Source organism: Peribacillus sp. NPDC055009, assembly GCF_053608705.1.
The window spans coordinates 1-115,343 of sequence record NZ_JBSGVZ010000006.1 but is presented as its reverse complement, the minus strand read 5'-3'; the positions used below and the strand labels follow the sequence as shown (position 1 = coordinate 115,343).

The 115,343-nt window shown below is 41.4% G+C and carries 110 protein-coding genes, 2 rRNA genes, 3 pseudogenes, 3 riboswitches and 1 other annotated feature (1 of these 119 running past the window's edge); of the genes and pseudogenes, 27 read left to right on the top strand and 88 right to left on the bottom strand.

Translation table 11 applies throughout. From position 1 onward, the window contains the following. The 3 genes in view from ACWF5P_RS11795 to ACWF5P_RS11785 are tightly spaced (at most 20 nt apart) and all read right to left on the bottom strand, a layout consistent with a single transcriptional unit that may run on beyond the window. A protein-coding gene (locus ACWF5P_RS11795) for an amino acid synthesis family protein (RefSeq protein ID WP_057278565.1) crosses the window boundary here: on the bottom strand, positions 1 to 193 show its beginning. It extends 386 nt beyond the left edge of the window; 193 of the gene's 579 nt are visible here — the first part of the coding sequence; the start codon lies at positions 191 to 193; the stop codon falls past the left edge of the window. Beyond that, a complete protein-coding gene (locus ACWF5P_RS11790) occupies positions 194 to 1,339 on the bottom strand; it encodes an LLM class flavin-dependent oxidoreductase (RefSeq protein WP_434168397.1) in 1,146 nt (381 codons plus the stop codon). A 20-nt stretch (positions 1,340 to 1,359) separates the two neighbouring features. Further along, the gene (locus tag ACWF5P_RS11785; RefSeq protein WP_230177894.1) at positions 1,360 to 2,067 is read right to left on the bottom strand and encodes a GntR family transcriptional regulator; all 708 of its coding nucleotides are present in this window, start codon (positions 2,065 to 2,067) and stop codon (positions 1,360 to 1,362) included. Positions 2,068 to 2,394: 327 nt separating this feature from the next. Here ACWF5P_RS11785 and ACWF5P_RS11780 point away from each other — a divergent pair, with 327 nt between their 5' ends. After that, on the top strand, positions 2,395 to 3,807 hold the full coding sequence (locus ACWF5P_RS11780) for a purine-cytosine permease family protein (protein WP_101224944.1): 1,413 nt from the start codon (positions 2,395 to 2,397) through the stop codon (positions 3,805 to 3,807). Between the two features lie 187 nt (positions 3,808 to 3,994). Here the strand turns inward: ACWF5P_RS11780 and hmpA are convergent, their stop codons facing one another. The 3 genes from hmpA to ACWF5P_RS11765 form a co-directional block, all read right to left on the bottom strand. Then, positions 3,995 to 5,215 carry an NO-inducible flavohemoprotein gene (gene hmpA / locus ACWF5P_RS11775; protein WP_434168396.1) on the bottom strand — a complete coding sequence of 407 codons (1,221 nt, stop codon included), beginning with the start codon at positions 5,213 to 5,215 and terminating at the stop codon, positions 3,995 to 3,997. A 287-nt stretch (positions 5,216 to 5,502) separates the two neighbouring features. Beyond that, positions 5,503 to 6,486 carry a ketoacyl-ACP synthase III gene (locus ACWF5P_RS11770; protein ID WP_057278560.1) on the bottom strand — a complete coding sequence of 328 codons (984 nt, stop codon included), beginning with the start codon at positions 6,484 to 6,486 and terminating at the stop codon, positions 5,503 to 5,505. A 304-nt stretch (positions 6,487 to 6,790) separates the two neighbouring features. Beyond that, positions 6,791 to 7,141: a winged helix-turn-helix transcriptional regulator gene (locus tag ACWF5P_RS11765; protein WP_101224946.1), complete on the bottom strand. Its 351-nt coding sequence runs from the start codon at positions 7,139 to 7,141 to the stop codon at positions 6,791 to 6,793. Positions 7,142 to 7,266: 125 nt separating this feature from the next. Between ACWF5P_RS11765 and ACWF5P_RS11760 the strand changes: the two genes are divergently transcribed. Beyond that, on the top strand, positions 7,267 to 7,890 hold the full coding sequence (locus ACWF5P_RS11760; protein WP_434168395.1) for a nitroreductase family protein: 624 nt from the start codon (positions 7,267 to 7,269) through the stop codon (positions 7,888 to 7,890). A gap of 66 nt (positions 7,891 to 7,956) precedes the next feature. On the opposite strand, the pseudogene ACWF5P_RS11755 reads toward ACWF5P_RS11760, so the two are convergent. Then, positions 7,957 to 8,306: pseudogene (locus tag ACWF5P_RS11755) on the bottom strand (ABC transporter permease); the annotation flags it as partial. After that, positions 8,293 to 8,531: pseudogene (locus ACWF5P_RS11750) on the bottom strand (PadR family transcriptional regulator). The pseudogenes ACWF5P_RS11750 and ACWF5P_RS11755, both read right to left, overlap by 14 nt. A 128-nt stretch (positions 8,532 to 8,659) precedes the next feature. On the opposite strand from ACWF5P_RS11750, the gene ACWF5P_RS11745 reads away from it, so the two are divergent. Next, on the top strand, positions 8,660 to 9,190 hold the full coding sequence (locus ACWF5P_RS11745) for an NAD(P)H-dependent oxidoreductase (RefSeq protein WP_434168394.1): 531 nt from the start codon (positions 8,660 to 8,662) through the stop codon (positions 9,188 to 9,190). A gap of 71 nt (positions 9,191 to 9,261) precedes the next feature. On the opposite strand, the gene ACWF5P_RS11740 is transcribed toward ACWF5P_RS11745, so the two are convergent. From ACWF5P_RS11740 to ACWF5P_RS11715, 6 genes are all read right to left on the bottom strand, one after another. After that, entirely contained in the window at positions 9,262 to 9,621 is a 360-nt protein-coding gene (locus ACWF5P_RS11740; RefSeq protein ID WP_063595313.1) for a winged helix-turn-helix transcriptional regulator, read from the bottom strand. A gap of 273 nt (positions 9,622 to 9,894) precedes the next feature. Further along, complete coding sequence (locus tag ACWF5P_RS11735; RefSeq protein ID WP_452444899.1) at positions 9,895 to 10,899, bottom strand: ABC transporter permease; 1,005 nt, start codon at positions 10,897 to 10,899, stop codon at positions 9,895 to 9,897. 1 nt (position 10,900) lies between these two features. Continuing rightward, entirely contained in the window at positions 10,901 to 12,403 is a 1,503-nt protein-coding gene (locus tag ACWF5P_RS11730; RefSeq protein ID WP_434168392.1) for an ATP-binding cassette domain-containing protein, read from the bottom strand. 57 nt (positions 12,404 to 12,460) lie between these two features. Then, positions 12,461 to 13,573 carry a sugar ABC transporter substrate-binding protein gene (locus tag ACWF5P_RS11725; protein ID WP_260356383.1) on the bottom strand — a complete coding sequence of 371 codons (1,113 nt, stop codon included), beginning with the start codon at positions 13,571 to 13,573 and terminating at the stop codon, positions 12,461 to 12,463. Between the two features lie 115 nt (positions 13,574 to 13,688). Beyond that, positions 13,689 to 13,794: riboswitch (SAM riboswitch) on the bottom strand. A gap of 95 nt (positions 13,795 to 13,889) precedes the next feature. Then, the gene (locus tag ACWF5P_RS11720) at positions 13,890 to 16,631 is read right to left on the bottom strand and encodes a GTP-binding protein (RefSeq protein WP_434168391.1); all 2,742 of its coding nucleotides are present in this window, start codon (positions 16,629 to 16,631) and stop codon (positions 13,890 to 13,892) included. 449 nt (positions 16,632 to 17,080) lie between these two features. Continuing rightward, positions 17,081 to 17,254 (bottom strand): hypothetical protein, encoded by a 174-nt coding sequence (locus ACWF5P_RS11715; protein WP_452444898.1) that lies wholly within the window; start codon positions 17,252 to 17,254, stop codon positions 17,081 to 17,083. 207 nt (positions 17,255 to 17,461) lie between these two features. Further along, positions 17,462 to 17,708: a binding site (T-box leader), on the top strand. A 98-nt stretch (positions 17,709 to 17,806) separates the two neighbouring features. On the opposite strand from ACWF5P_RS11715, the gene brnQ reads away from it, so the two are divergent. From brnQ to rluF, 4 genes are all read left to right on the top strand, one after another. Then, the gene (gene brnQ / locus ACWF5P_RS11710; protein ID WP_230177905.1) at positions 17,807 to 19,138 is read left to right on the top strand and encodes a branched-chain amino acid transport system II carrier protein; all 1,332 of its coding nucleotides are present in this window, start codon (positions 17,807 to 17,809) and stop codon (positions 19,136 to 19,138) included. A gap of 122 nt (positions 19,139 to 19,260) precedes the next feature. Next, positions 19,261 to 20,193: an aldo/keto reductase gene (locus ACWF5P_RS11705; RefSeq protein WP_101224952.1), complete on the top strand. Its 933-nt coding sequence runs from the start codon at positions 19,261 to 19,263 to the stop codon at positions 20,191 to 20,193. Positions 20,194 to 20,358: 165 nt separating this feature from the next. Further along, entirely contained in the window at positions 20,359 to 21,258 is a 900-nt protein-coding gene (locus ACWF5P_RS11700; RefSeq protein WP_434168390.1) for an EamA family transporter, read from the top strand. 114 nt (positions 21,259 to 21,372) lie between these two features. Beyond that, positions 21,373 to 22,080 carry a 23S rRNA pseudouridine(2604) synthase RluF gene (gene rluF / locus ACWF5P_RS11695; protein ID WP_434168389.1) on the top strand — a complete coding sequence of 236 codons (708 nt, stop codon included), beginning with the start codon at positions 21,373 to 21,375 and terminating at the stop codon, positions 22,078 to 22,080. A 314-nt stretch (positions 22,081 to 22,394) separates the two neighbouring features. Here the strand turns inward: rluF and ACWF5P_RS11690 are convergent, their stop codons facing one another. The 14 genes from ACWF5P_RS11690 to ACWF5P_RS11625 all read right to left on the bottom strand — a co-directional run bounded on the left by ACWF5P_RS11690 (position 22,395) and on the right by ACWF5P_RS11625 (position 35,237). Continuing rightward, positions 22,395 to 23,144, bottom strand: coding sequence for an ABC transporter permease (locus ACWF5P_RS11690; RefSeq protein WP_101224955.1), 750 nt, complete (start codon positions 23,142 to 23,144; stop codon positions 22,395 to 22,397). After that, positions 23,145 to 23,906, bottom strand: coding sequence for an ATP-binding cassette domain-containing protein (locus ACWF5P_RS11685; protein ID WP_434168388.1), 762 nt, complete (start codon positions 23,904 to 23,906; stop codon positions 23,145 to 23,147). A 199-nt stretch (positions 23,907 to 24,105) separates the two neighbouring features. After that, positions 24,106 to 24,459: a DUF1048 domain-containing protein gene (locus ACWF5P_RS11680; protein ID WP_101224957.1), complete on the bottom strand. Its 354-nt coding sequence runs from the start codon at positions 24,457 to 24,459 to the stop codon at positions 24,106 to 24,108. A 71-nt stretch (positions 24,460 to 24,530) separates the two neighbouring features. Continuing rightward, positions 24,531 to 24,851, bottom strand: a complete 321-nt coding sequence (locus tag ACWF5P_RS11675) for a PadR family transcriptional regulator (protein WP_101224958.1) — start codon at positions 24,849 to 24,851, stop codon at positions 24,531 to 24,533. Between the two features lie 579 nt (positions 24,852 to 25,430). Continuing rightward, complete coding sequence (locus ACWF5P_RS11670; RefSeq protein WP_101224959.1) at positions 25,431 to 26,399, bottom strand: sugar phosphate isomerase/epimerase family protein; 969 nt, start codon at positions 26,397 to 26,399, stop codon at positions 25,431 to 25,433. Between the two features lie 22 nt (positions 26,400 to 26,421). Continuing rightward, on the bottom strand, positions 26,422 to 27,462 hold the full coding sequence (locus tag ACWF5P_RS11665) for a Gfo/Idh/MocA family protein (RefSeq protein WP_034305944.1): 1,041 nt from the start codon (positions 27,460 to 27,462) through the stop codon (positions 26,422 to 26,424). A 17-nt stretch (positions 27,463 to 27,479) separates the two neighbouring features. After that, a complete protein-coding gene (locus ACWF5P_RS11660) occupies positions 27,480 to 28,502 on the bottom strand; it encodes a Gfo/Idh/MocA family protein (protein WP_452444897.1) in 1,023 nt (340 codons plus the stop codon). An 18-nt stretch (positions 28,503 to 28,520) separates the two neighbouring features. Further along, entirely contained in the window at positions 28,521 to 29,240 is a 720-nt protein-coding gene (locus ACWF5P_RS11655; RefSeq protein ID WP_434168386.1) for a ThuA domain-containing protein, read from the bottom strand. A 227-nt stretch (positions 29,241 to 29,467) separates the two neighbouring features. After that, positions 29,468 to 30,502: a LacI family DNA-binding transcriptional regulator gene (locus tag ACWF5P_RS11650; RefSeq protein ID WP_101225045.1), complete on the bottom strand. Its 1,035-nt coding sequence runs from the start codon at positions 30,500 to 30,502 to the stop codon at positions 29,468 to 29,470. Positions 30,503 to 30,559: 57 nt separating this feature from the next. After that, positions 30,560 to 31,378, bottom strand: a complete 819-nt coding sequence (locus tag ACWF5P_RS11645; protein ID WP_101224962.1) for a carbohydrate ABC transporter permease — start codon at positions 31,376 to 31,378, stop codon at positions 30,560 to 30,562. Next, positions 31,378 to 32,238, bottom strand: a complete 861-nt coding sequence (locus ACWF5P_RS11640) for a carbohydrate ABC transporter permease (RefSeq protein WP_098370419.1) — start codon at positions 32,236 to 32,238, stop codon at positions 31,378 to 31,380. The genes ACWF5P_RS11645 and ACWF5P_RS11640 overlap by 1 nt, the downstream gene beginning before the upstream one ends. Before the next feature lie 167 nt (positions 32,239 to 32,405). Further along, on the bottom strand, positions 32,406 to 33,695 hold the full coding sequence (locus tag ACWF5P_RS11635) for an ABC transporter substrate-binding protein (protein ID WP_101224963.1): 1,290 nt from the start codon (positions 33,693 to 33,695) through the stop codon (positions 32,406 to 32,408). Positions 33,696 to 34,057: 362 nt separating this feature from the next. Continuing rightward, positions 34,058 to 34,243, bottom strand: a complete 186-nt coding sequence (locus tag ACWF5P_RS11630) for a hypothetical protein (protein ID WP_034305959.1) — start codon at positions 34,241 to 34,243, stop codon at positions 34,058 to 34,060. Between the two features lie 154 nt (positions 34,244 to 34,397). After that, complete coding sequence (locus tag ACWF5P_RS11625) at positions 34,398 to 35,237, bottom strand: YitT family protein (RefSeq protein ID WP_095390405.1); 840 nt, start codon at positions 35,235 to 35,237, stop codon at positions 34,398 to 34,400. Positions 35,238 to 35,635: 398 nt separating this feature from the next. On the opposite strand from ACWF5P_RS11625, the gene bioF reads away from it, so the two are divergent. From bioF to bioC, 3 genes are read left to right on the top strand one after another with little or no spacing between them, the layout of a single operon-like run. Next, positions 35,636 to 36,835, top strand: a complete 1,200-nt coding sequence (gene bioF, locus ACWF5P_RS11620; protein WP_230177911.1) for an 8-amino-7-oxononanoate synthase — start codon at positions 35,636 to 35,638, stop codon at positions 36,833 to 36,835. Then, positions 36,832 to 37,578, top strand: a complete 747-nt coding sequence (locus ACWF5P_RS11615; RefSeq protein ID WP_101224966.1) for an alpha/beta fold hydrolase — start codon at positions 36,832 to 36,834, stop codon at positions 37,576 to 37,578. Before bioF ends, ACWF5P_RS11615 begins: the two co-directional genes overlap by 4 nt. Continuing rightward, positions 37,571 to 38,392, top strand: coding sequence for a malonyl-ACP O-methyltransferase BioC (gene bioC, locus ACWF5P_RS11610; RefSeq protein WP_434168385.1), 822 nt, complete (start codon positions 37,571 to 37,573; stop codon positions 38,390 to 38,392). The genes ACWF5P_RS11615 and bioC overlap by 8 nt, the downstream gene beginning before the upstream one ends. Before the next feature lie 168 nt (positions 38,393 to 38,560). On the opposite strand, the gene ACWF5P_RS11605 is transcribed toward bioC, so the two are convergent. The 4 genes from ACWF5P_RS11605 to ACWF5P_RS11590 form a co-directional block, all read right to left on the bottom strand. After that, entirely contained in the window at positions 38,561 to 39,238 is a 678-nt protein-coding gene (locus tag ACWF5P_RS11605; RefSeq protein ID WP_101224968.1) for an ABC transporter ATP-binding protein, read from the bottom strand. Next, positions 39,235 to 40,341, bottom strand: a complete 1,107-nt coding sequence (locus ACWF5P_RS11600) for an FtsX-like permease family protein (RefSeq protein ID WP_434169597.1) — start codon at positions 40,339 to 40,341, stop codon at positions 39,235 to 39,237. Before ACWF5P_RS11600 ends, ACWF5P_RS11605 begins: the two co-directional genes overlap by 4 nt. 99 nt (positions 40,342 to 40,440) lie before the next feature. Continuing rightward, positions 40,441 to 41,820 carry an ATP-binding protein gene (locus ACWF5P_RS11595; RefSeq protein WP_434168384.1) on the bottom strand — a complete coding sequence of 460 codons (1,380 nt, stop codon included), beginning with the start codon at positions 41,818 to 41,820 and terminating at the stop codon, positions 40,441 to 40,443. Then, on the bottom strand, positions 41,817 to 42,494 hold the full coding sequence (locus ACWF5P_RS11590) for a response regulator (protein ID WP_434168383.1): 678 nt from the start codon (positions 42,492 to 42,494) through the stop codon (positions 41,817 to 41,819). The genes ACWF5P_RS11595 and ACWF5P_RS11590 overlap by 4 nt, the downstream gene beginning before the upstream one ends. Before the next feature lie 321 nt (positions 42,495 to 42,815). Between ACWF5P_RS11590 and ACWF5P_RS11585 the strand changes: the two genes are divergently transcribed. Both ACWF5P_RS11585 and ACWF5P_RS11580 read left to right on the top strand, forming a co-directional pair. After that, positions 42,816 to 43,793 (top strand): bile acid:sodium symporter, encoded by a 978-nt coding sequence (locus ACWF5P_RS11585; protein WP_434168382.1) that lies wholly within the window; start codon positions 42,816 to 42,818, stop codon positions 43,791 to 43,793. A gap of 251 nt (positions 43,794 to 44,044) precedes the next feature. Next, entirely contained in the window at positions 44,045 to 45,301 is a 1,257-nt protein-coding gene (locus ACWF5P_RS11580) for a DUF445 domain-containing protein (protein WP_434168381.1), read from the top strand. 130 nt (positions 45,302 to 45,431) lie between these two features. Here ACWF5P_RS11580 and ACWF5P_RS11575 read toward each other — a convergent pair whose 3' ends face one another. The 11 genes from ACWF5P_RS11575 to ACWF5P_RS11525 form a co-directional block, all read right to left on the bottom strand. Beyond that, positions 45,432 to 45,815 carry a hypothetical protein gene (locus ACWF5P_RS11575; RefSeq protein WP_434168380.1) on the bottom strand — a complete coding sequence of 128 codons (384 nt, stop codon included), beginning with the start codon at positions 45,813 to 45,815 and terminating at the stop codon, positions 45,432 to 45,434. Positions 45,816 to 45,839: 24 nt separating this feature from the next. Then, on the bottom strand, positions 45,840 to 46,115 hold the full coding sequence (locus ACWF5P_RS11570) for a hypothetical protein (RefSeq protein WP_434168379.1): 276 nt from the start codon (positions 46,113 to 46,115) through the stop codon (positions 45,840 to 45,842). 333 nt (positions 46,116 to 46,448) lie between these two features. Beyond that, complete coding sequence (locus ACWF5P_RS11565) at positions 46,449 to 46,652, bottom strand: hypothetical protein (protein WP_402944622.1); 204 nt, start codon at positions 46,650 to 46,652, stop codon at positions 46,449 to 46,451. 108 nt (positions 46,653 to 46,760) lie between these two features. Next, entirely contained in the window at positions 46,761 to 47,783 is a 1,023-nt protein-coding gene (locus ACWF5P_RS11560) for an ADP-ribosylglycohydrolase family protein (RefSeq protein ID WP_452444896.1), read from the bottom strand. A 295-nt stretch (positions 47,784 to 48,078) separates the two neighbouring features. After that, positions 48,079 to 48,435: an Imm3 family immunity protein gene (locus ACWF5P_RS11555; RefSeq protein ID WP_402944631.1), complete on the bottom strand. Its 357-nt coding sequence runs from the start codon at positions 48,433 to 48,435 to the stop codon at positions 48,079 to 48,081. A gap of 28 nt (positions 48,436 to 48,463) precedes the next feature. Continuing rightward, complete coding sequence (locus tag ACWF5P_RS11550; protein ID WP_452444895.1) at positions 48,464 to 49,099, bottom strand: deaminase domain-containing protein; 636 nt, start codon at positions 49,097 to 49,099, stop codon at positions 48,464 to 48,466. A 593-nt stretch (positions 49,100 to 49,692) separates the two neighbouring features. Beyond that, positions 49,693 to 50,157, bottom strand: a complete 465-nt coding sequence (locus ACWF5P_RS11545) for a hypothetical protein (RefSeq protein WP_141994323.1) — start codon at positions 50,155 to 50,157, stop codon at positions 49,693 to 49,695. 2 nt (positions 50,158 to 50,159) lie between these two features. Then, complete coding sequence (locus ACWF5P_RS11540; RefSeq protein WP_452444894.1) at positions 50,160 to 52,124, bottom strand: ribonuclease YeeF family protein; 1,965 nt, start codon at positions 52,122 to 52,124, stop codon at positions 50,160 to 50,162. Further along, complete coding sequence (locus tag ACWF5P_RS11535) at positions 52,121 to 52,408, bottom strand: YwqI/YxiC family protein (RefSeq protein ID WP_252297165.1); 288 nt, start codon at positions 52,406 to 52,408, stop codon at positions 52,121 to 52,123. Before ACWF5P_RS11535 ends, ACWF5P_RS11540 begins: the two co-directional genes overlap by 4 nt. Further along, the gene (locus tag ACWF5P_RS11530) at positions 52,408 to 52,833 is read right to left on the bottom strand and encodes a YwqH-like family protein (protein ID WP_230177927.1); all 426 of its coding nucleotides are present in this window, start codon (positions 52,831 to 52,833) and stop codon (positions 52,408 to 52,410) included. Before ACWF5P_RS11530 ends, ACWF5P_RS11535 begins: the two co-directional genes overlap by 1 nt. Before the next feature lie 236 nt (positions 52,834 to 53,069). Beyond that, positions 53,070 to 54,473 (bottom strand): M28 family peptidase, encoded by a 1,404-nt coding sequence (locus ACWF5P_RS11525; RefSeq protein WP_452444893.1) that lies wholly within the window; start codon positions 54,471 to 54,473, stop codon positions 53,070 to 53,072. A 271-nt stretch (positions 54,474 to 54,744) separates the two neighbouring features. On the opposite strand from ACWF5P_RS11525, the gene ACWF5P_RS11520 reads away from it, so the two are divergent. The 3 genes from ACWF5P_RS11520 to ACWF5P_RS11510 are packed head-to-tail and all read left to right on the top strand — an operon-like array spanning position 54,745 to position 58,954. After that, the gene (locus ACWF5P_RS11520; RefSeq protein ID WP_230177928.1) at positions 54,745 to 55,893 is read left to right on the top strand and encodes an iron-containing alcohol dehydrogenase; all 1,149 of its coding nucleotides are present in this window, start codon (positions 54,745 to 54,747) and stop codon (positions 55,891 to 55,893) included. Between the two features lie 12 nt (positions 55,894 to 55,905). Further along, a complete protein-coding gene (locus ACWF5P_RS11515) occupies positions 55,906 to 57,522 on the top strand; it encodes an ATP-binding protein (protein ID WP_452444892.1) in 1,617 nt (538 codons plus the stop codon). Between the two features lies 1 nt (position 57,523). Continuing rightward, the gene (locus ACWF5P_RS11510) at positions 57,524 to 58,954 is read left to right on the top strand and encodes a sigma-54-dependent transcriptional regulator (RefSeq protein ID WP_452444891.1); all 1,431 of its coding nucleotides are present in this window, start codon (positions 57,524 to 57,526) and stop codon (positions 58,952 to 58,954) included. A 42-nt stretch (positions 58,955 to 58,996) separates the two neighbouring features. Here ACWF5P_RS11510 and adhP read toward each other — a convergent pair whose 3' ends face one another. After that, complete coding sequence (adhP, locus tag ACWF5P_RS11505) at positions 58,997 to 60,010, bottom strand: alcohol dehydrogenase AdhP (protein WP_063235775.1); 1,014 nt, start codon at positions 60,008 to 60,010, stop codon at positions 58,997 to 58,999. Positions 60,011 to 60,309: 299 nt separating this feature from the next. Here adhP and ACWF5P_RS11500 point away from each other — a divergent pair, with 299 nt between their 5' ends. Then, a complete protein-coding gene (locus tag ACWF5P_RS11500) occupies positions 60,310 to 60,606 on the top strand; it encodes a DUF3892 domain-containing protein (RefSeq protein ID WP_101224982.1) in 297 nt (98 codons plus the stop codon). An 81-nt stretch (positions 60,607 to 60,687) separates the two neighbouring features. Here the strand turns inward: ACWF5P_RS11500 and ACWF5P_RS11495 are convergent, their stop codons facing one another. Further along, positions 60,688 to 61,500 (bottom strand): hypothetical protein, encoded by an 813-nt coding sequence (locus tag ACWF5P_RS11495; RefSeq protein ID WP_434168369.1) that lies wholly within the window; start codon positions 61,498 to 61,500, stop codon positions 60,688 to 60,690. A 135-nt stretch (positions 61,501 to 61,635) separates the two neighbouring features. Further along, positions 61,636 to 62,157, bottom strand: a complete 522-nt coding sequence (locus tag ACWF5P_RS11490; RefSeq protein WP_101224984.1) for a YbaK/EbsC family protein — start codon at positions 62,155 to 62,157, stop codon at positions 61,636 to 61,638. Positions 62,158 to 62,325: 168 nt separating this feature from the next. Beyond that, a riboswitch (PreQ1 riboswitch) is annotated at positions 62,326 to 62,370 on the top strand. A 6-nt stretch (positions 62,371 to 62,376) separates the two neighbouring features. On the opposite strand from ACWF5P_RS11490, the gene ACWF5P_RS11485 reads away from it, so the two are divergent. From ACWF5P_RS11485 to ACWF5P_RS11475, 3 genes are all read left to right on the top strand, one after another. Further along, on the top strand, positions 62,377 to 62,862 hold the full coding sequence (locus ACWF5P_RS11485) for a QueT transporter family protein (RefSeq protein WP_101224985.1): 486 nt from the start codon (positions 62,377 to 62,379) through the stop codon (positions 62,860 to 62,862). A 123-nt stretch (positions 62,863 to 62,985) separates the two neighbouring features. Then, complete coding sequence (locus ACWF5P_RS11480; protein WP_434168368.1) at positions 62,986 to 63,642, top strand: VTT domain-containing protein; 657 nt, start codon at positions 62,986 to 62,988, stop codon at positions 63,640 to 63,642. 114 nt (positions 63,643 to 63,756) lie between these two features. Then, positions 63,757 to 65,388 carry a PAS domain S-box protein gene (locus tag ACWF5P_RS11475; protein WP_434168367.1) on the top strand — a complete coding sequence of 544 codons (1,632 nt, stop codon included), beginning with the start codon at positions 63,757 to 63,759 and terminating at the stop codon, positions 65,386 to 65,388. A 51-nt stretch (positions 65,389 to 65,439) separates the two neighbouring features. On the opposite strand, the gene ACWF5P_RS11470 is transcribed toward ACWF5P_RS11475, so the two are convergent. Next, on the bottom strand, positions 65,440 to 66,933 hold the full coding sequence (locus ACWF5P_RS11470; RefSeq protein ID WP_452444890.1) for a cadherin-like beta sandwich domain-containing protein: 1,494 nt from the start codon (positions 66,931 to 66,933) through the stop codon (positions 65,440 to 65,442). A gap of 302 nt (positions 66,934 to 67,235) precedes the next feature. Here ACWF5P_RS11470 and ACWF5P_RS11465 point away from each other — a divergent pair, with 302 nt between their 5' ends. After that, a complete protein-coding gene (locus ACWF5P_RS11465) occupies positions 67,236 to 68,870 on the top strand; it encodes a copper resistance protein CopC (protein ID WP_434168365.1) in 1,635 nt (544 codons plus the stop codon). Between the two features lie 18 nt (positions 68,871 to 68,888). Then, positions 68,889 to 69,551: a YcnI family copper-binding membrane protein gene (locus ACWF5P_RS11460; RefSeq protein WP_260356307.1), complete on the top strand. Its 663-nt coding sequence runs from the start codon at positions 68,889 to 68,891 to the stop codon at positions 69,549 to 69,551. A gap of 46 nt (positions 69,552 to 69,597) precedes the next feature. Here ACWF5P_RS11460 and ACWF5P_RS11455 read toward each other — a convergent pair whose 3' ends face one another. The 5 genes and pseudogenes from ACWF5P_RS11455 to ACWF5P_RS11435 all read right to left on the bottom strand — a co-directional run bounded on the left by ACWF5P_RS11455 (position 69,598) and on the right by ACWF5P_RS11435 (position 74,035). Then, positions 69,598 to 70,596 (bottom strand): S8 family peptidase, encoded by a 999-nt coding sequence (locus ACWF5P_RS11455; RefSeq protein WP_101224991.1) that lies wholly within the window; start codon positions 70,594 to 70,596, stop codon positions 69,598 to 69,600. 333 nt (positions 70,597 to 70,929) lie between these two features. Further along, positions 70,930 to 71,007, bottom strand: a pseudogene (locus tag ACWF5P_RS11450) (SEC-C metal-binding domain-containing protein); the annotation flags it as partial. Positions 71,008 to 71,628: 621 nt separating this feature from the next. Continuing rightward, positions 71,629 to 72,198: a nitroreductase family protein gene (locus ACWF5P_RS11445; RefSeq protein WP_452444889.1), complete on the bottom strand. Its 570-nt coding sequence runs from the start codon at positions 72,196 to 72,198 to the stop codon at positions 71,629 to 71,631. Between the two features lie 11 nt (positions 72,199 to 72,209). Then, positions 72,210 to 73,382, bottom strand: a complete 1,173-nt coding sequence (locus ACWF5P_RS11440) for a toxic anion resistance protein (protein WP_230177941.1) — start codon at positions 73,380 to 73,382, stop codon at positions 72,210 to 72,212. Beyond that, positions 73,379 to 74,035, bottom strand: a complete 657-nt coding sequence (locus ACWF5P_RS11435; protein ID WP_452444888.1) for a 5-bromo-4-chloroindolyl phosphate hydrolysis family protein — start codon at positions 74,033 to 74,035, stop codon at positions 73,379 to 73,381. The genes ACWF5P_RS11440 and ACWF5P_RS11435 overlap by 4 nt, the downstream gene beginning before the upstream one ends. Before the next feature lie 359 nt (positions 74,036 to 74,394). Here ACWF5P_RS11435 and ACWF5P_RS11430 point away from each other — a divergent pair, with 359 nt between their 5' ends. After that, complete coding sequence (locus ACWF5P_RS11430) at positions 74,395 to 74,727, top strand: hypothetical protein (RefSeq protein WP_434169595.1); 333 nt, start codon at positions 74,395 to 74,397, stop codon at positions 74,725 to 74,727. 316 nt (positions 74,728 to 75,043) lie between these two features. Here the strand turns inward: ACWF5P_RS11430 and ACWF5P_RS11425 are convergent, their stop codons facing one another. The 3 genes from ACWF5P_RS11425 to ACWF5P_RS11415 are packed head-to-tail and all read right to left on the bottom strand — an operon-like array spanning position 75,044 to position 76,790. Next, entirely contained in the window at positions 75,044 to 75,292 is a 249-nt protein-coding gene (locus ACWF5P_RS11425) for a hypothetical protein (RefSeq protein ID WP_434168363.1), read from the bottom strand. A gap of 47 nt (positions 75,293 to 75,339) precedes the next feature. Further along, positions 75,340 to 76,617: an ammonium transporter gene (locus tag ACWF5P_RS11420; RefSeq protein WP_434168362.1), complete on the bottom strand. Its 1,278-nt coding sequence runs from the start codon at positions 76,615 to 76,617 to the stop codon at positions 75,340 to 75,342. Further along, positions 76,614 to 76,790 (bottom strand): hypothetical protein, encoded by a 177-nt coding sequence (locus ACWF5P_RS11415; protein WP_402944693.1) that lies wholly within the window; start codon positions 76,788 to 76,790, stop codon positions 76,614 to 76,616. The genes ACWF5P_RS11420 and ACWF5P_RS11415 overlap by 4 nt, the downstream gene beginning before the upstream one ends. Before the next feature lie 492 nt (positions 76,791 to 77,282). On the opposite strand from ACWF5P_RS11415, the gene ACWF5P_RS11410 reads away from it, so the two are divergent. The 4 genes from ACWF5P_RS11410 (at position 77,283) to ACWF5P_RS11395 (ending at position 80,053) form a co-directional block, all read left to right on the top strand. Next, positions 77,283 to 77,486, top strand: coding sequence for a DUF1657 domain-containing protein (locus ACWF5P_RS11410; protein ID WP_101224998.1), 204 nt, complete (start codon positions 77,283 to 77,285; stop codon positions 77,484 to 77,486). 234 nt (positions 77,487 to 77,720) lie between these two features. Continuing rightward, a complete protein-coding gene (gene spoVAD, locus ACWF5P_RS11405; protein ID WP_434168361.1) occupies positions 77,721 to 78,725 on the top strand; it encodes a stage V sporulation protein AD in 1,005 nt (334 codons plus the stop codon). Between the two features lie 230 nt (positions 78,726 to 78,955). After that, positions 78,956 to 79,162 (top strand): DUF1657 domain-containing protein, encoded by a 207-nt coding sequence (locus ACWF5P_RS11400; RefSeq protein WP_434168360.1) that lies wholly within the window; start codon positions 78,956 to 78,958, stop codon positions 79,160 to 79,162. Between the two features lie 30 nt (positions 79,163 to 79,192). Further along, positions 79,193 to 80,053 (top strand): DUF421 domain-containing protein, encoded by an 861-nt coding sequence (locus ACWF5P_RS11395; protein WP_434168359.1) that lies wholly within the window; start codon positions 79,193 to 79,195, stop codon positions 80,051 to 80,053. On the opposite strand, the gene ACWF5P_RS11390 is transcribed toward ACWF5P_RS11395, so the two are convergent. The 18 genes from ACWF5P_RS11390 to ACWF5P_RS11305 all read right to left on the bottom strand — a co-directional run bounded on the left by ACWF5P_RS11390 (position 80,050) and on the right by ACWF5P_RS11305 (position 100,813). After that, a complete protein-coding gene (locus ACWF5P_RS11390) occupies positions 80,050 to 80,574 on the bottom strand; it encodes a YitT family protein (protein WP_434168358.1) in 525 nt (174 codons plus the stop codon). The genes ACWF5P_RS11395 and ACWF5P_RS11390 overlap by 4 nt on opposite strands. 319 nt (positions 80,575 to 80,893) lie before the next feature. Then, on the bottom strand, positions 80,894 to 82,264 hold the full coding sequence (rlmD, locus tag ACWF5P_RS11385) for a 23S rRNA (uracil(1939)-C(5))-methyltransferase RlmD (RefSeq protein ID WP_101225003.1): 1,371 nt from the start codon (positions 82,262 to 82,264) through the stop codon (positions 80,894 to 80,896). Between the two features lie 452 nt (positions 82,265 to 82,716). Continuing rightward, a complete protein-coding gene (locus ACWF5P_RS11380; RefSeq protein WP_101225005.1) occupies positions 82,717 to 83,292 on the bottom strand; it encodes a GNAT family N-acetyltransferase in 576 nt (191 codons plus the stop codon). A 62-nt stretch (positions 83,293 to 83,354) separates the two neighbouring features. After that, a complete protein-coding gene (locus ACWF5P_RS11375; RefSeq protein WP_101225006.1) occupies positions 83,355 to 84,269 on the bottom strand; it encodes a diacylglycerol kinase in 915 nt (304 codons plus the stop codon). Between the two features lie 180 nt (positions 84,270 to 84,449). Beyond that, positions 84,450 to 85,376 (bottom strand): LiaF transmembrane domain-containing protein, encoded by a 927-nt coding sequence (locus ACWF5P_RS11370; RefSeq protein WP_434168357.1) that lies wholly within the window; start codon positions 85,374 to 85,376, stop codon positions 84,450 to 84,452. After that, positions 85,373 to 86,437 (bottom strand): hypothetical protein, encoded by a 1,065-nt coding sequence (locus tag ACWF5P_RS11365; RefSeq protein ID WP_434168356.1) that lies wholly within the window; start codon positions 86,435 to 86,437, stop codon positions 85,373 to 85,375. Before ACWF5P_RS11365 ends, ACWF5P_RS11370 begins: the two co-directional genes overlap by 4 nt. Further along, positions 86,430 to 86,897, bottom strand: coding sequence for a hypothetical protein (locus ACWF5P_RS11360; protein WP_101225009.1), 468 nt, complete (start codon positions 86,895 to 86,897; stop codon positions 86,430 to 86,432). Before ACWF5P_RS11360 ends, ACWF5P_RS11365 begins: the two co-directional genes overlap by 8 nt. Continuing rightward, positions 86,894 to 87,436 carry an RNA polymerase sigma factor gene (locus ACWF5P_RS11355; protein WP_452444887.1) on the bottom strand — a complete coding sequence of 181 codons (543 nt, stop codon included), beginning with the start codon at positions 87,434 to 87,436 and terminating at the stop codon, positions 86,894 to 86,896. Before ACWF5P_RS11355 ends, ACWF5P_RS11360 begins: the two co-directional genes overlap by 4 nt. Before the next feature lie 154 nt (positions 87,437 to 87,590). After that, entirely contained in the window at positions 87,591 to 89,018 is a 1,428-nt protein-coding gene (gene gatB, locus ACWF5P_RS11350; RefSeq protein WP_101225011.1) for an Asp-tRNA(Asn)/Glu-tRNA(Gln) amidotransferase subunit GatB, read from the bottom strand. Between the two features lie 12 nt (positions 89,019 to 89,030). Next, positions 89,031 to 90,491 carry an Asp-tRNA(Asn)/Glu-tRNA(Gln) amidotransferase subunit GatA gene (gene gatA, locus ACWF5P_RS11345; protein ID WP_434169594.1) on the bottom strand — a complete coding sequence of 487 codons (1,461 nt, stop codon included), beginning with the start codon at positions 90,489 to 90,491 and terminating at the stop codon, positions 89,031 to 89,033. A 12-nt stretch (positions 90,492 to 90,503) separates the two neighbouring features. Then, positions 90,504 to 90,794 carry an Asp-tRNA(Asn)/Glu-tRNA(Gln) amidotransferase subunit GatC gene (gene gatC, locus ACWF5P_RS11340; protein ID WP_076372748.1) on the bottom strand — a complete coding sequence of 97 codons (291 nt, stop codon included), beginning with the start codon at positions 90,792 to 90,794 and terminating at the stop codon, positions 90,504 to 90,506. Positions 90,795 to 91,144: 350 nt separating this feature from the next. Continuing rightward, positions 91,145 to 92,314, bottom strand: coding sequence for a CamS family sex pheromone protein (locus tag ACWF5P_RS11335; protein WP_101225013.1), 1,170 nt, complete (start codon positions 92,312 to 92,314; stop codon positions 91,145 to 91,147). Positions 92,315 to 92,325: 11 nt separating this feature from the next. Then, entirely contained in the window at positions 92,326 to 94,332 is a 2,007-nt protein-coding gene (gene ligA, locus ACWF5P_RS11330) for an NAD-dependent DNA ligase LigA (RefSeq protein WP_434168355.1), read from the bottom strand. Between the two features lie 101 nt (positions 94,333 to 94,433). Next, complete coding sequence (gene pcrA, locus ACWF5P_RS11325; protein ID WP_101225015.1) at positions 94,434 to 96,680, bottom strand: DNA helicase PcrA; 2,247 nt, start codon at positions 96,678 to 96,680, stop codon at positions 94,434 to 94,436. A 61-nt stretch (positions 96,681 to 96,741) separates the two neighbouring features. Then, the gene (locus ACWF5P_RS11320) at positions 96,742 to 97,425 is read right to left on the bottom strand and encodes a heptaprenylglyceryl phosphate synthase (protein ID WP_063235730.1); all 684 of its coding nucleotides are present in this window, start codon (positions 97,423 to 97,425) and stop codon (positions 96,742 to 96,744) included. Positions 97,426 to 97,645: 220 nt separating this feature from the next. After that, positions 97,646 to 97,960 (bottom strand): YerC/YecD family TrpR-related protein, encoded by a 315-nt coding sequence (locus tag ACWF5P_RS11315; RefSeq protein WP_034306094.1) that lies wholly within the window; start codon positions 97,958 to 97,960, stop codon positions 97,646 to 97,648. Positions 97,961 to 97,986: 26 nt separating this feature from the next. Next, complete coding sequence (locus ACWF5P_RS11310) at positions 97,987 to 99,024, bottom strand: DUF3048 domain-containing protein (RefSeq protein WP_101225017.1); 1,038 nt, start codon at positions 99,022 to 99,024, stop codon at positions 97,987 to 97,989. A gap of 43 nt (positions 99,025 to 99,067) precedes the next feature. Next, positions 99,068 to 100,813, bottom strand: a complete 1,746-nt coding sequence (locus ACWF5P_RS11305; RefSeq protein ID WP_101225018.1) for an adenine deaminase C-terminal domain-containing protein — start codon at positions 100,811 to 100,813, stop codon at positions 99,068 to 99,070. 147 nt (positions 100,814 to 100,960) lie between these two features. Here ACWF5P_RS11305 and ACWF5P_RS11300 point away from each other — a divergent pair, with 147 nt between their 5' ends. Beyond that, entirely contained in the window at positions 100,961 to 101,227 is a 267-nt protein-coding gene (locus tag ACWF5P_RS11300) for a YgaP-like transmembrane domain (protein ID WP_434168354.1), read from the top strand. A gap of 49 nt (positions 101,228 to 101,276) precedes the next feature. On the opposite strand, the gene purD is transcribed toward ACWF5P_RS11300, so the two are convergent. The 15 genes from purD to ACWF5P_RS11225 all read right to left on the bottom strand — a co-directional run. Then, positions 101,277 to 102,551: a phosphoribosylamine--glycine ligase gene (gene purD / locus ACWF5P_RS11295; RefSeq protein ID WP_434168353.1), complete on the bottom strand. Its 1,275-nt coding sequence runs from the start codon at positions 102,549 to 102,551 to the stop codon at positions 101,277 to 101,279. A 19-nt stretch (positions 102,552 to 102,570) separates the two neighbouring features. Further along, positions 102,571 to 104,106: a bifunctional phosphoribosylaminoimidazolecarboxamide formyltransferase/IMP cyclohydrolase gene (purH, locus tag ACWF5P_RS11290; protein WP_230177955.1), complete on the bottom strand. Its 1,536-nt coding sequence runs from the start codon at positions 104,104 to 104,106 to the stop codon at positions 102,571 to 102,573. A gap of 18 nt (positions 104,107 to 104,124) precedes the next feature. Next, the gene (gene purN / locus ACWF5P_RS11285; protein ID WP_101225021.1) at positions 104,125 to 104,700 is read right to left on the bottom strand and encodes a phosphoribosylglycinamide formyltransferase; all 576 of its coding nucleotides are present in this window, start codon (positions 104,698 to 104,700) and stop codon (positions 104,125 to 104,127) included. Beyond that, a complete protein-coding gene (purM, locus tag ACWF5P_RS11280) occupies positions 104,700 to 105,725 on the bottom strand; it encodes a phosphoribosylformylglycinamidine cyclo-ligase (protein ID WP_034306111.1) in 1,026 nt (341 codons plus the stop codon). The genes purN and purM overlap by 1 nt, the downstream gene beginning before the upstream one ends. Before the next feature lie 42 nt (positions 105,726 to 105,767). Beyond that, positions 105,768 to 107,183, bottom strand: a complete 1,416-nt coding sequence (gene purF, locus ACWF5P_RS11275; protein ID WP_048680621.1) for an amidophosphoribosyltransferase — start codon at positions 107,181 to 107,183, stop codon at positions 105,768 to 105,770. Beyond that, positions 107,168 to 109,387, bottom strand: a complete 2,220-nt coding sequence (gene purL, locus ACWF5P_RS11270; RefSeq protein ID WP_452444886.1) for a phosphoribosylformylglycinamidine synthase subunit PurL — start codon at positions 109,385 to 109,387, stop codon at positions 107,168 to 107,170. Before purL ends, purF begins: the two co-directional genes overlap by 16 nt. Next, the gene (gene purQ, locus ACWF5P_RS11265) at positions 109,371 to 110,057 is read right to left on the bottom strand and encodes a phosphoribosylformylglycinamidine synthase subunit PurQ (protein ID WP_452444885.1); all 687 of its coding nucleotides are present in this window, start codon (positions 110,055 to 110,057) and stop codon (positions 109,371 to 109,373) included. The genes purL and purQ overlap by 17 nt, the downstream gene beginning before the upstream one ends. Further along, positions 110,054 to 110,308 carry a phosphoribosylformylglycinamidine synthase subunit PurS gene (gene purS / locus ACWF5P_RS11260; protein WP_034306118.1) on the bottom strand — a complete coding sequence of 85 codons (255 nt, stop codon included), beginning with the start codon at positions 110,306 to 110,308 and terminating at the stop codon, positions 110,054 to 110,056. The genes purQ and purS overlap by 4 nt, the downstream gene beginning before the upstream one ends. Then, on the bottom strand, positions 110,301 to 111,020 hold the full coding sequence (gene purC / locus ACWF5P_RS11255) for a phosphoribosylaminoimidazolesuccinocarboxamide synthase (protein WP_427574502.1): 720 nt from the start codon (positions 111,018 to 111,020) through the stop codon (positions 110,301 to 110,303). Before purC ends, purS begins: the two co-directional genes overlap by 8 nt. 103 nt (positions 111,021 to 111,123) lie before the next feature. Further along, complete coding sequence (gene purB, locus ACWF5P_RS11250; RefSeq protein WP_034306123.1) at positions 111,124 to 112,416, bottom strand: adenylosuccinate lyase; 1,293 nt, start codon at positions 112,414 to 112,416, stop codon at positions 111,124 to 111,126. Further along, the gene (purK, locus tag ACWF5P_RS11245) at positions 112,413 to 113,573 is read right to left on the bottom strand and encodes a 5-(carboxyamino)imidazole ribonucleotide synthase (protein ID WP_230177956.1); all 1,161 of its coding nucleotides are present in this window, start codon (positions 113,571 to 113,573) and stop codon (positions 112,413 to 112,415) included. Before purK ends, purB begins: the two co-directional genes overlap by 4 nt. Further along, entirely contained in the window at positions 113,557 to 114,045 is a 489-nt protein-coding gene (purE, locus tag ACWF5P_RS11240; protein ID WP_076372819.1) for a 5-(carboxyamino)imidazole ribonucleotide mutase, read from the bottom strand. Before purE ends, purK begins: the two co-directional genes overlap by 17 nt. A 179-nt stretch (positions 114,046 to 114,224) precedes the next feature. Beyond that, a riboswitch (purine riboswitch) is annotated at positions 114,225 to 114,326 on the bottom strand. A 74-nt stretch (positions 114,327 to 114,400) separates the two neighbouring features. Beyond that, a complete protein-coding gene (locus tag ACWF5P_RS11235; protein ID WP_452444884.1) occupies positions 114,401 to 114,601 on the bottom strand; it encodes an NETI motif-containing protein in 201 nt (66 codons plus the stop codon). A 473-nt stretch (positions 114,602 to 115,074) separates the two neighbouring features. Next, positions 115,075 to 115,190: ribosomal RNA gene (gene rrf / locus ACWF5P_RS11230) — 5S ribosomal RNA — on the bottom strand. 64 nt (positions 115,191 to 115,254) lie between these two features. Further along, a 23S ribosomal RNA gene (locus tag ACWF5P_RS11225) occupies positions 115,255 to 115,343 on the bottom strand; the annotation flags it as partial.

Here is a 115,343-nt window from a genome sequence, read left to right as displayed (position 1 = left end):
CAACTAATAGTTCGCCAATTTGCGGTGCAAATTCATCAATTTCCGGTTTTAAATTATCAACATATCCTCTTCCAGCCCATGGGTTTTTGATAACCGCCATAGTTGTTATCATCTTGATGGGATTCTCTACTTTTTTACCGCCCTCAATACGTGTTTCTTCAATAGCTGTATACACTTTACGAATATCTAACATTTACATTACCCCCAATTTAGTTTTTGTGAATCTTGGCATTACTTCTTCCGTGAACAATTTTAAACTTTTCATCATTTTTTCATGTGGCAAACCATTATGGTTCACCCAAAGCAGCAATGTTTCCAAATTCAGTTCTTCCTTCAATTCCTGAATTTTCTCTGCTACATAGTCAGGTGTACCAAACAATAAATTTCTTGGGTGTAAGAATTCATAGTTCAATTCCTGCCCTTCTTTTACTGTTTCGCCCGGATCCATAAGGTTGCTAAGTCCTCTCCAGTGACAAATCCAGCGATAATTGTTCAATACTGCTTCTGCCGCATCTTGACGAGCCTGTTCCATCGTTTCCGCTACATATACATCACGTACCAAAGCAATACCCTGACCAAGTGGCACTTCATAGCCTTTGGATTTGGAAGCCCTTTCACGGTACAGTTCAAAACGGCCTTTTAATTCTTTGACGGTCGGCATCCAAAACATTCCTTGTATATCGTTCTCCGCGGCCAATTCAATAGAACGCGGTGAATCAATTACCTGCCACAGAGGAAGTGATTGCTGGTAAGGTCTAGGCATAAGGGAAATCTTATCAATTTCTCCATTCTCCATATCCATAAATTCCGGTGTTGATGGGCTCATAGGGTGACTCCACTTTAAACCTTTAGGAGGAAATTGATAGATGTCACCTTGATGTGAAAAGAAACGGTTTGACCAAGCCTTTTTTAAAATTTCCAATGTTTCCTCAAACAGTGCACGGTTTTGTTCTTGATTTGCCGGATCAGCCAAAGTGTTTAAATTAGCCGCTTCCCGTCCGTATAATCCACGTGCCAGACCAACTTCCACACGTCCTTTGCTTAACTGATCAAGCATTGCTATGTCTTCCGCCAAACGCAGCGGATGCCAGAAAGTGGCGACATTCGCAGCTTGTCCAATTCGAATGTTCTTTGTACGTGCAGCAATATCAGCCCCCATTAAGATCGGGTTAGAAATCAATTCATTTCCTTCATGACCAAAGTGGTGCTCGGTATACCAAATCGAATCATAACCATTTTCATCACAATAAATAGCTTGCTCACGGGCTTCGTCCAGCACTTTATAATATTCATCATGTCTTCCCTGTCCTGCAAGGTTTGCAAAGATTCCAAATTTCATAGTACTCATTCCCCCTCATATCACTTTTTTTGACCAAGTTTCTTTGCTATGTCCATTTTAAGTTGCATTCCACTTGCTTTTACATGCTCTCGCATGGCCTTCTCCGCTTCCTCCCGATTGCCTTTCTCTATAGCAATCAAGACCGCCTGATGTTCCTTTAGTGATCTCTCACGGCGATTCGGATCTTCAATGGTTAAAAAGACATACTGTCTATAAGGTATTTGATTGAGCAGCAAATTTAGCATGTAACTTAATTTAGAGTTATTGGCGCCTTCTTGGATGACTGAATGAAAAACATCATTAGCCTCGACATATAGCTTTTTATCCGAGGTTTGTATAGCAACCTCCATGTCAGACACTGCTTGCTTAAGGTTATTAATGTCTTCAGCACTCCCGCTTTCTGCAAGCAGCCCCGCTGCGAGCCCTTCCATTACTTCCTTTAAAGTAAATAACTCATCCAGTTCCTTTTCAGTTGGTTTGGTCACACATGTTCCAACCCTTGGAATGATCTCGACTAACCCTTCTCTTTCTAGCTGTTTAAATGCTTCCCTTATAGGGGTTCTACTAACTTTGTAATATTCAGATAAAACAGTTTCCGATAATTTTTGTCCTGGTTCATAATCTCCAGTTACTATGGATTCGCGTATAGCGTTCGTAACCTGAGCAGTAATCCCCAACGTTAAGATAGCTGTAATGAAAAGCCCCTCCTTTTTAAAAGTTTGTACCATGTACCATGCAAGCTCTTGATAAGTGCAATTATAGGTCATGAAAAATAGACTGTCAATTCAAAAAATATAAAATTTTTATTTTTTATTGGAAGACATGTTGTTCCACAATTTTCAAACTAGAGTTTAATATTTCCAATCATTCAGTCTAATGATCAATCTGATTTATTGAAATTCACTAGATGAATGAACGGATATTTTATGATAGTTAACTAAAAATTATTTTTTCTGAAAATATTGACATCTGTATACGCTTACAATTATAGTGATTCTATAAAATAAGCTTGCATGGTACATGGTAGTATACCGAATTTGATAGGGGGTAAATTGATGAAAGTTGAAACTCGCAGTATAGAATATATTCCGGCAGATGAACGCCATGGCAAGGCCCGTGATTTATTTCCAATTTGGTTTGGGGCAAATATGCATATTACCACCCTTGTGACCGGGGCATTGCCCATTACATTAGGTCTTAATTTATTTTGGAGTCTGGCTGCAATTATTGTCGGTACCTTATTAGGCGCCATTTTCATGGCCTCCCATTCAGCTCAAGGACCTCAACTCGGAATTCCGCAAATGATCCAAAGCCGGGCTCAATTTGGTGTAATCGGAGCCATCTTCCCCTTGTTTCTCGTTATGTTTGTCTATTTAGGCTTCTTTGCCAGCAGCGGTTTGCTTGCAGCACAAACCTTAAGCAGTTTAACAAAGATCGACCAAACATGGAGCATAATACTTTTAAATGTACTTTGTTTCGTGGCCACCATTTATGGCTATAACTTAATTCATAAAATGCAAAAATTATTATCCTGGGCGTCTCTTTGTATTTATATTGTAGCTACATATATAGTCTTCCAATTGCAAGTTCCGGCAGGCAGTTGGGCCATTGGGAATTTGGATATACCAGTGTTTTTGCTGGCAGTGAGTATGGTTGCTACATGGCAATTGGCATATGCCCCCTACGTTGCAGACTATTCTCGCTATCTACCGATAACCACACCCACGGCCCATACATTTTGGTATAGTTACGCTGGCACAGTCATCGGGACTATATGGATGATGACATTAGGCGCAACCTTAACCATAGCGATTCCTAACTTCCTTGATCACTCTGGCGGTAACTTGGCCAGCCTGTTTGGAAATTTTGCTATAATCATGTTCTTTATAATCATCTTTGGACAGCTTGCTATAAATGTCTTTAACCTATATGGAGCATTCATGGCAACCATAACAACAATTGAACCGTTTATTAAATTAAAGGTCACACCGAAAGTACGAATAGGAATGATATTCTGTGTAACAGTAGCAGGTACCGTTTTGTGCTTACTAGGTCAGAGTAATTTCCTATCCTTTTTCTTGAATTTCATCTTTTTCATTAGTTATTTTTTAATTCCCTGGACATCCATCAACCTTGTTGATTATTATTTGCTGCGACATGGCCATTACAATGTAAAAGACATTTTTGATGTGAACGGTCAATATGGCAAAATAAATTGGATTACTTGTATGGCATTTCTTGTATCAATCTTGGCGGAAATCCCTTTTATAAACACATCATTCTATGTAGGACCGATAGCCAAGGCTTTTGAAGGAGCAGATATCGCTTGGATTATTGGGTTAGTTGTCCCAGCTGTTTTGTATTACTTCCCAATGAGAAAAAAGTTGAATACCGCTGAAAATGCAATAAACAAACAAAAGATTGGTTCGTTAGAGAAAACAAACGCTTCCGAAGAGAATGTTAAGTAAGATAATAGAGAACCGTAAATGAACTGCACCCAAAATGGAGGTGCAGTTTTTTTGACCAAATATAAAATAAAAAGGCATGAGCCCGGTAGATTACCGGGTTCATGCCTTCAAGGCTGTTTAAATAAAGTGCCTAACCATTTGGGTTCACTTCAATGAAAGATCCTTTTTATTCACAAATGTAGTTTACTTATTTTTCTCCTAAAATAGCGAGTGGACTAAATACTTCATAATGAATATGGTCTTTTGATACACTCCATTTATTCAGGGCCTCATTGATTGCTTCCATAAAAGGAATAGGTCCGCAGAAATAAAAATTAGCTTCTTTTGATGGAACGACAGATTGCAGGAAGTCTAAACCCACGTATCCTTCTTTATCAAAATGTCCAGAGGTTCGATCGGCTTCTGATGGTGCACCATAGACTACAAATGATTTTATATGTTGATGTTCATTCACTATTTGTTGCAGATGATCTTTAAAAGCATGTGTTTGACTATTGCTTGTTGCATGGATAAACGTAACCTGACGTTGTGGTTGCTTTTCTATAATGGTAATTAACATGCTAAGCAAAGGTGTAATTCCAATACCGCCACTAATTAGAACAACGGGTAAATCGGTGTTATCCAGTTCGAAGTCACCTGCTGGAGCAGAAAATTGCAGCGTATCTCCAACTTCCAGCTGTCTATGTAAATAGTTAGATACAATTCCAGATGGAGCATCTCCATGGGCATCTTCACGTTTAACACTAATTCGGTAGTACTCCTTACCAGGTGAATTCGAAAGACTGTAATGGCGTATGTGCGTATATTTCTCGCCAGGAATTTCAGCCTTAAGTGTTAGGTATTGCCCAGCATGATAGGAGGCAATGGGTTTTCCATCTGTAGGCTTTAGATAAAAGGAGGTTACCACATCACTTTCTTTTATCTTTTTATCGATATTGAAACTTCGATATCCTTCCCATCCCCCAGGCTGATGTTCTGTTTCCTCATAAAGGTTTTTTTCAATATCAATAAAGGCATCTGCAATATAGCCATAGGCCTTTCCCCATGCCTCTATGATTTCATCTGTGGCTGCGTCACCCAACACATCTTTAACTGCTTGAAGCAACGTTTCACCTACAACCGGATACTGTTCAGCCTTGACCCCTATGGCACGATGTTTCTCAGTAACTCTTTTAATTACAGGTTTTATCGCTTCAAGGTTCGTAATATGTTCACCTGCAGCATAGACTGCATACCCCAAGGCCTCTTGTTGAATTCCTCTTTTTTGGTTCGTTTGGTTAAAAAGATTATACAAATCAGGAGCTTTTGAAAATAGTAATTCATAAAATCTCTTTCCTATTGATTTACTATGTTCCTTGAGAACAGGTGCTGTTGCCTGAACGATTTCTATGGTCTTAGCATCAAGCATGTTAATATTTCCTCCTCAAATTTCAGGGATATATACTGTAAATAGCATTCCCACTAACTATTGGAGTAAACATGATATTTTGGCCCTGTTCACTTATCACTAACCAACCCAAACTTCTTACTAAAGGCTACTTCCGCCCATTTGGAGATTTTGAAATCCCTTAACATAATTCAAAGACACCATACCTATTAGTACAGTGTCTTTTGTTATTTTAGTATCCTTGTTAACTTAAACTGGCCCTTTAGATCAATAAGAACAAAGCTGCTTATCAGTAACAGAAAAAAGTGTTATAGGGTCCAATTGATAAGCAATCCAGCTTGAGCTAATCCACCGCCGAAACCATATAATAAAACCTTCTCACCACCACTGAGCTTCCCTTCTTTTAATCCTATTTCTAAAGCTAATGGAATTGTCGCTGAAGAAGTATTTCCATACTCCACTAAGCTATATAAAGTACGCTCAATTGGAAAGCCACTTCTATCACATATTGACTCAATCATTCTTAAATTTGCACTATGCGGTACGAACCAATCAACATCATTCAATTGATATTCGGCATTTTTCATCACAGTTTGCATTCCTTTTGGAACGGTCGTGACAGCCCATTTATAAACCTCACGTCCATTTTGTACAAGGTTGCCGCTATCATTTAAGTCTTCACCATTTATGCGTGTCGATAGGTTTGTACTATATAAATGTTTTCCGCCTTCACCCTCCGAATATAAATGTGAAGAAAGAAAACTTGGCTGTTTTTCATCATATTCTACAAGAACTGCTCCTCCGCCATCTCCAAATAAAATACAAGTGGCTCGATCTTCATAGTCCATAAGTTTTGATAAAGTATCCGCTCCAATAACTAGGATTTTCTTATTTAATCCCGATGTTACTAATCCATTAGCTACATGCAGCCCATAAGTAAATCCTGCACAGGCAGCGTTTAAATCAATAGCTCCAGTATTCTTAATACCTAGCTTTGCTTGGACTAAAGATGCTACACTTGGAGTATTGAAATCAGGAGTAAAGGTACAGACAATGATCATATCAACATCTTCGACAGATTTATCATACCGTTCCATTAAATCCTTTACAGCTTTATAACCTATATCACTAGTAAACTCCTCTTCATGTGCAATTCTTCGTTCTTTAATACCGGTACGTTTAACAATCCATTCATCATTGGTTTCAACCATTTTTTCTAAGTCTTTATTTGTTAACCTTTTTTCAGGAACATACGAACCTATCGCAGTAATACGTGCTTTGGATTTGAACATAGAATAGCCACCTCGTGTGTATGAATTGCATCATTTTATAACTTGATATTAACACCTGGTACTAATTATAAAGCAAAAAAAATCTTATGCAACTAACCGTTACATTTTAAGAAAAAGAGCGGGTCAAAGCAACTACTTTAAAGTAAAGCACCTGTTAGTTATTACAATCTCTAGAGAGACTGCCAAAAGTCATCTTCAAGACATTTTGTATTTCTGACAATTATACTGATAACTTGAATAAATTCTGCTTGCATCACTGAACTTGTCAAAAAAAAAGCCATACTCCTAGTTGATGCAGCTCTTACTATTTATGATGGCGACAAATTTGTTCTTGTCTTTCGAGATTTTGTTCAACTGCATATGTAGTGCCCCATTCACACATTGTATTTAATACAGGTACAAAGGATTGACCCAACTCAGTTAAACTGTATTCTACTTTTGGTGGTACTACTTTATATACTTCTCTTCGGACAAGCCCATCTCTTTCCAACTGCTTTAATTGGTCGGTCAAAACTTTCTGGGTAATGGCCGGTATTAGAATATAAAACTCTTTTGTCCTCATTGGTTTTTGACTCAGAAAAAAGAGGATTAAGCATTTCCACTTTCCTCCTACAGTATTCATGAAAATATTTATTCCAGTATTTAAACTCTTCATTCCTCATTCCTCCTGAATAGGCACATAAAGGTGGCTATGCCACTTTATTGTGCGTTATTTTCTTCTACATCATGTGTCCATTATACTCTGATTATGAAGCAAATATAACATTGGGAGTGAACACGATGAGTGTAAGGGAGATCATAGAAAAAAGACGTTCCGTAAGGCAGTACGATCCCGATTATAAAATTAGTCCCGAAACGTTGGCGACATTTATTGAAGGAGCTAGTAAATCGCCTAACGGAAACAATATTCAAGCAACACGATACCTGGTTATAGATGAACCATATTTAAAGAATTTGTTACTGCCCATTGCTTTTAATCAGCAACAGGTAATTGAGGCCTCAGTACTGATTGTTATACTAGGTGATTATCAAGCATTTGAAAAAGAAAATATCATAATGATACATGAGGATGAGTTTCAAAAAGGTTATTTTGACGCATCAGTAAGAGATTATCTAACAAACGCGGCAATCAATTATTATCTAAATAAATCAAAAGAAGATTTAAAGGTTGAATTAATAAGAGACGCAAGCCTGGCGTCAATGTCGTTAGTTTTATTGGCGAACGAGGCAGGTCTTGAAACCATTACAATGTCCGGGTATGATTCCAAACAATTAAAGTCAGCCTTAAAAATTTCTGATAGGTATTTAGATGTTATGCTTATCGCCATGGGGAAAGGAATTAAAGAAGGTCACAAAACAGTAAGGCACGATGTGAACAAAGTCATTTATAAAAACAAAATATAGTGAGTGTATTGGAAAGAGGGTTAAAAAGAACCCTCTTCCTCTTTCTTCTTAATCTTTCGTAAAAATTTAGTGTTTTAGCTTGTAATAGGTTACCGCGAGCGCAAGGGCAAGAACTGTTCCTTTGACGATATCCATCGCATAATACGGAACGGACATCCATGATCAGCCCATTTTGAAGGATTCCGATCAGGACTGCACCGATGAAGGTTTCAAAGGCATTCGGTTTTCCCGCTCCTAAAACGGAGGAACCAATGAAGGCTGCTGCGACGGCATCAATAGCGGGATCCTGAATTGATTTCCGATTTCATGCCCCTTAAAGCAAGGACAATTCCCCCGATTGCAGCAAATAGAGCTGAAATCAGATAGGTATTAACTGATATCCCGGAAAGTCTAGCCGCTTCCTTATTTCCCCCAATCTAAAAAGGAATCAATCACATCTCTTACAAATTCCCATTCCAGGCGCTTTTGTTTAAAGCCTTCTTCACCCACTGATGTAAGTCTGTAATATTTTCTTCACGAACAATTTTGGCTAATTCAAAGCCGTACATATCCCTCTTATGTAAAAGTGACAAGATGAGCGTGTCTATCTGACCTTTTAAGATTCCCTTATTAATATCTTCCTCATATTGGAATTTACAGATCGTTTTTTTTAGTTATACCTGATTTAACACTCTCCTTTAGGTAAGTACCTATACTAAAAGTGCATACTTACGTGCTTGCAGAGTGCACTTTATACTTAAAATAAATAATAATTAAGGAGGAGATATCTTTGAAAACTCTTGTTATCGTAGCACACCCCAGTCTAGAAACATCCCTCATAAATAAGCGATGGGTAGAAGCGCTAAGGAAATATCCGGAAAAGTATACAGTACACGAATTGTATAAGGTTTACCCTGACGGAAACATTAATGCGGAAAAAGAACAGCAATTAATCGAATCGCATAGTAATCTTGTTTTACAGTTCCCTTTTTATTGGTTTAATTGTCCGCCTCTCCTAAAAAGATGGCTTGACGATGTTTTTACTTATGGTTGGGCTTATGGTTCAAATGGAGGGGATAAATTAAAGAATCGCAAAGCTGCTTTAGCTGTATCTGCTGGAATTAACAAAGAGGATTATAGTGAAGAAGGAAGATATCGCTATACACTTGAACATTTATTATCTCCCTTTGAAACTACCTTCCTTTACTGCAATGCAGATTATCGTTCATTCTTTGCGTTTTATGGTGCTGAAAATGAGCCATCCGTGAGCGAATTGGAAAAAAGCTCGCAAGATTATTTGAATTTTGTCGATAACCTTTAATAGGCAGTTCATTAAAGAAGTATTTCCTTGTCAGGGAAATACTTCTTTTGATTTAATCAAAATAGCTACACCTACGGCTGTTTAGTCTCCTGAACTGGCAAACTGTTTTTCTCTCCCCACTCGCACATCATATTTAACAATGGGATGAGAGATAGACCACGTTCAGATAATGAATATTCTACTTTTGGAGGTATTTGGGGGAATTCCTTGCGTATGATAAGGCCGTCTGCCTCCAACTCTTTTAACATGATGCTTAGCGTTTTAAAGGAAATGGTACCGATGCTTCGCTTCAGCTGATTATGACGCATGACCTTATTTTCAGACAGCCAATACATTATGATCATTTTATATTTGCCGCCTATCAAGGACAGCGTATATCCAAAGCCAGTTTCATTCGGTTTCACACCTGCCGGAACACAGGTTTCGCGCATAAGTCTACACTCTCCTTTAGATAAGTATATGATATGAATGTTCATACTTTACAATAGATCATTATCAATCTTATTAAAAGGTAAATAAGGTTGCGGTCAATCTTTATACTCCAACAATGAGGGTTCAAAAAGTGCTCCTGCCGCCATTTTAGCGTAAGTAAAATGATGACGACCCCCTTAACCCATCCCTTTTTAAAAAGGAAAATCCTGTTGCATTACAACAGGATTTTTTCATATTTTTGGATTTTTGTAGAGTAAAGCAACGAATACATTTTAATGTTTTTGCTTGTAATAGGTTACCGCGAGCGCAAGTGCCAGCACTGTTCCTTTGACGATATCCATCGCATAATACGGAACGGACATCATGATCAAACCATTTTGAAGGATTCCTATCAGGACTGCACCGACAAAGGTTCCAAAGGCATTCGGTTTTCCCGCTCCTAAAACGGAGGAACCAATGAAGGCTGCTGCAACGGCGTCCATTAAATAGGGGGAACCTGAATTGATTTCCGATGTCATGACCCTTGAAGCTAGGACAATACCCCCGATTGCAGCTAATAGAGCTGAAAGCAGGTAGGCAAGGATTTTGTATTTATTGACCGATATCCCGGAAAGTCTCGCCGCTTCCTTATTTCCCCCAATAATGTACATATAACGACCGTGCTTCGTATAAGTCAAAAAGATATGGGTCGCTATCACAATGACGGCCATGATCAGGATTATCCACGGTACCTGGCCAATTTTGGCGAAAAACGGGCTGATCAGTCCTGTTGCGAACGTCCCGTCTGGCATGACCATATTTTGCGAAACCGTGGCCCCTTTTGTATAGGTAAGGGCAATTCCCTGGATAATGAACATGGTAGCCAAAGTCATCAGCATGTCGGGAATTCTCAATTTAACGATCATGAATGAATTCAAGGCGCCTACGACAAGTGAGGCACCGATCGCAGCTAATATGGCAATTAATGTCTCCTGTGAAAACCAGACAAACATCGAGATGACGATGGCATTGGCCAATGATGCGACGGAGCCGACGGAAAGGTCGAAGCCATCGACGGTCAGGGATATCGTAATGCCGATCGCAATGATGGTCACGATTGAAATGGAACGCAGGATGTTGACCAGATTCGTAGTTTGAATGAAAGATGGATTGGACACGGCAAAAATTCCAATCAGAATGATAATCGTCAATATTGTGCCGTATTTATAGAAAAAGTCGAATAGTTCCACCTTTTTCTTCACTTTCGCTGTCTGTGTAACAGGATTGGGTATGCTCATTCTATTTTCCTCCTGTTGAATAGAATAGTAGTTCTTCTTCATTCGTTTTACTTGTTTCTAATTCGATGACAGTGCTCCCGTCATATAACACATATGTCCGGTTGGTAATGCCAATGATTTCGGAAAGCTCGGATGATGCATAAATGATCGCCTTCCCATTCCTTGCAAGCTCTGCAATCAATTCGAATATATCCTTCTTGGCTCCAACATCGACCCCTTTCGTTGGTTCATCGAATATGTATACATCCGCATCGGCCATAAGCCATTTCCCGATGGCAACTTTTTGCTGATTGCCACCTGAAAGGTTTTCGACATTCACTTCCCCTGAAGGAGTTTTAATGCCGAGGCTTGCGATCATTTCCTTCGCTCTTTCCTTTTCCGCCTTGCGATTCACGAAGCTGAATGTCTTGGAGAATTTGCCAAGACTGGCTGCCGTCAAGTTCGCCGAGACTGATTCCTGAACTAGGACCCCTTCTTTCCTGCGTTCCTCAGGTACAAGTGCCAGACCGCTTTTTACTGCTTCGTGCGGTGATTTCAAGGAAAGCTTTCGACCATTCAGGATGACTTCCCCCGCTGTGATGGACGTATGGCCGAAAAGGGTTTTACACAGCTCCGTTTTCCCAGCCCCGACCAACCCTGCCAAGCCGATTATCTCGCCTGCTTTAATATTCAAACTGACATTTTTAACTTTCTCTGCATCTGACAATCCGTTCACTTCCAGAATAACGTCGCCAATCGAAGCATTCACTTCAGGAAACTGTTCATCCATGGTTTTTCCAAGCATGTTCTCTACGACTTCGGTACGGGTTATGTCTTCCTTCTTTCGACATGTGACACGCTCCCCATTCCTCATGATTGTAATTTCCTCACAGATTTCAAAAATTTCGGGCAGACGATGTGAAATGAAAATGATTCCCACGCCTTTTTGCTTTAATTCATTTACAATTCGAAAAAGTTCTGTCGTCTCCGTATGACTTAACGGAGCAGTTGGCTCGTCGAGAATCAGGAATTTGCATTCTGTCGAAACGGCTCTTGCTATCAGGACCATCTGTTTTTCAGCCAAGGTAAGGTCTCTTACCAGCTTTTTCGAAGGGACACGAATTTTCATATCTTCAAGAATAGAAGCCGCTTGGTTATGCAGCTCTTTCCATTGGACCATCTGTTTTTTTCCCATGTTTTGGACCATATCATTCAACATTACATTTTCCCCAACCGTTAAATAAGGGATGAGGGCGGTATCCACTTCCTGATAAACAATTTGAATGCCTTGTTCTTGAGCCGCTTTTGGCGAGCGGATATCCCTCTTCACCCCATCAATATAAATGTCACCTGAATAATGAACATGGGCTCCCGATAATACTTTCATTAACGTCGATTTCCCTGCTCCGTTTGCACCGACCAATGCGTGGGCTGTCCCCGATTTTACGGAAAAATCAACATCACTCAGCGCCTTCACCCCCGGAAATTCAATCGAAATCTTCTTCATTTCTAGTTGCGTGCCCATGTCCATTCCCCCTTATTGAACAGACACTCCCTTCTACTTGAAAGAGAGTGTCTCTTTTTAATTTTTATAATGATCTTTCAAAACTTTCATCCAATCTTCTTCAAATTCCGTCGATACACCCCAGCCATCGACAATACCTGACAGATTTGCCATGTTCACCGCTTCTTTAGACGCTTGGATTTGCTTTTGTGAAATAAGTGAAGCCTCCAAGTCATAGGTTTGCGGCGTTTCTTCGCCCGCTAATTTTTTAGCCAATATCCTCATATTTACTGCACCGATCAACTTGGGATCTACTGCTGCCGTGTAGGACCATGAGCTATCAGCCGATTGGATTTCCTGGAGATCTGCATTCGAGACATCTATTCCATATATCTTCACTTCATCGCGGCCCGCCTCTTTAATCGCCCGGGCTGCACCGATAGCAAAGGCATCCCATGTTGCGAAAATGGCATCCAATTTACCTTTAGGGTATTTATTCAGCATTGCGGCTACAGCATTTTGTGTCTGAACCGATGTATCAGCAGATGCCACTCCGAACCTTTCGACTTCTTTGATCCCAGGATTTTCTTTTAATTTTTCCTGATAGACTGCATTTCTTCTTACCATTGGAGGAAAACCGTCCACCCAAAGGTATGCAATTGCCGCTTTACCTTTCTGTTCTTTTATCAGCTTATCAAAAGCCAGTGTTGCCAACGCTTCATCATCTTGTGAAGTTAATGTCACGCCTTCTATTTTAGATAGATCGCTTATTGAATCGAATGTGACAACGCTTTTACCTGCATCAACCAACTTTTGAACGTCATTCACAGTTGCTGCATCATCACCATGTGAAATGATATAGCCGTCATAATCTTCCTCCAAAGCCTGCGCTATCGCATCATGGAATTTAGCCGTATCACCATTGGCTGTGTACGTATCCACTTGAAACCCCAGTGCTTCTCCTTCTTCCTTCGCCCCCGCCAGGTATTGGGCCGTATGATCATCACCGCCAATTTTACGGATCACTTTGATTCTGGCTCCATCTCCATCAGCGAATCTTTCCGGAACATTTTCAAATGATACTTTTTCTTCTTTCTTCGACTCTGTGGAACTCTGACCTGTAGAGCACCCCGTTAAAAGCAAAGCCGAAGCGATGGCTGAAATGAATATACCTTTAATAGACCTTTTCATCTTGTTTCCCTCCATTTTTTCTTATTAGTCTCATCAGTTAAGTTGGTGTAAATCCCAAAATAAAAACCTCTCTAATATAGAGAGGTTTAATCGGCTGTTTTGCAGACTTGTCCCTCTCTTATCTGTCAAAACATTTCTGTTTTGCAGGATTTAGCACCAATTCCTAATGGAACGGTTGCTGGGCATCTTAGGGCCAGTCCCTCCGCCACTCTTGATAAGAGATATATCGTGTTACGTTTTTGTAATTATCACTTTATAGGGATATAGTCGTAAAGTCAATAGATTTTTGAATATTTGAAATGTTCCCCGTTATTTTTTATTTTCTTTGAAGCTGGGCTAGACGCTTTTTCTCAATCTTTTCAAGCCGCTCCAACTGCCTTAATTTCACTTCGAACAAAGTGATAGGGTCACGGTAAACTTCCGGATTTTGTTTCATATGCTCCAATGCAGCCTGGTAGTCTTTTATTTCAGTCTGCGTTTGCTCTATCGTTTTTTGAAGTAATGCAAATGAACCGCGATAGAAAAGGGAGATGTCACGATCCAAAGATTTTTCAAACAATCCAAATTGGGTAAGGAAACGCTCCGTGATCATTTCCGCAACATCCAGGTAATCTTCACTTTCCAGGTATTTCTTATAACGATTGTACATATTGGCTTTATTTTGCGGTATCGCCCCAAACAGCTTCCCTGCCCCTTTAAGCAGTAATTGAGATGGAGTCCTGCGCAAAAGGATATTGACGTTTTCGATGCGGATGCTGCTTGTCATCCGGTCGGCATCACGGCGCCAGTCATCCAATACTCTGAAGTCGCCTGCAAGCGTAATCCGTTCTTCTTTGTATAATTCATTGAAACCGGCACTCATCTCATCCATAAACTGCTGGCTTTGTGAGAACTCCATTTGGGAACTGGCAATCCAGTCTTGAAGAGAACGGTAATATTGAGGCATGATCTTGTCAGAAATGAAGTTTTGAATCCGCTCATTCATTTCCTGATTTAACTGTACATGGACCTGACTGAAATCACTGCTTTCCGTTAACGATTTAGAGCAATCCCTCAGTAATTCAGGAATTTTTGAATAAAGCTGACTTTTCACTTCGTCCTTAAGCGAACGATACGACCTTATGATATTTTCACTTTTCTCTTTTTCCAAATCAGCCAATTGGTTGACAGCCCCATTCAGCTTGACTTCCATCTGTTCATTCCAAGAGATGGAATGCTCGCATTTCCGCTCATTGGCTGCCCGTTTTTCTAACAGATAAGATAAAGTTTTACGAATGAATGCCAGGATTTTTTCAGATCTTCTTTCCTTCCAATTATCATCTTGATAATTCGATTGAAGGAAGGCTGAAAGGTCCTTCAATTGCTGCCGGCTGTCATAATGTTTAGAGAAAGCGAATACTTTCGCATTCGGGAAATAGGCATTCACTTTATCCCATGTTTCGTCTTCCATCCGGACTGCGACCTGATCACTGTATATCGTATCCATTTTATTTAATAAGAAATGAATCGGCAGTTTCGGAGCCATCATTTGAATTTCCAATAACAGATCCCGTTCGCTGCCGGTGAAAGGCGCCCGGGCGTCAAGAACGAACATCAATCCATCACTGCCATGTAAATAGCCCTGGAAATCGGATTCCACGCTTTTTTCCCCATTGAACCCAGGAGTATCCAATAATCGCAGATGATTATTCCTTAGGTAGTCACTGATGATGGTCACATCGACAATAGTCCCGCGCTGGCGGCGTGTTTCATCCAAATCAGTTAGCTCCTCGACAACTTTGCTATCTGTATCGGTAATTTCAAGGATTTCCAAATCATCCCCATCTTTGACACTGACTAGTGACGAATGATCTTCAGCGGCAATGCTCTCACCAACGATTGACTGAATAAAGGATGTCTTGCCATTTCCTGTGCTTCCAGCAAGAAGAAGATTGAAATTCCGGGTATCCTTAAGCCCGTCTACCATCCATTTAAGCTTATTGCCAACCTTTAAATCATTATCTTCAGCCCACTGGATAATGGAATTGAACAGTTTCTCTCCCGCTTCCAGTCCGCCACCCAATTTAGGCGATTTCGAAAGCAGGCTCTCTGCGTCCTGAATGACCAACGCATTGATCGTATCCGGGAAGATTTCATTCCAGGACAACGCGGATGCCGCCGCAAACAGCGAGAGCTCCCCGTCTGCGATTTTGAGCCAGTTTTCAAGCAACCTTGGCACGACAGGACTTAATTCCTTGATTAGGTGCGTTCCTTCTAACAGACCTGCATATGCATCCCTGTAATAGACGGAAAGCTCTTCCCATACATCCGCATGGTTCAATTCGATGGTATCTATCAAGTTATTAATCACTCTCAGCCATTCGAAATAAGAATCCGTATATTTATAGTTTTTCCAAAGGGCAACCGTCACCTTTTCGAAACGTTCCTGGTCGAGTGTGTATAGCGAACCAAGGACAGTTGAAAAATAATCCGGATCCATCGATTGGGCAACACCTTGCTGGATATACGTTTTCAGCACATCGAACCAGCCCATTGATTCTGTACGGATACTTTCATTCGCCGCTAATACCACCGCACTGTTCCAATCCTTTTGTTCTTCAAAAAAGGCACGTGCAATTTCCGTGACATTCGGGTAGTCCGGTTGGAACTCGACTGCTTCTTTCACGACATTGGAAGCCAGGTCATTTCTCGATTCCACTATGTACAGGGAAAACAGTTGCAAAAGAACCTCTGTTTTCAAGACCGCTTCATCCGTATCGACGGATTTATAGATATCCTCTGCGGTTGAATACATTTCCAGTTCAAAATAAGCATCAGCGATGTTTTTCTTCGCCCATGAACCAAGTTCCCCTTCTATGTTTTCCCATTTAAAAATGGCTGCCTCATAGTCATGATGCTGAAAATATACTTCTCCTTGAGCAAATCGAATTGCGGTTAAATCCGCTCTTTCCTTTTTTTGTTCCACGAGAAACATTTCACCCAAAGCTTGAATGGGGTGCTTCCTTGTATCCTCAATCATCGTTTCATAATATTTTTTTCCGATCAGACGTTCGTCCATCTTTATTCCCCCGATATATTTCATATTTTCAATTAAAGGATAATCACTGATTCTATAAGCCTTCTAGTAGACCTAACATTCAATCTATAGGTTCCTTTAGTTAAAAAATCATTTACAAAACCTTAAAATGTTATTTTAGCAAAACAATATGGTAACAACATGTCACCACTCTTACAATTTTAAAACAGAAACAATTGGAACTGTAATGTTTTTAATAAACCGATACAGAGATGTCATTTCCATATTCGAGAAAATATGTTTTTTCTAGAGGTGAGCGAACCATTCTTTATCCCTCTAAATTACCAGAAGCCCACCCTTCAACTTACCTATAAACGGTAAAAAGCAAAATCCCCCTGCCTCTTCCATATAAAAAAGCAGTACCCTCATTCATAAAAGGTAACTGCTCTCTGATAAGCTCCGAACAGTACTTGTCCTTTGACAAATTAGGATTATACCCCTGTACGCTTACGTTGGTTATTCGGCTTTTTGGTCAACTGGCTTTTAAGCTGTTTCGTTTTTTTCACAACGCCTGTTTCCAGTTTATCTTTACTTAATCCCGCTTGCTTTTGAGCCAGTTTTTGTTTGACTGCATCCGCCAGGCTTAACTTTTTATTTTCAGACATACTGTTGTCTCCTTTAGTGTTCTGCCTTCTATTATAATATAGTTGGGATTAGAAAGATAATAGGGAGTTATAGCCTATTCTTGTTCAAAAAATCCTCTGGATAAAGGAAGTTTCGCTAACGAGGGACTAATTTCCTGCTCCTTTTAAAGGATTTATGATAAATTATGTTGACTTCATAATCAGAATTTGCTAAATTGTCTTTATATTATAAAATCTATGAAGAGAAAGAGTAAGATGGGAACCCTGTTCCACAGAGAGTCGACATGTGGTGGAAGTCGATGTCCAAGGCCTATCCGAAAATCATCTCTGAGATGCAAAGCTGAAAATGAAGTAGGCTTTGACGGGTTTCCGCCGTTACAATGGATCACGTATGAATTCGTACGTTGACTGAGTGCCGCAGCTTCTTTGTAGTGCGGAATATGGGTGGTATCGCGAGCACAAACTCGTCCCTGATTTTCAGGGGCGAGTTTTTTATTTGCACAAAACACTTTAATTAGCCTTTTTCAGGCCAGTCGGCGAGAGTTATCATTTTAAAAAAAAGGAGAAATCACCATGAAAAAAACAGACACATTATTTATCGGCCTTATGCTTTTCTCAATGTTCTTCGGAGCGGGGAATCTTATATTCCCTCCATTTTTAGGAGCATCTTCAGGAACTTCATTCTGGCCGGCCATTGCCGGTTTTGTCGCCACCGGAGTCGGCCTGCCAATTTTGGTGCTTCTTGCAGTCTCACTTGTTAAGGGCGGGGCACAAACCATCGGTGCCCGTGTACATCCACTATTCAGCACGTTGTTCATGGTTATCATCTATTTAAGCATCGGGCCGTTCCTCGCCATTCCGCGGAATGCGAATGTTGCCTATGAAATGGGCTTCAAGCCGTATCTTGGAGACTCAATGAATCAATCACTATTTCTATTCATGTTCACAACCGTATTTTTCATCATCGTTTATGCCATTTCATTGAATCCAGAAAAAATGGAAACCTTCATGGGACGCTGGATTACACCCGTTCTTCTTTTATCCATGGTCATTCTCTGTGTCGTTGGGTTCGTAAAGCTTGATGCTCCATTCCAAGCTCCAACCGAAGAATATGCTGCAGGAGCATTTTCGAAAGGGTTCATTGAAGGCTACAACACGATGGATGCTTTAGCTTCCCTGGCTTTTGGGATCGTCATCCTTACTTCAATCCAGCAAAGGGGGATTTCAGAACGAAAGCAATTGACGAGATATACAGTAAAAGCGGGTCTCATCGCTGGTGTTTTGCTTTCTTTAGTTTATATCTCCTTAGGAGTAATCGGAGCACGCATGGCAGCAGATGGTTCATTCGAAAACGGAACGGATATCCTCACTGTCGCATCGACCCTTTTACTTGGAACTGGCGGAAAGGTCCTTCTCGGCATCATTTTCACTTTAGCATGCTTCACCACCGTTGTCGGATTGACCACTGCTTGCGGACAGTATTTCTCGAAACTTTTCCCCAAACTGAACTATAAAACCGTCATTCTGATTGTAACAATCGTCGGTTTCATCCTTTCAAATATGGGTCTGAATCAAATTCTGAAAGTATCGGTACCATTCCTTGTGATGGCTTATCCGTTAACGATCGTCCTGATTGTCCTGACATTCTTCAGCCGTCATTTCAAAAACCCGAAGAAGGTTTATCGCAGTGCAATGACTTTCACAGGAGTTTTCGCCTTGATGGATGGACTGAATGCTTTCGGCCTACAATTAGGACCGGTGCAAACCTTGAGTGATGTCCTTCCCCTTTCCGCCTACGGCATGGAGTGGATCATCCCTGCTCTCGTCGGTACAGCCCTTGGCGTTTTGCTCAGTCAAATCGGACAAACAGCGCCAGCTGAGGAGTTGGAAATCGAAACACTATAATAATGAAGTAAGCAGGTGATTTTACAGATCATCTGCTTATTTTGTGCACGCCTGCATTGCTTTATTTTGGAAATAGACATCCGCTTTTTGTTATGATGGGGTCAAAGGAGATGATAAGTAATATGTCTAAGCAAACCCGTATTGGTAAAACAGATCTATATGTAAATCCGATTGGCCTTGGCACGAATGCAATTGGCGGACATAACCTTTTCCCTAATCTAAGTGAGGATACAGGAAGGGATGTTTTGAGAACGGCGTTGGAAGAGGGAATCAACTTTTGGGATACAGCTTACATTTACGGTCCTGAGCGTTCAGAAGAACTTATCGGTGAAATCCTTAAAGAGAGTCGCAGACGCGATGACATAGTCCTTGCCACTAAAGGGGCACATAAATTTGTCGATGGCAACATCGTATTTGATAACTCTCCGGCTTTTCTGAAAGATGCCGTGGACTCGAGTCTAAAAAGGCTCCAAACAGACTACATCGACTTATTTTATATCCATTTCCCTGATCGCGATACTCCTAAAGATGAAGCAGTAGGTGCCTTAAAGGAATTGAAGGATGCAGGTAAAATCAAGTCAATCGGCGTCTCGAACTTTTCGTTCGAACAATTGAAGGAAGCGAATAAAGACGGCTATGTCGATGTCCTGCAATCCGAGTACAATCTATTCAAACGTGAGGCAGAACAAGACCTGCTGCCATATACAGCCGAAAATGATATTTCCTTCATTCCTTATTTCCCGCTTGCGTCCGGTCTGCTCGGCGGCAAATATAATCAGGAATCAACATTCGATGACGGCCGGGCAAAAAGTCCGCTTTTCCAAGGACAAGCCTTTGTAAGCAACCTGCAAAAAGTGGAAGAAGTACGGGCGATAGCCAACAGGAAGCATACCGAAGTTGCCGATGTCGTCCTAGCTTGGTATTTAACTCGGCACTCGATTGATGTACTCATTCCCGGAGCGAAAAAGCCAGAACAGGTCACACGCAACTTACAAGCATTGGATGTCGATTTAACCATGGACGAAATTGCCGAAATCAGTGCCATTTTCGCTTAATTATAGATGTGAAAAAGGCTGTTCAGTTTAAGCTGAACGGCCTTTTTATCCTGCTCTGCGGTTCATCCTTGTACTTAAATTAACCGTAGGCTCTCTATATTGCTTAGGTACCTCTACTTTGTTATATTTAGTGAATATTCCATAAATTAAGGAAGAGGCAGTCTTATGAAAAAATCTATTGTTATTTTATTTCTTATCTTGGCAAATTTGTTCTGGGCCGGTAATTACATTTTCGGAAAATACGTTGTGACAGAACTTTCCCCGATCCAGCTAACATTTGCGCGATGGCTAATTGCCGTTTTCTTATTGTTTCCTTTAGCGCAGTGGATTGAAAAGCCACACTGGAAGACTGTATGGAAAGCCTGGAAATTACTATTAGTTTTGGGTGTGCTCGGGATCATCAGTTATAATTTTTTCCTTTATTGGGCTTTAACCTATACAACTTCCATGAATGCCGCTCTTGTCAATTCCATGAACCCTGCCTTAATTGTTCTTTTTTCCGCTTTGCTATTAAAGGAGAAAATTTCATCCCTCCATGCACTCGGACTTATCATTTCTTTATTCGGCGTTTTATTGGTCTTGACAAAAGGACACCTTCTGGATATTTTCCAGCTCACCTATAATAAAGGCGATCTATTGATGATCCTGGCGATTCTCGTTTGGACCTTCTATTCAATAATCGGTAAAAAACTGAAAAACATTCCGATCATCTCTGCTACTGCCGTTTCCGTATTTCTCGGATTGATTCTCGTCGCTCCATTTGCCATTGGTTCGGGAATGAACCTTGAATTAAGCAGTAAAGCCATCACGGGTCTCTTATATATTGGAATCTTCCCGTCTGTCGGCTCATTTATATTCTGGAATGTTTCCCTTCGTCATATCAATGCCGGCCAGGCTGGAATTTACCTGAATCTGATTGCTGTATTTACCGCCATCCTTAGCCTGGTTTTAGGTCATGCGATTTCGCTCATCCAAATCCTCGGTGGCATCCTGGTCTTTATAGGTGTCTACCTGACAAGCAAAAAGAAAAAGGCATATCCGGCAGCTGTCACGAGGAACATGTAAAGAACATCCAGTAATTCTAACCAACGAACGCTTTCTGTCTTTTCCCCTTGTCTATGCACCATGATTTACGTTATCCTTTAAAGAAGAAAATCTGAATGTAAAGGTGTGCTTTAGTTGAGGATCAATAAATTTATCAGTGAATCCGGAATTACCTCGAGACGAGGCGCAGACAAATGGATAGCCGATGGCCGTGTGACGATTAATGGCATGGTAGCTGAGCTTGGCAGTCAAGCTGAACCCGGCGATGATGTCCGTGTCGACGGCAAGCCGATAAAAGTCGAACAGCAAAATGTCTATATTGCACTGAATAAACCGATAGGGATTACAAGTACGACCGAAAAACACATAAAAGGGAATATCGTTGATTTTGTAAATCATCCGCTTCGCATTTTTCATATCGGACGGCTGGACAAGGACTCAAGCGGTCTGATCCTTCTTACAAATGACGGAGACATCGTAAATGAAATCCTTCGTGCAGAAAACAAGCATGAAAAAGAATACATCGTAACCGTGGATAAGCCAATTACCGCGTCCTTCATTAAAGATATGTCCTCCGGAGTGGAGATTTTGGATACGAAAACACTTCCTTGCAAAGTTGAGCAGTTGACCAAATATACATTTAACATCACTTTGATGCAAGGACTGAACAGACAAATCCGCCGTATGTGCTCCGCACTGGGCTATGAAGTCCGTGATTTACATCGAATCCGGATCATGAACATCCATCTGGACGGACTGGCGAACGGACAATGGCGCGACCTGACCGAGGATGAATTGACGGAACTATTTAAGGAATTGGATTACACCCCAAGGCAAAGATGATAATGAAGATGCCCCCAGAATTCCGGGGGCATCGTTTTTTTAATTACAGAAGAATTTACAGCAATCATTTGCTTTTTAGTTTTGCGGATTTACTCGTGAGTTTTGCTGTTTTTTTACTCGTGAATTTTCCACTTTTACTCGGAACATGCATGCAAACCTCGCGTTGGGATAACTGATCGAGCCGCCACTAATCACAGCAATTTTGTGGGTTTCCATGTGATGGTTGCCCCGGCATTCAAGCAGCCTTCCATGTGATAGCAATGCTTTCATCGCATCGCCTGACCATTAATTTGGCCAATCCCTTTATGGTGTACTTACCCTAACTGGCGTTTAAATGCTTTACTGGCGAAGAAGTAAGCGATGACCATGATGCCGACGCACCAGGCAAGCGCGATCCAAATATCGTTGCCAACAGACCCTTCATACAAGAGGGCACGAATCGCATTCACGATTGAAGTCACGGGCTGGTTCTCAGCGAACGCACGGACAATTTTAGGCATGGTTTCCGTGGGAACAAAGGCTGAACTGATAAACGGCAGGAAAATCAGCGGGTATGAGTAGGCTGTCGCCCCTTCCATAGACCCCGCTGTCAATCCGGGAATGACCGCCAGCCATGTCAGCGCTAGCGTAAACAGCCCGAGTATCCCAGCTACCGCAAGCCAATCCAGGATATCAGCGTTGGAACGGAAGCCCATCAAGAGCGCGACAAGGATAACCACCACGACAGTAAGCGCATTGGAAACAAGCGAGGTCAACACGTGAGCCCACAATACCGACGAGCGCTTGATGGGCATGGTGATGAAACGTGCCATCAGTCCGCTCTTTACATCCGTAAACAGCCGCACGGAAGTGTAAGCGACGCCGGATGCGATAGCCATCAGCAAGATTCCCGGCAATAAATAATTGACGTAGTTGTCTGTGCCTGCATCTATTGCGCCGCCAAATACGTAGACAAACAGCAGCAGCATCATAATCGGCGTAATCGCCACCGTGATAATTGTATCTGGGCTGCGCATGATGTTGCGCATTAAACGTCCTAGTAATACCCCTGTTTTACTTTTCATTTAAATTTCCTCCTTTTTGCCGATGATCGCGAGGAAAATTTCCTCCAATGTCGGCTGCTTCTCGATGTACTCCACTTTCGCTGGCGGGAACATCTCCTTGAGTTCGGTAAGGGTCCCGGTCGAGATGATTTTTCCGCCATGCAGGATGGCAATACGATCCGCCAGATGTTCGGCTTCCTCCAGGTACTGGGTCGTCAGCAAGATGGTCGTGCCTCCGCCGGCAAGCTCCTTGACGGTATCCCAGACTTCAATCCGCGCTTCGGGGTCAAGCCCTGTCGTCGGTTCGTCGAGAAAAATGACTTCTGGCGTCCCGATCAGGCTCATGGCGATGTCAAGCCGGCGCTTCATCCCGCCGGAATATTTATCCGCCCGGCGGTTGGCCGCATCGGTCAGGCTGAATCTCGCAAGCAGATTGTCGGCGACTTGAGCAGGATTGGAAACTCCCCGCAACTTGGCGATCATCATCAGGTTTTCCCGCCCGGTGAGCATACCGTCTAAAGCTGCAAACTGCCCTGTCAGGCTGATGTTCTGGCGAACATTATCCGGTTGACTCTGGACGTCAAAGCCGCAAATACCTACTGCGCCGCCATCGGCCTTCATCAGAGTCGAGAGGATATTGACCGTCGTCGTCTTGCCTGCTCCATTTGAGCCCAGCAGTGCGAAAATTTCGCCACGCCGCACCTCAAAATCCACCCCCTTTAAGACTTCATTGTCTTTAAAGGATTTTTTTAACCCTTTAACAGAAATCGCTGCATTGCTCATACTTTTTTCCTCCTTTTAATAGCGCGGCAAGGCCGCTTGTAAGTTTCGTAATTATCCGTTCGAGCGCATAGCAGAACTAGATTGCCTATTTTCCTCTATTTAGTCTGACTGATATTCCGTATTACTTACTACCGTGTTAAAAATATAACTGAATAGCGAAGGTGGCAATTCACATTTGTAACCAGCTATTCAGTCGGCATTATTTATTGAATTTATTTTTTCCCAGTCGCTTCAAGATGCTATCATTCAAATCTTCACGATACTTGGCGAAATAGGTTTTAGCATTTGCCACTAGTTCGTCGGCAAAGGACGCGACGTCATCCCCAGTGATTTCCAGCACTTGTCTGCCTTCCGCCGCACCGGCTTCGAACAACTCGATTAATTCATACTGCATGTGCAGCATATCCATCCCGTTGCCCGCTGAGAAATTCCACATGTAGTTTTGTATTTTCTTAAATACAAACTGGTAGTCCTCTGGCAAGGCTTCAACCCGTGCCATCATCATTTTATACTCTTTTTTATCACCAATCATTTTCTTGAACAATTCCATCATGTTATTTTTCCTCCTTATTGATAAAGCTGATCAAAACACTCCAAAAATAGCGTACGGAATATCTTATGAAGCTAGACTGACTTTAAGACATTGATTTTGGATGAGACAAAATCCCATTTTTTCCAAAACAATTCGAGTTCCTGGCGGCCATCCTCATTAAGTGAGTAAAACTTTCGGGGCGGCCCCATATCTGACGGTTTCTTCTCTATGTTCACCAGTTTTTTCTTTTCTAATCGCACGAGGATGGTGTAGACCGTCCCTTCCACGACTTCAGTAAACCCAAGCTCGTTCAGGCGGCGGGTAATCTCGTAGCCATAGGTTTCATGGCGGCTGATGATTTCCAACACGCAGCCTTCCAGCGAACCTTTCAGCATTTCAGTTAAATTTTCCATGTTCAGAGCCTCCTCTATTTTGTGACTTGTAACTTAGTTCTGAGGGGAATTTTTACTGAATAGCTTTTTGGTAATGTATTCACGCTATTTAGTATTACTTATTACAACTAAACTGTAACACCGAGTAGCAGAGGTGTCAACTCCTATTCTTAATAACATTTTTGCAACTTCACTATTCAGTGCTGTTGGTATCCAGTGCTACTTACTATAGAGTATGCTGTAACACGTAGTAGGTGACTGTCAACTTGAATTTTTTTTAAAAACCAGCTATCTCCATTGGATACAGCTAATTTCTTTTATGAAGCCTTTACTTCCTCCTATGCTTCTTGTTTACACGTATATTAAGAAAGGCGAAAGATTTCGGTATATTGACAGTTCCAAGAACCCGTTTAAAAGTAAGGGTGGAAAGGGTCATACATAATATGTTTGTCTCTAACACAATTGATGCGAAAAAGATAACATATTATTAATCCTCTTTACTCGTGAGTTTTACACTTTTACTCGTTAATTCCACTTTTTCATGAGCAACGAACAACATAAAAAGCAACCTTCGTTAGGCTGCTCGTTATCAACTCTAAATTATACCCACCATAAATCAGTTGGGCTTTCGTTTATGAGTACAGTTTTCAGATTGGTTACGGCCCGTTGGAAGCCTTCTTCAACTGACATTAGCGGATCTTCGTGTTCGATGCTGACGACGTAATCGTAACCGTATGTGCGAAGGGCACTCATGATGTCGGACCACTCTTGCAGGCTGTGGCCGCATCCTACCGAGCGAAAGTTCCAGGCACGGCTCTGGATATTTCCATATGGCTGCATGTCGGTTAACCCATACATATTGATGTTATCCTGATCCAAGTATGTGTCTTTTGCGTGGAAGTGGTAGATTGCTCCCGCTTTCCCGAGGATTTTGATGGCCCCGACTGGTTCGATGCCCTGCCACCAAAGATGGCTTGGATCAAGGTTGGCGCCTATTGCATCAGATGTAGCTTCCCGAAGTTTTAACAAGGTGTAGGGTGTGTGCACAAGAAAGCCCCCATGCAGTTCAAGGCCGATTTTTATATTGTGTTCATCGGCAATGGCGGCCGCCTTTTTCCAATAGGGGATCAATTTTTCTTCCCATTGCCATTTCAGCACATCTGTATACTCATTCGGCCATGGGGCGACGGGCCAGTTTGGATATTTAGCTCCTTCGTGATCACCTGCTGTACCGGAAAAGGTATTGACGACCGGGACGTTCAGTAAGGATGCAAGCTTGATTGTTTTAATCAGTGTTTCATCACTTTCTTTAGCGAATGCTTCATCTGGAGAGATTGGATTGCCGTGGCAGCTGAATGCACTGATCGTTAACCCTCTTGTTTGAACGGATTCGAGGTATTTTTGGCGCTTTTCTTCACTTTCCAGCAGTTCATCAAGTGGACAATGGATATTCCCTGGATACCCGCCTGTACCGATTTCAACTGTTTTTAATCCGGAATCCGCGACATAATCAAGCATATCCTCGAATGATTTTTGAGCAAATAGCACTGTAAAGATCCCTAATTTCACATGCCCCACCTCACCTTTTTCATTAATTTATGCTCATGACCTTCCCACTTGCCGAGCTTTGATAAATGGCTTCGATTATTTTTGAAACTTTCATGGCTTCCGATGGTTTTACCAATGGTTCTGCCAATCCTAGGCAGCTATTAATAAAGTTCTCTGCCTGTTGCAGGTCTGGTGTATCTTCCCCTGGCATCCATACTGCTTCACTATTTAAAAGCATGCCGTGCTTAGCCTGATTCAAGACTAGAGGGAACACATCAAGTCCGCCCTGCGTTCCGGATAAACTCAAAACAGTTGCTTCTTCACGGATATTCGCGGCCCAGGATGTTTCGAATAATAGCGATGCTCCGTTGGCAAATTTGATATATGCAGTGGCATGGTCATCCACTTCAAAAACCGAGGCATCGAAATTCCCCCATAAATTGACCTGATCGACACCCTTACTGACATAATTATATGTCGAACCTACGATTTCAATCGGTTCTGGGTCATCCATCAGCCATAATGCCAAATCAAGCAAATGGCATCCGTAATCGATCACGCTTCCTCCGCCTTGCAATTCCTTGCTTGTAAAAACTCCCCAGCCAGGGACTTTGCGTCGTCTGATTGCCTGTACACGCGCTACATACGGTTCACCGATCTCACCGGCCTGAATCATTTTTTTGGCAGCCTGAGCTTCCTTCATGAAGCGGTAATGATAAGCAGTCGATAACACTTTACCTGATATGTTTGCAGCCTCGGTTATTGCTAAACATTCCTCAGTGGTAATGGCCATCGGCTTTTCACATAACACATGAACACCCGCTTGCAGAGCAGCAATGGAAATCTCTGCATGGAACTTATTAGGCGTTGCAATCGTAACAGCATCCACTTCAGCAAACATTTCTTCATAATTGGTGAAAACCTTCTCGATATGAAATTCACGCGCCACTTCTCGCGCCTTCATTTCATCTATATCCTGAATGGCGTATAAAACCACTTTATCTTGAAATTTTTGAAAAGCTGGGATATGCCTTTTTTGGGCAATTCCGCCAGCACCGATAATACCCATTTTTAATTTGTACATGATGACTTTTAACCCCTTTATAAGCGGATGATTTTTCGGGATGCATTTGATTCCATCGCGCCAAGAATGACTTTTAATGATTTTAATCCTTCAACTCCTGAGACAAGAGGCTCCTCATTATCCACCACACATTTTACAAAGTGGCTGATCACTTCGGAATCATGCTGTCCTTCTGAGTCATTAGTCTGGATGCTTCCTAATTGGATGGTTTCTGTCTTTCCATTATCATGATGGATGATCAGTGAGTATTTCGGATCGTCTTCAAGGCGCAATACCGCTTTTTCCGCATAAATGACCGTAGCATTGTCTTCTTTTGCATATGACCAGCTGGCGGTAAGAGTTCCGATGATACCGCTCTCCGTCCGGAGGATACAGGCCGCACTGTCATCAACGTCTGTATTTTTCTTGGCAGTCGTTTCCACAAAGGCTCCCACTTCAACAAATTCTTCTCCAAGGATATACCGTAATAAATCAGCTTTATGAACGCCTAAATCGCCCATTGCACCAATGACTGCCTGATCCTTCTTAAAAAACCAGCTTTCCAGTCCGTCCACGCTCCAGGTTTCCGGCCCGGAATGTCCAAAAGCCGTCCGGAAGCTATAGACCTTCCCTAGGTCCCCGCTCTCAATAAGCTGTTTCGCTTTTTGATGAGAAGGAACAAAACGCTGATTATGACCAATCATTAGTATTTTGCCGCTTTTCGCTGCTGCTGCATTCATTTTTTCAGCATCCACCAAAGAAGTAGCCATTGGTTTCTCACAAAGGACATGCTTACCAGCTTCCAAGGCCGCAACCGTGATGCGTGCATGCAGGTAATTCGGTGTACATACACTGATCGCTTCAATCACCTCATTCTTCAAAAGTTCTATATAATCAGTATATGCTTGGGCGCCATACCTTTGTGCTGCTGCATTCGCCCGGTCCTGCACAATATCACAAACAGCAATGATCTCCGTTTCATGATGTGCATCATACTCCGGAAAATGCCTGTTTTTTGCGATACTCCCGCATCCAATGACTCCTACCTTCACTTTGCCCATTTTGTTCTCTCCTTCACTTCATCTCTTTGAGATGGATTCCAACGGTTCGGCTTTCCCATAGTTCGTTACGACTCCAGATTCCGGCTTGACCCAATCAACGGCATTCTTAATTACTCGTTGAATCTCCGGATTATGGAAAGTAGGATATGTTTCATGACCTGGACGGAAATAGAAAATATTCCCTTTTCCCCGCTGATACGTGCAGCCGCTTCTGAATATCTCCCCGCCTTCAAACCAACTGACGAATATCAATTGATCTGGTGCAGGAATATCAAAATGTTCCCCGTACATCTCTTCCTTCTCAAGCTCTATATATTCTCCAATTCCATTAACGATAGGATGACTGGGATCGACAACCCAAAGCCGTTCCTTTTCATCCGCGACCCGCCATTTCAAATCGCAAGTCGTGCCCATAAGCCGTTTGAAGATTTTTGAAAAATGACCGGAATGGAGGACGATGAGACCCATACCCTCGAGTACTCGCTTGTGGACCCTTGCAATGATTTCATCCTGAACTTCATCATGTGCAACATGCCCCCACCAAAGAAGTACATCGGTTCGTTCCAGCGCTTCTTCAGTTAATCCATGCTCTTCTTCATCGAGAGTAGCGGTCCTCACCTCGACCTGCTCACTTTGTAAAAAGCTAGCAATTGCACCATGGATACCATCTGGATATACTTTTGCCACTTCAGGCTTTGTTTTCTCGTGGCGATACTCATTCCATACCAGGACTCTCATGAACAACCTCCTCCATTCTAGATTCATTTCACGGCAACTTGCTTTTCATGTTTAACTATTACCTCTTTATCCATAACGCAAACGTTTGCGTTAGGTGTGATCAAAATATAAGAACATACTTATTGACTTCAGTAAGTATGAATTTTCAAAAATAATAGTGATAATCTATATTGTAAATTTATGTTAGCAAAAATCAAGCTTTAATTGGTAAAACATTTCTACATTTTTCATTTAATTTCCTTTTCAGCAACAAAATGCGACTCCCGCTTTATGATTTTGGTAGGAATACTGATACTCTTTTCCATCATTTCCGGATTTGCAATTAGATCGAACACGCATTTTGCCGCCTCAAACCCTAACTGATACGTATGGATATCAACCGTTGTCAGCGGCGTACTTAAAAATTCTATGAATTCTGAGTGGTTAAAACAGACGACGCTTATTTGCTCTGGCACTTTCAAGTTCTTTTCAGCTAACACCCCAAGCAAGAGAACACCCAATAAAAGATCCATAACCAAAAATGCGGTTGGTGCCTCTTTCAGCTCCAGCAATTCATCAATGGCCTTTATTCCATCCGTTCGATTTAAAGGAATCAATTTGATATATTCCTGTCGCACATCCAGCCCGGCCTGCTCCATCGCTTGTTGAAAACCTGTCAAGCGGTCTTGGATCACCTCAAACTCGGGACTGCCCCCTAAAAAGGCGATTCGCTCATGTCCAAGACTTATTACAAACTCCGATACTTCCCTGGCCGCTTGAACATTATCGTTATCAATGAACGTGATTCCGCTCATGTTCGTACTTGGCTTCCCGATCAAAACGAACGGGAAGCCCTGCTTTAATAAATACGGCACCACTTTATCGTCCTTTTTAGAGTACAAAACAATCATGCCATCCACTCTTCTGCCCTGAACCATTTTCACGACATCCTCAAAGATTGCATCCTCCGTCTCGCCGGTTGTCAGGGAAAGACTGTACCCTTCTTTATTACAGAAATCCCCGATGCCTCGGATCACTTCTGGAAAAAAGGGATTATAAAGTGATTCCCTTGCCGAACTTTTCATGACGATCCCAATGGCCTTAGTTGACTTCGTGACTAAGTTCCGGGCATTTTCATTCATATGATAGCCCATTTCCTTTAATACCTTGCGTACTTTACGCTTTGTCTTTTCACTGATTGTCGGGCTGTTATGGATTACACGCGATACCGTTGATGGAGCGACATTTGCTTTTTTTGCAACGTCTTTTATAGTAACAGACAAATTCATCAACACTCCCCGTTCACCGCACATGGCTTAATATTCCCTATATTTAAATAGTTATTTAACTGCTCCATCTGCAATTCCTTTGATAATTTGCCTCTGAGCAAAAAAGTACGCAATGATGACTGGAATGATGGATAAAGTAAGTCCAGCCAAGGCAAGATGCCATTGCTTCGTATATTGACCGAAAAAGAAGAATAATTTAAGCGGGATGGTCTCCGATCCTGCACCGCCAATAACAAGGGATGGCAGCAAATAGTCGTTCCATATCCAAATGACATTTAAGATTCCAACTGTAATGGACATCGGTTTTAATAATGGAAATATGATATACCAAAATACTTGAAAGCGGTTTGCACCATCAATCTTTGCTGCCTCATCAAGTGAGAGGGGAATCCCTTTTAAAGTACCATGATAAAGGAATATGGAAAGACTGCAGCCAAAACCTAAATACATGAAAATCAGTCCGGCCTTGTTCAACATCCCCAGCTGGCCGAATTGGGCAACGAGCGGTATCATCACAGACTGAAACGGGATCAGCATGGCTGCTACAAACACAAAGAAAAGCAGGGAACTTATTTTACTTTTGTTTCGGGAAAGAGCGTATGCTGCCATCGCAGAAAAGATGATGATGATGACTACACTGACGCCCGATATCAATAAAGAATTGAATAAAGTCCGGAGGAAATCCAATTGCTCGAAAGCTTGAGTGAAGTTTTCGAATGTCCAGGTTTCAGGCAGTCCCAATGTATCGGCAAATATATCCCGTTTCATTTTAAAAGCATTGACAAGCATTAAATAAAACGGAGTGAGCCATAATATGGCCAATATGAATCCGATGAATCCAATCAGCCACAATTTCCATTTTCCCCTCATTACAGCTCAACCTCCCGTTTTTTATTGAAATAGACTTGTGTCAGCGAAACGACCGCCACGATTACGAAAAAGATAACGGCTTTTGCCTGTGCATATGCCATATCGTTTTCGGTGAAGGCGGATTTTACAATGTTCATCGCAACCATTTCAGTTGAATTATAGGGAGCTCCATTCGTCAAGGAAAGGTTTTGATCATAGATCTTGAACGAGTGGGAAAGCGTCAAAAACAAACTGACGGTAAAAGCAGGTGCCACTAGCGGAAAAGTTATATGGCGAAAACGCTGGAAGCTGTTCGCTCCGTCAATTTTTGCCGCTTCTATCAAGTCTTCAGGAACAGCCTGCAGATAGGCAATATAAATGATCATGATATATCCGGCCATCTGCCAAGACGTTAAAATGATCAATCCCCAAAAGCCTGTATCAGTCGTTGATAACCACCCATTAAATGCTTCGATCCCAGTCAAATCACCAATCGCACCGAAGACCTTAATAAAAATGAACTGCCAAATAAAGCCGAGTATCAAGCCGCCAATTAAATTGGGCATAAAGAAAACTGTCCGCAATATGTTGCTTGATTTAATTTTCGAAGTCACGATGAGGGCCAAACTTAATCCGATGATATTGATTACCACAATTGCCGCTACGGAAAATTTAATGGTGAACCAAAATGTATCAAGGAACCCTTTATCCGTAAACAAGTCTATATAATTCTTAAGACCAATGAAATCCGGAGTCCCTAAACCGTTCCAGTTCGTAAAGGAATAATAAAATCCGTAGATGAGCGGCACGATCACAACCAAAATGAGTGCAGCAAGAACAGGTGTCAAAAACAGCCAATATGCAGCATCCCGATTTCTCAACGAAACCGACCTCCTTCAAATGATTTAATAGTTAATGGGTTTAGATCATGACTGTGTTATTTGATGAATCCCTTATTGAGGCAAATTCCCTCAGCGACTTTTCTATAATAAGGAACAACCAATCGACACATTTTTCATGCCGATTGGTCACTTGCATTTCCCAACGCTTATTTGCTATGAATCTTCTCCCAATTTTCAATGTTCTGTTGGACAAGTTCCTCCCAAGTCAATTTACCAGTTACGTATTTTTGGACACTTGCACCAAGATCATCATTCCAACCGACCGGATATCCATTAAACACCCACCCAATCGTATTTCCTTCTTGGGAGTATTTATAAATTTCTTTTGAAATTGGATCGGCAATTTTTTCTACATCATATCCTTCATAAGCAGGAATGAATTTAAAGTCTTCCAAAACGGCTTTCTTCCCTGCTTCGGATGTATACATCCAATCGAGGAACTTCTTCGCCGCTTCCTGTACCTTTTCATCCGATTTCTTGTTCACTGCCCAATAGTTCGGTACGCCGACTGGCATGCCTGCATTGTCTCCATTTGGAATCGGGATGATGCCAATTCCCTTTTCAGCTAACTCAGGATCCATATCATAGACTGTGTTATAAACCCAGTTACCCTGCTGAATGATCGCAACCTTTTCAAGCGAGAACAGCTCCTCCACTTGTTGGGAATAATCAAGACTTGCTGTCGGCTGGACGGAATACTCATTTTGGATATCGACCAATTGTTTAAACTTGTCACCATCCGTGAATTTAACCGTAGGTGCTTTACTTGCTTCTAACACATTTCCATCAAACTCCGGTGATAAGAATACATTGGATAAATGGTTTCCTGTCACCCACTTCTCTTTTACCGGATATGCGAAAACTGCTTCGAGCTTCAATTTGTCTTTTTGTGAATCGATTTTCTTAACTGCCGCCTCTAAGGCTTCATAACTTGTAATTTCATCAGGATTAATTCCGGCTTCTTTAAATATTCGTTTGTTATAGATCAAGCCGTATCCTTCCTGGTTAAATGGAAGTCCAAGGACTTGCCCGTCCTCTTCCACGCCATCCAAAGTACCGTCAAGCGCTGCAGCAGCAGCTTTCGTGTCCTTTAAATCTGTTAATCTATCTTTATATTGTGCGACATCTACCGGTCCGCCAATGTTAAAAACCGCTGGCTCCTCACCTGAAGCGAACTTTGCCGTTATGGCAGATTTATAATCATTTCCGCCGCCGACTGTCGATACCTTGATCTTCACATTTGGATTTTCTTTTTCATATTGTTTTGCCAATGTCTCGAATTGCGACTTGAATTCTACCTTGAATTGAAATATATCGAGCGTCACGACATCCTTTGAGTCGCTGTTTCCGCCAGTTGAAGAAGAGCATCCTGCCAAAATTACACTAAAAATTAATAAAACAGTAAGAATTCCCCCGTACCATTTTTTACGCCTCATGCCTACCCACTCTCCCTTTTTCTCATAATATTCATGCAATTTTAAGAAAACGTTTGCATAAAATTAGTAAAATAAAAGCCATTCATTCTATAAAATTCATAGTCTAGCGTACTTCTTTTACATCACCTCCTCACAAAAAAATGTTGCAAACGTTTACATTTATGCGCTTTATATTACCACCAAATTCCATACTTTACAATAAAATTGTAGTATATTGTAAAAAAAGGATGTTAAGAACTCTCTTAATCTAATTATATGATTCGGAAACCTTTGATTATTCCTTTATCCGATTATTTATTGTACGGGCCATTTTCATTCCTGGCATTATACGAAAAAAGGGAAACCCGTCGGTTTCCCTCTTATCACTTCAATATCATCTTCACATTGGAAGGACCGTATTCATCCTTCAATTCATAATATTTATCGCTTGCTTGTCCAAATTCCTTAAACACACCGCTAATGATCAATTCATTCGTTTCTTTATCAACGACACTGTACTTGATATTGCTTTTCCCAAACTTTCTGTCATCCACTTTTAAAAGGATCATCTTGGACACCTCCACATTTAATGGCTGCACTCCTCAGGGTGTGTGGTTTCTTACTTACATAATATAACAAATTATTCCGAATTTACAGATTTTTTGCAGTGCAAAATAAAAAAGCCTATCAAGGCCTTTTCATTTCGCTTATACTTTATTCGCGTCAGGACTTCGAGATATCCAGGAATCCTTCACCAAATACGTCACGAACGTCATGTATGGCTATAAAAGCATTGCTATCCGTTGACTGCACTATTCTCTTTAACTTTAGCACCTCTTGCTTACTTATAACGATATATAAAATATCCTTGGATGCCTTTGTATAGTATCCATGGCCGCTAAAAACAGTGACACCCCGGTCCATCAATTCGGTTACTTGTTTTGCAATCTGGTCCGCTTCTTTTGAAATGATGGTAATCGCTTTTTTCGGGTTCAATCCCTCAATGATGAATTCCATCGTTTTTGTTCCAATATAAAGCATAAGGATAGTGAGCATCAGACCTTCTGCACCAATGATGAAATAAGATGAGAACGCAACGATTAAATCGAAAAACAGAAGTCCATAGCTTAAGCTCCATCCCAAATACTTATTAGTAATTCGGGCAAGGATTGTCGTACCGGCAGTAGTGCCCCCAACACGAATGATCATGCCAATTCCTGCACCGGCAAAAACCCCGCCAAATATCGCATTGATGACCAATTCATCTGAAGATATCGTCCAACTTTCGGTTAAATGAAGGAAAAGTGAATTGAATGCAACGGCTACGATTGTATATACCGTTGTCATTTTCGACAAAAATTTATAACCGACAATGAGCAGGACAGCGTTAATGATCAAACTTAACAGCCCTGGTGACCATTCAAAAAGATAAAACAGAATGATGGTTATCCCCGTGACTCCTCCCTCACCAAGCTCATTGGGAATGACGAAAAGATTTATTGCCAAAGCGAAAATAAAAGCTCCTATTAATATAAAGAAAACATCCAAAGAAATCTTTTTCATATTTATACCTTCCTTTATGTAATGGTTAATGTGAATTCTGTTAAATTTCACTGCTCTATAGTAACATGGAATTCCATTTAATCCTTCAAAGATTTGAAGGTTTAACAAAAAGACTACCTTTGAAGTTAGATTATCTTCAATGAATGAGCTTAATACATAAGAAGTCACTATTTTCACTAAGCTTTTTTATACATTAGCTTAACAAAGCCGCTGCCCGATTCTCCTTTAATCAAAATAACCAACCAGCTTTTTTTGACCCTTGATTTCTCCAGATTAATGATTATTAGTTTATTCTCATGCTCCTTTTCAAAGCTTGACAGTTTCATTGAGTCATGATTAGAATGTTTTATATGTTAACCTATATTAATTTTAGTTGACATATAAAAAGGAGAATGGCCATGCACAGTGAAAAACAATTGCCTTGTTGGGAAGAAAAAATAAAAAAGGAACTGGCTCATTTAGAAGAGATTTCGCAAAAGCGTGAACTCGTATCAACCGTATGTGCCGAGCAGCCTTGGCTTACAATCAACGGGTGTAGGATGCTTAATCTAGCTTCTAATAACTATTTAGGGTATGCCGGAGATGAGCGGCTGAAAAAGGCTATGGTTGATGCAGTACATACATATGGTGCAGGAGCAACGGCTTCACGTTTAATTGTTGGCAATCATCCTCTTTACGAGCAGGCGGAACAAGCTCTTGTCAATTGGAAGAAAGCCGAAGCAGGACTCATCATCAATAGTGGATATAACGCAAACCTTGGAATAATCTCCACCCTGCTGTCCCGTAACGATATTATTTATAGCGATAAATTAAATCATGCAAGCATTGTCGATGGAGCTCTTTTAAGCAGAGCAAAGCATATACGCTATCGTCATAATGATTTAGATCATTTAGAAGCATTTTTGAAAAAATCACCGATTGAAGCACGGAAATTAATCGTGACGGATACGGTCTTCAGCATGGATGGTGACTTCGCTTTTCTCGAAGAACTTGTTCGGCTAAAGGAACGTTATAACGCACTGTTAATGACAGATGAAGCACACGGAAGCGGTATCTACGGTAAACATGGTGAAGGCTATGCCGGTCACCTCCATCTTCAAAATAAAATAGATATCCAAATGGGAACATTCAGTAAAGCGCTCGGTTCATTCGGGGCCTATGTCGTCGGGAAAAAATGGCTCATCGACTATTTAAAAAATCGCATGCGCGGATTCATATATTCAACTGCACTTCCCCCGGCCATACTCGGTGCTATAAAAACAGCGATTGAACTTGTGCAGCAAGAACCAGAACGCCGCTCACTGCTCCAAACACACTCAGAACACTTTAGACAAGAACTCACATATTACGGGTTTAATATTTGCGGAAGCCAATCACAAATTGTTCCTATCGTCATCGGGGAAAACGAAAAAGCGATGGAATTTGCTGCACGTTTGCAGAAAGAAGGAATTGCCGCTATTGCTGTAAGGCCGCCGACCGTTCCTGAAAATGAAGCGAGAATCCGTTTTACCGTTACGGCTCTCCACGATAAAAAAGATCTTGATTGGGCAGTTGAAAGAGTTTCGATCATTGGAAAAGAAATGGGTGTTATTAAATGAAACAGCCGAATTTAATCATGCTTCCTGGCTGGGGAATGGAAAAAGATGCGTTTCAACCGTTAATCCAACCGCTGTCAGAACTATTTCACCTTTCATTTATAGATTGGAGAGATATGAAAGCACTAAATGACATTGAAGAACGAGTCATAGAAACAATCACTTCCATAGATGGTCCTGTTTATTTACTGAGCTGGTCATTAGGATCGATAGTATCACTTGAACTTTCAAGTTCGTTTCGAGAAAAAATAAACGGTTTTATCCTTTTTGGCGCAACAAGTCGGTTCACCACCGGAGAAAATTACACATTTGGCTGGGATCCACGAATGGTCGAGCGCATGAAGAAACAACTGCAGCGCAATAAAGAGAAGACTTTGACTTCCTTCTATGAAGCAATGTTTTCCGATACTGAAAAAGAAGCAGGTTTTTATGATCAATTCATCAAGACAATTCAACGCGAGTTTCATGGAGATGATGTGTTTTCGCTTCTGATTGGTTTGGATTATTTACTTCAGAAAGATGCTAGAGCAAGATTCGACCGGATTGAAGCCCCCTTTATATTGCTTCATGGGAGGGAAGACAAAATTTGTCCACTTGAAGCCTCCTCCTTCATTAAAGAAAACCTGGGTGGGCAAGCCGAGCTTCATATTATTGAAGGTGCTGGTCATATTCCATTTTTCACAAAACCACAGGAATGTATGGAGCATATAAAAACATTTATTCAAAAGGAGTACGTTCATGATTGATAAACGATTGTTAAGCAAGCGGTTTAGTGAACACGCGAAAACATATGATGCGTATGCCAATGTTCAAAAAAACATGGCAAGACAATTAGTGGATTTGCTTCCTCAAAAAAACACCAATCATAAAATCAATATTCTTGAAATCGGCTGCGGCACTGGTTACTTAACCAGGTTACTCGTCAAAGCATTCCCTAATGCCGCCATTACGGCTGTTGATATTGCACCCGGAATGGTTGAAGTGGCGAAAGGAATGACAAAGGAGGACCGTGTTACATTTTTATGTACGGACATCGAAGAAATGGCGCTAAATGAAAATTTCGACTTGATTATTTCCAATGCAACATTTCAATGGCTGAATGATCTTCCTGCAACCCTTGAAAAACTGTGTATACGATTAACGGCTGAAGGAAGCCTGATATTTTCAACGTTCGGAATAGATACATTTCAAGAGCTTCATATGTCGTATGAACAGGCGAAAGAAAAGCTTCAGCTTTCCATTGATAGTTCACCAGGCCAAATGTTTTACACACTAGAAGAATTATCCCAAATTTGTGAAGAAGCGCTCCCCTTTTCATCAGCATCTCCAATCGAGATAACAAAAATGGAAAAGCTTGAACTGGAGTACTTTCAAACAGTACGTGAATTTTTCACTTCAATTAAAAAGATTGGTGCAGCTAACAGCAACAAAGAAAACTACTGCCAGCGCCCTTCCCTTTTTCGAGAGTTAATCAACATATACGACACAGAATACCGAGATGAATCAGGTGTAAAAGCAACCTATCATTGTTTGTTCTTTAAAATGAAAAAACATGATTAATCCGAAGATAACCATCTGGGATACTAGCAATATATTATACATAAATGCAAATCGTTTAGATAAAGTAACGACTAGTATACCAACCGCTTACCAGGTTCCCATTCAAGCAATTCAGGCCGCCGCCACTCCTAATTCCTTTGAAGAGGCTGCGGCCTTTTACCTATAACTTCATCCAAATACCTTGCCATCTGTAATATTGACCACTCGATCACATAAATCTAACATTCTTTCATCATGCGTTACCATGATGGCCGCTTTATTTCTTGATTTCACCTCATGTGCAAGCATTTCAACAACATCCCTGCCTCTTTTGGAATCAAGACTTGCGGTTGGTTCATCTGCTAAAATGATTTCTGGATCATTCATCAGCGAACGGGCAATGGCTACACGCTGCCGCTCACCGCCCGACAGTGCTTCTGGCAGGTGATCTGCCCGATGTCCAAGTCCAAGGTGGCTAAGCAATTCGTCCGCTTTTTTCACAGTTTTTTTATCTCGCTTGCCAATCAGTTCAGAAAGTAGCAGAAGCTGATCTCGTACGGTGAGATATGGCACAAGGTTCGATGATTGGAATACAAATCCGATCTTTTCGAGGCGAACTCTAGTCAATTCCTTTGGTGATAGTGTTGTTATATCTTCATCATTCAGCAGTAAGCGACCTTCGCTCGGAGATAGTAACGCACCCGCTATTGAAAGAAAAGTACTTTTTCCTGAGCCTGAAGGACCCACGATCGCGACGAATTCCCCCGCTTTCACATTCAGGGAAATATTATCAAGGGCAGTCACCTTATTAACGCCTTCCCCATAAATCTTACTGACGTTTTCAAATAATAGTTTATCCCTCATCATGATACCCTCCCTATTGCTTCGATCGCATCTATCTTCGCTACTCGGTATAGTGATAGCAGCGAACCCAATACGGATACAACCAAAAGTAACACGGAATATTTAATGACCAAATCGGTACTCAATACGAATGGCATTCCCTCTGGCATGATTAAAGTGACGACATATGTCAGTGCAACACTGATGGCTATGCATGTCACTGCAAGCAGCATTACTTGACCAACAATACTTTTTGCCAGGTAACCCGTATTGGCCCCGAGTGCTTTAAGGACTCCAAATTGATTAGTCTTCTGCAAGGTAATCACATAAAAGAATACAGCCAAAACGAATGCTGCAATGACAAACAAGAAGGCAATCATCATCGTCAATGTACCCTGTTCCTCTTTGAACCCTGGTATACTCTGAAGTGATTCTTCTTTCGAAATGAGCGTTACTCCTTCAGGCAATGATTCACGTACATTCTCTTCTGCCTTCGAATCCATTTGCACGGCTATTGCGCTGATTGAGTCTTTTCCTTGATTTTTCAATCCAGGATTAATCTCCTGCCACCCCTTAACATTCATGTAAACTGCCGGTGAATGGCTGTAAGACTGCTTTTCAGTAAAACCAACAATGGTGAAAACCTTACCTGATAGGTCATCTTTAAGTGAATCACCCAATTTATAACCCACTTCTTTTAAAGAACGATCTGCAACTACTTCACCTTGTTTCTTATTGTCATAGCTCGTTCCTTCTATGACCTTCGGTGCTAGTATCCCACTGGCATCGGTAGCAAAAATGGTGACATCCGTTTTCTCCGATGATCCGGTTTTATTCAATGTGATCATCATTTGCCCCAGCCCTTCGGCTGCTTTAACATCCGATAAAGCCTGGATGTCATCAAGCTTTCCCATGGATATGATGGATCGATTCAATTTATTTTTAGAGTCATGCTCCATAACGAAATAGTCGGCTTTCATGTTTTGTATGGATGAAGCATTATCTGCTGAAAGTCCATTAGCTAATCCTGAAATGATAAAAACAAGCAAAGCGACCAATACCATGATCAGTCCAATCAGCAGATAACGTAACTTTGAATGCTTTAGTTCACGTATTGCCAAAAACATCATTTCATCTCCCTTTTCTTTTGTTTACCAATCGAGTCCTGCTTCAATCGGTATGACTCGATTGTAAACAATCAATATGAATGGAAGATGAACAACTGATTACATAAGGGGCAGCCGTATATAAAAAGTGGTCCCTTTACCAAGTTCGCTTTGAACTTCGATCGTTCCTCCATGAAGATCAACCGTCTTCTTCGTGATTGAAAGTCCTAACCCGCTGCCTGTTTCACTCCTATTCCTCACTTTGTCGACTTTATAAAAGCGATCAAGGATATAAGGAAGGTCTTCTTCTGGAATCCCCATGCCCGTATCCGCAATCATCACTTCAACAGCACTGCCTATACTTTTAATCCGTATATTGATCGAACTGCCGCTTTCCGAGTATTTAATGCTATTGGTTATCAAATTCGTCCAAACTTGATTTAAAAGTTTCTCATCTGCAGAAATGACGGTTGACGGCAAATCCATGTCGATCACCATATCTTTTTCCCGCCAATTCCATTCCAGCATGAACAACACCTGCCGGATTTGCTGCGCTAAATCAAAATTTGACCGTTGTAGCGGATCTTCTTCTTTATCCAAGGAAGCAAGCATGAGCAGCTGTTTGCTTAACGACGACATGCGCCTGCTTTCTTTTTCAATGATGGACAAGTACTGATTTCTTTGTTCTTTTGTTAATTCCTCCGATTGGAGGGTTTGAGAAAAACCTTGGATGGATGCAAGCGGAGATTGAATTTCATGAGATACATTCGATACGAACTCCTGCCTCATATCATCCAACTTCTGTATGCTTTGAGTCATTTTCGAGAAATGCTGTGCCAAGTCCCCTATTTCATCTCTTCGGGTGACATTCAATTCACTACTATAATCCCCATCGGCGATTCTTTTTGTAGCTTCCGTTAATTTCGTAATCGGCTTAACGATGAAACGCGTATTAATGATCACAAATAAAAAACTAAGAAGTAGCGTCAGTACGAGCAAAACCGCAAGGAAAAAGCGAAATTCACCAAACTGCAGCTCTATATTCGGCCTTACAAACAATGCATGCTTTTCGCCATTCACGTTTAACGGGACCCCAATGCTATTAATTAAAACATCTTCAAAAAAACCGGTAATAAATAACCCATTATTATAATTGACGATCCCTTGATAGGTATTTCCATTCAAAACTCCGGAAATCGTGTCGCGATCCAAACTGGTATCCCGAAACGGCTCACCATATAAAGTTCCTTCACCCTGCTCATTAAATAGATACATTTGATAGTGCAAACCTGCAATATGCTTTAAATACGCATCAATATCCTGATCAGGATTCTCCTCATATAAGGAGACGATCTCACTTGCGACTTTGCCTATCTTCTTACCATTGTTGGGTTTTTGAACCTGATGATAATAAACATTGGAAATTAAAAAAGCGATGACACTGGCAAGCACCATGATCAAAATGGTTTGAATAACTATCCTGAAATAAAGTGTTTTCACTTCTTGTTGACCTCCAGTTTATAACCTAAGCCACGGACAGTCGTTATGACAAAATCATCGGTCCGTCCGGCAAAACGTTCCCTCAACCGTTTAATATGAACATCAACCGTTCGATCATCCCCTTCAAAATCAGCACCCCAAACCAGTTCAATAAGCTGCTCACGCGTAAAGACCTGATCTGGAAAACTCCCAAGCTGAGCCAGCAGCTCAAATTCCTTAAGCGGCAGGAGCAGCGTATTCCCCTTTATTCGCACTTCGTAACTTCTACGGTCAATCACCGTTTGATTCAATGAGATGGATTCAGAATTCACCATACGGTACCTTCGCAATAGCGCTTTTATCCGAAATAGAAGTTCCCGTGGCTCAAACGGCTTTACGAGGTAATCATCCGTACCTGCAAAGTACCCCTTTTCCTTATCGATAAGTTGATCTTTAGCTGTCAATAAAATGACGGGCAGATCATATTGATCCCGGATTTCCTTACAAAGATCCAGTCCGTTTTTAAACGGCATCATAATATCGACAACAGCCAGATGGACCCGTTCCTTCTCCAGTAGCAAGGAGGCTTCATTACCGTCCTTCGCTTCGAATACCATGTACCCTTCCTTTTCCAAGTGAAATTTAAGCAACTCCCGAATATGCCGATCATCATCCGCAATTAAAATATGTATCAAAGAAACCACATCTCCACTTCTTTTATAGGCTCTGGCTAAACATACAATAGCAATAATTAAACCTGTAAAACAACAAATACTAATTCAATTTCCGGTTCCTTATAAACTAGTTTGCCACTAATATACAGCACTCTCTAATTTTTTATTAAAAGATAAGTAAAAAAACGAACAGAATCTTAAAACCCTGTCCGCTTTTTTCCTATAGTAAATCGTCATATTCACACTAGTTCAGCCGTATTGAATTTTTTTCCCCTAAAAGGGTTTTAAATATTCTGAATATAAACTATAATTGTTTTATTTTAAAACATCTAGGAGGTCACTATGGGAGTAGTAGAGAAAATCAGCGGATTTGCTGGTAAAACGTTTACCTTATGGGTCATTTTATTTGCAGTTATTGCGTATATCTTACCTAATCAGTTTATATGGATTGGAGACTATATTGTTCCATTACTAGGAATTGTCATGTTTGGCATGGGACTTACATTATCAGCAGCGGATTTTAAAGAAGTATTCCGACGGCCGAAAGAGGTCGCACTAGGGGTAGCAGGTCATTTTATCATTATGCCCTTATTGGCATTCGGATTAGCAATAGGGTTCGATTTGCCCAAAGAAGTGGCTGTTGGTGTTATTTTGGTAGGATGTTGCCCTAGTGGAACAGCTTCAAATGTCATGGTGTTTCTTGCGAGAGGAAATGTTGCTCTTGCAGTTGCCATTGCTTCTGTTTCCACTATTCTAGCGCCTATCGTAACGCCCCTGCTTATTCTGCTCTTGGCAAGTAAATGGGTCAATATCAGTATTGGGTCGTTATTCATTTCGATCATTCAAGTGGTGATTATCCCACTGCTGCTTGGATTCATCGTCAAAAAGTTTTTTGGCAAACAGGCAGAGGCCGGTGCAAAGGCTTTACCTCTAGTATCTGTCATTTCCATCGTTCTGATCGTATCTGCCGTAGTGGCTGGCAGCCAAGCTCAGCTGGCTAAAACAGGTTTGCTGATTTTTGCAGTAGTCGTTCTTCATAATGTTCTTGGCTTTTTACTCGGCTTTTTCTTTGCTCGTTTATGCGGGATGGATTTAGCTAAACAGAAAGCTGTTGCAATGGAGGTTGGTATGCAGAACTCTGGTTTAGGTGTAGCCATAGCAACAGCCCACTTCTCGCCTTTGGCCGCTGTTCCTAGTGCCATCTTCAGTGTTTGGCATAATATATCTGGCTCCGTTCTGGCCTTTATTTTCAGTCGCATGAAAGATAAGAACAAAGTAGCGACCGTTAAAAATAGTTCGATAAAAACAGACGCATCATAATATGTTGGAGATGAACCAATAAAAAAAAGCCGATTGAATAAATCGGTTTTTTTTTGTGAATTAACCATCTGAATATTGAACATTCAAGGGAAAATGACAAATATTCAATGCCCAAAAATAATGAACTTACTGCCTTGTTGTGGTTATTTTTTTGAACTACCTGCTATACTACTAGATGAAAGTAAGTTATAAAATTTGCTAATGATTCGGGTTATAGTAATTGACTATCATTTTAAGGATGAGGGAATATAATGTCACCAAAAATAAAATCTTCAAGAAAAATAGCTAGATATTCACTAATTATCATGGGGGCAGGTTATATTGCAACCACTCCATTTCAAGGTTCATTGCCGTTAGATTTATTACATGGAGGGTTTGAGGCTGGTTTAGTCGGCGGATTGGCAGATTGGTTTGCAGTCACTGCATTATTCCGCCATCCGCTTGGATTACCGATCCCCCATACAGCGCTTTTGCCCAACAATCGTAAAAGAATGACAAATGCACTTGTTTCGATGTTAAAAAACGACTGGCTTTCTAAGGAAAGCATTCAGGACAAAGTAAAACATATTCCTTTTACTGAAAAATTGATCCCTATTTTAGTAAAAGAGATTCAAAGTGAGACTTTTAGAAAAGTCCTGATTAAATTAATCAAGCAAATGATTGGTTATATAGATATAGAAAAGATTACACCTTTCGTTGCTAAAAAAATTAAAACATCACTTTCTAACATAGACATGAGCAAGATTCTACATTTAGTAAGTTCACAGTTACTTAACGAAGAGTTTGATAAGAAGGCTTTGGATCATGTTTTGAAAAAAGCAGAAGATTGGTTAGGAAAAAAAGAAACCAGTCACCGACTTGGCACTGTTTCCATGGATGTACTCAGTAAGATTGAACTGGAAGGTATGCTTCAGTTCGCCGTTAAATCCATTCAAAGTCTACTTAACGAAGAGAAACTTGGGAATATCATACAAAACCTGTTATTAAGTGTCGTAAATAATTTACAAAACGAGAAAGAACCAAATAGAGAGGCTTTAATCTTATATATCAGGAAAGAGATACAAGGCATTAACCATAACCGGGAACTGTTAGAAGGAGTTGAAAAATGGAAAAAACAACTTCTGACAAAATGGGAGCCTGAGGCGACAATAAAGGGAACTCTACAACAAATTCAACAAGAAGCATTGGATTTCGTCGAAGATGAACATTTCATGGATGCTTATCTGACTCCAATGATTCATCACGTACTGGACAACATAAAAGAAAATAGCACGCACATCGATCATTGGATACAGAAACAAATTACTGTTCTCATTGAAAATAATCATACGCAGATCGGCAATCTTGTACAAGAAAATTTAGATAAGCTAGACAACGAAACGCTGATTGATATGATGGAAAATGGTGTAGGAAAAGATTTACAATGGATTCGTGTGAACGGAGCGGTCTGTGGTTTTATAATAGGACTTATCCTAACAGGTGCACAGGCTCTGCTTAAGCTATTATAATCCAGGCACCTTTGCCGACATTGTAACGGAAGAATACTGTCATTACTAAATCAACTGGGGCGATCTCTTGCCTTTAGTTTATACCCTCATAAAAAAGGCCCTTAACCTCAAGGGCTTTTTAACGGGGAAATTAATCTAACGAATAGGGCTTCCTCTCTTCGATTATCTCCACTTCATCCCATTCCACATATTTGGAGTACATATATTTATCTGTTCTTTCAAACCCCATCTTTTTGGCAAGTTCAGTGTTTGTTGTATCCAACAATACTTTTCCAGTTTTTCTTTCTTCAGATGCTGGAAACAACTCCCCCTTATATATTGCCTTTGAATTTATCTTAAATAAATCTACCTCTTCTACAGAAACATTTTTTATATAGATATTTTCATCTAAATGTTTGAAACCTTGAGATAGATCAGCATATTTATGACTTATTAACCTTATAGACTTATCTTCCAGTAGACTAAAACTATACTCGCTACCATTATGTATTGCATACTTTCCTTTTCTTATCATAGGTTCCTCCATTTTCAAACTTTATCAAGCATTGAGTAATTCTCTATTTAATTTTTCAGCTTTATGTAATTCTCCTAATAACGGATTTAGATAGTCATTATAACTATCCATATAAGCCCTTACGCCGCCTATAATATTTAATTCTCTTATATCTTCATTATTTTCCATTACATCCAATGCGTCCTTATATCTTTTATATATAAGTTGTAACACGCCCCTTGTAATTTCATTATAATAATCATTTTCAAGATTATTTATCACAACTTTTATTTGATCGATTAACTGCTTTTTCTTATCCATTAATTTCATCTTCCTATCTACTCGCCTACAAAGGAGACCTTTAACAAAACAGTGCCAAAGCTCATTAGGGGGATAGTACAATAAATATAATCGCGTTTGAAATGAAGAAATTAATCTAATGAATAAGGTTTCCTCTCCTCGATTATCTCAACTTCATCCCATTTTACAGATTTAGAGTACATATATTTATCTGTCCGTTCAAAACCCATCCTTTTAGCAAGTTCAGTGTTTGTTGTATCCAACAATACTTTTCCGGTTTTTCTTTCTTGTGATGCTGGAAACACCTCTCCCTTATATACAGCATAGGGATTTATAGAATATAATTCTTTAACTTCATTTACACCTACTATTTTCGTGTAAATATTTTTTTATAATAAGTAAGCCATTGTCCATTTCATTTTTATCATTACTAATTAATTCAATAGCTTCCACTAAATCAGATTCTATGAATCTATACTCTTTACCATTATAGATCGTATACTCACCTTTTCTTAGCATTTTCCCACTCACTCCATTATTTAATTTCCCATCCCCCAATCAAACTGCTTGCTTTCCGTTTAACATCGCATAAACTGGACTCTGGACATAAAAAAACCCTATAAAGGATTTTATAGGGGTTTTTTATGTTTATATGGGTGATTTACATCAATCTCCATACTCTTCTTTAATTGCTTTATCTGCACAAAAACTATGGAATTGCTCAATTAATTCATCAATATCTTCTTTTCTGATGATTTTCTCAAGCCATTCTTTAGGGATGTCGTCCATTTTATAGTACATACCTGCCATTGTCCCTGTAATGGCACCTACTGTATCCGTATCATCCCCTAGATTCACTGCTTTTAAAACGGCATCGCTAAACGAATCTGAATTTCCTAAGCACCAAATGGCTGCTTCCAACGTATGAACGACATAACCATCTGACTGAATTTCTTCTTGTGGTAATGAAAAGAAACCTTCTTCAAAAATTCTTGAATAGTATTGCAGCTCTTTTTGGTATATATGATTTTTATCAAAATTCTCATCAAAAAGTTCTTTTATTTCCCTTTTTGAAACTTCAGGAGAATTATTATAATAAAGTCTAAGTAAAAACTCGACATAAATAATGGAACCTACCACAGAACGCGGATGAGAATGTGTAACTTCCGTATATCTTTTAATGGTTTGGATTTTTTCAATGAAATTAAAGTTATTAAAGAGGATAAATGCCACGGGAGCGATCCTCATCAACGCCCCATTCCCATTATCAAACATGGCATTTCCGCCACATTCTGGCGCTGGGTCTCCATTTTTAAACTTGATTATGGCTTCACTGGTCGTTCTGCCAATATCGAACATTTCATGATGTGGTGTCCAATAGCCAGATTCCATATACTGAACGAATTTTTGCATTAGCTCCGCTGAATCGCCTTTTTCAATTAAGTTTTCATTTAAACATAAGGTTAATGAAGTATCGTCCGACCAAGTGCCTGGCAGCTGATTATAGGTTCCATATCCCGTTATATCATTAATAGTGAAAGTCCCTCTTTTTTTAAATTCAACTGGGACACCAAGCAAGTCTCCAACAATACCGCCATACAGACTTGGTAACATTCTTTTTTTTAGATTATATCTCAAAAAACTTTTACTATCGTCTTCCCATCTGTCTACCATTCTTCTGCTTGTCATTCATTACACCTACTTTTTGTTTAAGTACCATTTCTCAGTACCCTTGCTTAACAAATGCCCTACTAATTGATTAAATTCATACTTTGTTTTTATGTATGCTAACACCTATACTACAACCACTATAATATCTTTCCATTTAAATACAAAAGCAAAATCAGTTCGTATTTCCAAATTACCTGCTAACCATCATAGGTATCATACAAAGATTTAAAACTGTCCATTTTATTAAAAAAACCTCGAATGGCTTTAGCCACTCAAGGTTAAACTGCATTATTAAATATTTTTATTTCACCTGCTATTCTGCTGAGGAATTATAATCAACCTCTGCATTTCTTAGTCCTTCTAATACTTTTTTTATTCGTTTCGATAAGTCTTGTATTTCTTCTAATGTTAAGTCAGCTTCTGCTTCTTGTGGGGTAAACATGCTTAACCTCTTTGTTATACCTTCAATGCGCCCAACAAATACTTTTTCATGGCCGATTGCTATTTCTCCAATAGCAGTATCAACAATAAAATCTTCTATCTTGCCTAATCTATCAAATTCATCAGCTAGTTTTGCTATAGCATACCTATATCCCCTATCTTCATCTAACAACTCTTCATATGTCTCCTGAATTGCATCAAATAATTCATTATATTCCCAATCTTTCATTAGTTTTCTCCTCCAATAAAAATTAAGTTTAAGGAATAATTCTATTACCATTGTTGTGTATGACTTCTAATTCAATATTTTTATATTTAGCAGCAAACTCTGCTATGACTTTATTGCAACTGTCACAAGTATCCAATTCTGTAAATAACTTAATTTCCCCATTAGTTTGTGTATTCTCTCCAAGCCTAGAAGCAATGTCATTTAGTATTTTATACTCCGTATCTGTATTCCTTAAGTAACTCTCTCCCTCTTTACCAACTGCTTCTGTAGCTTTAAACATTGGATTTTCAGGTTGTAAAGAAATATCAGGCACCTTATCCTCAAGACTTCCTTTGAGTTCATTTATGCTACTTTGAGCATAAAATTCAGATTTACTTATCCCACTGACATCCACTTCTGCAACAGCAAAATTACCAGATTTCTTATACCTACTTGTTAAATTCCCTCTTAGCTCTTTCACTCTATCAATTATATGTGTTTCTGCTACTGAATCTATTTGTCTAGTTGGATACACTTCACCCGTACTCTTAGAAATACTCTCCCCTGAAACACCCTCTACTTTGCTATCCTTCACCGTGAATTTCTGATAGGCTTCCTTAATTGTCTGTTTTTCCATCACAACTTGGGGAAGGGTTGGTCCTCCTGCGAGGGATACTTGTTCCATACTTATCCGTTTAGGGATTTCTTTTTTACCGATTGCTTCACCTATATTTTTTAACGTGGTTTTTCCTGATCTCGCTATGTCTGTTATTGTAACTTGAACCTTTTGAACCTACTTTTGCGCAAATTCCTTGCTGTAAGGGACGAACTTTGTACCACTAGCTACTTTTTTCTAAGCCACCTTGCCTTAAGTAAATCTATATGATTTTAAGTCCTCACGGCCTATTATCTGTAGAGCCAAATATGGCGTAAGATGATACATATTCATATCAACAATGAAAAGACCTTAACTTTTGGGTTAAGGTCATATAAAAGAAAAACAAGTTGCACCTTATTCGGTAAGCTCTCTTAGCCGATTAAACTGCACATCCAGCCATGTAAAATGTCATCTCGCCCAGTTCCCGTTCTTTTTTCGTTATCATTGCATTTTAAAAAAACTCCATGATGGTTTTACCTTCATGGAGTCTCTATTTTATAAGTATCATTTTTCTTTTTGTCTAACTCAATATTTTATTTATCTTTAGTTCACTTGCCTTATGTGTTACTGATAAATGACAACCTTTTGTATATCTAACTTCGGCACTGGAGAGTGCCCCGTTATCTTTCCTCTTTGCACAAATGAATGTACTGACCAAAATCAGGAAATACGTCCCAGTTTCTTTCAAGGGTATCGCTAATTTCGCGTTCCTCGACTGAACCTGTTGTAAAGTCTCTCTTTTCCATTGCTATATAGCCATCTTCTCGGAAGCCCAAAATCAAGCTACTTACTTCCTTATCAGTTTCATCATCATATTCCCAATACATTGCTGTTCTTAAAAAAATCTTTCCATCATTCATAACTTCAAAGTCATAATTTAGATACTTACGAGTGAAATCATCATAAAAACTTACCGAAACCCATTCATTTGTTACATTTACAATATATTGAGGTTTTTCATCTTCAGTTAATACCGCCGTATATGGTTCATGTTTTTGATGGCATGTGTATGCAGTACGTTCATCAAGAATGTTCCAAGGCTTTTTTTTGATATCTGACCACTCGTCACAATAATAAACTTTCATAGTCAATTATACACCTTCCCATTAATATCCTTAATAATAATTCTGTTTTTTGTTGCTTCATCAAGAATTGTTTGCGGAATTAGTTTATTTTGAACTGGCACTTCTAATATTAATTCACCTTTAAGTCGCCCTCCTTTGAGAGCGTTTGGATTAAAAGAGCCATTTGATATTTTAGAGCCTGAAGGATATTTTTTTGTAATTTCATTTAAGTAACTCTTAGCTGTCTTTTCCTGAACTTCACTAAGTTGAGTGAATTTTCTCGATACTATTTCCTTATTGGGTGCATATGAATCAACTACGTACTTTTTGCCGCCTACTTCTTTCGCTTCCAACTCTACCTCATTATAAGGGTAACGAGGACGATTTTCCTTATTAAAATTATTACCTGCTTCCCATCGCTCTTTAAGCCAATCCGGTACAGTTTTCTTTTTAGGTGTAACTTCATCCGTACCCTTAGGAATACTCTCCCTTGAAACACCCTCTACTTTGCTATCCTTCACAGTAAATTTCTGATAGGCTTCCTTAATTGTCTGCTTTTCCATTACAACTTGGGGAAGGGTTGGTCCTCCTGCGAGGGATACTTGTTCCATACTTATCCGTTTAGGGATTTCTTTTTTACCGATTGCTTCACCTATATTTTTTAACGTGGTTTTTCCTGATCTCGCTATGTCTGTTATTGTAGCTTGAACCTTTTGAACCTGCTTTTGCGCAAATTCCTTGCTGTAAGGGACGAACTTTGTACCACTTGATACTTTATCTGCGACCTTCGCAGCACCTGCCACACCGCCGATTCCGAGTGCCATCAATAGTCCGTTCTGGCGCTGTTCCTCGGTCAGCTGGTTGCCGAACATGTCTTTGCCGGTGACGGCTTCGCCGAGGCCGTTGGCGGCGAGGAGTCCATATATTCCGTATTCGGTTTTCTGGAGGAGGCTAAAGCCTTTTGTCGTTTTATAGGCATCGAGCGCATGGTTCGCTGCGTTGAGTCCTTTGGCTGTTTTGTAGATGGCGCTGCCGCCCTTGATGGCCCTGCCGGCCCAGCCGACGACGGGGATGAATCCAGCAGCCGCCATGGCGCCGGCTGCGATTCTTTCAGCATCGGACAGCTTGCGGCCCGTTACTGGATCGACTCCGGTTGAGGCCCTGATTGAATCATAATATCCCGTGAATTCCCCTGTAAAGGTTTTTGTCGTATCCCAGGCTTTTTCGTACCATGGGCGGTTTTCGAGTTCTTCCATTTCCTGTTCGATTTTCCGGGCTTCTGCTTGCTGCTTTTTGAAGGTTTGATAGTCTTTCATCTGACCGGCGACTTCATCCTTCACTTGATAGACGTCACTATTTTTGAATGCCGATTGGTTGAATGTCATCGGCGAAACGTTGCCGTACTGTTTGGTGGCATCAAGCAAGGCGCGGAAGAGGCCGACGGCCACGTTTTCCTGCCCGACGGACACATCATATTCCTCGACCAATTGCCGGTCGACATTCTCGACCTTTGTCACGGTGTCATCCAGTCTATGTCCGGCCAGCGTGATTTTTTCATTAAAGTCCTTTTGATCGAACATATCAAGAGGCAGGATATCGTCAATGCTGTTCAGGATCCTTTGGAGATCGTTCGCTTGTTCATCGACAAGCGATTTCGCTTGGTTGATTCCGTTCGAGACTTCGCCATCTAAAAAGGGAACCTCGACCACCGTATTTCCGGAGAGGTCCGCTTCTTCCAGGGTGGCCGGTATGCCTTCCAAAAAACTGATTTGGGTCGTGAATAGCTCCATCCAGGCATCCGCCACCTCGATTTGCGCTTCATAGAAGCTTTTGATGGCAGTAGCACCGGCTCCCTGAAACTCGTTATCCAGGCCGACGATGCCCTGAAATTCCTTTTTCAGGGCTGTAACTTCCTTCTTTAGTTCTTCATATTGCTTGGCGCGCGACCTGGTTGCGGCCGTCAATGTCTCGGCTTCATATATCTTCATCGCTGATACCCATGTGAAGACGTATGGGTAATGGCTTCGTCCTGTTCTTTTAATAAGTCAATGTTGGCACGGGTATCTTCCACATTTTTCTGGACGATTTTGATATATTGCTCGAAGACCTTCTCCAGGTTCGTTTCGCGGTCGATCCATTTCGAGGTGAATTCCAATTTATTATTGCCAAGCTCGCCTGCCGGCAAATTTCCAAGCGTAACTGTACCAAGTGCCGTCTTCACCTGATCGACTTGCTTCGTTACGGCAGGATGATTCAGTTTGATTGTCGTCATTAAAACAACCACCCTTTTAAATATGATATTTTGCTTTCCAATTGATCTATGACGGCTTCTCCTTTGCCTAAAAGAACATCCGCTTCATGTGCTATCGTACCTGCTGCACTCAGAGCCTTTTTCTCTATATTAAGTATCATGATTTTACCGTCGATTTTCTCTTGATAGTCGTCATAATCATCATGAATGATCGTTGACATTGCCTTGTATGCATCAATACGGGCATCTTGAAAGTCTTCTGCACGGTTTCCCGTCCAGCTTTTTGCCAAGTCCGGATTTTTAATTTTAGCGATTTCCCCAAGACAAGCATTCTGTTCTACCTTGATTTGACTTTTTGCATGCTCCAAACGGTTGATTTTTTCATTCACATCGGACATTTTACTGGAAAGGGCTGAGTGTATTTCACTCAATGAATTTGCATACACTTAAAAAATCACCTCAAACATACTATTCTCATTATGTAGACTGTCATATTTTTCATAATTTTTATTATAAGGATTATAGTCTTAGAGTTAAATAGGGATAAATAAGCTATTTATGCTAGATGTTTAGGGAATTCATCCCACACGCACCAATTCCAGATTGGACTTTTCACCCCCCGATTTTCCATTTTTAAACATAAAAAGAGAGTGCAGGCTGCACCCTCTGAATATTTACAGCATTATTTGAATTCCTTTTCGTCAAATAAATGCGGAACTTTCACCTTTTTCCCTTTTTTATGATTGAGATCAGGTTTTTTAGCTTCGATTTTAGCTTGGTCATATACAGCGGTACCGACAATTTCAGCAACATCCTGAAGCTTTTCTTTTGAGAGTTTATCAATGGTATCATCAGGAGTATGATACCAAGGCTCTGATGGACTGTGGATGAATAAAGCAGCGGGTATCCCAGCCTCAGCAAAGGATACATGGTCACTTCTCCCGCCTTGTCCATATGGAGTCGGCTCACCATTCAATCTTGTACTTGATGCCTGGGCCAGCTCGGTTACAAGGTTCATTTCTCCATCATTAGTCAAAATGACCAAATCTCCGGCATCCTTGCTTCCCACCATATCGAGATTGAAGTTGGCAATGGTCCGCTTGATATCATCATCAGGGAGATTGCTCACATAATGCTGTGAACCCAGCAATCCATTTTCCTCTGCCCCAAAGGTGACGAAACGAATTTCCGTATCTGTAGGAAGATTCTTCAGAACACGTGCAAGTTCAAGGGTGACGGATGTTCCTGATGCATCATCATTCGCTCCGGGTGCTCCTGCGACGGAATCATGATGGCCAGTAATATAAATGATATCGTTCTTTTTTGCTTTATTGCTCTTTGTTGCCTTTTTCGTAGCCACTACATTATAAGAGGTTTTTTCTCCGGAATAAGCTCCTTCAATTTTTAATGATGCTGTCAATTTAACTCCAGCATTCAGTTTTTCCAGAAGTGCTTCTCCATCCTTTTTGGTTATCGTGACGGATGGAATATACTTGTCATTATCCTCTCCGAGTGTCCCGTTTAATTCCCCTTCTGCATTATTGAATAGGATGACTCCCGCTGCCCCTTTTTCTGCTGCATTCAATACTTTCTCTGCAAAAGTGAGGCTGCCTCTTTGTATAAGGGCAATCTTCCCTGCAACATCGGTTTCCCCAAGCTCTTCTTTCGTTCCTAAACCGGCATATACCACTTCACCGGATAGGTCCCCATTAACTGAATAGGTTAAATGGTTCGCTTGGATTTCCCCATCGAATCCATCAACGGATAGCTCGACCAGATTTGGATCTGTATAAGATAAAAAATTGAACTCTTCAATATCGGCTTTATAGCCATAGGATTTGAACTGCTTTTTGATGAATTGGACGGCTTTATACTCAGAATCCGAACCGGCCACCCGAGGTGTTTGTGAGAGGTATTCAATATTCTTGTAGATTTTATCGGCATCGATTCTTTTAATGACTTGCTTGTCCGTGGATGGCGCGGATAGCACCGGCGATGAATGTGGCGCTGCTAATGCGGTTGTTGTCCCGGCTGTCCCGAGTGTCAATGCTGCGATTAAGGTTACCGACAGAAATTGTTTTTTCATAGATTGCCTCCCAGTTTAATAGATTCCTCCATAATTTTACAATATATAGAAAATACTAACTAGGTAGGTTTATCCCTATTCATGCATGTCTAAAGTACCTAATTTACAAATTCAAGAAATTATCAGGAGGTTTGATTCGTGCCGAAAGTTCTATATCAATCGATATTTTGTCATATTATATAAAAATACCTGTAATCCAAACAGGATTTTCGCTCTTTTTCGGGAAAATAATACAGAAGAGATAGAATTTCTACAGGGAGAAGGCGCAAAGATGTCGATAACTAAATTCGTGATGCCGGAAGTGATTTTTGGAAAAGGTTCGATTGAACAAGCTGGCGAGGCCTGCTTGCGGCTGGGTGCCAAAAAGGCGCTGATCGTAAGCGATTCCGGGGTGGCCAATGCTGGATGGTTAGATAAAGTCATTGAATCCTGCCAAGATGCAGGACTTGCTTTTGCTACCTTCATTGAAATGACGACCAATCCGAAGGACAGGGAGATCGAGGCCGGCTGTTTGGCATTTAAAGAACAAGAATGTGATGCCATCATCGGGTTGGGTGGAGGCAGTGCTTTGGATGTTGCCAAAGGGGTTGCCCTTTTAGTAACGAATGGCGGCATCATCAGTGATTATGAAGGTGTTGATAAAGTCCACTCTCCCCTCCCGCCCATGGTGATGATCATGACCACTGCAGGATCGGGTTCGGAAGTATCCCAGTTTTCGGTGATCGTCGATTCATTCCGCGAGAAAAAAATGACGATCATTTCAAAATCACTCGTTCCCGATATTGCAATAGTCGATCCTGGTACCTTAACCACCTTGGGACCGGATTTGACAGCAGCTACGGGAATGGATGTTTTAACACACGCCATTGAATCCTATGTTTCAATCGCTGCGACACCTTTGACAGATGTACAAGCTAAAAACGCGCTTTCCATCGTTTCCCGCCACTTACGCCCCTCTGTTGCATCCAGGCATAATGAGGAAGCAAAAAAAGCGATGGCGATGGCGAGCCTGCAGGCTGGACTGGCTTTTTCCAATGCCATTTTGGGAGCTGCCCATGCCATTTCACATGCCCTAGGCGGCAAGTACCTCCTTCCACATGGTGAAATCAATGCGATACTCCTTCCCCATGTCATGGATTTCAATCGAATTGCCTCACCAAGGCGATTCAGCGAGATTGCCGACATCATGGGCATCGATACACGGGCATTGACCGAGCAGCAAGCAGGAATGGCAGCCATTAGCTTTGTAAGGGAATTATCACAGGATATAGGGGCTCCCAAGAGTTTAAGTGATGTCGGCATTACGAAAGAAATGATAGATCCCATTGGGATGACCGCTCTTGAGGATGCCTGCATGATCACAAATCCTCGTGATATGTCATTAGAACAGATAAATCAGCTGCTTCTTACAGCCCTATAAGAGGTGAAAAGCATGAACAAACTTGAAATGATAGATTTAATGACAGGCGTTAAATCTTCAAAGAAAACGTATTACACGGAACTTAAGAAAACCGTGGATCAGCTGAAGAAGAAAAATATGCAGCTTGAAATCATGAATGACATCACTAAAAATATGAATATGGACATCGACATCCAAGAGATTCTCCGAAATGTTATTGCAAAACTTAAGCAGCTCATTACCTTCGATGACAGTCATTTTGTCATATTGTATGAGGAAGAACCTGCCCTGCTCCACATCTGCCCTAATGGTCACTGCGAACTTGAGCTGGATCCCAAAAACTTGTTACACCCTTTTCAGGATTTCTCATCCGCCTTGAAGGACAAACAGCCGATTCAGGTGGAAGTTAAACGGTTACCGGAATTCCCAGAAAAGGAACGTCTATTATCCCTTGAAATCGAATCACTTCTATTAGTCCCTTTATACGGAAAAAGTAAAAAAATCGGAATTTGGACTTTCGGCAGGAAGAAAAAGAAAACATGGCATGAAGATGAACTCGAATTTCTTGAGCAACTATCCAACCAGCTTGCGTTAACTTTGGAGAATGCCCAGCTTTATAAGGAAATTCTTCATTCCAAACAGGAGTGGGAGGATACATTCAAGGCAGTTGAGGATATGATCATCGTCTTTGATCACAAAGGAACGGTCTATCAATCCAATGATTCAGCCAGGGACTTTTCCGACCTGCTTGCTTTAATTGTAAAATCCCAATCTTTGATTCAAGATACCTTTACGTGTAATAAGCCAGGGTTTCAGGAAATTCTCCTTCATCATGATACCATCTTGGAAATGCATGCTTACCCGATTCAGAATAAGGAGCATCAAGTATATGGGGTCATTGCTTATTATAAAAATGTCACCGAAAGAAGACAGATGGAAGTCCAGCTATTGCATGCCGGGAAACTTGGGGCGATTGGTGAAATGGCAGCAGGGATTGCCCATGAATTGAATAGCCCATTAACGGCCATTCTTGGTAACTCGCAAATTTTACTACGGAAAACCCCACAGGACAATCTGGATTATATGCTATTGGACGATATCAAGATTTGCGGAGACCGATGCAGGCAAATAGTGAAAAGCCTACTTACCTTTTCAAGGCAGGATGAGTATAGATTTCACTATTACTCTATTAACGAAGCCATTCACCAGGTTCTGAACCTATTGAAGTTCCAACTTGGGAAGAAGCAAATCTCCCTCCATCTTACCCTTCAGGAAGACCTTCCTTTCATAAAGGGCAGCCAGCCGCAGATAGAACAGATCATCATCAACTTGCTATTGAATGCCAAGGACGCATTGGATGAGTCCGCCCAAACGGAAAAATCAATTGCGATCACTACCTATACAGAAAACAAGTTCATGGTGGTTCAGGTGACTGATAACGGAACGGGGATTGAAAAAGAACGCCTGCCCTTCATATTCCATCCCTTTCATACGACCAAAGACCGTGAAAAAGGTACAGGTTTGGGGCTGTCTGTAAGCCTCGGCATCGCCAAAGACCATGGCGGAAAGATCGACGTATTGAGCACGCCAGGACAAGGAAGCACTTTTTTCCTGAGGCTTCCCTTACAAGGAGAGGAAAGGGGATGGTAAGGTGGTTCATTTACTTGTGGTAGACGATGAGAAAGAGGTTGGGACTTTTCTATCCCGCCTTTTTACGATGAAAGGTTACCTCGTACAAGTTGTGAATAGCGGCAAGGAGTTTCATGAGATCGATTGGAATCAGCAGCGTTTTGATGTCGCAATGATAGATTTGAAGCTTCCGGATTGTGATGGACTTTCCCTCCTGCAGCATCTAAAACAACTGCAGCCACGTTGCAAGGTACTGATAATGACCGGATACAGCACCGTCAAGACCGCTGTTGATGCAATGAAGCTCGGCGCGAGTGATTACATGGAAAAACCCTTCGTGGATATTGAAGTACTGGAAAGGCAGATTGACAACCTATTAAATGAAAATGAAGCTTTGAATCAGCATTTCATTCATAAGCTAGCCGAGGATTCAGGACTCATTGTCGGAGAAAGTCCTTTAATGAAGAATTTGATTGAAACGGCTTTCAAGGTGGCCCAAAAATCCGTCAATGTATTAATTGAAGGAGAAACCGGAAGCGGAAAAGAAGTGCTTTCCCGCTTCATCCACATTGCCAGCCCCCGGAACCATGAACCTTTTATCGGCATCAATTGCGGAGCGATTTCTGAATCCCTGCTGGAAAGCGAATTATTCGGTCATGAAAAGGGAGCTTTCACAGGAGCGACCCAGCTGCGAAAGGGTTTTTTCGAAATTGCAGGCAACGGGACGCTTTTCCTTGATGAAATTGCGGATGCGAGTCCCGCCATTCAAGTCAAATTGCTTCGGGTTTTGGAAACACGGGAATTCATGCGGGTTGGCAGCAGCGGGACATTACGGACGAACGCCCGGTTAGTGGCAGCCTCCAATGAAAACCTGCAGCAGGCCGTGGACAAGAATAAATTTCGGGAAGACCTATTTTACCGACTGAACGTCGTGACTCTGGATATCCCGCCATTAAGGAACCGAAAAGAGGATATTCCCTTGCTTGTCCGTCACTTGATTGAGAGAAATGGTCATGGAGATATTTCATTTTCAAATGAATCCATTGAAAAATTACAGCAATACAACTGGCCAGGCAACATACGCGAACTTTCTAATGTGGTCATGCGCACGCTAACTCTTGCAGACAATAAGTCGGTAATAACCGCCAATGATATCTCTCTATCCAACAGCCAGATCACCACTGACAAAAATGTGTCCCTTAATGAGATTCAGTCAACAGAAAACCTTCTTGAAGAGTGGCGAAAAAGACTGGTGGCCGATTTTAATGAGAAGGATGAACTGATGCTTGAAGAAATCCTTACGGAAATCAAACAGCTTCAATCGAAAATTGGAAAGGAGCTCGTCATGCAGGCACTGCAAAAAACCTACGGCAACCGGAATGAAGCTGCCAAACGCTTGCAAATATCCATAAGGAAATTGCGCTATATATTAAATGAGAAGAGCCAGACATAATAAAAAGGAGGGTGCCCCGTTCCAGGGCTTCCTCCTCTGTTACTATTCTAGCGTCAATACGATGCGTCCGTTGATTTCTCCCTTTTCCATCATTGAAAACACGTCATTGATTTCATCTAACTTTCTTGTTTCAATATTCGTTCTGACTTTACCCTCAGCCGCAAATTGAACAGCTTCCTGTAGATCTTTTCTCGTCCCGACGATGGACCCTTTTACAGTTACCCCATTTAACACTGTATCAAAAATCGGGATTGGAAGTTCATCATTCGGCAATCCGACTACGACAAGTGTGCCTCCCCTCTTGACAGAACTGTAAGCCTGTTCGAATGCTTTTTTCGTAACCGCTACAGAAATAGATGCCTGCACACCGCCAACTTTATCCTTTATGGCCTGTACAGGATCTGTCTTAAGCCCATTAACCGTGTAATCCGCCCCCAGTTCCGTTGCCAGATCAAGCTTATCATCTTGAATATCGACAGCAATGACATTAAAGCCCATCGCTTTCGCGTATTGCAGGGCAACATGTCCCAATCCGCCAATTCCATAAACCGCTACCCAATCACCAGGTTTTGCTTCTGATACCTTAAGCGCTTTATACGTCGTTACACCTGCACAGAAAATCGGTGATACCTCCGCAAAGTCAAGCCCTTCAGGAACCTTCACCACATATTTGGCAGGTGCTTTACAATATTCCGCATACCCGCCGTCCACGGAATAGCCTGCATTCAATTGATCCAAGCAAAGCGTTTCCCTGCCGGTCAGACAATATTCACAATCGCCACAGGCTGAATAAAGCCAAGGGATCCCAACACGGTCACCCACTTTCAAGGAAGTTACGCCTTCTGCCACCTTTTCTATAATGCCCACACCCTCATGTCCGGGGATGAGCGGAAGCTTGGGTTTTACCGGCCAATCACCATGTACCGCATGTAGATCGGTATGACACACGCCACAGGCTTTAATTTTCACTAATATCTCACCATACTCCAATTCCGGAATGGGTACTTCTTTAATCTCAAGTTTTTGGTTAAATTCATTGACGACCGCCGCTTTCATTGTCTTGACCTGTTGTTTTGCATTTACAGTGCTTGCCCCTTGTTTTACATTCATGATTCATATTCCTCCCTTAATTCAGTGGATATTATTTCTTGCTACTACTTAAATTTGCACTACTACACTACCTAAAATAGATGCAAGTGCCATGCCACTGCAAAAAGGCCAATAAGACAGCAATCACAAAAAAAAGTGCCGAAAAATCGGCCCATTTGGACGAATTAACGGCTCAAGTTGGACGAAATCCGGTTTGTATATTGCAGAAAAAATGGCTCACCCTATAAATAGGAGGTGTCTAATACATGGACCAATTTGAAAAAGCCTATGAATCATATAAACAGCAGGGAACACCGCAAGCAAACCAACCTGATTCAGCAGGAAAAGAAGAAATCATCGCCGTAAGGAAAAATGAAGAGGACAATATTATCGCCATCAAGACGAACTCCGGCCGCGAACTCGACTACCCCACAGCCCTTGCGGAAGCAAAGGCGGGCAACCTGGCCAATGTTGACGTCTTTCATAAATATGGACGTGACATATTGCGGAGTGAGCCCGATGGGATAAAGGAAAATAACCTGGATCAACTGCCGGAGTTTTGAAATTTCGGGGAGACTGCCTGATATGGGCAGTTTTTTTCTGTCTGGATGAGCTAAAAAAGAACCAGCATGATTAGCCGGATCTTATTTTTCGTAAGGATAGGATTCAGAGATTTCGAGCAGTCGGCCGCAGGACTCGACAACCTCGATGATTTCCATCCATGACATGTCCAGACCCAGTTCATTAGCATGGGAAATCTTATCCCGTAACTTTCGGATGGCATTCGCATCCTTCTTCCCTTTACTTTTCGAAGGGATTTGGAAGAAGTGCCTCAATTCTTTATCTTTATGTATAATATCGAATTTATCACTGATTTGCAGGCACTCTATTATATTGATATCCTCATTTTTATCAATTCTCCTTCTATATAATTCGGTTGCCTTTTCTAAACGGTCTTCGCTGATCATTGGATACCAGCTGCCATCGCCGAATCTATCCAGGATGATATCGCTCATCCTCATTTCCAATAAGGTAATATATCCGAATATCAGCATCCTGATCGGAGGCTTTTGAAGGTCGGCATGGGTAATCAACATTTTAATTGAATTATTCTCCAATACGAACACCCTTGTTTTATTCTTGAAAATATGGAGAAGCTGGATCAAAGGGGTTGAGTCCGAAACCATTTCCCTTGGTGAAAAGTTTCTCATATATTCAGAAATACTTCCTTCACCTAGTTCTTCCCTTTCGATATACCCGATGATTTCCCCTTGATCTTGGACAGCCAATATATCAAAATTCTTTTTTTCCAATGCTTTCTGAATATCCAGCGCCAGATCATTTTTATGGCAAAACTCAAGCTCCTGGGCAATGCTCTTAACCGTTATATTTTCTTCATAAAGAGTTTTAAGACTAAGATAGCTGCTATTGCTTTTTCTTACGCTTCCATTTAACATCTTTCAACCTCCGCTCAGGAACACTTTCTGCCCGTTTTCCGCTTTAATCATAGAAATGCATGCGGCCCCCACAAATAAAGTCCACTGCAGTGGACTCAATCCCAATCATGTGAATCTAATTTTTTGACACATTAATCAAATGACATCAACTGCATTGCCTACCGCCGTTTCCTCATTCTCCTTTTCTTCCCAACCCTTACAAACATCCACCCACTCCTTCGCACCTGAATATTCAAACAATTCAGCGAGTGTAAGTTCTATTGCAGAGTTCGCACTGCCGCAAGCCGGAAACAATGACTCGAAGCGCTTCATCGATACATCAAGAAAAACAGCTAAATCGTTTGCCAGACCAAACGGGCAAACGCCTCCGATTGCATGGCCGGTCTGTGCAAGCACTTCTTCAGGCGAAAGCATTCGTGCCTTGAAACCGAATGTCTGACGAAATTTCTTATTATCCACTTTAGCGTCCCCTGCGGCAACTACCAAAATCGCGTGTTCACCTTCCCCTTTAAAGGAAAGAGTCTTAGCAATCCGCGCTGGGATAACACCGATGGTTTCCGCTGCCTCAATCACCGTAGCACTCGATGTTTCGAACTCCTTTACGTCGCCTTCCCGATTCCATTGTTTAAAATGGCTTTTGACACTCTCGATCGACATTTTATATTCACTCCTTTTACGTACATATTGAAATAATATCATCCTTCATTGCAATAAATCAAAATCCTATTGTGCTACTTCTACTGGGTAAACTAATAAATTAAAACCATTCTTTACAAATTGACGAAACAAGCGTACATGGGATACTATTAATAATCGGGTAAACGCCTACACGTGGTTCGTAACCATCCCACGATAAAAAACTAGGGAGAGAGTAAAATGAATGTTCGTACACTCGTGATAAACGGGTTATTGGCTGCCTTGTATGTGGCGGTCTCATTGGTGTTTAAACCAATAGCTTTTGAGATGTTCCAATTCCGTGTACCGGAAATGTTGAATCATCTGATTGTATTCAATAAAAAGTATATCTACGGTATCGTTGGCGGGGTCTTCATATCGAATCTGCTCTTTTCGCCGATGGTGCCATATGATTTGATTTTTGGGGTGGGGCAATCCCTGCTCGCCTTATTGCTTGTCATTTATATTTCTCGTTTCATAAAAGGCATTAAAGGACGGATGATCGCCACGATTATCTTTTTCACGTTCACAATGTTTTTAATTGCAATTGAACTGAACCTTGCCTTTGGCTTGCCATTCTGGCTAAGCTGGATGACTACAGCTGTCGGTGAGTTCGTCGTCCTCCTGATCGGAGCGCCAATCATTTATGGAATGAACAAAAGAATTCAGTTTGAAAAGTGGCTTTAAAAGGAATCTTCGCGCCGTTAGGCCACTATAATGGAAAAGAGCTGTCTGCATGATGCGGCAGCTCTTTTTTTTCACCAATGAACTCGAAAATGATAAACTATTAGTAAGAATGGTGGTGGCCCTTTGAAAAAAGTCCTGACCATAATAGGTCTACTTGTAATCGCAATATTTATATACTCTAATGCTGAGCTGTTCACTTTGGTTTGGAAAAGTGACCTGGATTCTGTTATTGGTATATTGAAGGAAAACCTTCTGCTTACATTTATTGTGACATTCGTATTGATGTTTGTACAAAATTCTTTTACAATCATCCCCTTAATTTTGCTCCTGACTATCAATGTCACGATATTCGGATTCATATATGGCTATCTATGGAGTTGGTTTACAAGTGTTGTTGCCTCAGGATTCATTTTTTATGCAGCAAGAAACTGGTTTCAGGAGCTTCTCTTAAAGAAGATTGGTGAAAAATGGCAGGAAACCGTTGTGGAGCATGGCTTCATGTACGTTTTTACAGGAAGGATTTTCCCGCTTATCCCAACAAGCTTAATTAACTTGGCAGCTGGAGTCAGCACTGTCACGTTCAAGGATTTTTTATTAGCAACGGCGCTTGGCAACCTTATATACTTTTTCTTCCTATCGCTGATTCCCTATGGACTGCTATCTGTTGAAATGAACCAATATACGCTAGCTGCACTCGCACTCCTCTTCTTACTATTTTTCATTATCTATAAGCGTACAAAAAAGAAAAAGAAACTTACCTTCTTCAGAAAAAACAGGTGACCACATTGGCCCCTGTTTTTTTATTTAGGATTCTGCATATATTTTTTTTCGATAGTTTGTTAAAATGTGTATGTAATTTTACCTTTGAAATGTCTAAAATCAGGGAGAATCTCCATGTCCAAACGCTCCATCTTAGCAATATATATCCTATCCGGGATTCTTACATTAGTCGTATTCGACTATTTTTTAACTACAAATATCCAAAACAAGGAAGTCTTCGTTCAACTGCAAAGAGTGGAAGGCTTTGTTTTCCTTTTATCAATAGGCTTGGTCTTATATCTTTATTTAGCTAAAAGGGAAGAATTCAAACGATTAAAAGAGGCGGAACAACGTCGGCGTACACTCATCAATTCGATGGTTGATTTCGTTAACTTCAAGGATGGTGATGGCCGATGGCTTGAATCCAATACCTTCGGGCTGCAATTATTTCAATTGGAGCATGTAGATTATAAGGGAAAAAGAGACAGTGAGCTCGCCGAATACTCCGAATTTTATAAAGAGTCGTTGATCTACTGTGAAGTTTCCGATGAAGAAACGTGGGTAAAAGGGGAAATCACACGGTGTGAGGAAATCATCCCTCTTCCCGATGGCAATCACAAGACCTTTGATACGATCAAAGTTCCCCTGTTCAATGAGGATGGTTCACGAAAAGGCTTAGTCGTCATTGGCAGGGATATTTCTGAAAGGGTTGTCGCGGAGAATCAATTATTCGAAAGTGAACAACGCTATAAATCATTGTTTGAACACAACCCATATCCGATGCTGATGCTTGATTTAAACGGAATAATCACGACGGTGAATCCTAGATTTGAAACGGTAACAGGCTTTCAACAGGAAGAAATACATGGAGCCTCATTCATTAATTTGAACTTCTCAGCAGAAGATGCGGAATTGATCCGTACATCTTGCCAATATGTCATGGAAAACCATAAGGGAATCAAAAAAGGTAAAGATATAGAATTCCTGACGAAGTACGGGAATTCCATCTTACTTTCTTGTACGTTTGTCCCGATGATGGTTGGCGAGGATTTAGTCGGAATCATTACTTATGCTAAAGAGGTCACTCAAATCCGGGAAACCGAAGCCCGCTTAAGAAGAACCGAAAAATTATCGATAGTCGGCGAACTTGCCGCAAGTGTGGCCCACGAGGTACGAAACCCGTTGACTTCTTTAAAAGGTTTCGTCCAGCTGCTTAAAAAGAGCGACCATCCCTATGAACAATACTACACAATCATGTTAAGTGAGTTGGATCGAATCAATCTTATTGTAAGTGAGTTACTCGTTCTGGCGAAACCACAGGAACTTCCATTCAGCAAACATCAAATCATCGACCTGATGAATGATGTCAAAACCTTGTTGAAACCAGAGGCGGACTCGTACCCCACCCAAATATCAATATGTGTTAAAAACGAAATACCGCTTCTTTTATGTGAGGGAAACCAATTAAAACAAGTTTTCATAAACATGCTCAAAAATTCAATGGAGGCATCCGCCGATCACATTTGGATTGATTTCGAACGCATGGATAATAACCTTTCCATCACCATCAAAGATAATGGAAGCGGAATTGAAAAAAACCGGATAAAGCATCTCGGAGAACCTTTCTATTCTTCTAAAGAAAAAGGAACCGGATTAGGACTGACAGTCAGTTGCCGAATCATCGAAGCGCATCGGGGAAAGGTCCGCTTTAACAGCGAACTAAACTATGGAACCGAGATCCAAATCATTTTGCCCATAAAATTTTGAATCCGAGGACAAGCCTAAACCTTGTCCTTTTTTGCAGGATTCAGAACGATTCTATTTAAACAGGGAGGTGAAGAAATCCTTTATATTCCCAAAGAATGACACAGGCTCGACAGGCTGTATCACATTAACCTGGCCTTCTGTATCTTTCGATGTATCGCTCACATTCTTGCCAGCCGTACTCATTTGTGCAGCCTCAACTTCCTCCGCCTCTTTTGTTTTGACATCATCCACGGTTTCTTCCTCATCCATCTCCACATCCATATCCTTTTCGAAAACAAGGACGTAAGTACGGCGCTCCCCAACCTTTGAAACGGTAACGGATATGGCCGTCTTCGCTTTATCATTGATCTTCACTTGTTTACTGCTCTCACCGTCATATTCAATCGTTGCTCCGCTGGCATTTGTCGCTGCATCCATTTCGACTGAAGAAATATCATTATCGACCTCGATATGATAGGTATGCTCATTAGATTCAAAAGTTTTGTTCCATACTCCGGTTGATATTGTCAGATTGTTTAACACTGGTGCATTATTGCCTTCCTCGCCTAAAGAATCTGCTGACGCTGCCTTCTCTATAGAATCCGTTTTCAGTTTTTGTGTTGAATTACTTTCAATTTGCTGTGCTTTCGGCACTTGGCTGACACCACTGCTTAGTTTTAGATTATTGGAGGATTCCTCTGATGTTAAAGGTGATTTATTCCCATTATCCGAAGATTCTGTTGATGTTAAAGATGATTTATTCCCCTTATCCGAGGAAGGTTGAGCATTACTTGTTTCTGTGGATGGCTCCTTTTGAACTTCACTCTCTTTAGGAGCACCTTTCGATTCGGTTACCTTGGCTGCAGCCCGTGTAATCGTTAGCGTATAGGTTTTTTCATCTCCATTTTCTGCTGTAACGATAATCTTCACCGTTGTCTTACCGACTGGAAGTGTGACCTTTACACCGGCATTGGTAGCATCCTTTCCATTCACCTTTACAATTGCGGTACTGTCACTCAATGTTGGAGTTACCGTAACGGACTGGACTTCATTTTCAACTGAAGCATTATAAGCTGTCACTTTAGAATCGAATGTTAATGAGCCTTTTGATAATCCAATCGATGTTAAAAGGTTATCATCACTTTCAAGTTTTTCGACCTTGAGAGTATACGCAACCGTTTCATTTTCCCCATCGCTGACGGTGATTTTAAACGTGTTCATGCCAGTTTGAAGAGTTAAATCCTTCACTTTACCATCTGTCATTTTTACACCATTCACGTATATGGCTGCATTCTCGTTAGGACTTGCTGCAAGCAATGTGATCTTTTCCACATCATTCCCCACTGCCGAACTATAATCGTGTACATCTTCCGAAAATTTTTGATCCAGTTCTATCCCTTCTATTTCTAGCTTTGAAAGACTATTTACCGTTTGTGCCTCTTCCTGAATGACAGACGCGCCTTCCGCAGCCCATGCCTCGGGCATATAAGTGGATGTTCCCATCCCTACAAGAGAACCAACCAAGATCACCTTCACGCTTTTTTCTTTTAACCCCTTCTTTAGCAAAGCCTATCCCTCCTATAATTCCTGCAAACATGATAGGGCCAGGTTACCAAAGGAACCTTAATTATTTCTTAATGGATATTTTCGGAGGATACCTATTGATTCTTTGGTGCAAAGCGGAATCCCCAACCAATACTATGGTTATAATGGATGGAGGGAGGCAGGTCATCTAACCATATTGTTATCACCTTTCTAGCGAACCTCTTAAACTGCCTTTAGATAACTAATTTATTTTCACTGTTTTTTCACATTTTCCTTTTATAATAAACTTACATAATCTGATGAAAGGATGATGGCACACCAAGATGAAAAAATATTTTTGGCTGATAGTCAGCCTGTTCGTTTTGCTTTTAAACCCGGCAATGGCTTTTGGTCATGCTACAATAATAAGCTCTAATCCTAGCCCGAATGAAGCAATGGATGCTCTTCCTGAAAAAATCAGCATTCAATTCAGTGAGAATATCCAGCCAGCTTTCCATTCGCTTGAGGTATTCAGCCAAGATGGGGACAAAATTCAAATCCAAGACAGTGCAATCTCGGAACAAAGTGAAAAAGTACTGGAAGCTAAGTGGAAGGACACTATCGATGAAGGGATTTACTACATTAAATGGAGAGTGGTTTCGAGTGATGGCCATCCCATCGAAGGAACAATACCCTTTCAATTCGGAGATTCAGCTGGTCTTTCAGGCCAAGAAAATTCCGAAGTGAATGCAAGTTTTCCGAATTCCATCAATGTAATCCTGCAAAGTCTTCAATACATATGCTTCGCTGCCCTAACCGGAATCCTTTTTTTCAGATTATCGTTAATGAAGGATTCTCGACTTTTTGAAGCTAGCAGAAGAACTCGTCTATACCTTTGGAGTTCATATGCAGGTTTAGCATTTTCCATCTTCTGCAATCTGCCTTTAAAAGTTACGCTTGATGCTGGCGTAGGTTGGACTGATGCATTTAAAGTTAGTTATATAAAAGAAGTATTGAATGCTACAAACTTTGGATCGGTCTGGATCATTGAAATTCTAATATTGCTGCTTCTATTTTTAGTGATTTATTTCATGCTCGAGAACACCCTGAATAAATCACTACCTTACCTTTCTTTCATCATAATTGCCTGCTTGATGATTTGTAAGGCTTTAACTGGACATACAGCAGCCGTTCCTAATCAGGTCCTGGCCGTTTTGATGGATTTCCTTCATTTATTTTCCATGGCTTTATGGCTCGGCGGCATTATGGCCTTATTGGTAATTTTGCCTGGGCTAGCCAATCGTCAGGCAGTCCAAGAAGATAAGAGAACGTTTTACTGGTCGATCATTTCCAGGTTTTCCAAATGGTCATTTCTGTTTGTAATCATACTGATTGTCAGTGGGATATATAGCAGTTTACAGCATGTACCGACTATCCATTCATTGTTTAACACAACATATGGCCAATTGTTACTAGCGAAAATCGGTCTCATGTTAGTCATGATCGTTTTAGGAGGCTTTCATTTTCTCCGAGGGAAAAAGCAAACGAAAAAACTTGGTTATAGTGTGGGAATGGAGTTTGGTTTAGGGATCGTCATACTTGTCGTTGCAGCTCTATTGACAAATGTCCAAACTGCAATGTCTTCTCCCGGGCCCATTGAAAAGACGTTACTGACTGAAGAAAATAATGAGGTTACATTAATGGTGACGCCCAATGAAGTAGGGGATAACCTGATTCAAGTAAACCTTTCCAATGAAGGCAAGCCAATTGCTGAGATAGAGCAGCTTACAATCACAATGCAGTCATTGGATACGCCAAATGGTGAAATAAAGCTGCAGATGAAGGAGAAAAACACAGGTACATTTACATCGAAGTCTATATTAACCATGCCAGGAAAGTGGAGTATCCATGTTCACGGATTAACTGAAAGCCTGGATTCAATCAATGCTGATTTTATAATTTTCATAGGAAATTCATAACAGGAGGAATTAATACTAATGAAAAGCATTTCAAAGCTTCTTATTTTTACATTTGCTGCACTATTCATTTTTTCCGGTTCAGCGTATGCTCACGTTACAGTCAAGCCTAGTTCATCTGCCCCTGAGGCGTGGGAAACTTATACACTTAAAGTACCCGTCGAAAAAGAAGCTGCCACTACAAAGGTGACTTTAAAAGTTCCTGAAGGGGTTACTTTTGAGAGCTATCAACCTGTACCGGGATGGAAAGTAACTACAGAAGGTGACAAAGATGGGCATGTAAAAACGGTAACTTGGGCAGCAACTGATGAAGGTATCGGAGCAGGACAATTCCAGCAATTCTCTTTCGTAGCACAAAATCCTAAAGAAGAAACGAAAGTTGCCTGGGATGCATTTCAATATTACGAAGATGGTGAAATTGTTGAATGGAGCGGTGAAGAAGGCTCAGACCTACCGCATTCTGTAACGGAAATTACGGTTGTGCCTAATGATAGTGCAGAACCAGCGGACCATGGTCACAAAGATGAAGCTGACACTAATGATTCCACGACAACTGACAATTCAAAGGAGTCAGCAACAACAGAAGATGATAGCAACCAAACGCTGATCATCACCCTGGCTGTCATATCACTAATTCTTTCCATTGTAGCGCTTTTAGCAGCTCTAAGGAAAAATAAAAAATAATCATTATGGAAGGGTGCCCCAATTTCTTGAGGCACCTTTTCCTTTTCTAATATTCCATGACAACCGATTTACTCGGTAACTTAAGGTTTTCTGATTCTATCGTAATCTTAATCGATTTTTCAGCTCTTTGGTCCGTTATCGTTAAGTTAAGCAATCCATTTCCCTGTGCTTTTTTGCTTATTCCCAGATCTTCCGTACTTTTCACCAGCTGTGCATATAATTCCGCTTCAGTTAAATTGCGCTCAAATTCCTTTTCAGCAATCACTTTCAAGAGAGCTGCTGCACCGCTTACATGGGGCGTAGCCATTGACGTTCCGCTCAACCTCGCATATTTATTGCCTGGATACGTAGAGAGAATATCAACCCCTGGCGCCACCAAGTCAATTTCATCATTTGTATTTGAAAAATCCGCTAAATTTCTGCTTAAATCCACAGCTCCGACTTCCACTACCTCGGGATATGCTCCTGGATAATCCAATTCATCCGTTTCATGACGCCCATCACCGCTATTTCCGGCTGCACAAACTACAAGGATATCGTTCTGAAGGGCCTTTTGAATGAGTTTGTGTTCAGTCTCATCCGGAGGTCCGCCAAGTGAAAGTGAAATAACCGAAACCTTTTCTTCATTAGGTCCCCGCCAATTGATTGCATACTCTAGAGCCCCATTAATCCAATCTATATCGCCTTGACCTTGACCATTTAGGGCCTTTAACGCTAATATGCTTGCTTTCGGAGCCACTCCCACTACACCGGCATTATTAATGGCAGCTACAACCGTACCGCTAACATGTGTCCCATGTCCGTTATCATCTTGATAATCCCCGGTATTGGTAAAATCCTTCCCGCCAATGATTCTTTCCTTGAGGTCTGGATGTCCCTTGTCAATGCCTGTATCGATGACGGCAACTACCACGCCCTCACCATAATTGCTTTTTTCCCAAATCGCCGGTGCTTTCACAAGCTCGACACCCTCAGGAATCTTCTCTTTCACCGTTTCCATTACTTCTAGAACTTTGTAAGGTATTAATCTTTTTTCTCTTGTCATTTGATTACCCCTTCCTTCGTTCAATAAGTTAAACTGCCATCAGTGTGGGGATTTTCATCCCGTCTGGTTGCCGTCTACCGTTGAAAGAGATGAGATCAAAAAACTCTTCTCTCTTATATATACCAGATTTATGAAAATAAAAAAGAAGTTTTCGGAAAATTCCGTCTAAATAACTAGTTTTTATTTCTTTTTATATTATTATCTGGTACTCTAATTATAGAACAAACGTTCGGTAAATGCCACATTTTTTTATTCATTATTCAGATTTTTTGCAAGCATGCGCTTTTCCAATTAAAAAAGAAGCGACTCCGAATCGAGTCAGCTTCCAAAATGTTAAGCTGCACCGCAGCATTTTTTGTATTTTTTCCCGCTTCCGCATGGACAAGGCTCATTTCTGCCAATGACTGGTTCTGCATGAACATGCGGCATTTTAGCTGCCTTTGCACTTTCCGTGATAATTTGCGTGCCTTTTTCCTTCATTTGCTGATACCGCTGTTTAAATAATTCCATTACATCTTTACTGTACTTCAGCGTATCTTCCGCGATATCCATCGCCTTTTGCTTGGAAATATTATAATCCTCCAGGACAAATTGATTATCCCCGAAAGAAACCCTCACTCCAAAATGCTGTCCCGCCTGTTTATTGCCTTTAAGCTCCTCAACGAATTCAAGGTATACTTCCTGGCAATCACAAGTTTGATGCATGCAATAATAATCATATATCCAATACGATTTATCTTCGTACTTACTCTTTAAAGCAATGCCATCCTCAACGCCAAATACATCCAAATATTTTATCGCTTTTCCATCGAGTATCTCAAATGGATCAATCGTTCTCATCTATAGACACATCCTAATTCATCAAAATTTATTCTTCCTATGTATTGTACAACCTAATTCATCAATCGTCACTTGAAACGAAGCTTGGCAAAGCCAAATCCCCTTCATTAAATGCAGATTTAAGGAAGCCTTATTGAAGGCAATAAAAAAGCTGCATCAGTATCTATAAACTGATGCAGCTCCCTCAATCTTTCATCCGATCCATGTGGTCAATTCATCAATCGATGTTCTCTTGGCAGGTTTCGGCTCCATGTCAGGATAACCCAAGTATATGAAAGCCAATACCTCTCCCTTAGAGGATAAATTGAAAAATTCACGGACCTTTTCATGATACGTTATTTTCCCCGTTCTCCATACTGCTCCCAGACCTAGAGAATGTGCTGCAAGAAGAATGTTTTGGATGGCACTGTTCACTGCCGCATATTCTTCTGTCACAAGGACATTATTCTTATCACTAGGCTCTATGCCCACTGCGATGATGACTGGAGCCCTTAATGGATTCTTTTTTTGCCGTTCGAGCTTGCTGATTAAATTTTCAGGGGTATCATCAGCATTTTCAATTCTTGTGATTTCTTCGAATACCTGGCCAAGTTTATTTCTTCCTTCTCCAGTCAATACAAAAAAACGCCAAGGTTCCGTTCGATGATGATTGGGTGCATACGTTCCGGCTTCGATGATTTGCTCGATCATTTCCTTAGGTACCGGATCTTGCTTTACGATTCCAATGCTTCGTCTCGTTTTTATAGCTTCGATAGTTTCCATTTTATCTCCCCTTATCCCTTTATCTCTAATAGTTTCTGTTTCAGCTCATTTTCCATTGATGCCAATTCCTGTTCGGCTTGCCGGCGTTTATGCCTGCCTTCTTCTTGAATCCTCATTGTTTCCTCAAGCGTGGAAATCAAGTTAGCTTGAGTTTTCTTTAATGTTTCGATATCGACAAGTCCGCGCTCATTTTCTTTAGCCGTTTCAATGGTATTCGTTTTCAGCATCTCGGAGTTCTTCAATAACAAGTCATTCGTAGTCTTGGAAACCTGTTTTTGTGCTTCTACAGCATGCCTTTGCCTGATTAGGGTCAATGCAATCGCAACCTGATTCTTCCAAAGGGGAATCGCGGTCATGATCGAAGATTGGATTTTCTCGACTAGTGCCTGATTCGTGTTTTGGATCAGCCTGATTTGCGGTGCGCTTTGAATCGTGATTTCACGACTCAATTTCAAATCATGAAGCCTTTTATCCAACCGTTCAGCAAATTGCAGCATATCATTGACCTCTTGAAACTTCATTTGATCATTGCTTGATTCAGCGGACTTCCTTAGCTCCGGAATCGTTTTCCCATGAATTTCTTCTAGTTTGATTTCCCCAGCTGCAATATAGACATTCAATGCCTGAAAGTAATCCTTATTCGTCTCATATAGCTTTTCAAGAATTACGATATCCGATAACAGGATATTCTTGCTCCGATCGAGTTTCACACTGATACGATCAATTTGGGCCCCTGTTTTTTGATACTTGGATAGTACCTCCTGTACAGATCCCGAGAGCTTCCCGAACATACGCGCAAAGAATGATGGCTTATCCGGTTTTAGCTCATCCGGGCTCAGCTCGTTTAACTTTTTCATTAAATCACTGATAATGTTGCCCACTTCACCCACATCTTTTTTCTGGACATGCTCAAGCATCGAATTAGAAAAGGTCAGGAGCTTTGATTGGGCGGGTGTACCATAGGAAATCATTGCCTGATGATTCGTTGGGTCGATTTGTTCGGCAAGCTGATAAGCCTTTGCCCTGTTCTCTTCAGGGATGACATCAATCAGCTTAACCGGTTTCGCTTCCTGTGAAGATGCTTTCTCCACCTCCTGCACCCCATCAAATGGATTGGCTAAAAGATCATCGATCAAACTGGCATCGTTCGTTTTATTCAACAGGTTTGGATCATTGTTATTCATTTTAACCTCCTGCTTTCATCAATTACTTGTGACTCTTTTCTCGTTTTAATGGATTGCTTAGCAACATCCAATTCGAAGTTAAGGTTATCGATATCATCCGCAATCACTTTATATAAATCCTTTTCTATCGTATTAGCGAGTTCCTTTAATGTTTTACGAGTCTCAGTTAAGGAGAGTTCGAGTTCCCTATTCTTTTTTGGCTGCTGTGCTAAAAAAACATACTTCTCCGCAAGCTCCATGGCGGAATCCAGATGCGAGTAATAAAATTGTTCCGCCTGGTAAAATCGCTTCGGTTCTTTTTTCGTCAGACTGTATATTTTCCTGATCATTTTAATCATATCTTTCCTCTGTTTGAAAGAGGAGATATGCCTGACCGAGATTAGTGCTTTTTGCACCCGCCAAATCTTTGGTTTTGCTTCAGTTAAATTTTTCTTTATATATTGATATTCTTTTCTCGTCAATTCATGTTTTTTGAGGTATCTGGATGAAAAATATACGGAACTTAGCCAGTATGCAAGCACCCCTCCTGCTAAAGATATGACAACGGACAGGGCAAACGGTTGATTCAATACAAAATAGCTAATTATCCAAACCGGCAAAACCATTGGAAATGCAATCAATATCGGAACAAAATCAGCAAGAAATCGATTCATAATCATTACACTCCTGACTTACACTCTTTTCTTTATATACGGATTATCCTTGGAATTGGTTTCAAGTTGGATAAAAGAATTTCTCCTCCCCTAAACGATATAGGAACCGGATGGTTTCTGCAAATTTATTGAAATTTTTTCTGTAAATTACCCCTTCTTCCCGCTAATATGGGCTAACGCCTAGTCACTTCACCGGAACTAACATAAGTTATAACGTATCCATCCTGATTTAAAAAGGAGTGTTGACCATGAATTCATACGGATTTTATCCTGTTCCACAACAAAATGGAAATCACCAGTACTTTCAGTCTAATTTTAACCCATATTTTCAACAGCCTGAACGATTTGATTATGATTATATGCCGCAGCAAGATTGGAACCTTCAGCAGGTACAAGAAAATCCATATAGCCAGGTGCCTGACCAATTCGATGTTGAAAGGCAGCCTCAACAACTTGAAAGAAGAGTCCGGGAACTTGAACGTCAAAACGAGCGTCAAACGAGGGAACTCAATCGGCAAAACCAAGAAATCACGCGGATAAACCGGGAAGTGAACCGCATTAACCAGGAAATCTCCCGGCTAAGTCAAGCAGACCAGCGACATACGAATAGGTTAAACAGGCTGAATCAAAGACTTCGGGCAGTGGAAAGAAACCTAAACATCCCCTTCACAGCGACAGATGATGGTTTTTAAAGATAGCAGGAGCTCATTATGGGCTCCCGCTTTTTTTATTTTTCCATGCTTTTATCGAAGGCCTGGTAGTCAGTTATTAAAATTTAATCAAACGATTGATTAAATCTTTAAAGATCCGCTAAACCTTTGTCCGCGTTATTAAAAGAATACCTTTTCGTTTACAGTCATGTTTTCGCTGCCTTAAATGTTATTCCTGCTATCTTCTTTAAAAAAGCAGTTAAAATTACTTTTGGACCGAATAAAAAGAAAATAGGAGTCAGATTCCCGCGCCCAATCCCTTAAATCGTTTAATAAGAAAAAACAAAAAAAACGGAAGTCATCCTCCGTTTTTTTCCGTTAACAACATTATCCGTTTCAACTTTTCGTTTCTTGATTCCTGTTCCTCCTGGGTAGACAAGTCATACTTCTTCAATAGATGAAAAAGTTCATTCAATGTTTCCTGCGAATTCCCTTTTTCCAGATATCGATCTAATGTTTGACTTATTTCGCTTGGTAAAAATGTCTTTTGACTTTCAAATTTCAGCCTGACATCTTGCTGCGAATGATTAAGATTGCATGCACCCATTTAAATTCACCTCTTACTTATCTTGATTCTATCTTGTATTATAGTCATTACCTTGTCAATTCTTCATCCTGCTTATAGTAGTCCTCGACCTTGATGAACTCCGGCGAGGTATGTGTGGCCATGATGCCATGATAACTGATATCCAATCCGAGTTCTTCTTCTTCTTCAGTGGATCTGATAGGCAGCCAAACATTTATAATTTTAAAAACGAACCATGTCAATGTAAAGCCCCAGATGCATAACACCACTAATCCTAATGTTTGAACTCCGAGCAAATGCCATCCCCCACCGGCGAACAATCCGTTTTCAGTGGAGAAAAGCCCTACCGCTATCGTACCCCAAATCCCTGATGCCGCATGAACAGGAAAGGCGCCAACCGGATCATCGATTTTTCGGGTTTCCAGCCAATTGGTCGCAGCTAACATCAACATTCCAGAAACTGCTCCAATCAACAATGCCGAAAGATCACTAACGAATGCACAGCCAGCCGTAATCCCGACAAGACCTGCAAGTGATCCATTGATGACGGAAGGTGCATCCGAGCGTCCATATCTAAAAAGTGTATAAAGCAAGGTCGCCGCTCCCCCTGATGCAGCTGAGAGCATCGTGACAATTGCAATATGGCCAATGCGTCCATCAGTAGCTTGCAAGGTGCTTCCAGCATTAAACCCAAACCAGCCAAACCATAAAAGAAATGCCCCAACAGATGCCAGTGGGAGATTGCTCGGCAGTGAAATGGAGCTAGTCCCCCGTGAAGTGAATTTTCCTGCTCTGGGCCCGATTACAATGGCGGCCGCAAGTGCAGAAAAACCGCCTAGTGCATGTATGACTGCTGACCCTGCGAAGTCCTGCATGCCCAACACGCTTAACCAGCCACCACCCCATACCCAGTGACCGGCAATCGGATAGATGAATGCCGTCATCATTACTACAAAAATAAGATACGCCCGAAAATTGATCCTTTCTGCAACGGCTCCCGAAACGATGGAAACGACCGCGATGACGAATGCCCCTTGAAATAACCAAAATGCGTCGATGGAAATCGTAAGGTCTATATGCGACAAATCACCTTTCAGCAGAAAGCCGCTTGCTCCAATAATTCCAAATACATCCGCTCCATACATTAAGCCAAAACCAACGACGAAATAGCAAAGCGTTCCAATCGTAATATCGGCAAAAACCTTCATGATGATGTTCACATTATTCTTCGTACGGACGAACCCTGCCTCCAATAAAGCAAACCCGCCCTCCATCAATAGAATCATGGCTGCTGTCAGAACCACCCAAATCGTATCCAAGCCAGCGTTTAACGTTTCTAGAGTCATCTTGGGGTTCCCTCCGCTTTCTGCCAGGCCATTATTTCTTTAATGATGTCTGATGGTAAATTAATTTCCCGTTTTTCCGGTTCAGCTTCAAGTAAACCGATCATCTCATTTAAAAAAGCGACCTTCTGTTTTATTTTCTCGATTTGTTTATATCTATCTTTAACATTCACCAAATGCTCAACGGCCTGGTGGTGACTTGGAGCACGCCCTGTAAAAAAACGTTTAAATGGTGATAGGGATTGATACCAAGCTTCCTCAGCTCTTCGTTTTTGCTCATATTTATGAATTTTACCTTTAATCGATTCAATTTCCGACTCTTGGTTGCTTTTATGGAATAGCAGTCCTTTTACAACTTCTTCAGATGAAATTTCAAAAACAACTCTACTATATAAATCATCATGAATATAAATGTCATATCACCTCACGTAGTCACGTTATGTTTTCTAATTATATTAATAATTCTGAATTCAGTCAATAATTAAGAAATAAAAACCACTTTGCGTAATGAATGATATTAACCTCACTTTTGTCTGTTGTCCTTCATTAATCAAACGTTTGATTAATGGACTGAGATAGTTAACTCATCCAGATAAATATTGGAAGGTATAAATAATCATTTTTTTCTTACTCTAAACAAGAAGATATAAACTAGGGAGGTCCTATATATGACAGTAATAAACGATGTCAAAACAACATTAGCCGGGCTGAAAAGTGCTCAAGCGAGCTTTGAAACCTTCGCCCTTTCAACAGATAATGAGCAAGCCAAACAACTGTACCAGCAAGCTGCCCAACAAACACAAACGATTGTGGACAGCATCACTCCTCGCATTGAAGAGATTCAAAATGAGGAACCTCAATATAAGCAATAATCATTCATATAAAAAAGGGTGGTTAAGGCAACCAGCCCTTTTTTGTATCCATTCATTTCTTTTCTATATCAAGCGTTTTTCCGTCCTTACCGGACTTATGGTGTATTGAATTGGCGGTAATGCAGCTATATCTGTTAGGGAACGGCACCAATATATTCAAATTGGCGAATCATTTATGTTAATACTTGGTTTTACCTTAGCACTGACAATACTCATACATTGGGGTGGTTTATAATGCTTACGGGGCATCGCACATGGGTGTTTGATCAAAAGCCTGTCATCGTCTCCACAGGAACTGTCGGCGGTCCATTTGAAGCAGACGGTATGCTTGCGGATGATTTTGATCTTCTCCATTCCGATTTATGGATAAATCAAGATACCTATGAAAAGGCACATAAAGTCTTATTGGAAGAAGCGAGCACAAAAGCAATCGAAAAGGCTGGTCTTCAGAAGGAACAGATTCAATTTTTCCTTGGAGGCGACCTTATCAATCAAATAACGCCTACCAGTTTTGCCTGCCGAACACTGGGAACGCCTTATCTCGGCTTATTTGGCGCCTGCTCCACCTCCATGGAGGGATTGGCGCTTGGTGCTTATCTTGTCAATACCAAAGGAGCAGAGTATTTATTGACAGGTGCATCAAGTCATAACGCCGCAGTAGAAAAACAATTCCGATACCCAACTGAATACGGAGGGCAGAAACCTCCAACAGCCCAATGGACCGTTACAGGAGCCGGCGTGGCTTTATTAAGCAGCGCCGGGGAAGGACCAAGGGTCACTTCAGCTACGATAGGCCGTGTCATCGACATGGGCCTCACTGACCCTTTCAATATGGGAGGTGCCATGGCCCCGGCCGCCGTGGATACGATTGAAGCCCATTTAAGAGAAAGAAACCTCGACCCATCCTATTATGATCTGATAGTGACCGGGGATTTAGGGAAAATTGGACATGGAGTTTCTCTGGAATTATTTAAGAAACATGGTACGCCGATTAAAGAGGAGCAATATAAAGATTGCGGTTTAATGATATACAGGGATGGTCAACCGGTCCTGTCCGGGGCAAGCGGCCCAGGGTGTTCCGCAACCGTCGTTTATGGTCACTTATTGAATCGCATGAAAAAGGGAGAAATAAAACGATTGCTCGTCGTGGCTACAGGTGCTCTATTATCTCCCCTTTCCTTTCAACAAAGTGAGACGATTCCATGCATTGCCCATGCCGTATCGATTGAATATGAGTAACCACAACCATGATTTACTTGTGTAACGGGACAGATAAGATTTGAAGTATACAAACAGACGCCTGCTCATACCGGATGAACATTCTGCGGAGGTGGTTTCGGAAGCGTTAGCGGAGGCGGAAAAGACTGGATTGTTCGGTTGTTGCCGCTCGCATGTTTGAAGTAACCGGTGCATGGGATAACAGCCTGGAGTGTTCCGACCCATAGACCTAAAGATTAGGAGGATGCTGCATGACGATAGCTTCCAATGTAAAGCAATGTGTATCTAGCCTAAAAGGAGTTGAAGCAGGTTTATCCAGCTTAGCACTCCGGACTCAAGACGATGAATCTAAACGCCTCTTACATGAAACGATGCTGGTGGTGAATGAAGTTATTAAGGATGTACAGAAGCGCGTAGGCGAGTTAGAAAGGGAAGAACCGCAATATAAAGGTTTTTAATGACCATGATCAAGCAGGAGGTGTTTGGTAATGCCGGGTTGGATAGAAATTGTTTTGCGTTCATTTTTCTTTTTAATTGTTCTTTTTTTGATCACTAAAGTGTTAGGAAAAAAACAATTGTCCCAGCTCTCCTTTTTTGAATATGTAACGGGCATAACCATTGGTAATGTTGGGGCAGAATTAGCTACAAAAGTGGAGGGCAATATTATACATGGCGTACTGTCCATTCTCGTTTTTGCCATAGCACCCTTCATTGCAGGTTTAATATCCTTAAAAAGTAAAACTTTCCGTGATCTTGTGGAAGGAAAAGCATCGGTTTTCATCAAAGATGGGAAAGTCATGGAAGATAATTTAAAAAAAGAGAAATATACCATCGATGAATTGTTAGGATTGCTCCGGAAAAAGGATGTCTTCGATATTTCTGAAGTTGAGTTTGCCTTATTGGAAGCCAACGGGGATTTTTCCGTAATGTTAAAGAAGCAAAATCAACCTATAACAGCCAAGGACCTTAACTTGTCTGTAGCTGCAGTAAAGGAGCCACAAACCATCATTATGGACGGCAGCATACTTGATGAACCACTTTCCACGATTGGTCTGAACCGAAATTGGCTTCATACTGAATTGGATAAGCTGGGTGTACTCCTAGAAAATGTGTTTCTTGGTCAAGCTAATTCTAACGGAGAATTAACTGTGGACCTTTATGATGATAAGCTTAAAGTTCCTTCCCCTCAAGAAAAACCTCTTTTACTCGCGACCTTAAAAAAATGCCAAGCGGACTTAGAGTTGTTTGCCCTTGGAACTGAATCAAAGGAAGCTAAAGAGATGTTCAGCAAAAATAGCGAAAAGCTGCAAAGGGCAATAGATGAAGTCGCCTATATCTTAAGGAACTAATCATTCCTTACTTTCAAAAGCGATGTGATCAGTCCAATGATGACTATCGTCACACATGAAAAAAGAAAAATTTCGATCCCTAAGGTAAATGCTGCAGCTGAAATGATTAGTGTATCTATGACGATAATCGCCAAAGCAATATCCATGGAAGTAGATTTTGAGATGATTTTAGCTAACATATCCGTTCCCCCGCTGCTTGTCTCATATCGAAGCATGAGTCCTATGCCCATCCCTATGATGGCACCGCCAATCAAAGAGCTTGTTAGTATCGAAATGGAAAAGACCTTTTTCAATGGATTAAGCCAATCCATAAAAAGGGATGTCAAAAGCAATCCGTGTACGCTGCTATAGAAAAAAGGCCGTTCATAGTACCAGGCATATAAAAATATAGGAATACTAAGGATCAACATGGATAGCCCCGTTTGAAAACCAAAGAAATAATGAAGGATAAGTGCAATCCCAATAACGCCGCCATCTATTAAATGATGGGGAACTAAAAAACCATTGATTCCAATGCCCACCAAAAAGCTACCAACAATTACAGCCACCGCTTTTTGAAAATTAATAAAATCACCTTGCCTTCCAATCCATATATTCCTTACTATATGTCCAAGTCAAAGCGTCAAGAATAAACATGAAAAAAAAAAATCTCCCTCCATTCCCTTCAAACTAATTACGGTAAAAAGGTCCCAATCATTTAGACCGGGACCACAGTTTGTAGGGAAAAGCGCGTCTAGGGAGACCCGCGGAAAGCGAGTGCCTTTAACAAAAATCAACGTCCAAATTGTACAAGCCATAAAAAAACTGTAGGCCCAGTCAATTAGACCGGGCCACACTCATTCATTTCAACTCTAATAACACTACATTTTCAACATGTGTCGTCATTGGGAACATATCGACAGGCTGGATATCAACCGCTTTATATCCGCCTTCTTCCAATATATGAAGATCACGCGCTAAAGTGCCTGGGTTGCATGATACGTATACGACTTTGTTAGGTTTCATCTCGATGATCGTATTCAGAAGGGATTCTTCACAACCTTTGCGAGGCGGATCCACAACGATGACATCCGCAGTGTTGCCCTTTTGATACCATTCAGCAATAACGTTACCTGCGTCGCCGACCATGAATTCTGCATTTGAGATTTCATTCAATTCAGCGTTGCGGCGTGCGTCTTCTATCGCATCTTCGACCACTTCGACACCGATTACTTTTTTCGCTTTTTTAGCTAAAAATAAAGAGATGGTCCCAATGCCGCAATAAGCATCTATCACCGTTTCTTCACCCGTCAGCCCTGCATATTCAAGAGCTTTATCATAAAGGACTTTAGTTTGGTCTGGATTGATTTGGTAGAAGGATTTTGCTGAAATCGCAAACTTCACATCACCGATCATATCATGAATCACTTCGTCGCCCCATAGTACAGTCATTTTATCGCCCAAGATAACATTCGTTTTCTTGGAATTCACGTTTTGAACAATGGATTTCACTTGCGGAAGACGTTCAACGATTTCCTTCACGATGGTTTCGATGAAAGGAATACTTTTCGTTCTTGTAACAAGAACAATCATTAATTCGCCTGTTTGCTTGCCATAACGGGCCATGATGTGCCGTAAAACACCTTTATGTGCCTCTTCATTATAAGCAGGAATACCAAGTTTACTGAAAATCTCCTTAACAACTTGAACGGCTTCATTGATCACTTCATTTTGGATAATGCTTTCTTTCGTTTCAACAATTTCATGTGTCCGCGGTTTGAAGAATCCAGCTATTAGCTTGCCATCCTTTTCACCAACAGGTACTTGCGCTTTATTGCGATAGTGGGTTGGGTTCTCCATCCCGATGATCGGGTGAACCTTCGCATCCTCAAGTTTCCCGATTCGTGTCATCACTTCACGCACTTGCTTTTCCTTGAATTCCAACTGTCCTTCATAGCTCATATGCTGCAGCTGACAACCACCGTATTTAGGGTAATCTTCGGTCGTGACCTCAACACGGTATGGACTGTTTTCGATAATCTCCATCAAGCGGCCGAAGCCATAACCCTTATTAGCTTTCATCACTTTAATTTTTGCTTTTTCACCTGGAAGGGCGCTCTGAACAAAGATCGGGTAGCCATCGACTTTAGCGACGCCAGCCCCTTCATGTGTTAAATCTTCAAATAAAACCTCTATAATATCATTTTTAGCAACTGGTGCTGTTTTTTTCATATCATCTTCTCTTTTCTTTTTTATGCTAGCCTGTATTTTACCACAATAGAGGCCTTGTCACAAAACCACTCACCAATTTACCTTGGTTTTCATAAAAATATAGTGGAAGGAATTACGGATTTTTCATAGTTCCATGAATAAAAGTTCACTAAAAAAAGAAAAATAAGGAAAAACAGATGAGGTGAGGAAATGGGTTTATTTAACTCTATATCGGCCTGGAATGCTACAAGGTTAGAAAAACATCGTGCAAGTATGGAGGAAAAAGGCCTCTGTCCAGATTGTTACGGACGTGGATACAGCTCCTTCGTACCTACGGAATATCATTTTTCCGATATACACGACTGTCCCGGCTGTAATGGCACCGGCGCTTACGCTGATTGGGCCGCCATGAATGGACAGCAAATGTAATCGCATACAGTGCCATATATTAAATAAGTAAAAAGGACCCCCTGTTAAACAGGAGGTTCTTCTATTTCCTTTACCATATAGCGAAATTCATGACCGCTAATCGGAATGGTTTTAATTTCCACATACCCCAATCTGCCATAGAGACGATTCGCCGCTTCATTTTCCTTTTCAACAACCAAAGAAACCCTTGGATATCCCTTATGTTTAGCATATCCCTCAACATATTGAATCAGTGCACTGCCAATACCTTTTCCTTGAAAATCCGGGTCAACGGATACTGTATCCAAATAAAAGTCTCTCATTTCCGCTTCCTTATCGAGCGTAACGCTTGGGTCTTTCATCTTCATCCTTAATTGTTTCACTATCGGTTCATCCAAGCTTTCGGCATCCTTGCCATGGTAAGCAATGATCAATCCAGATACTTGTCCATCATGTTCACTGACAAGCGTATTTTCATAGCTGACCCGATTCCCACTTTTCCTGAACAAATCGGCAAGAACGGAAAGTATCTTTTCTTCTTCCGTTTCACCAGTCAAAACCTCTGCAATTTCCTTAATCGCTAACCGGGTCAATACGGCTGCCTTTTTTGCATCGTCCGGTGTCGCTTTCCTGATATACATGTTTGTAATTCTCCTTGCTTCATTAAACTGAAAAGGCCACCAGATTCAGTGGCCACTTCAACCTATTTATTTGCCGGATCATCCGGCAGTATTCCTTGCGGGATGAATACATCAAAATGGCGGTACTGATTTACGAATTCAGCTGGGGCCATCCCGCCAAATTCCCCATCCAAGTTAAGCATCATGTCCTTTTTGGCATGTACTTTAATTCGATTGGCTTTTTCATAAATGACGTTTTTATCATGTATATGTTCACCGCGCATTGCCAATGTTGCGACACGGACAATATCAGCGAGGTTTGCCTTTTTCAAAATAAGCAACGTGAACATTCCATCATTCAAAGAGGCGTCAGGAGCCAGTTTCTCGAAGCCGCCGACCGAATTCGTGTTAGCCACCAAGAAAAGCATGATCTCTCCTTCAAAAAGCTTTCCATCATATTCAATAGAAACTTCCGTCGGCTTAATTGAAGGAAGCATTTCAATTCCTTTAATATAGTAGGCTAGCTGACCAAGCATGGTTTTCAGCTTGATTGGCACGTCGTAGGTCAATTCGGTCAATCTGCCCCCTCCAGCAATATTGATGAAATACTTATCGTTCATTTTCCCGATATCGACCGGCATCGTATGCCCACCGGCTATAATTTCGGCCGCTCCTTCGATCGACTTCGGTAAATGCAGCGCCCGGGCGAAATCATTGGTCGTTCCCGTCGGAATGATTCCTAGTTTCGGACGTTTCTCTGCAGTGGCCAGTCCATTAACAACCTCATAAATCGTACCGTCGCCCCCTGCTGCAATAACTACATCATAGCCGCGTTCAATCGCTATCTTAGCCGCTTTCGTCGCATCCCCGGCACCGGTCGTCGCATGTGCAGAAGCTTCATAACCAGCTTCTTCAAGTTTTGCTAGCACACCTGGCAGGCTCTTCTTAATGGCTTCCCGGCCCGAAGTCGGGTTGTAAATCAACCTTGCTCTTTTCATTTCCCATCATCCTTATACATATTGATTCCATAATTTACATCTTAATCCTTCGTTACATGAAAAGCAATATTCGAAAAAAAGAGGACCGTATTTCGGTCCATATCTTTTACATTTTACTAGAAATCGCATCAGGGAAAATTATAATGCTTTTTACAATTTTATTCTAGTAAATGATTTCAATCATGGATATTGAACGTTCACGTTAAATGTATCGGTAACCATTAAAGTATGTTTCCCATCACCAGTATTGAATATCCCATTCTTTTTTACAATGCCTTCATCACTTGTTCCTTTTTTCACTTCAGTCATCTTCCAGCCACTCTCGGGGCCTTCAAGTTCCTCGACCCCTCTAGCATCTATCTTGATATCACTATTTTCCTGAAGGACTACACTTAGGTTTCCGCTGTCCTTCACACTCCAGTCATTCAAGAGCTTTCTAGGCTTCAAGACAAGATCGGTACTTTGTCCGTCAATTTCCACTGCCAATTCAGCAGGGATTATAAGGGTTGCCTTAAGATTCCTTGTACCACTGTCCAAAAGTCCATTTTGACTCGGTAAATCCTTGAAGCTAATATAAAGAGTATCACCATTTCTTTCAACAAGTAAATAATCTTCCGCTTTGTTCAACAATGAATCATCATCTTCCATTACCCGCTCACCATATGTTCCAAAAACGGAAACTTCTTCGTCCTTACCACTTTCAATTGTCAATGGGTATGAACCAGTGTCCAGGACAACTCTCTGTATGCCCTTTCCTGCCTTTTGATTGAAACCAGGCAAATTGACCGTTTTCTCTTCACTATTAACGGCAGCCCTAACTTGATCCAACAATCCGCTGGATGTAAGCAGAATTAAAACTATTCCCGTCGTTCCAAGCAATCCAACGAAAAGAATGCTAAGAATATCATACTTTACAAAAGAACTTTCTTTTCTGGAAAAATAAATATAAAAGAGAATCTCTGCACCCAAGATAATGAACAGCAACGGCCACCACGATAGCAGAATCGTCGTCAAATTCATATCAGAAATTTGAGAAACGAGTAAAACAAAACCCAAACCAACCAGGGAGATCCCCATTGAAATCGTTCCGACTCTCCATGTTCTCATTTAGTCTCCTCCTCGACTCCACCTTTTTTACTTCCCGACAGCAGTTTGATTCCCCCGCCTATGAGAAGGATGCATACAAGTCCTTTTTGAAAATAATCTCTAAACCAATACTCCAAGTTGTTTCCAATCCATTCATCCAAATGAGGGGCAATGGCCGGGACGATTATATTACTGGCCAAGAAATAGATTCCAATCCCGACCAACCCCAATCCTAGCCATTTTTGGTGATTGACCATACCCGAAATGATGGGCGTATCTTCTACTGGTCCCTCTTCCATTTTCGAGGCTTTTTGCAATCCATCAAAAAAACTATAAAACCAGATAATCGGAATAAGGAAAAAGAAGAAACCTAACCGGAGTAAATCCAGTATGTAAATGGCGAATAAAAAGCCGGCCATCAATTGAATTCCACGTTTTTGCAGCCCCAAATATAAGTGACCTGCACCAGGAAAAATGGCGAGTAAAGTCGCGACCGATTTACTCTTCTTCCCGGATTCCCTTCTCTCCTCGAAGTCTTCCAAAACGGTCCGATCGATAAGCTCCTCACCTCTTTGCTTTTTATTCAGCTGTTGAACAGAATCAAAAAAGCTGTAAATCCAGATAACAGGCAATAATGCCATGAATATCAACAGACCTTCCAATTGTGTCATCACACTGATGAATACAACCATGATGCCAAGGCCTAAAAAGCCGATGAGAAAAATGAGTCCCCGATTCATGAGACCCAGCTGAAAATGCCCTAATCCTGGAACGAATGACAGGATGATTACATAAAATCTTTCCGTCTCCGGCTGATCGGCCCCTACATTCTCTTCATTTTTAGGATTCCTCAGTGAGGTGACCACCAAATCAAATATACTGATGAAATAAAACACCATTCCAATAACGGAAAAAGCCAGAAACGCATCCGATTGACTGACCAACGAAAGAAATAGACCTCCAAGCCCCAATCCAGCCGTTGCAAGAAAATAAAATAACCCTTTATATTTCCTTCCTAGGTAAAAATGTCCGAAACCTGGCAGAAACGATAATAAAAAAGCTAATACCGGACTTTTATTCATTTCTAAACCCCTCCTTATTCTTCTTTTCGATTGTGTCCATCCAATTAAATGTTTTATCAATAAGTCCATCGGTTAAGGACTGCGTTTCCCTTCCGCTGCTTGATTCCACAGAATCCACGTATTCCGTCAATGATTGAAATACTCCGCCTGCCATCAATAAAATGGTAAACCCGGCCGCGATCAGGTAATGTCTTGTAATCGTCCGAAGTGATTTCTCTTTTCGGTGTTGTTTAGCCTCTTCACCAGAACCTTCTTTCAATCGGCTAATCGAGTCCATGACCGGACCTGCAATATCAAATCCTTCGATGTCCAGACTGGTTTCTTCTTTTTCCATCGCTTCCATATAGGCGGACAAACACTTGTCACAGGAGTATAGATGATTTTCATATTCAATTTTTAGAGCCTCTGGTATTTCATCTGCCAAATATGCAACCCATTCTGCTTCAGGAACATGATTCACGAAAAATCCTCCTTTTTCCAATGTTTTCTCATCCAATTTCTTGCCCGATATAGCTTTACCTCGACAGATTTCACTTGAATATGCTGTTCCTCTGCAATTTGCTTGAATGTCTTTTCCTTTATGTAATAGCTATATACAACATCCCGATATCCCTCTGGAAGGTCATTCAGCTTCCGTAATACTTGCTTTCGCCTTTCATTCCGAAAGAAAACCGCCTCGACATCATCCGTTAAGCCCAAATTAGCTTCCGATGAATGTTCTTCCTGCAATTCTTCCTTTTGGCGTTCCCTCTTTCTCTTTAAATCGATTGCATGATTTACCGCAATTCGGGTAATCCAGGTTTTGAAACCTTGGTTCTTATATTGAGGAAGAGAAGTGTAGATTTTGATAAAGACTTCCTGGGTAACATCTTCTGCATCCTTTTGATTCCGCAAGACGGAATAGACGGTCCTATAAATCGTCTGTTTATATGTTTCAATCAACATTCGGAATGCATGATCATTCCCAGCCCTTACCTTCTCAACTAACTCATCCGTCACTTCTCTTCCTCCTTTCCTTTTAATCATTCATGTAATAGACGCACAAAAAGGAGTTACCCCTACAGATAACTCAAAAATTTTTTCGTTTTTTTACAGTAAAATCTTTTCTTAATCAAGAGAAAACCGTACCACTTTAAAAGTGATACGGTCAATATTAACGTTTATTGATTTCTTCCACCAAAATTTTATTAACAAGCTGTGGATTGGCTTGTCCTTTTGTCGCTTTCATGATCTGTCCGACAAGGAAGCCGATTGCTTTTTGTTTACCGGCCTTAAAATCTTCAATTGATTGCGGGTTATTATTCAATGCTTCTTCAACGGCTGTACGCAATGCGCCTTCATCGGAAATTTGGACTAGTCCCTTCTCCTTGACGATCGTTTCAGCATCCCCGCCGTTTTCAATCAATTCTTTGAAAACTTTTTTAGCGATTTTAGAAGAAATCGTGCCATCTTCAATCAGCTTGATCATTCCAGCCAACGATTCAGCAGTCAATTTGACTTCATGCAGCTCTTTACCTTCTGCATTCAAGAAGGCGGAAACCTCACCCATGATCCAGTTAGATGCCAGTTTTGCATCAGCTCCTGAAGCGACTGTCGCTTCAAAGAAATCAGCACTTTCTTTCGTTACCGTTAAAACGGCTGCATCATATTCAGGTAAGCCAAATTCTTCGACATAGCGTTTTTTCCGGGCATCCGGAAGTTCCGGAATCTCGGCAGCGATACGCGCTTTCCATTCTTCATCGATATGGATTGTCAATAAGTCCGGTTCCGGGAAGTAACGGTAATCATCGGAGCCTTCCTTAATTCGCATTAGTACCGTTCTGCCTGTAGCTTCGTCGAACCGGCGTGTTTCCTGTTCGATTATGCCGCCTTCATTCAAGATTTCCGCTTGGCGGATTTCTTCATGCTCCAACCCTTTGCGGACGAAGTTGAATGAGTTCAAGTTTTTCAATTCGGTTTTCGTACCGAATTCTTTTTGGCCGACAGGTTTCAAGGAAATGTTGGCATCACAGCGAAGTGAGCCTTCTTCCATTTTACAATCGGAAACGCCGGTGTATTGAATGATGGATTTCAATTTTTCCAGATATGCATAAGCTTCTTCTGGGGAAGTGATATCCGGTTCGGATACGATTTCAACTAGAGGCGTACCTTGGCGGTTATAATCACAAAGTGAATAGTTCCCTTTATGTGTCAGCTTTCCAGCATCCTCTTCCATATGAATGCGGGTAATGCCAATTTTCTTTTTCTTGCCGCCCACCTCAATCTCAATCCAACCATGCTCACCGATCGGCTGATCGAATTGTGAAATTTGGTATGCTTTAGGATTGTCCGGGTAAAAGTAGTTTTTCCGGTCGAATTTCGTAATCTCCGCCACTTCGCAATTCAGGGCAATTGCAGCCTTCATTGCAAAATCAACAGCCTTTTTATTGACGACAGGCAATACACCTGGGTAGCCTAGGTCGATTACAGTCGTGTTACTATTTGGAGCGGCACCAAAATGATTTGGGCTCGCTGAGAAAATTTTAGAATCCGTTTTTAATTCTACGTGTACTTCTAGACCAATCACCGTTTCAAAGTCCATTTTTTTCACCCCTTACAGCTTAGGAACTTGTTTATGAAAATCTGTTGCTTGCTCAAATGCGTGAGCCGCGCGGTAAATCGTGCTTTCATCAAAATGCTTACCAATCATTTGCAGTCCAAGCGGAAGACCATTCGCTGCGAATCCACATGGCACGGATATACCCGGTACACCAGCAAGATTGACTGGAATCGTCAAGATATCATTCGCATACATCGTTAATGGATCGTCGACTTTTTCACCAATTTTAAATGCAGGCGTAGGTGTAGTCGGCCCAACGATGACATCGTATTTTTCAAAAACATCTTCAAAGTCTTTTTTGATTAACGTACGTACTTTTTGAGCCTTTTTATAATAAGCATCATAATAACCTGAACTTAAGGAGAAAGTTCCAAGCATGATACGGCGTTTCACTTCGTCACCGAATCCTTCTGCACGGGTTTGCTTATACATTTCTATAAGTGTTTCTGCATTATCTGTACGGTGTCCGTAACGCACACCGTCAAAACGTGAAAGGTTAGCAGAAGCTTCCGATGAAGATAGCAGATAATAGGCAGCTAAAGCATATTTGGAATGCGGCAAGGATACCTCTTCCCATTCAGCTCCAAGCCCCTCTAATACTTTTAATGCTTCAAGTACGGAATTACGTGCTTCTTCACCAACGCCTTCACCAAGATATTCCTTAGGCACAGCTATTTTCAATCCTCTAACATCGCCTGTTAATGAATTCACAAAACTCGGCACGTCAACATTGGCAGAGGTCGAATCCATTGGATCTACACCTGAAATCGCTTCAAGCAAATAGGCGTTATCTTCAACCGTTCTTGTAACTGGCCCAATTTGATCCAGTGAAGACGCAAATGCTACTAGTCCGAATCGGGAAACCCGTCCATATGTAGGTTTTAAGCCGACAACTCCACAATAGGCAGCTGGTTGGCGGATCGATCCACCCGTATCGGAACCTAAAGAGAATAGGACTTCACCGGAAGCGACAGATGCAGCTGAACCGCCCGAAGAACCGCCTGGCACATATTCCGTGTTCCAAGGGTTGCGTGTTGCCTGAAATGCGGAGTTCTCATTGGAAGAACCCATCGCAAACTCATCCATATTCAATTTCCCGATCGTAACCGTTTCTGCTTTCTGTAGCTTTTGAACAACGGTTGCATCATAGATTGGATCAAAGTTCTCCAAAATTTTGCTCGCACAAGTCGTACGCAAATTTTTAGTGACAATATTATCCTTCACTCCGATTGGCATACCAAATAAAGCGCCTTCGTTCTCGCCTTTTACCAATTGATCATCCAATCGTTTTGCTTGATTGCGGGCGTTTTCTTCATCAAGTGTCAAAAATGCCTTCACCTTGTCCTCTACTTGTCCGATTCGCTTATACGATTCGTTAACAAGATCAGTGACACTTATCTCTTTCTTATGTAAGCGTTCATGAAGCTCAGAAACCTTTTGTTCGAACAACGACATCATTGTCCCTCCTTATTCAATTATTGATGGTACACGGATATATCCTTCTTTGCTATCCGGTGCATTTTTAACTACTTCTTCAACTGGCAATCCCGGTTTTGCGACATCTTCGCGCATAACATTCTTCATATCCAAAACGTGAGAAGTCGGGTTTACTTGATCCGTATCAAGCTCATTCAACTGCTCCGCGAATGAAATCATTTGGTCAAGCTGATGCTGAAACTGTTGTGCTTCTTCTTCCGTAATGGCCAAACGAGCCAAATGGGCAACGTGTTTAACTTGTTCCATAGAAATACGTGACATTCTCTTCACCTCCGAAAAAATATCCAAATCGACTGAATTTCGTCGCTTTTCTCCATATAATCATCGTTTAAATCATATCAAACTATTACACAGTAAAGCAACAAGAGATACAATGTCGAAATTCAATTATTTCATAAGGAAAAAGAGATATTTTCCGGGAAATATGGGAAAGTTGCCGGAATTTCCGGGGAAATGACAATAAGTCCTTTAAAATTCGACAAATGTTCCCTTTTTAAAGCAGTTGCTCCCTAAGATGGAAGGGTTTACTTCCTGTTTAAAGGTTATTTTGGATACATTCCCATTTAAAAGCGGGACACAAAAAAGATGAAGCCGCTAAGCTTCATCTTTTTTCATTCATATATATGAACAGTTGGTTCGTCCTGATTCGCTTCACGGACTATGAGTGCTTCAGGTCCATTTACAGAGGTGATGGATACCTGTACCGCAATATAGTTCGGGAAACGTTCCATTACAAGGCCAGCAACATATTGGGTAAAGCCGATCGCTTCGGAGTTCCCATAAAATTGAATGGGGATATCGATGTTCAGACTTTGCAATTGATCATCCATATAGAACGCCCTGCCGATGACTCCGTTAAAGTTAGGGAAGTATTCTTCGACATCTTCTTTAAAGTTCGTGAATGTATTGACGTCATCACGGTATTTTTTTTCAGCCCCTGCAGAAGGAAATAGGAAATACTCTTCGTCCAAGTTCGTCCATTTTCCAATATTGTCAGAGTTTTTATCGATATTCGTATAGGAAATGAAATTCCCAGGGACTACTGAAGATTTTTCATTTTGCTCGAATAAGGCAATCGTAATCGGAACATTTTTCAGCTTGTCCATTTTACGCAGCCTTTTCAGGACTTCTGCAGCAATTTTCTCCCCTTCTTGCTTTAGCTTTTTACTATCGATTTTATTTTCATAGGTGGCACCGAATTCTTCCTTTTGATAGTAATGCACTGAATTCAACGCAAGACCTATTACAACTCCGCCAAGGCTCACTGAATTATCTTTTGTTTTTACCAAGTAATTATGTTCTAAAATATGGGCAAGATAGATCGGATTTTCTTCATTCCGCTTATCAATGTCACCTTTACCCGGATCAACCGGATTCAAGCCAAGGTTCTCTGAGGCTTTCTTCTTCTTTTCTTTCAACTGACTATCGGTATATTTTCTGTTCAGCCAGGAAGATATCGTGGAACTATCTAGCATTTGCCCCTCTTGAAACAGGTAATCTTCCGGGTCGAATTGGGTTTGCGCCAACCGCATCAAACCATTTTCGAATTCTTCAATGTCATATCGGGTATTTAGATTGGATACGACCAAACCGCGTGCTTTTGATGGTTCAAACGGTAGGATTGTTTGATAATATTCTTCCGAAATTTTATACTTCGGAATAATTGCCGATTCTTTTTTGTCTTTGGAGTCTTGAACTACCTCTTGCTTATCCTCAAAACTAGGCGCACATCCAGCAAGAAGCAGTATAAGAATCATCCCCAAAATAGAGTGTTTCCTCATAGCTACACCTCTTATTTATTTAGTTCCTCAATCAGTCTCTCTTCATCCCATACCATGACGCCTAGGCTTTCAGCTTTTGCCAGTTTGGAACCGGCATCTTCGCCAGCTACGACCAAATCGGTTTTCTTGCTGACACTTCCAGCAACATTAGCTCCTAGCGCCTCTAATTTCTCTTTTGCTTCGTTACGTGTTAACTGATGCAGTTTCCCCGTTAAAACGACTGTTTTACCGGAAAAAATGGAGTCGATATCTTCTATAGCAACAGCTCTTTGCCCTTTGAAAGTAAGATTCACACCGGCTGCATCCAGCTCATTCAATAATGCATGGACTTCTTCCAATTCAAAATAAGCTACGATGGAATCAGCCATCTTATCGCCTATTTCATTAATGGCCGTTAGTTCTTCACAGCTCGCCTTGCTTAAGGCCTCCATCGTCCCGAATTCCCTCGCAAGCGTCTTGGCAGCTTTGGAACCAACATGGCGAATGCCCAGCCCGAATAGTAATTTTTCCAACGAGTTGGTCTTCGAATCTTCGATTGCTTGAAGAAGTTTATTGACGGATTTATCCCCCATCCTTTCCAAAGCAATCAGTTGATCGTATGTAAGCTTATAAATATCAGCCACATCTTGTATGAGTTCTTCTTTAAATAACAAGCTAATCACTTTTTCACCAAGACTGTCTATATTCATTGCTGTACGGGAAACAAAGTGAATCAAACCTTCCCGTATTTGTGCAGGACACTTCGGATTGATGCAGCGTAAAGCAACCTCCCCGTCCAGCCGGACAAGTTCACTGCTGCATTCCGGGCACTCAGTCGGCATCTGGAACTCGACTTCTTCCCCTGTACGGCGGTCTGCCAGCACATTGACTACCTCTGGAATGATATCGCCCGCTTTTTTCACGACCACTTGATCTCCGATTCTGATGTCCTTTTCACGGATTAAGTCTTCGTTGTGAAGTGAAGCTCGCTGTACAGTGGTACCTGCTACCCGAACGGGATCCAAAACTGCGGTAGGAGTCAATACACCCGTACGGCCAACATTCAGCTCGATATCCCTTAGGGTTGTAATGACTTCTTCAGCTGGGAATTTATAAGCAATCGCCCATCGCGGACTTTTTGCAGTAAATCCTAATTCATCCTGCTGTTCAAGAGAATCCACCTTTACGACAATTCCATCAATATCATAGGCTAAGTTTGGACGTTGTTCCGTCCATTCTACTATATAGGCCAGCACTTCTTCTATATTCGAGCATCTTTTTCTTTCCCGATTCGTCTTAAATCCGAGTCGATCCAATAAATCCAGACCCTCACTGTGGGAACGGACCCCTGTTTCGCCCAAATCGGCAATCGCATAAAGGAAAATATCCAAGTTACGTTTCGCAGCAAGTTTTGGGTCAAGCTGCCTTAACGAGCCCGCAGCTGCATTTCTTGGGTTTGCAAATGGTTCCTCACCGCGTTCTTCCTTAGCCTTGTTTAATGATTCGAATGATTTTTTTGGCATGAAGGCCTCACCGCGCACTTCTATGGCAACCGGCTCCCGCAGCTTCAATGGAATCGATTTGATCGTTTTTAAATTAGCTGTAATATCTTCACCGATCGTTCCATCTCCACGGGTTGCCCCTCTTACGAAATATCCATTTTCATATTGAAGAGTGACTGCAAGTCCATCAATTTTCAATTCACATACATAGGAAAAATCGTCACCTACAGATTGTCTGACCTTTCTGTCAAAATCCCGTAAGTCACTTTCATTGAAGGCATTGCCTAAACTAAGCATTGGTGTGGTATGCTCCACTTTTTCAAACATATCCAAAATGGCGCCACCGACCCGTTGTGTCGGTGAGTCCGCCGTTTGCAGTTCCGGAAATTTCTCCTCATACTCAATAAGTTCACGGAGCAGACGATCATATTCAGCATCAGGTACTGATGGCTGGTCCATGACATAATATTCATAGCTGTATTGGTTCAACAACGTTTGCAGCTCTAGAATTTTCTTCTCTGCAGCTTGTAAGTCCATACGTTCAATCCTTTCTAAAGAAGACTCCACCGCACTTCTTATAGAAGAGCGGTGTCTAAAGTCAGATATCCCTATTCTTTACCAGTGGAAGCATATTAATCTTAAGCCTTTTCAACTGGTGCAAATTTCGCCAATAGCCGCTTGATTCCGATTGGACTTGGAAAGGCTATATCCAATTCCTTCCCTTCGCCTTCCCCTTTTACGCTCACCACGGTTCCTATTCCCCATTTTTTATGGGAGGCACGGTCACCGACAGCCCAGCCGATCTCTTCGCCGCCCGTTGCGGATGGCGCAGAAACAGCTCTTCCGAAGGCAGGCACTTTTCTTGTTGAAGCAGTTGAAGGAGATCCGGTTCTCGAAGAACTGAAAGGTGTTTGCCTAGCTCTAGGAGCCGGTTTCGGTTTTAGATCTTCAAGAAGTTCCTCTGGTATTTCACTAATGAAACGGGAAACGGGATTCATGCTCGTCCGTCCATACAATGTCCGCATTTGGGCATTGCTTATGAATAGTTCATTTTCAGCCCTTGTAATTCCCACATAAGCCAGACGGCGTTCTTCTTCCATCTCCTCTTCATCCATAAGCGATCGGCTGTGAGGGAATACCCCTTCTTCAAGGCCCAATAGAAAGACCACCGGATATTCAAGTCCCTTCGCTGAATGCAGCGTCATCAACGTTACCGTATTTGTAGCTTCTTCAGTATTCTCGTCAAGTTGGTCTATATCTGCAACCAACGCAAGGTCAGTCAAAAAGCCCACCAATGATTTGTCTTCGCTGTTATCTTCGAATGCTTTCGTAACAGATAAAAACTCATCTATATTTTCAAGGCGGCTTTGTGATTCAATCGTTTTTTCTGCCTGCAGCATCTCACGGTAACCGGTTTTCTTAATGACTTCCTCCACAAGTTCCGTTACGGATAAGTATTCCTGCTGATTTGTATAGTTAGTGATCAGCGTATGGAATTCCCTTGCCGCTTTGGTAGCCTTCCCGCTTATCCCTACCATTTCCACAGATTCCAGTGCTTTATAAATGGAAACATCATATTGATCTGCATAATCTGCCACTTTGTCCATTGAAGTTGCACCAATTCCCCGTTTTGGTACATTGATTACACGGCGAAGACTGATGTCATCATCAGGATTCGCAATAAGGCGAAGATAGGCAAGTAAATCCTTAATCTCTTTACGGTCATAGAACTTGGTGCCCCCGACTATTGCATAATTTATATTGGATTTAAGCAGAACTTCCTCCATGACACGTGATTGTGCATTTGTTCTGTAAAGTATTGCTATATCTGAATATTTCCGGCTGCCATCCTGGACTAACTCATTTATCTTTCCGGCTACGAATTGCGCTTCCCCTTGTTCATTGTCTGCACGGTAATAGAATATCTTATTGCCATCTGCATTCTCTGTCCAAAGATTTTTCGGCTTCCGGTTTTGATTGTTATCGATGACCTTATTCGCCGCTGCAAGAATCTTTTTCGTCGAGCGGTAATTCTGTTCAAGGAAAATCATGTTGGCATTCGGATAATCCTTTTCAAATGAAAGGATATTCGCGATATCCGCACCGCGCCAGCGATAGATCGATTGATCGGAATCCCCGACAACACAGAGATTACGGAAGCGTGAAGCCAGCAGTTTAACAAGCATGTATTGAGCCCTGTTCGTATCTTGATACTCATCAACATGAATGTATTGAAATTTACGTTGATAATATTCAAGCACCTCAGGTACGAGCTGGAACAATTGAATCGTCATCATGATCAAATCATCGAAATCGAGCGCTGAATTTTTACGCAGCCGTTTTTGGTATTCCGTATATACATCGGCAGTTACTTTAGTGAAGTAATCAGACGCCGTCTTCAGGTACTCTTCCGGCCCGACCAATTCATTTTTCGCTGAACTGATGCTACCCAAAATGGCACGATAATCATATTTTTTTGTATCCATATTACGGTCTTTCATGATTTGTTTTATGACCGATTGCTGATCCGTCGTATCCAATATCGAGAAGTTTCTATTAAATCCGATACGGTCGATATCTCTTCGTAAAATACGGACACACATCGAGTGGAAAGTCGAAATCCAGATATCTTCGGACGCACCGCCAAGTATGGCCCGGATCCGCTCCTTCATCTCACGTGCCGCTTTGTTGGTGAACGTGATTGCAAGGATGTTCCAAGGCGCTATTTCCTTCTCGACCATCAAGTAAGCTATTCGGTGAGTCAGCACACGCGTCTTTCCACTTCCTGCCCCAGCCATGATTAAAAGTGGGCCATCAGTTGCTTTCACTGCTTTTTGTTGCTGTTCATTCAAACCTATTAGTAATTTTTCCGCTAAATATTGCATTATCACACCACCTATACGAACATTCGTTTCTGTTTTAGTATACTATATTTATTACATGTTTTCATTTAACTGCCGAAACTGTTGCAAGTGCCACTTTCAAATCTTCATAAATCACATTGCCGACAACGATGACATCCGCAATCTTGGACATCTCTTTGGCCTGTTCAACTGATTTTATCCCACCGCCATAGAATAGTACGGTATCCTCCAAACTCTCTTTGGCAGCTTCCACCATCTGGACATCGCCATAATCACCGCTGTATTCCAAATAAAAAATCGGCAGGTTGAACATCTTTTCTGCCATCATCGCGTATGCACCCACATCATCCATATCCAAATCGGTATTGGCTTTCGTCAACTGGGCCGCCTTGCACTCAGGATTCAGGATACAGTACCCTTCAACGAAAATTTCATCCCAATTCAAAAGGTATCCATATTCCTTGACTGCTTGCTGATGCAGTTTCATCATCCAATCCGGGTTGGTGCTATTCAGGACACTCGGAATGAAATATAAATCAAACCCTGGCGTCACGGTTTCAACAGAAGAAATTTCCATCACACATGGGACGGTATATCGTCTGACACGTGCCATTAAATGAAGCACATTCTCTAGCGTGATTCCATCCGTTCCCCCGACCATGATTGCATCAGTACCGGATTCACAGACTTTCTCTAGGGCCTCATCACTTATTTCTTTATTTGGATCGAGTTTGAAAACATGTTTCCACTCGCGAAAATCGTACATTATAATCCTCCATTCACACTTCCCATTACACCATTATAGCATTAAGATTTTTCATTAAAAAAGAGAAGTATCGATAAAATGTTATTACCAAATGGAACCTCTGAATCTAAAATCCAATATAACACGGATACGGTTGAAAGACAGCCGGCAAAGAGAGCCCTGAACTCAAAATAAAAAGCCGGGAAATGAATTCCCCGGCTTTTTATTTTGATCGAAAGAATTAGGATTCAGTTGTTTCCTCAACGTTATCCTTAATACGGTTAAGTGCCATGGAATAAGCATCATTTCCGTAATTCAAGCAGCGTTTGACCCTGGAAATCGTAGCCGTGCTTGCACCCGTTTCCGTTTCGATTTTATGATAGGTTTTACCTTCTTCAAGCATGCGGGCTACTTCAAGACGCTGTGCCAGTGATGAAATTTCATTAACTGTGCATAAATCATCAAAAAATCGATAGCATTCGTCCAAATCACGCAAGGAAAGGATCGACTTAAACAGCTGATCCGTTTCTTTTCCTCTTAACTTATCAATTTGCATGTTACTCCCCCTCAATTTCATGGGTATCAAAATGAGACGTCTCCAACTAAACCAGGTTCATCCGGAATAATATTGATCCAAGTTTTCCCTGGAATCAAACCTACTTCTTTATCGTTTTTCACTGGTATAATCCGACCATCCTTATTAACCCATTCTACTTCATTCGCTTTTCCTTTTTGAAGTAAATAACCATTTCCGCCACTTTTCAAGTCGATTTTACGACGCCCTTTATCGTCGATCACTTGATGAGCAGCCTCAATGATCAATATATTATCCAGTAAAATAGGTTTATTCGATTTATGCTCGACTGTTTGCTCTCCGTTCGAATAACGTTTATATTTCTCTTCCGTGGCTTCGTATTCATACTGTACATCATACTCGTCTGATCCGTAGGAAACCTCGGTTTTCAATGCCGGTTCCCCTTGAAGTCCAGCTGCCTCTTCCTTTGTAAGGAAAGCATAATGCTCCGGTGCACCATTCAACTCATATCCCTTTTCCTTCGCGCCTTTTTGGATATCCTCAAAGGAAGTGTAGGAATTATGCGGTGCTTTTCGATCTGCCGAACGTTGAAACAAAGTACCATCATAATATAATCCGTTCAAGTTATCAATATACCCTTTGTCCAGCATGGTTTTTGCCTCGGGGCTGTTTCCATGACAGACATAGATGCAATCAAGGCCTTTTGCCAATTCGATATAATAGTCCCTTGCACTCCGGATCGGACCGATTTGGCTTGGCATTTCACTTTGGAAGATGGCTAAAAATCTGGTTATATCACCTTCTGCGAGCATTTCAAAGACGATATCCGCTTCTGAGAGGCCCGATTGTGGGCGTGCTTCCGGATGGTTATTAATCATCACTGCTGCAGCCCTGCGCTCACTGTCTTCATCGGTGGCTATACCTGTTAGTGGAAACTCATTGGAAGGTTCATTTTTCACATCTGTATTTTTGATGACAGCTTGGTCTTTCGGCTTATTGTCATCCGATGCAGAATCTTCTTTCGTAGAACATCCTGCCAGCAGTAAAATAGCAATAACGATGAAAAGAACTCTCTTTAGGTTCATCTTTCCACTCCTCTGATTTATTAGCCATTTCTTCTCTTATATTTTAACGCATTATAGTAGGAAAGAGTATAGTTTTATTCATTACATCATATACTCCTCGCTGGGTTAGCCTTATATATGGGAGATGGGTTGTCGAAAAGAACGAAAGGGTGTAAACAGGATCGGCGAAGCGATAACCTCTCTCACGCAGTAAATGTTTCAATTCATTTTCTTCTTCTATCAGTTCTGGAACCTCCTTGGTGGACATGACCCCCTTTAATTTCAGAGGAAGTTCATGAATCACCTTGCCTTGTTCCGTTAAAATGATTCCACCGCCGATTTCCTTCAGCCGGTTAAATGCCAAATGCATATCCTTTTTCCTTTTACCGATCAGTATGATGTCACCTGTATTTGTGTAAGAGCCGGCGAAGCCGCATAATTTGTCCGCAAACCCTTTTAATATCGTATTGATGCGCCATTTCCCTTCCCGATCGATAAGCATGAAAAAGCATTCATCATCCTCAAAGTTCAGTTCTTCATGGCCAACATCATTGGCAAGCGAGTACGGTTTTGTAATTACATTATTGACCAATTCAATTCCAAACGGCATGGAAAATTCAAAATCTTCCTTTAAACTAAGATCCCAATCAAGATCGAGCGGTTTAAAATCGAAATCACTCCATTCGATTTCCTGTTTATCCGGAATGATTTCACCATCCCTTTTAACCCATTTCCCTTTTGCCATTACCGAAACCGGTGCGGGTTCCTTTACATCGGTCAGGAAGTTGATGTTCGCTACCCTTCCAGTGGCAATATTGCCATGAAGGTATTCGATATTATAATAACGTGCGATGTTGATAGTTGCCATATTGTATGCATCGATGACCGGAACGCCATGCTCTATCGCTATTTTGATCAAGCAGTCTATGAAACCACCTTCATAAAAGGACGGCGGCGATCCATCTGTCGTATAAAAGAATTTGTCATAATGATCGATGCCCAGTTCATGGATTTCCCGTATCAGCTTTGGTAAATCCGGACGGATCGAAGAATGTCTTAACGATACATAATAGCCCTGCAGCAAGCGCGACATTACCTCATCACCTGTCATTGCCTCATGATCACAATCGGCTCCGAACAAGGTCATTTTTGCTAAAGTCTTCTCTGAAGCACCTGGAAAGTGTCCTTCTATTTTCTTCCTCATTCGCTTGGCTTCCTGAATCCAGTGCAGCATCATGTCATCCCCATCGAGAAGCTTCGGCCATCCAGTCAGTTCCCCGCCCTGTAATACGGCATCATGCTCCAGCCATGATTTAACGGCCCCATGGGAAAAGACCATATCTTCATCGATCAATTCCGTTTGTCCGTCAAAACGGCTCCACCAATACATTGTTACAGGAATGTTACGTAATTCTTTCAAAAGAGAAAACGCTTTCTTTTTATCTAACTGCAATAGAAACGGCAAGTTATCATTGATCAATGTCGTTGTGCCAAAATGAGATGCATAACGTGAAAAAGAAAGGGGATTATATAATTGAGAAGGGTGTGAATGCGGCTCAATATAACCCGGGACCAAGTACTGGTTTGTACAGTCTACCATTTCACAGCGGTCTATATTATCAGGAAGCTTATCGCCGACATATATGATGCGATCATCATATATCCATATATTCGCCTTCACCCATTTTCGTAATGCCTGATTTAAATAAGTCGTATTTTTAAGCAGAATGTGTGGTGCCCTATTGCCATCCAGCACATCTATATGTTCTCTTAGATGTTTATTTTTCCATCTATAGCGCTGTTCAAGCATAAAACATTCCCCCATAAGTTATTAGAAACAGATGTATGAAAAAAACCATTTTCAATCCAATTTTATTTCATAGTAACATACTTACCCCATTAGAACAGTAATGTTATCCAGAATATTGTTAAATTTTTGTGAAGGGATGGACTTTAAATGAAGTTTAAACAAAATATCAGTATAATAAATGCATTAATGCGAATTACCTGTGGTTTTACATTTTTAACATGGGCCATGGCTAAAATGGTGAAAAAACCATGGAAAAACCAATCTTACATAATCGTGGTGATGCTTTCTGCCATGAAAATAGGCGAAGGCATACTCCGCTATTGTCCTGTCGTCGATGCGATGGAAAACGGACAGAACTTGATGAAAAGTGAGCCAAAACATGAAAGTGAATCCAATCATTCTGATTCATATTAAGTTTTTTCTAAAGAAGAAGCTGACTCCGCTTAGAGTCAGCTTCTTTATATTATGATGAAAAATTGTATTTTATTGCTCGGTAGCCAATATCCGTTCGCCAAAATAAACCGTCTTTCTCAATATGCCCTAACTCTTTATATACTTCAGCTTGCGCAGAGGCCAAATCTTTCCCTTTTGCAGCAACCAGAAGTACACGTCCGCCATTCGAGATGAAGTTCCCTTCATTATTGAGAGCCGTTCCAGCATGATAAACATGGGCTTTCGGATCAATCTTTTCCAAGCCTTTAATGATAGATCCCTTTTTATATTCCCCTGGATATCCATCAGCTGCGACGACCACTCCAAGCACGGCTTCTTCATGCCATTCAAGTTGTAAATCCTCTCCAGAAAGAACCGCTTCAAGCGTATCCACGAAGTCTGTTTTTAGGCGCGGTAAAACGACTTGCGTTTCCGGATCGCCAAAACGGGCATTGAACTCAATGACTTTTGTGCCTTTTTCAGTAGCGATCAACCCGGCATATAATATTCCTGTAAAACTCCGATTCTCAGAAATCATCGCATTTACAGTGGGCTTAAGAATCGTTTCGACTGCAGTCTGGATCATTTCATCGGAAATTTGCGGCACCGGTGAGTATGCACCCATTCCACCTGTGTTCGGACCCTGATCTCCATCGAAAACCCGCTTATGATCCTGAGCAATGACCATCGGATACACTTTTTCCCCATTAACGAATGCCATCAATGAAAATTCTTCGCCATCAAGGAATTCCTCAATAACGACTTTGGCAGATGCTTCCCCGAACTTTGCCCCGACAAGCATATCATGGATGGCATCTAACGCCTCTTCCAGCGTCATAGCAACTACGACACCTTTTCCAGCAGCCAAACCATCCGCTTTTATGACGATGGGTGCACCCATTTTTTCGATATACGCCTTTGCTGAATCATAATCAGAGAATGTTTCATATTCCGCTGTCGGAATGCTATAGTTCTTCATTAAATCTTTAGCAAAGGATTTACTTCCCTCGATGACAGCAGCACGGCCATTAGGGCCAAATACCTGTAATCCTGCCTCCGCAAAATCATCGGCAAGTCCATTCAACAATGGTGTTTCGGGCCCGATCACCGTTAATGCAACTGCATTATTTTTGGCAAAGTCAACCAATTCCCCGTGATTGTTTTCATCAATTGGAACAAGAGTCGCTACATCGGTCATCCCTGGATTTCCCGGTGCTGCAAAAACAGTCCCAACCCGTTTACTTTCAAATAGTTTGCGGGCTATGGCATGCTCCCTGCCGCCCCGGCCAATTACTAGTACATTCATTATCGCACCTCGTTTTTGATTAATGTTTAAAGTGACGAATTCCTGTAAACACCATTGTAATCCCATATTCATCAGCTTTCTTGATCGAATCCTCATCTTTAACTGATCCACCAGGCTGAATGATTGCCGTGACGCCCGCTTTTGCTGCCGCTTCTACAGTATCATCCATTGGGAAGAATGCATCTGATGCCAATGCACTTCCTGTCGCTCTTTCCCCAGCTTGTTCCAGAGCAATTTTTGCAGCTCCCACACGGTTCATTTGACCTGCGCCAACACCTAATGTCATTTGATCGTTACAAACCACTATTGCATTCGACTTGACATGTTTCACGATTTTCCAGCCAAGTTCCATGGCTTTCCACTCTTCAGGTGTAGGCTCACGTTTCGTTGCCACTTTTACCTCTGCATCCTTTAAGCTATGTGCGTCCCGATCTTGAATAAGTAATCCGCCTTCAATGGATGTCAATTTACGTTCAGGCTTTTTAACCGCGTCAAAATCGATCGTTAATAAACGTAGGTTTTTCTTGCTTGTCAATACTTCCACTGCCTCTTGTGTAAACCCAGGGGCAATGATGATTTCAAGGAAAATTTCATGAAGCTTTTCCGCAGTCGCTTTATCGACTTCACGGTTCAAAGCGATGATCCCACCGAAAATGGAGGTGGCATCTGCCTCATAAGCTTTTTCATATGCTTCCAAAATGGTCGCACCGACACCGACGCCGCAAGGATTCATATGTTTGACTGCAACTGCAGCAGGCTCATTGAATTCTTTAACGATTTGAAGTGCTGCATCAGCATCATTGATGTTGTTGTATGATAGTTCTTTTCCATGTAATTGCTTCGCTTCTGCAATTGAGAAAACGGAACCAAGCGGTTTTTTATAGAATGCGGCTTTTTGATGTGGATTTTCCCCATAACGAAGCGACTGTTTCAATTCATAGGTAACAGTCAATGATTCAGGATTTTCTTCATCGGCAAGCTCTGTCATATACTCTGAAATAACTGCATCATATGCTGCCGTATGACGGAAAACTTTTGCAGCCAGGCGGCGATTCGTGGTTTTTGCTACCCCGCCGTTTTGTTTCAGCTCAGCCAATACGGTAGGATAATCATTGGAATCAACGATAACAGTCACATATTCGTGGTTTTTAGCAGAAGAACGAAGCATTGTCGGTCCACCGATATCGATGTTTTCAATAGCATCTTCCACAGTGACTTCCGGTTTGGAAATAGTCGCTTGGAATGGATATAGGTTTACACAGACAAGTTGAATGGGTTCAATGTTATGCTCAGCAAGCTGTGCTGCGTGACCTTTGTCATCATGTTTTGCCAACACTGCTCCATGGACATTCGGGTGAAGCGTTTTAACACGTCCATCCAAAATTTCCGGGAAACCGGTGACGTCACTGATTCCAATAACCTCAATACCATTTTCCTGAAGCGTTTTTTTGGTACCGCCTGTAGAAATGATTTCAAAACCTGCTTCAATTAAACCTTGAGCAAATTCTACGATACCTGTTTTATCCGATACACTAATTAATGCGCGTTTCTTCATGTTATGTTGGTCCCTCCATTAAGTAAGTTTCTTGTGGCATAGCTCCTGCAAAACTGATGGATACAAGTCATGCTCCATTTCCTGAATCCTTTTCTGAAGGATGTCTTTCGTATCCCCTTCAAGAATTGGCACTGTTTTTTGGGCAATGACCGGTCCTGTGTCCATTCCATCATCAACATAATGAACGGTTACCCCCGTTTCCTTCACTCCGGCATCAAAAGCCTGGCCAATTGCATCCTTGCCTGGAAAACTTGGCAGAAGTGAAGGGTGGATGTTCACAATCCTCTGTGAATACTTTTGTAATAATGTCGGACCGATCAAACGCATATAACCAGCAAGAATGATGAACTCTATCTCATACTGGCGAAGTTTTTCCAGGATTTCCGATTCATATTCAGTCTTGTTGGAGTAATTCTTTGCTGAAAAGGAGAAAGAGTCAATATTCTCAAGCTTTGCTCTCTCAAGCACATATGCGTCTTCACGATCGCAAACGACAAGACAGATTTCCGCCTCCAACTTTCCACTTTTTATTGCTTCAGCAATTGATTGAAAATTACTACCGTTACCTGATGCAAAGACAGCAAGGCGTTTCATTATTTGAACGACACTCCATTTCCATCCACGATCGTTCCAATAATTGAGGCTTCTTCACCGCAAGACTTTAGGTGGGCTAGCACATCCGATGCCACTTCTTTTTTGACGACAGCCGTCATCCCAATACCCATATTGAAGATATTGAACATTTCCTCTTTTACAAGGTTTCCTTTTTCTTCAAGGAATGAAAATATAGTTGGAATTTCCCAGCTTCCAAGCTCGATTTCAACACCGCATCCTTCAGGAAGGATACGCGGAATATTCTCGATGAATCCTCCACCGGTGATATGGGCAAGACCATTAACCTCAAATTTTTCCAACGTCGATAAAACGGACTTCACATAGATTTTCGTCGGTTTTAATAATTCCTCTCCCAACTTGCAATCCAGTTCCGGTACGAAGTCATGAAGCCCCATACCTGAGTCTTCAAGAAGGATCTTACGAACAAGGGAATACCCATTACTGTGTATGCCGCTTGAAGCGAGTCCAATAACGACATCACCAGCCGAGATCGCTTCACCAGTAATCAGACGTGATTTTTCAACGGCACCTACAGTAAAACCTGCCACATCGTATTCTTCCGTCTCATACATGCCCGGCATTTCAGCCGTTTCTCCGCCGATTAAAGCACAGCCCGCCTGCTCACAGCCATCTGCAATTCCTTTGACGATCATTTCAATTCGTTCAGGATCTGCTTTACCGCAGGCAATATAATCTAAAAAGTATAAAGGTGCAGCACCTTGAACGACAACATCATTGACGCACATAGCTACACAATCTACTCCAATTGTATCGTGTTTATCCATCATGAACGCCAACAAAAGTTTTGTACCCACTCCATCCGTACCAGAAATGAGCACAGGTTCTTTAAGGTTCAAGGAAGATAAATCAAACATGCCGCCGAAACCGCCCAGACCATTCATTACTTCTGGACGAAATGTGCGCTTTACATGTTTCTTCATTCGATTTACCGCTTCATAACCAGCCTCAATATCCACACCAGCCTGTTTATATGCATTAGCCATTTGAAATCCTCCTCCGAAAATCAATCATCATTGCCGACTTGATTAACATTTTGTTTTTTCTCGTTCGTATTCAAAAATTTCAGTCGGATAATTTCCGGTGAAACAAGCTAGGCATGAACCGCGCGTTTCTCCAGGAAACGGTCGTCCAATCGCTTCGACCATACCTTCGACACTTAAAAAAGTTAAGGAATCAGCTTCAATGATTTCCCTTATTTCCTCCACCGATTTTGAGCTTGCAATCAGTTCTTCCTTTTTAGACGTGTCTATGCCATAAAAACATGGATTCTTGATCGGTGGTGAGCTGATTACTACATGCACTTCTTTCGCTCCGGCATCTTTTAACATGCGGACAATCCTTCTGCTCGTTGTCCCACGGACTATTGAATCATCAACCATTATGACCCGCTTGCCTTCCACTACCCCTCTTACAGGTGATAGTTTCATCTTTACGCCTTGTTCACGCAGACTTTGTGATGGCTGAATGAAAGTCCTTCCAACATAACGGTTCTTTATTAAACCCATTTCATAAGGAATGCCTGCAGCTTCAGCATAACCAATCGCTGCCGAGATGCTGGAATCAGGTACACCTGTAACTACGTCTGCTTCAATTTTGGTTTCGAGTGCCATTTGCTTACCAAGGTTTTTACGTGCCGTATGAACATTGATACCATCAATATTGCTATCCGGACGGGAAAAATACACGTACTCCATCGTGCACATTGCCTGTTGGCTGGAAAGCGAAAAGTATTCGGATGTGATTCCCTCATCATTAATGACAACCAGTTCTCCCGGCTCAATATCGCGGATGAATTCTGCACCTACAATATCAAGTGCACATGTTTCAGATGCAGCGAAATATGCATCGCCTATTTTCCCCAAGGAAAGTGGACGGAAGCCATGCGGATCTCTTGCCATGATCATTTGGGTTTCGGTCATGATGACAAAGGCATAGGCTCCCTTCAGCATGCTTAAACTGTTCTTCACGGAATCTCTTACATCCGAGTAGCCGGAGCGTTTAATCAGATGTGCCAGAACTTCCGTATCAGAGGTCGTTTGAAAAATGCTTCCTTGTCCTTCAAGCTGTGCTTTTAATTGATGGGCATTGACGATATTCCCATTATGAGCAAGGGCCAGCCCCCCTGTATGAGAATTGAACAGGAAAGGCTGAACATTTTGATACCCGCCGCCGCCTGCCGTTGTATAACGGACATGGCCTATTGCCGCTTTACCGCTACCGGAAAGTGCCTGCATTTTTTCCGCAGTGAATATCTCTGTGACAAGTCCTTCGCCCTTAGAGATGGACATCTGCTCACCATCCGTCACGACGATGCCCGCTCCCTCTTGACCACGATGTTGCAAGCTATGCAAACCGTAGTAAGCAAGCTGCGCTGCATCGGGATGTCCCCAGACTCCAACAACACCACACTCTTCGTTTAGGCTTCTTATTTCAGCAAGCATGGTATGGCTCCCTTCCAAGCTGTTTGTAAATCTTCAACGTCCGCTTCCAACACTTTGCTATCACTTGTTGCTACGACTAATTTATTATCAGCCGTTACTGAGCCTATGCAAATCGCATCTTCAACAAGAGCTTCAAATGACGCTTGATTATCAGGATTGATGGACAGTAAGAATCGTGATTGCGTTTCACTGAATAATTCAGATACAGGTTCCCCGGATATATTCACTTTTGCCCCTAGTTTGCTAGCCCCGAATAAAGATTCAGCTAAAGCCACTGCCAAACCGCCTTCCGAAAGGTCATGGGCTGATGCAACAAGTCCGTTTTGAATTGCCGTCAGAATTTGCTGCTGACGTTTTTGTTCAAGGTCCAAATCAAGTTCTGGAGCGCGTCCAAAGATTTTACCCTCGAGCATTTTCTGTAATTCACTGCCTCCGAATTCAACTTTCGCTTCACCGACCACGTAAATCAAATCGGATTCATTTTTAAATGTTTGTGTTGTGATGTGCTTAAGGTCATTGACTAGACCAACCATTCCAACTACAGGCGTCGGATAAATCGCTTCACCATTCGTTTCATTATAAAGGGAAACATTTCCGCCGATTACAGGAGTACTTAAGCTTCTGCAAGCTTCACTCATACCGTCTGCCGCTTTTTCCAGTTGCCAGAATATTTCTGGTTTTTCTGGATTCCCAAAGTTCAAGCAATCTGTAATCGCTAAAGGTTCCGCACCCGAGCAAATGATGTTACGGGCTGCTTCAGCCACAGCGATTTTGCCGCCTGTTTCAGGATCTAAATAAATAAAGCGGGAGTTACAATCCGTCGTCATGGCAAGGGCTTTATTCGTACCACGTACACGCACTACCGCTGCATCCGATCCAGGTGAGACGACTGTATTCGTGCGGACCATGTAATCATACTGGTCGTAGACCCATTCCTTACTCGAAATTGTCGGTTGCTTCAATAGTGATACCAATGTTTCTTTATAATCATCAATGACTGGCACTTCTGCCGTCATGCTTTGGAAGTCACGGAAATATTGCGGCTCTGCAGATGGCTTGTGATAAATAGGAGCTTCTTCAGCCAATGCATCAACCGGAACCTCAGCAACGATTTCACCTTGATGGGAAAGGGTTAGGTTTTTATCATCCGTCACTACACCAACAGCAACCGCTTCTAGGTCATATTTCGTAAACAAGTCGACGATTTCCTGTTCGCGTCCTTTAGTGACAACGATCAGCATCCGCTCTTGTGATTCAGATAGCATCATTTCATATGCTGTCATTCCCGTTTCACGCTGCGGTACCAAATCCAGGTTCATTTTTATTCCTGAGCCAGCTTTGCTCGCCATCTCGGCAGATGAGCTTGTAAGACCTGCTGCTCCCATATCCTGAATGCCAACAAGGGCATCATTTTGAATCAATTCAAGGCATGCTTCCAAAAGCAGCTTCTCCATGAATGGATCGCCTACTTGTACGGCAGGCCGTTTCTCTTCCGAAGACTCTGATAGCTCTTCAGATGCAAATGTTGCTCCATGAATACCATCACGTCCAGTTTTGGCACCCACATACATCACTGTGTTGCCCACTCCATGCGCTTGGCCTTTTTTAATGTCCTTATGATCGATCAAACCGACACACATTGCATTGACAAGAGGATTTCCTTCATACGATGGATCAAATTGAATTTCTCCGCCGACAGTTGGAATTCCGATACAATTCCCGTATCCTGCAATCCCTGCAACCACTTCTTTAAATAAATATTTCACACGATCATTGTCTAGCTCACCGAAGCGAAGCGAGTTCAACATCGCAATCGGACGGGCTCCCATGGAGAAAACATCACGGATAATTCCGCCGACACCGGTAGCAGCACCTTGATAAGGCTCTATTGCCGAAGGGTGGTTATGACTTTCAATTTTAAAAACGACAGCCTGATCGTCACCGATATCAACGATACCTGCCCCTTCACCAGGACCTTGTAGCACTTTCTCCCCTGTAATCGGGAATTTCCTTAAGATGGGTTTTGAATTTTTGTAGGAACAATGCTCTGACCACATAACCGAAAACAATCCAGTTTCCGTATAATTCGGCAGTCTGCCTAAGATTTTCTCCACCATTGCAAATTCATCATCGGATAGTCCCATTGTTGCGTACAATCGATCCGATTTAATTTTTTCCGGACTTGGTTCAAGCTGTAATAACATGTGATTCCCTCCAGTTTTTTACGATGGATTGAAAAATCTTTAAGCCGTCTTTACTGCCAAGCAGCGAATCAACAGCACGTTCGGGATGAGGCATCATTCCGAGGACATTTCCTTGTTCATTTGTAATTCCCGCTATTTGCTCCAAGCTTCCGTTTGGATTTTCACCATCATACGTGAACAAGATGCGGTTATTTTGTTTTAATTCAGCCAATGTCTCATCATCGCAGTAGTAATTCCCTTCACCATGTGCAACAGGGATCGTAATCGTTTCATTTAATTCATATCCTGTCGTGAACATCGATTGGTTATTTTCAACCTTCAGTCCTACATAGCGGCAAATGAATTTCAAGCCTTCATTACGGCGCATCGCACCAGGTAAAAGTCCTGCTTCAAGTAAAATCTGAAAACCATTGCAGACACCCAATACAGGCTTTCCTGCTTGTGCCGCTTTTACGACTTCTGCCATTACATTCGAAAATCTTGCAATTGCTCCAGAGCGTAAATAGTCTCCATAAGAGAAACCGCCAGGAAGAAGAATCCCATCATACTGATCTAGATTGTCTGTAGAGTGCCAAACATACTCCACTTCTTCCCCCAGTGCATCCTTTATCGCATGGTACATATCGACATCACAATTGGAACCAGGGAAAACTATGACAGCAAATTTCATTGGGTGATAACCTCCTCAACATCATAGCGGTAAGCTTCAATTACCGTATTGGCCAATAGTTTTTCACACATTTCCTTTACAAGTTGATCTAAATCACGATCCGTATCCTTAATTGTAAGTTCAATGTATTTCCCCACTCGAACATCACTGACTTCGTTATAAGTCAAACTATGAAGTGATTGTTGCACTGCTGCTCCCTGTGGATCTAGTACACTTTCGCGTAGTGTGATATATACTTTAACCTTATACATGTTGAGTGCCCTCCAACTTTGCTAGTATTTTTTCGTAAGCATCTGTTAAACTTCCTAAATCACGGCGGAATACATCTTTGTCTAACTTTTCGTTTGTTTTAATATCCCATAATCGACAGGTATCAGGTGAAATTTCATCTGCCAGCAGAATGTCTCCATTCGAGGTTTTACCAAACTCTAATTTAAAATCAATCAATTTAATGTCTAACTCTTTAAAGAAGGAAGTTAAGACGATACTGATTTCTTCTGCCTTTTCTTTTAAAATCGCTACATCTTCCTTGCTTGCAAGTTCCAATTCTTCAATATGGTCTTCCGTTAACAGAGGATCGCCGAGTTCGTCATCTTTATAGTAAAACTCAATCAGCGTTTTCTTGAGCGGCTGGCCTTCTTCAATGCCAGTTCTTTTAGAAAAACTGCCGGCAGCCGTATTTCTGACAACGACTTCAAGTGGAATGATGGATACCCTCTTGACTAGCTGCTCCCGGTCGGAAAGCATTTCAATAAAATGGGATGGGATATTCTCTTGGGCAAGCTTTGAAAATAGTAAGCTAGTAATTTGATTATTCAACTTACCTTTTCCGGCAATCTCTGACTTCTTCTCACCATTAAACGCTGTTGCCGAATCCTTGTATTCCACCCAAACTATTTCACTGTTGTCCGTTGCAAAAATCTGTTTCGCTTTTCCTTCATACAACAATTCTCGTTTTTCCATCTGTCCAGACCCCCACATTGTGAATATTATGAATCTTCCTGCCATTGATCAGGCTTGGCAAACATATCACCGTTTAGAGGTGCCATGTTTGCCGCCTTCACTTTTATAAACCTAAACGATCAAAGATTACATCAACATTTTTCAGGTGATGTGTAGGATCGAAACAATCATCAAGTTCTTCTTTCGTAAGCAAGCTTGTGATTTTATCATCCTTTTCGATCAGGCTTCTGAATGGAACCTGAAGCTCCCATGCTTCCATCGCTTTCGGCTGAACCGTATCATAAGCTTCTTCACGGACAAGTCCTTTATCGATAAGGGAAAGCAGTACACGTTGTGAGAAAATCAATCCAAGCGTACGGTCCATATTGCGTTTCATATTTTCTGGATAAACGGTCAAGTTCTTCACTATGTTGCTGAAACGGTTCAGCATGTAGTTTAATGCGATCGTTGCATCCGGCAAGATGATGCGCTCAGCAGAAGAATGCGAAATGTCACGTTCATGCCATAATGGCACATTCTCATATGCTGTCATCATGTAACCGCGGATTACACGAGCCATACCCGTCATATTTTCAGAACCGATTGGATTCCGTTTATGAGGCATTGCCGAAGATCCTTTTTGTCCTTTTGCAAAGAATTCTTCCACTTCACGTGTTTCACTTTTTTGCAAGCCGCGAATTTCAACTGCGAATTTTTCAATTGATGTCGCAATTAAAGCCAATGTGCTCATATAATGTGCGTGACGATCGCGTTGCAATGTTTGTGTTGAAATTGGCGCTGCTTCAAGGCCAAGCTTTTCACAAACGAATTTTTCAACGAACGGGTCGATGTTTGCGTAAGTTCCGACAGCTCCAGAGATTTTCCCAACCTCAATGTTCTTTCTAGCTTCTTCAAAACGTTCTACATTTCGCTTCATTTCTTGATACCAAAGAGCCAGTTTCAACCCAAAAGTGGTCGGTTCAGCATGAACTCCATGTGTACGTCCCATTTGAACCGTGTATTTATGTTCTTTCGCTTTATTTTTCAGGATCTCCACGAAGTTATTTAAATCCTTGGCAAGTATCTCATTCGCTTGCTTTATCACATATGAAAGAGCTGTATCCACCACATCAGTGGAAGTCAGTCCGTAATGGACCCATTTCCGTTCTTCTCCCAATGTTTCAGAAACCGCACGTGTAAAAGCAACAACATCGTGGCGTGTATCTTTTTCGATTTCATTGATACGGTCTACATCGAATGTAGCATTTTCACGAAGAAGCTTCACATCTTCTTTAGGAATGACACCTAGCTCAGACCATGCTTCACAAGCTAAGATTTCAACTTCCAACCACGCATTAAAGCGATTCTTTTCTGTCCAAATGTTTCCCATCTCTGGGCGGGTATAACGTTCAATCATTTTACTTCCTCCGTTTCAACCTGTTGATTCCATATTTTGCTTCGATCACTTTCCAAAAGAGCTTCCTCAATCGTTGGACGTAAAATATTCACATGACCCATTTTCCGCTTAAGCTTGGCTTCTTTCTTACCGTAAAGGTGAACCTTCCAATCTGAAAGCGTCGGAATTTCATCCATTAAGGGCTCGATATGCTCACCAAGGATGTTTATCATTACCACAGGCTTCAATAACTCCGTATTGCCGAGCGGCCAATTGCAGACAGCCCTTATATGCTGTTCGAACTGTGAAGTCTCACATGCTTCCATTGTATAATGGCCTGAGTTATGAGGTCTTGGCGCTAATTCATTAATGATGATATCATCCTGAGCGGTTAAAAACATCTCGACCGCCAATGTCCCCACCAAATCAAGTTTCTCTGCAAGCTGCAAAGCTTCATTAATAGCTTTCCGTTCAGCTTGTTGACTAATACGGGCGGGAACAATGCTTTTATGAAGAATGTTTTCAACATGAATGTTTTCCGCAATCGGAAAATGACTTGTCTCGCCATCTGCCTTACGCGTCACGATAATGGATATTTCTTTTACGAAAGGAATCCAGGCTTCCAGCACACATATACCTGTTTTGAGCAGGGATTCAGCCTTTTTGATGTCGGCTTCTTCCTTAATGACCAACTGCCCTTTTCCATCATAACCGCCCCGCGTCGTTTTTAACACACTAGGGTACCCTAATTTCTCTATATGAAGGTGAATTTCTGAAATATCCTGTATTTCCTGATATGGAGCAACGGAAGCTCCTGCATCAGATATGGCTTTTTTTTCAGTCAGTCTATCCTGTGTCAGCTTTAATAATTCTGAGCCCTGTGGAAGAAATGCATGTTGCTTTAACCAATCCAGTGCTTCTGAACTGATATTTTCAAACTCGTATGTTATGACGTCACTGACCTCAGCCAACCTTTTCAATGCTTCGATATCATCATAAGCACCAGTGATTTCAATATCCGCCACTTGAGCACATGGACCTTCTGCTGTCGGCTCAAGGACCGCTATCTTAAAGCCAGATGCCTTAGCCGATAAGGCCATCATCCTGCCCAATTGTCCACCGCCGATTATTCCAATGGTCTGTCCCGGTAAAATGATTGTATTATTTAAGTTGTTCACTGCTCTGTAACACCTTTTCTCTGGTTTCGTTTCGTAAAGCCTCTAACCTATCGGCAATGTCAGAATCAAAAGCTGCTAATATTTGAGCCGCAAACAAACCGGCATTGACTGCGCCCGCTTTTCCGATCGCAACCGTTGCAACCGGTACGCCACCAGGCATTTGAACAATCGATAATAACGAATCCATCCCATTTAATGCCTTCGACTGTATTGGAACGCCTATCACGGGGACAATCGTTTTAGCGGCTGTCATACCTGGAAGATGTGCAGCCCCGCCTGCTCCGGCAATAATCACTTTTATATCTCTATCTTTTGCACTCTCTGCATATTCAAATAGTAAATCCGGCGTCCGGTGGGCGGAAACGACTCTTTTTTCATAGGGAATCTCAAGTTGTTCCAATGATTCACAAGCGTATTTCATCGTTTCCCAATCCGAGACACTTCCCATAATAACCCCTACTTGCGGTTTCATATCATCTTTCCCTCCAACACTCATATTATGGCGTCCCGGGTATGCAGACGGACGCTTATCATTTTTATCTATAACATGTAAATTAAAAAACCGGACAGGTTGCTTCCTCATCGAGAAAGCAACCTGTCCGGAAAAGAAAGCCCTTTTGAAAAAACAAAAAGACTTGGCTAGTTTCCGAAATAGTCAGATGCTTTTCTCATAGTCCGATGATTTACGGTCATCAGGTAGAAACTTTTGGGCCATATCCCCATGATTATATGAGATGTATTAATGTAACTTCATCTTACCTTCCGGCCATTTTAATGTCAAGTTAAAATCGAATATTTTTACATGATATTAATTAATCGTTCGTGTTTTACTCAATTAATTTTGCTTCGAATACAATTTTTCGATCAACTGGCACATAATGGACCTTGCCATTCTCGATTCTCTCGGCAAAGATAGGCTCTTCCGTTCTCCTTACAGGAAAGTACCCCGCCACTTTAATTCGATCTAAACATGCATCAATTGTCTCGCCCTCGATAACTTCAAACTTTTCCTTACTCTTTTTACCCACAGTACCGATTCCTTCCATAATTCTATTTTTTCTGTCTTCTTCTTTAGCATCCAACTTGCATTATTAAAATTATTAAATTCTTCCCAGTATAATGAAAAGAACAAGTAAAGACAAGTTACATTTCAAAAAAGAGGATTACATTATAATGAAAATTCCATAATGCCTAAGATTATGATATCCCTGTCTTCCGTAAAAGCACCTGCACCCATAAATTATACATCTCCTTCAATATCCTACCCTTCTTCCCCTCTCAATTACCATAGCCTTATTCATGAAATTAACCCCTGCTCCATATTCGTATCTTGCTCTCGCGAATTATTTCAATTCAAGTAAGACCTATTTTAAAAGTCAGCTTTTGTAATTTGAGAGGATTTAACGCAGGTCGATTAGATGTAATTTACGTCACTCCTCCCTGAAAGCCGAAAATATTGCAATACAAAAAAAGACCAGCCTAATGGCTGATCTTTTGAATGGCTTGGCGGCGTCCTACTCTCACAGGGGGAAACCCCCAACTACCATCGGCGCTGAAGAGCTTAACTGCCGTGTTCGGAATGGGAACGGGTGTGACCTCTTCGCTATCGCCACCAAACATATAAGGAACGTTGTTCCTTCAAAACTAGATAATAAGAAGGTATTTCATTTTTTAAAAAGCGTTGGTTAAGTCCTCGATCTATTAGTATCAGTCAGCTCCACATGTCGCCACGCTTCCACCTCTGACCTATCAACCTGATCATCTTTCAGG

Coding starts and splice junctions, on each gene's coding strand:
- ACWF5P_RS11535 (WP_252297165.1), bottom strand. CDS start 52,408: ATGACGACAATCAAACTGAATCATCCTGCCGTAACGAAGCAAGTCGAT.
- ACWF5P_RS11645 (WP_101224962.1), bottom strand. CDS start 31,378: ATGAGGGGAAAATGGAAATTGTGGCTGATTGGATTCATCGGATTCATA.
- ACWF5P_RS11765 (WP_101224946.1), bottom strand. CDS start 7,141: ATGAAGAGTTTAAATACTGGAATAAATATTTTCATGAATACTGTAGGA.
- ligA (WP_434168355.1), bottom strand. CDS start 94,332: ATGGACTTACAAGCTGCAGAGAAGAAAATTCTAGAGCTGCAAACGTTG.
- ACWF5P_RS11690 (WP_101224955.1), bottom strand. CDS start 23,144: ATGAAAAGTAAAACAGGGGTATTACTAGGACGTTTAATGCGCAACATC.
- ACWF5P_RS11515 (WP_452444892.1), top strand. CDS start 55,906: ATGAACAAACTTGAAATGATAGATTTAATGACAGGCGTTAAATCTTCA.
- bioC (WP_434168385.1), top strand. CDS start 37,571: ATGATTGATAAACGATTGTTAAGCAAGCGGTTTAGTGAACACGCGAAA.
- ACWF5P_RS11715 (WP_452444898.1), bottom strand. CDS start 17,254: ATGTCTGAAAATAAAAAGTTAAGCCTGGCGGATGCAGTCAAACAAAAA.
- ACWF5P_RS11625 (WP_095390405.1), bottom strand. CDS start 35,237: ATGAAAAAGATTTCTTTGGATGTTTTCTTTATATTAATAGGAGCTTTT.
- ACWF5P_RS11705 (WP_101224952.1), top strand. CDS start 19,261: ATGTCTAAGCAAACCCGTATTGGTAAAACAGATCTATATGTAAATCCG.
- ACWF5P_RS11495 (WP_434168369.1), bottom strand. CDS start 61,500: ATGTTAAATGGAAGCGTAAGAAAAAGCAATAGCAGCTATCTTAGTCTT.
- ACWF5P_RS11315 (WP_034306094.1), bottom strand. CDS start 97,960: ATGCAAATTGATAAGTTAAGAGGAAAAGAAACGGATCAGCTGTTTAAG.
- ACWF5P_RS11570 (WP_434168379.1), bottom strand. CDS start 46,115: ATGGATAAGAAAAAGCAGTTAATCGATCAAATAAAAGTTGTGATAAAT.
- ACWF5P_RS11320 (WP_063235730.1), bottom strand. CDS start 97,425: ATGTACGATTTTCGCGAGTGGAAACATGTTTTCAAACTCGATCCAAAT.
- ACWF5P_RS11655 (WP_434168386.1), bottom strand. CDS start 29,240: ATGAGAGTCCTGGTATGGAATGAGTATCGCCACGAGAAAACAAAGCCT.
- ACWF5P_RS11370 (WP_434168357.1), bottom strand. CDS start 85,376: ATGAGAACATGGAGAGTCGGAACGATTTCAATGGGGATCTCCCTGGTT.
- ACWF5P_RS11785 (WP_230177894.1), bottom strand. CDS start 2,067: ATGGTACAAACTTTTAAAAAGGAGGGGCTTTTCATTACAGCTATCTTA.
- ACWF5P_RS11550 (WP_452444895.1), bottom strand. CDS start 49,099: ATGGAACAAGTATCCCTCGCAGGAGGACCAACCCTTCCCCAAGTTGTG.
- adhP (WP_063235775.1), bottom strand. CDS start 60,010: ATGAAAGCGGCGGTCGTCAATGAATTTAACCAAAAACTTGAGATTAAA.
- ACWF5P_RS11545 (WP_141994323.1), bottom strand. CDS start 50,157: ATGAAAGTTTATTATTGTGACGAGTGGTCAGATATCAAAAAAAAGCCT.
- ACWF5P_RS11585 (WP_434168382.1), top strand. CDS start 42,816: ATGGGAGTAGTAGAGAAAATCAGCGGATTTGCTGGTAAAACGTTTACC.
- bioF (WP_230177911.1), top strand. CDS start 35,636: ATGCACAGTGAAAAACAATTGCCTTGTTGGGAAGAAAAAATAAAAAAG.
- gatB (WP_101225011.1), bottom strand. CDS start 89,018: ATGGACTTTGAAACGGTGATTGGTCTAGAAGTACACGTAGAATTAAAA.
- ACWF5P_RS11600 (WP_434169597.1), bottom strand. CDS start 40,341: ATGTTTTTGGCAATACGTGAACTAAAGCATTCAAAGTTACGTTATCTG.
- ACWF5P_RS11700 (WP_434168390.1), top strand. CDS start 20,359: ATGAAAAAATCTATTGTTATTTTATTTCTTATCTTGGCAAATTTGTTC.
- ACWF5P_RS11725 (WP_260356383.1), bottom strand. CDS start 13,573: ATGAAAAGGTCTATTAAAGGTATATTCATTTCAGCCATCGCTTCGGCT.
- purC (WP_427574502.1), bottom strand. CDS start 111,020: ATGGAAAAACGAGAATTGTTGTATGAAGGAAAAGCGAAACAGATTTTT.
- ACWF5P_RS11790 (WP_434168397.1), bottom strand. CDS start 1,339: ATGAAATTTGGAATCTTTGCAAACCTTGCAGGACAGGGAAGACATGAT.
- ACWF5P_RS11465 (WP_434168365.1), top strand. CDS start 67,236: ATGAAAAAATATTTTTGGCTGATAGTCAGCCTGTTCGTTTTGCTTTTA.
- ACWF5P_RS11720 (WP_434168391.1), bottom strand. CDS start 16,631: ATGGACGAACGTCTGATCGGAAAAAAATATTATGAAACGATGATTGAG.
- ACWF5P_RS11760 (WP_434168395.1), top strand. CDS start 7,267: ATGAGTGTAAGGGAGATCATAGAAAAAAGACGTTCCGTAAGGCAGTAC.
- ACWF5P_RS11375 (WP_101225006.1), bottom strand. CDS start 84,269: ATGAAAAGAGCAAGGTTGATTTACAACCCGACTTCGGGCCGGGAAGCC.
- ACWF5P_RS11485 (WP_101224985.1), top strand. CDS start 62,377: ATGAATGTTCGTACACTCGTGATAAACGGGTTATTGGCTGCCTTGTAT.
- purB (WP_034306123.1), bottom strand. CDS start 112,416: ATGATTGAACGTTATACCCGCCCAGAGATGGGAAACATTTGGACAGAA.
- ACWF5P_RS11680 (WP_101224957.1), bottom strand. CDS start 24,459: ATGATGGAATTGTTCAAGAAAATGATTGGTGATAAAAAAGAGTATAAA.
- ACWF5P_RS11525 (WP_452444893.1), bottom strand. CDS start 54,473: ATGAAAAAACAATTTCTGTCGGTAACCTTAATCGCAGCATTGACACTC.
- ACWF5P_RS11580 (WP_434168381.1), top strand. CDS start 44,045: ATGTCACCAAAAATAAAATCTTCAAGAAAAATAGCTAGATATTCACTA.
- purD (WP_434168353.1), bottom strand. CDS start 102,551: ATGAATGTACTAGTAATTGGCCGGGGCGGCAGGGAGCATGCCATAGCC.
- ACWF5P_RS11440 (WP_230177941.1), bottom strand. CDS start 73,382: ATGAATAACAATGATCCAAACCTGTTGAATAAAACGAACGATGCCAGT.
- ACWF5P_RS11740 (WP_063595313.1), bottom strand. CDS start 9,621: ATGCGCGAAACCTGTGTTCCGGCAGGTGTGAAACCGAATGAAACTGGC.
- ACWF5P_RS11685 (WP_434168388.1), bottom strand. CDS start 23,906: ATGAGCAATGCAGCGATTTCTGTTAAAGGGTTAAAAAAATCCTTTAAA.
- ACWF5P_RS11400 (WP_434168360.1), top strand. CDS start 78,956: ATGACGATAGCTTCCAATGTAAAGCAATGTGTATCTAGCCTAAAAGGA.
- gatA (WP_434169594.1), bottom strand. CDS start 90,491: ATGTCGTTGTTCGAACAAAAGGTTTCTGAGCTTCATGAACGCTTACAT.
- ACWF5P_RS11555 (WP_402944631.1), bottom strand. CDS start 48,435: ATGAAAGATTGGGAATATAATGAATTATTTGATGCAATTCAGGAGACA.
- ACWF5P_RS11430 (WP_434169595.1), top strand. CDS start 74,395: ATGCCGCAGCAAGATTGGAACCTTCAGCAGGTACAAGAAAATCCATAT.
- purS (WP_034306118.1), bottom strand. CDS start 110,308: ATGTATAAGGTTAAAGTATATATCACACTACGCGAAAGTGTACTAGAT.
- ACWF5P_RS11310 (WP_101225017.1), bottom strand. CDS start 99,024: ATGAACCTAAAGAGAGTTCTTTTCATCGTTATTGCTATTTTACTGCTG.
- pcrA (WP_101225015.1), bottom strand. CDS start 96,680: ATGCAATATTTAGCGGAAAAATTACTAATAGGTTTGAATGAACAGCAA.
- ACWF5P_RS11425 (WP_434168363.1), bottom strand. CDS start 75,292: ATGGGTGCATGCAATCTTAATCATTCGCAGCAAGATGTCAGGCTGAAA.
- purF (WP_048680621.1), bottom strand. CDS start 107,183: ATGCTTGCTGAAATAAGAAGCCTAAACGAAGAGTGTGGTGTTGTTGGA.
- purM (WP_034306111.1), bottom strand. CDS start 105,725: ATGGCTAATGCATATAAACAGGCTGGTGTGGATATTGAGGCTGGTTAT.
- ACWF5P_RS11475 (WP_434168367.1), top strand. CDS start 63,757: ATGTCCAAACGCTCCATCTTAGCAATATATATCCTATCCGGGATTCTT.
- ACWF5P_RS11770 (WP_057278560.1), bottom strand. CDS start 6,486: ATGTTCAAATCCAAAGCACGTATTACTGCGATAGGTTCGTATGTTCCT.
- ACWF5P_RS11435 (WP_452444888.1), bottom strand. CDS start 74,035: ATGAATCGATTTCTTGCTGATTTTGTTCCGATATTGATTGCATTTCCA.
- ACWF5P_RS11380 (WP_101225005.1), bottom strand. CDS start 83,292: ATGTATATCAGGAAAGCGACACCGGACGATGCAAAAAAGGCAGCCGTA.
- ACWF5P_RS11410 (WP_101224998.1), top strand. CDS start 77,283: ATGACAGTAATAAACGATGTCAAAACAACATTAGCCGGGCTGAAAAGT.
- ACWF5P_RS11660 (WP_452444897.1), bottom strand. CDS start 28,502: ATGGGCAAAGTGAAGGTAGGAGTCATTGGATGCGGGAGTATCGCAAAA.
- ACWF5P_RS11575 (WP_434168380.1), bottom strand. CDS start 45,815: ATGATAAGAAAAGGAAAGTATGCAATACATAATGGTAGCGAGTATAGT.
- ACWF5P_RS11500 (WP_101224982.1), top strand. CDS start 60,310: ATGGACCAATTTGAAAAAGCCTATGAATCATATAAACAGCAGGGAACA.
- ACWF5P_RS11665 (WP_034305944.1), bottom strand. CDS start 27,462: ATGTACAAATTAAAAATGGGTATTATCGGTGCTGGCGGAATTGCCCAA.
- purL (WP_452444886.1), bottom strand. CDS start 109,387: ATGTTATTACAGCTTGAACCAAGTCCGGAAAAAATTAAATCGGATCGA.
- ACWF5P_RS11605 (WP_101224968.1), bottom strand. CDS start 39,238: ATGATGAGGGATAAACTATTATTTGAAAACGTCAGTAAGATTTATGGG.
- purH (WP_230177955.1), bottom strand. CDS start 104,106: ATGAAGAAACGCGCATTAATTAGTGTATCGGATAAAACAGGTATCGTA.
- ACWF5P_RS11420 (WP_434168362.1), bottom strand. CDS start 76,617: ATGACTCTAGAAACGTTAAACGCTGGCTTGGATACGATTTGGGTGGTT.
- ACWF5P_RS11460 (WP_260356307.1), top strand. CDS start 68,889: ATGAAAAGCATTTCAAAGCTTCTTATTTTTACATTTGCTGCACTATTC.
- ACWF5P_RS11735 (WP_452444899.1), bottom strand. CDS start 10,899: ATGAGCATACCCAATCCTGTTACACAGACAGCGAAAGTGAAGAAAAAG.
- ACWF5P_RS11730 (WP_434168392.1), bottom strand. CDS start 12,403: ATGGGCACGCAACTAGAAATGAAGAAGATTTCGATTGAATTTCCGGGG.
- purQ (WP_452444885.1), bottom strand. CDS start 110,057: ATGAAATTTGCTGTCATAGTTTTCCCTGGTTCCAATTGTGATGTCGAT.
- brnQ (WP_230177905.1), top strand. CDS start 17,807: ATGAAAAAAACAGACACATTATTTATCGGCCTTATGCTTTTCTCAATG.
- ACWF5P_RS11520 (WP_230177928.1), top strand. CDS start 54,745: ATGTCGATAACTAAATTCGTGATGCCGGAAGTGATTTTTGGAAAAGGT.
- ACWF5P_RS11445 (WP_452444889.1), bottom strand. CDS start 72,198: ATGGAAACTATCGAAGCTATAAAAACGAGACGAAGCATTGGAATCGTA.
- gatC (WP_076372748.1), bottom strand. CDS start 90,794: ATGTCACGTATTTCTATGGAACAAGTTAAACACGTTGCCCATTTGGCT.
- ACWF5P_RS11455 (WP_101224991.1), bottom strand. CDS start 70,596: ATGACAAGAGAAAAAAGATTAATACCTTACAAAGTTCTAGAAGTAATG.
- ACWF5P_RS11490 (WP_101224984.1), bottom strand. CDS start 62,157: ATGTCGATCGAGAGTGTCAAAAGCCATTTTAAACAATGGAATCGGGAA.
- ACWF5P_RS11615 (WP_101224966.1), top strand. CDS start 36,832: ATGAAACAGCCGAATTTAATCATGCTTCCTGGCTGGGGAATGGAAAAA.
- ACWF5P_RS11560 (WP_452444896.1), bottom strand. CDS start 47,783: ATGACAAGCAGAAGAATGGTAGACAGATGGGAAGACGATAGTAAAAGT.
- purE (WP_076372819.1), bottom strand. CDS start 114,045: ATGAAACCGCAAGTAGGGGTTATTATGGGAAGTGTCTCGGATTGGGAA.
- ACWF5P_RS11675 (WP_101224958.1), bottom strand. CDS start 24,851: ATGGAAAATTTAACTGAAATGCTGAAAGGTTCGCTGGAAGGCTGCGTG.
- hmpA (WP_434168396.1), bottom strand. CDS start 5,215: ATGCTTGATGCTAAGACCATAGAAATCGTTCAGGCAACAGCACCTGTT.
- ACWF5P_RS11635 (WP_101224963.1), bottom strand. CDS start 33,695: ATGAGGCGTAAAAAATGGTACGGGGGAATTCTTACTGTTTTATTAATT.
- ACWF5P_RS11540 (WP_452444894.1), bottom strand. CDS start 52,124: ATGAAGATATATGAAGCCGAGACATTGACGGCCGCAACCAGGTCGCGC.
- ACWF5P_RS11780 (WP_101224944.1), top strand. CDS start 2,395: ATGAAAGTTGAAACTCGCAGTATAGAATATATTCCGGCAGATGAACGC.
- spoVAD (WP_434168361.1), top strand. CDS start 77,721: ATGCTTACGGGGCATCGCACATGGGTGTTTGATCAAAAGCCTGTCATC.
- ACWF5P_RS11395 (WP_434168359.1), top strand. CDS start 79,193: ATGCCGGGTTGGATAGAAATTGTTTTGCGTTCATTTTTCTTTTTAATT.
- ACWF5P_RS11630 (WP_034305959.1), bottom strand. CDS start 34,243: ATGATCCTTTTAAAAGTGGATGACAGAAAGTTTGGGAAAAGCAATATC.
- purN (WP_101225021.1), bottom strand. CDS start 104,700: ATGAAACGCCTTGCTGTCTTTGCATCAGGTAACGGTAGTAATTTTCAA.
- ACWF5P_RS11365 (WP_434168356.1), bottom strand. CDS start 86,437: ATGAATAAAAGTCCGGTATTAGCTTTTTTATTATCGTTTCTGCCAGGT.
- ACWF5P_RS11305 (WP_101225018.1), bottom strand. CDS start 100,813: ATGCTTGAACAGCGCTATAGATGGAAAAATAAACATCTAAGAGAACAT.
- rlmD (WP_101225003.1), bottom strand. CDS start 82,264: ATGAAAAAAACAGCACCAGTTGCTAAAAATGATATTATAGAGGTTTTA.
- ACWF5P_RS11335 (WP_101225013.1), bottom strand. CDS start 92,314: ATGAGGAAACACTCTATTTTGGGGATGATTCTTATACTGCTTCTTGCT.
- ACWF5P_RS11300 (WP_434168354.1), top strand. CDS start 100,961: ATGAAGTTTAAACAAAATATCAGTATAATAAATGCATTAATGCGAATT.